The sequence below is a fragment of the Pseudomonas sp. UBA6323 genome, assembly GCF_002439135.1.
GTDB lineage: Bacteria > Pseudomonadota > Gammaproteobacteria > Pseudomonadales > Pseudomonadaceae > Aquipseudomonas.
In genome coordinates this window covers 1-112,194 of the sequence record NZ_DJSX01000034.1, presented here as the reverse complement: position 1 = coordinate 112,194, position 112,194 = coordinate 1, and the positions used below count along the sequence as shown (strand labels likewise).

Below are 112,194 nucleotides of genomic sequence, written 5' to 3'. Positions count from 1 at the left end.
GCAGCAGGCCTCGGCGGCGCGGATCAACCTGTACGAAGAGAAAGTGGCGCAGACCCGCGAAGGTCTGCTCGCCGGTTTCGATCAGTCGCTGCTGGAGGTCGGTCAGTGGCCGCTGGTCAAGAGCGCCTATATCGTCCTGATCGATCGGCGCTTCGACGACGAGCTGGCGGAAACCTGGTTCAACTCGATCTTCTGCAGCCTGTTCAGTCATGACCAGATCAGCGATGGCTGCATGTTCATCCATACCACCCGGCCATCGCTGCGCAACCAGCCCATCGCTGCGCAGACGCGCAGCTACCGGCCCGCCGGCGAGCTGCATGCGACGTTGCAGGCAATTTTCGAAGATTACCGTTTCGACGCGCCCTACGAGGACCTGCCTCGCGATCTGCAGCGCATGGAGGAACAACTGCGCGCCTGCCTGCCGGACTGGGTTTGCAAGGACCCAGTACTGTGCATCGAGCTGTTTTCCTCGGTGCTGTATCGCAACAAGGGCGCCTACCTGATCGGGCGCATCTACACCCGCGACGAACAGTGGCCGCTGGCGATCCCGCTGCTGCACCGCGAAGGGCAGGGCATCCAGGTCGATGCGGCGATCACCGACGAGGCGGAAGTGTCGATCATCTTCTCCTTCACCCGCAGCTACTTCATGGTGGACGTGGCGATCCCAGCCGAGTTCGTCGGCTTTCTCAAGCGCATCCTGCCGGGCAAGCACATCGCCGAGTTGTACACCTCGATCGGCTTCTACAAGCACGGCAAATCCGAGTTCTACCGCGCGCTGATCGGCCACCTGGCCAGCACCGACGACCGCTTCATCATGGCGCCGGGCGTGCGTGGCATGGTCATGAGCGTGTTCACGCTGCCGGGCTTCAATACCGTGTTCAAGATCATCAAGGACCGCTTCGCCCACGCCAAGACGGTGGACCGCAATACGGTGATCGAGAAGTATCGCCTGGTCAAAAGCGTCGACCGCGTAGGGCGCATGGCCGACACCCAGGAGTTCGCCGATTTTCGTTTCCCCAAGGCCAAGTTCGAGCCCGAATGCCTGGCCGAACTGTTGGAGGTAGCGCCGTCGACCGTAGTGGTGGAGGGTGACACCGTGCTGGTGCGCCACTGCTGGACCGAGCGGCGCATGACGCCGCTCAACCTCTACCTGGAAAGTGCCAACGAGGCGCAGGTACGCGAAGCGCTGGACGACTATGGCCTGGCCATCAAGCAGCTTGCAGCAGCCAATATCTTCCCTGGCGACATGCTGCTGAAGAACTTCGGCGTCACCCGCCATGGCCGTGTGGTGTTCTATGACTACGACGAAATCTGCTTTCTCACCGAGGTGAACTTCCGGCGCATTCCGCCGCCGCGTTTCCCCGAGGACGAGATGAGCGCCGAACCCTGGTATTCGGTAGCGCCGATGGACGTGTTCCCCGAGGAGTTCCCGCCGTTCCTGTTCGCTGATATCAGGCAGCGGCGGCTGTTCAGCCAGCTGCATGGCAACCTGTATGACGCTGACTACTGGAAACAATTGCAGGAAGCGATTCGTGCAGGCAAGGTGATCGACGTGTTCCCCTATCGGCGCAAGAGCCCGGTGATTTGACCGAGCCGGGTTGAAATCCGCTTTGCCCGGCCTAATCTGATAAGTGAGCCCCTGGCTCTTCCCTTTACTTGGCAGGAGGTCGTACCCATGCTCGCCAAGCTGCAAGAACAACTGCAAGCCGTGCTGCAGGCCCTTGGCCTCGTCCCGCAACCCCAGCCGATTCGTATCAGCGAGGCCGAGCAGGAGCGCCTGCGTCGCGAAGCGCGTCAGCGTCGCTGAACGCTTTGGCCCGGAAGCAAGCCGGGCTTATCGTGGCCACAACCCTGCCTGCGGCTTGCCTGGCAAGGGCTGCGGTTGCGGCTGTATTTCACCTCAGGGGCCTTCCCTGATCTCATCGGCAGTGCCCAACCCTCCAGTGCTAACGCAACCACTCGGACTGCGCGGCTGACTTGTGTGGCCATAGTCGTAACCGCAGGCCATTGCTCAAGACCTTTCAAAACGCAACTGAATCAGAACTGAAACAGAGTCGCCTTTCTTCTCCGAAAGGCTTACAGCCTAACGCTGGCGCGCTTATTAGGCTGTGCTAGTACTTATTCATACGTCTGTCTCAACTCTAATGCGAACAGGGAAGCCTCGATGCGCCAGAACCTGCCCGTGACTCAGCGGGAAAGAACCTTCCCCGCGGAAGACCGCCTGATTTCCACCACCGACCTCAACAGTAAGATCACCTACTGCAACGATGCATTCGTCGAGATCAGCGGCTTCACGCGTGAGGAGTTGATCGGCCAGCCGCATAACCTCGTGCGACATCCGGACATGCCGCCGGCGGTGTTTGGCCACATGTGGGACACGATCAAGCAGGGCAAGCCCTGGATGGGGATCGTCAAGAATCGCTCGAAGAATGGCGACTTCTACTGGGTTAGCGCGTACGTCACGCCGATCTACGAGAACGGCCGGATTGCAGGTTACGAGTCGGTGCGCTCGTTGCCGACAGAGGCCCAGAAACGGCGTGCAGAAGCGCTTTATGCGCGCTTGCGTGCGGGCAAGCCGCCGGTGCCGAAGCTCGAGTACTGGACTTACGACTTGGTACGATCATGGCCGCTGATTGTCGCGTCATTACTGATCGTCGCGGCGCACTGGGTGATCTCGGGCTGGCCACTGATGGCCTTCATAATTCTGACCTTGTTCGCTCTGGGCTCCTACCAGCTTCATAGCAAGCGGCAGCTTATTCGACGAACCCTCGCCGAACATCCGAAAGCCTTCACCAGCGGTCTGGTGGCGTTGACGTACAGCGACAATCGCGGCGCCCAGGCGCTGCTGGACATGGCGATGATCAGCGAGGAAGCGCGTTTGCAGACGGCACTGACGCGATTGGAAGACGCCGGGGAGGGCGTCAAGAAACGCGCATCGCAATCTGCCGAGTTGTCGCGTTCGAGCTCCGAGCTTCTCGACCAGCAACGTGCCGAGACCGACCAGTCGGCAACGGCCATCAACCAGATGGCCGCGACCATTCAGGAGGTCGCGCACAACGTACAGAACACCTCGCACGCTGCCGAGGAAGCCGATCGCCTGGCGCGTGACGGGCGCGACCTGGCGGTCGGCAGTCTCGACTCCATGCGGCAGATGGCCAAGGCCGTCAACGACATTGGCCAGGCGGTCAACGAGCTGGCCAACTCCACCCAGTCCATCGGCAGCGTGGCCGATGTGATTACATCGATCGCCGAGCAGACCAATCTGCTGGCGCTCAATGCCGCCATCGAGGCGGCGCGGGCGGGCGAGCAGGGCCGTGGCTTCGCGGTGGTGGCCGATGAGGTGCGTTCGCTGGCCTCGCGCACGCGCCAGTCCACCGAGCAGATTCACCAGATCATTTCCGACCTGCGTGCCGGGGCCGAGCGTGCGGTGGTGACCGCGGGTAGGGGCGAGGAAATTTCCCGCGGCAGTGTGCAAAGCGTGGAGTCGGTGCGCGATGCGCTGGAGGGCATCAGTTCGGCGGTGACGCGCATCACCGGCATGAGCCAGCAGATGGCGGCCGCGTCCGAAGAACAGAGTCACGTGGCCGAGGATATCAGCCGGCAGATCACCCGCATCGCCCAGCTTTCCGATCACAGCGCCGGTCAGGCGCATCAGGGCGTGGCCATCAGCCGAGAGCTGGAAGAGATGGCCGATTATCTGCACAGTCTGGCTGAGCGCTTCAATCGCTGACCGCGCAACGCGGGTGCGTCCGGGAATTTCGAGTCATTCCCGGATTGCATCCGGGCTACGCGAGCGCGGGGGTATTCTGGCAAACTGCGGCGCATGCCTCGTCCGACCTGTTGCCGTTGTCAGCGCCCCCTCAGCCGTTGTCTCTGCCCGCTGATTCCCGATCTCGATAGCCGTACTCATGTGCTCATCCTGCAGCACCCGAGCGAGGTCGGCCATGCGCTGAATACCGCGCGCCTGGCGGCGTTGGGGTTGCGCAATGCCGAGCTGCGCGTCGGCGAGGTGTTCGATGATCTGCCGCAATTGCTCGCTCAGCCTGACTATCGGGCCTGCCTGCTATTTCCCGGCGAAGAGGCTGTCGCTCTGAGCGCTTATGCGCCTGACGAGAAACCCTTGCTGCTGGTGGTGCCCGATGGCACATGGCGCAAGGCGCGCAAGCTGCTGCACCTCAACCCGCTGTTAGCGGCATTGCCGCGCGTCAGCCTGGGCACCGTCGCTCCGTCAAGCTATCGGCTGCGCAAGGCGCCGCAGGAGGGTGCGCTGTCGACCATCGAAGCGATTGCCGCGGCATTGGATACGCTCGAGGCACCTCAGGGTTTCGCTGCATTGCTCAGACCCTTCGATGCGTTGATCGAGGGGCAGATCGCGGCGATGGGAAAAGAGGTCTTCATCCGCAATCACCAGCGCTGATGCAGTGCGCACAGCCCCCCCCAGCTCTTGATGAATGCTAGGGTTCGGGCTCGTGACATATGGCGATTCGGCGATGTCGCGTAGCCCGGATGCAATCCGGGGAAGTTCTACGTTTCGACGATCAATCCCGGATTGCATCCGGGCTACGCAGAATGTACGGCATGTATTCAGCGCTCGCGCATGGCCTCCGAGCGGGCCTTGAGCACCGGCTTGAGCAAGTACGACAGCACGCTCTTCTCGCCAGTGATGATGTCCACGGTGGCGACCATGCCGGGGATGATCAGCAGGGGGCTCTCCTCGCTGCCCAGGTGGCTTTTGTCCGTGCGCACCTGAATCAGGTAGAAGCTGTTGCCTTCCTCATCGGTGATGGTGTCGGCGCTGATCAGTTCCAGGTTGGCCTTGAGCCCGCCATAGATGGTGTAGTCGTAGGCGGTGAACTTGACCATGGCCTTCTGCCCGGGGTGCAGGAACGCCACGTCCTGCGGGCGTACCTTGGCTTCGATCAGCAGGCTGTCGTCCAGCGGCACGATCTCGACCATGTCGCTGCCCGGCTGCACCACGCCGCCGATGGTGTTGACCTTGAGCTGCTTGATTACCCCGCGCACGGGTGATGTGACGGTAGTGCGGGTCACTTTGTCCTCGATGGCAACCCGGGTGGCGGTGATCTTCTGCAGTTCGGTGCGCACTTCGTTGAGTTCCTTGAAAGCATCGGAGCGGAAGCTCAGCTCGGACTCGTCCATCTTGCTCTTGATCTCGCTCATCGCCGCTTCGGCGCGAGGGATGGCCAGGTTGGTGGCTTCCAGCGAGCCACGCACCTCCACCAGGCTGCGGCGCAGGCGCAGCACTTCGACCTGGGAAATCGCGCCCGAGGCCACCAGCGGTTGCGACATGTTCAGCTCCTGCTGCAGCAGACCCAGGCTGGAACGATACTGCTGGGCCTTGGAGCGAAATTCGGCGAGCTCCTGCTCCTTCTGGCGCAACTGCTCGCCAAGAGTACGCTGCTCGCTTTTCAAACGCTGTTGCCGCGAGCGGTAAAGCGCCAGCTCGTCTTCGGCCAACTGCGGTGCGCCCTGGAGGATCTCTTCTGGCAGGCTGGGTTCGCGCCCTTCGGCTTCGGCGCCTAGCCTCTCCAGACGAGCCATCAGCGCCAGGCGATCGGCTTCGGTTTCGCCACGATTGGACAGAAAACGTGTGTCATCCAGGCGCAGCAGCGTGTCGCCCTTGTCCACCACCTGGCCTTCGCGAACGAAGATTTCGCTGACGATGCCGCCTTCCAGGTTCTGGATCACCTGAATTTTGCTCGAGGGAATGGCCTTGCCCTCGCCGGTGGTGACTTCCTCCAGCACGGCGAAGTGGGCCCAGGCCAGTGCGGTCAGCAGGCAGGCGCTTACTGCCCATACCGTGACGCGGCTCAACCAGGGCGAATCCTCGAGAATAGCGCCTTCCACTTCCGGCATGAATTCGGTGTCCTGGCGTTTCTCGCGCAGGCCGTCAAGGTAACTGCCGAGGCTCTGTGTAGCTTGCATGGCAGGGCGCTCCTAGAGGCTGGCCGGGCCGACACGGCCCTTGCGCAAGGCTTCGATGACGGCTTCCTTCGGCCCGTCGGCCACGATGCGGCCGTTGTCGAGAACGGCCAGGCGGTCGACCAGGCTGAGCATGGAGGCGCGGTGGGTGATGAGAATCAGGGTCTTGCCCTGCACCCAGTTGTGCAGCCGTTGACGCAGTTGGTCTTCGCTGGTGTTGTCCATGGCGCTGGTAGGCTCGTCGAGCACCAGAATCGGCGGGTCGAGCAACAGTGCGCGGGCCAGCAGCACGGCCTGGCGCTGACCGCCGGACAGCAGCTGGCCGCGTTCGCCCACCGGGCGGTCGAACCCCTGCGGATGTTGTCGCGCCAGGTCGACCACGCCGGTCAGTTCGGCGACTTCGAGCATGCGCGCATCGCTGATGTAACGCGCGCCCAGGGTCAGGTTGTCGCGCAGGCTGCCGGCCAGCAGCGGCAGATCGTGGGCAACGTAGCCGATCTGGTGGCGCAGGTCGGCCACATCGAGCTGACGCAGGTCGAGATTGTCCAGCAGGATATGGCCTTCATCGGCGCTGTAGAAGGCCATCAGCAGGCGGGCCAGGGTGCTCTTGCCCGAGCCGCTGCGGCCGATGATGCCGAGGCGCTCGCCAGCCGCCATGCGCAGGCTGACGCTGCTCAGCGCCGGCGCGCTCTGGCCAGGGTAGGTGAAGCTGATCTGACGCACCTCCAGCGTCCCCTTGAGCTGGGTGCGGTCCAGCGGGCGCTGCTTGTCCTGGCGCTCCTGGGGCAGGGCCATCAGCGCGTCGGTACTGGTCATGGTCAGGCGTGCCTGCTGGTAGCGGGTGATCAAGCCGGCGATCTGCCCAAGCGGCGCGAGAATCCGGCTGCCGAGCATGTAGCAGGCCACCAGCGCACCAACGCTGAGGTTGCCGGCGATGATCAGGTACACCCCGGAAACGATGGTGGCCATGCCGGCGAACTGCTGGAGGAACAGGGTGCCGTTGGTGGCCAGCGAGGCAAGGAACTTGGCATGGCCGTCCAGGCGAGTGAGGGCGCCATGGGTCTGTTCCCACTGATGCTGGCGTTCGCTCTCGGCACCGCAGACCTTGAGCATCTCCAGCCCGCCGAGCGTTTCGATCAGCAGCGCCTGACGTTGTGCGCCGAGTTGCAGGCTCTTCTGCACGGTGTCGCGCAGGCGCACCTGGATGATCCAGGCGAAAAGGATGGTGATGGGGAAGGCCAGCACCGGAATGACCACCAGCGGTCCGCCGATCAGGCCGATCACCAGCAGCATCAGCAGAGAGAAGGGCAGGTCGATCAGGCTGGTCAGGGTCACCGCAGTGAGGAAATCGCGCAGGCCCTGGAAGTCGTGGATGCTCTGGGCAAAGCCGCCGATGGTCGTCGGCCGCGCCTTCATTGACATGCCGGTGATGCGCTCGAACAGGGTGGCTGAAAGCACCACATCGGTCTTCTTGCCGGCGGTATCCAGCAGATGCGCGCGCAGCACCTTGAGCAGCAACTCGAAGCCGGTGCCGATAAAAAGACCGATGGCCAGTACCCAGAGCGTCGAGGTGGCCTGGTTGGGTACGACGCGGTCGTAGGTCTGCATCACGAACAGCGGCACCATCAGGCCCAGCAGGTTGATCAGCAGGCTGGCCAGCACCGCATCGGTGTAGAGCCAGCGCGACAGCTTGAGGGTGTCGCGGAACCAGGCCTCGATGCGCGGCACCAGTGGTGTACGGGCTTCTTCCAGCTCGTGCCGCGGACGTGCGAAGAAGGCCTGGCCGCTGTACGCGGCGGCCAGTTGTTCGCGGCTGACCCACTGTTCGCCGCCATCGGTCTCGCAGGGCAGGATCTGCGCCTGCTGCTTCGGCCCCCATTGGCGCAGCACGGCGCTGCGGCCGTCCTTGAGCAGCAACAGCACCGGCAGGTTGAGCGGCGAAATGCTGGCGAGATCGCGCTGTAGCAGGCGACCCTGCAGCCCGGCTCGAGCTGCGGCGCGAGCCAGCAGGTCAGGGCTCAGGCGCTGCGCCGGCAACGGCAGGCCGGCGCTCAGGCTGCCGCGACTGGCGCTGCAGCCGTGCAGTCGACAAAGAATCAACAAACCATCCAACAGCGGATCGTCGTGACTGAGCCGTGGATCACTGGCTGGCCCTGGTCGTTCCATGGTGGTCAATTTCTACTACTCCTCAGAGCCTGTGCCAGGTTTGCTGCGCGTCGGCCATGCTGCGTTGAAATCGGGCTCAGAAAGCTGCTCTAGCTAACGCGCCTCAGCGCGGCCCGAAGGGCGAGCGAAGCGAGTAATGCTCATTTACAGCACGTAAACTCCGCTTCTTCGCCCAATTTCGCCTTGCCTGGCTCTAGCTGGCGAAACCTGACTGTGCAATGTCTGCTGCGCGTCGGCCCAAGTACATTCGCGTGGGCCTTCGAGCCGGGATCACTTCATATCCGGCAGGCGTGCTTCGCTTTTCACTTCCGTGAGGGCTACAGCTTCTGCCGGGACCACGACCTGTTGCTGACGCAGCAGATCCCCCATAGCCGCAACGACGCGGTACATCGAGAACTCTTCGCCGTAGCGAACCTCGGTGTAACGGCGGTTGGCGGTGAACAGTTCGTTTTCGCTGTCGAGCAGGTCGAGCAGGGTGCGTTGGCCCAGGCTGAACTGCTGCTGATAGGCCTCGCGAACTCTAGAGGTGTAGTCCGCGTAATCGCGCGCCTTGGGAGTCTGCAAGCGTGCGTTTTCCATGGCGTTCCAGGCCAGCGAGAGGTTCTCGTTGAGCACCCTCAGGGCGTTGTTGCGGATGTCCATCGACTCGTTGATCTGGTGCGCGGCCGACTGTAGGCGAGCCTTGTCGCGCATGCCGTTGAACAGGTTGTAATTCATCACCACGGCGGCTCGCCAGGTGTTGTAGTGGCCTTCGTCGCCCTGCACGTTGTCATCGGCCGAGGTGGCCAGTTCCAGATCGAGGCGCGGATAGAAGGGGGACTTGGCAACCTCGTACTGCTTCTCGGCAGCGTTGACGTCGGCTTGCGCCGATTTCAGGAAGGGGTTGTTGTCCATCACCGTTTGCCGGGCGGCCATCAGGTCGGCAGGCATGCTGCTCTTGATCGATGCGGGGGCTTCGAGCTGGTCGGGCAGACGACCGGTGGCACTGAAGAAGTTGGCCTCGGCATCGGCCAGGTTGACCTCTTCGGTGTAGAGGTTGTTCTGCGCCAGGGCCAAACGTGCTTCGGACTGATCCAGGTCCGCGTTGCTGCCCACACCCTGGCGGCTGCGCAGGCCGATCTGATCGCTGATGCGCTGGTGCGCCTGCAGGTTGTTGCGAGCCAGGGTGACCATCTCGCGGCGCATCAGCAGATCCAGATACACCTCGACGGTACGCAGCGCCAGGCTCTCGGAGGTGCCGAGCAGGCGATAGGCTCGGGAATTGACCACGGCCTGGGTACGCGCCACTTCGTTGGGCGTGTTGAAGCCGTCGAAGAGCATCTGGCGCAAACGCAGCTCGGCGTCACGGTAGTTCAGCGTCTCCTTGTTGTGATCGCCCAGTGCCCGGGTGCTTGGGCTGTCCGTGCGTTCCCGGCCATAGCCGACCAGCAGGTCGACGGTTGGCAGGTAGCCGCCCTTGGCGAACTTCACATCTTCATCCGATGAAAGCCGGCTATTGGCGGCGGCGTGTATCTCCGGGTGGTTGTCCAGCGTGCTCTGGATCGCTTCCGACAAATTCATGGCTTGCGCCTGACTGCAAACAGTCGCCAAAAGCATGGCGCTCCACAGCGGGGTTAAGGTGCGCATTGGCGTTTCTCCTGATTGAAGTTCTTATCCTGTCGCCATAAAAATGGCGTTTTTCCCTGTCAAACCGTTTCAGGCTTGTAACATCAGAGCTAAGAACAACTTTTGAAGGAGATAAGATGATTTTTTCACAAGCTATATTCAGAAAAAATCTTATGAAGTCTGAGAAAAGGAGCACATTGTTTGACCTGTGAGCTGCCTGGGTCGGCATTTTCCGTGGCCTGTGCAGCTGAAATGGGCAGTCAGACATCAAAAGGGCGGGGATTTCAACTGATGGAGTAGTTCGACGCATGCTGTGGTGACATTTTTTTGTCAGTAGCGTTTTTTGGGATTTTGCGCCGTTCCATTTCAATCAGCTGTCCAGGTTCTCTCCTCTGCTTCGAAAAGGTGCTCTGACCCTTTCGCTAGGTACGTGTCGGCGGTGGTCGGCAGCTGTAGTGAGGATGGAATCATGGCTACTCTTATTGGTGTCGTCAGTCAGGTTGTCGGCGAAGTGTTCGCGGTAGCGAGCGACGGATCGCGCCGGCCAATCAGCGAAGGTGATCGGGTCTACGCGGGCGAGCAGCTGGTCACCGGAGCGTCCGGTGCGGTTGCGGTGGCCATGAGCAACGGACAGCAACTGACCCTGGGTCGCGACAGCAGCATCACCCTCGATGCGCAGATGCTCGCTTCTGGCAGCGAGACGCAGCCCCCGAGCGCAGATACACCTCCGAGCACCGCGCCGAGCGATGATGACCTCACCGATGTCGAGCGCCTGCAAGCGGCCATCGAAGCGGGTGTCGATCCCACCCTGGAAGGCGAGGCCACCGCTGCCGGTCCTGGCGCTGGAGCCGGTGGTGCAGGTGGCGTGGGAGGTGGCCATTCCTTCGTGTTGCTCGGCGAGGTCGGTGGGGCACTGGATCCGGTCGTTGGTTATCCAACCGAGGGCATCAGCGGAGGTCCTGAGTTTCCCAATGGCGAGCCGCAAGCTGTTGCTGTTGCTGTTGCTGTTGCTGCCGCTGCCGCTGCCGCTGCCGCTGACGGTATCCCCACCACCACCAAGGCGGACAATGCGGTGGATGAAGAGGGGCTGGCTGGAGGAGTCGTCGGTGGTCCTGGTGACCTGGACGGCGAACCGACCCAGGTCAGCGGCTTGCTGGGCTATGACTTCGGTTCGGATGGCGCCGGCTCCTTCACCTGGTCGAGCACCGGCCTGGTCGACCAGAACCTGAGCTCGGGCGGCGTGAGGCTGAGCTATACGGTGAGCGACGATGGTCTGACCCTGAGTGCACAGGCTGGAGGTAACCTGGTATTCGTGGTGCAGCTCACCGACCTGGTCAGCGGCGTCTACCAGTTCGAACTCTTCGCTCCGCTCGATCACCCCGCCGGGACGCTGGGCGGCAGTGACGAGAACGATATCCTGCTCTCGCTCGGCTACAGCATCACCGACGGCAGCGGTACGCAGATCGGCGGCACCCTGAGCATCCTGGTCGATGATGACAGCCCGCAGCAGATTCTTGGCGACGTCCGCCCGCAGGTGGCAGGCCTGGTACACGAGGATGTGCTGCCCGGCGGCAATGCCGAGCCCGGCAGCGTGCCGGCGCAGACCAGTGCGTTCTCCGGTGCCGCTGGTAGTCTCGATGCGCTGGTCGACTTTGGCGCTGACGGGCGCGGCAGTTTCAGCCTGAGCACCGAGCCAGGCGCATTGTCAGGCCTGCAGGCGCTCAACCTGAGCTCCGGCGGTGTGGCGCTGAGCTACAGTGTCTCGGCCGATGGCGGCACCCTGAGCGCCAGCGTCGCTGGTGCGCCGGTGTTCACCCTGGTGGTGGGTGCCGATGGCAGTTACAGCTTCACCCTGCAGGGGCCGCTTGATCATCCACTGGCCAATGGCTCCGATAGCGAAACTCTCGGTGGCAGCAGCCTGGCGCTGGACTTCTCGGCGCTGCTGCTGGCCACCGACTTCGATGGTGATGCTGTCGCGGGCGGCTTTGCTTCCGGCAGTTTCGTCATCGACATCGAGGATGACGTCCCGACGCAGGCCGGCGCCACCGGCCAGGCCGTGATCGGCCTGGTGCACGAGGACGTGCTGAGTAATGGTAACGCCGAAGGCGGCGGCCAGGTGCTGAGCGTCAGCGGTGGTGCGGGCACGCTCGACGCACTGGTGAGTTTCGGCGCCGACGGGCGCGGCGGCTTTGCCCTGAGCGGCGCGCCGGCGGCGCTGGCGAGCCTGCAGGGGCTGGGCCTAAGTTCTGGCGGTGTGGCGCTGAGCTACAGCGTCTCGGTCGATGGCAGCACCCTGAGCGCATCGGCCGGTGGCGCTCCGGTGTTCACCCTGGTGGTGGGCAGCAATGGTAGCTACAGCTTTACCCTGCAAGGGCCATTGGATCATCCGCTGGCCAATGGATCGGATATCGAGAGTCTCGGTAGCAGCGGCTTGGCGCTGGACTTCTCGGCGCTGCTGGTAGCCATCGACGGTGATGGTGACCCGATCGTTGGCGGTTTCTCCGCAGGGCGTTTCGTGATCGATGTGCAAGATGACGTGCCCATCAGCAACTCGTTCTCCGAGGTCGGCGGGGTATTCGGCCTGGTGCACGAGGACGCGCTGGGCAACGGCAATACCGAAAGCGCCGCGCAGGTGCTGAGCGTCAGCGGCAGCGTCGGCAGCCTCGGCGCCCTGGTCAGCTTTGGCGCCGACGGCCCCGGTAGTTTCTCCCTGAGCAGCTCGGCGGGCGCCTTGTCCGGCTTGCAGGCGCTGGGCCTGAGTTCCGGCGGGGTAGCACTGAGCTACAGCGTCTCGTCCGATGGCAGCACCCTGAGCGCCACGGCCGGAGGCGCACCGGTGTTCACCCTGGTGGTGGGCAGCAACAGCAGCTACAGCTTCACCCTGCAAGGCCCGCTGGATCACCCGCTGGACAACGGCTCGGACCTCGAGACCCTCGGTAGCACTGGCCTGGCGCTGGACTTCTCGGCGCTGCTGGTGGCCACCGATGGTGACGGCGACCCGCTCGCCGGCGGTTTCCCGGTCGGCAGCTTCGTGATCGACGTCGAGGACGATGTGCCGCTGATCAACGAGCTGTCCGAGGAGGGCGGGATATTCGGCCTGGTGCATGAAGACGCGTTGGGCAACGGCAACCGTGAAAGCGTCGACCAGATGCTGAGCGTCAGCGGCGAACCCGGCACCCTCGATGCGCTGGTCAGCTTCGGCGCCGACGGGCGCGGCGGCTTCAGCCTGAGCACCGAGCCGGGTGCGCTGTCCGGCTTGCAGGCTCTGGGTCTGAGCTCGAGCGGAGCCCTGTTGAGCTACAGCGTCTCGGCCGATGGCAGCACCTTGAGTGCAACAGGCGCCGGCGGCGCGCCGGTGTTCAGCCTGGTGGTAGATACCAATGGCAGCTTCAGCTTCAACCTGCAAGGCCCGGTTGATCACCCGCTGGCCAATGGTTCGGACGCCGAGACCCTCGGTGGCAGCAACCTGCGGCTGGACTTTTCTGCACTGCTGCTGGCCACCGACGGTGACGGCGACCCGGCCGGCGGAAGCTTTGCCCCCGGCAGCCTGGTGATCGATATAGAAGACGACGTGCCGACCCTCAGCGTCGGCCTGGATGCCGAGAGGCTGGAGCAGCTGGACATCGTGGTGGATGAGACGGTGGGCGCCTCGGACCGCTATGCCAGCAATGACGACACCGACACGCCCTATGTCAGCGATGACGTCACAGGCGCGCTGGGCCAGGTGACCACGCAGATCAGCGGTGGGCTGGGCGCACTGTTCAGCCTCGGTGGCGCAGCCGGCGCCGACGGCCAGGCTGCGCTGAGTGGCACGCTGAGCTTTGCCGGCGTGCCGGCCGGCGGGCTGGCCACGACGCTGGTGGCGGTGGACGGCGGGCCGATCACGCTGTTCGTCGATCCTCTCGACAGCAGCGTCATTCTGGGCCTTGACGGTACCTCGCAGACGGTGTTCTCGATCGCCATCATCAACACCGGCGACGGGCCGCAATTGCAGACCACCCTGTTCGAAGCGCTGGTGCACGACGACAACGACGCGCGTCTCGACGAGGTGGCCAACCTGCGGATCGACGGCGTCGGGGCGCTGGAGCTGGTCTATGAGGTGACTCGTACCGATGGCGACGACGACGCCATCAGCGCGACCGGTCGCCTGGAGCTGGCCAGCAGCAACGGCGGATACCTGTCGTTCCAGGACGACGGCCCGCGCGCCGATGTCACTCGCGCGCCCCATGCGCTGGATGACGAGGGCCTGGCCAACGGTATAAATGGCGGCACCGGCGACGTTTCCGGGACCAACACCCAGGTCAGTGGCACCCTGGTGTTCGACGCCGGCGTCGACGGCCTGCGTAGCATCGCGCTGACGGGGCCAGAGGTCCTGGGCACAGAGGCCGTTACCTCGGCCTGGGATGCTGCCACCAATACGTTGTCGATCAGCAGCAGCCGTGGCCTGCTAGTGAGCGTGACGCTGACCGATCCGGCGCTCGGCGAGTATCAGGTCGAGCTGCACCAGGCGCTGCGGCACCCCAGCGGTCTGGATGAGAACGACATCGATCTGCAGATCGGTTACGTCGTCACCGATGGTGACGGCGACAGCGCCACCGGCCAGCTCCAGGTCACTGTCGACGATGACACCCCGACCATGCAGGCCCTGCAGCCGGGGCTCGAGTCGCAGGTTACCTACCTGGGCAGTGATGCCGGCTTCTCCAACAGCTATGGCTACTACACCGTCGATGGCAGTGGCAATCCTCTAGAAGGTGTGGTGATCTGGTCCGACGTTCACCTTGAAAGCGTGGGCGCCAGCTTCGACCTGAGCGGGCTCGATCCCAGCAACGTGGGCTTCTTCATCATCCCCAATGGCGGCCTCAATGCCGACTTGGTCAACGGCTCGCCGGTGACCTTCGAACTTGATGGCAGTGCCCAGTGGCAGGCCATGCTGGGCGGCGTGCCGCTCGTCGGTGATGGTGGAGCCAACGTGCTGTTTGACCGTGCCGAGTTCAACCCCGGCGGTTCGCACCTGCAAGACAATGCCTTGCCGGGCAACCAGAACTGGGAGGACCTCACCGAGAGCCCGGATTACGACTACAACGACGTCAGCACCAATGTCAGCTGGGGCCTGGCGTTGCAGGTCGACGAGACCCTGCTCGGCACCCCTGATGCCACTGCCAGCGTGGACTTCAGCTCGGCGTTCAACGGTGAGTATGGCGCTGACGTGCCGGGTGATCTGACCTATGACTTGGTGGTCAGCGCCCAGGACTCCGGGCTGCTCGACACGGCCTCAGGTCAGGCCGTGATGCTCTCGCTCAACGGCAACCAGGTCGAAGGGCGGACCCAGGTGGGCGGCGACCTGGTGTTCACCCTGGCCGTCGACAGTGCCGGAGTGGTCACCCTGACTCAGCTGCGAGCCATCGTCCATCCCACCTCGCAGCCCGATGAACTGCTACTGCTTGGCGCCGACAAGGTCGGCCTGCAGGCCACGATCACGGATTCCGACGGTGACGAGGCCTCGGCCAGTATTGACCTGGGGCTGGTGATGGGCTTCCGCGACGACGGCCCGAGCGCGCAGGATGACGTGCTTGCCGGCGAGATGCCGCGTACTGCGCAGGACCTGCAGGTCGGGCATATCGACGACCTGCTCGGTAATGACAGCTTCGGCGAGGACGGCCGGCCCGACGTCACCCCGGTGCAGATCATCGGCCTGGGCAGCCAGGGCGGCTCCCTGGAGATCGATGCCGCTGGCAACCTGATCTACAGCGCGGCAGCCGGGGCGACCCAGGGCAGCGAAACCTTCACCTACCGCATCAACGACCGGGATGGCGACAGTGCCACGGCGACCCTGACCCTCAACCTGGCGGCGGGCGATCCGGTAGGTGGTGACGGCGAGGGGCTGGTCGACGAGGACGGGCTGCTCTACGGTATTGCCGATGGCCCCAATGATGCTGACGGAGAAAACGCCAGTACGAGCGGTACGCTCGGCTACGAAGTGGACAACTTCGGCAGCTTCGCCTGGGACCCCAGTGCCCTGGGCAGCCTGAGTTCCGGTGGCCTGGCGCTGTCTTACCAGCTGAGCAACGACGACCAGACACTGACAGCGTTCGACGAGAACGACGACCCGGTATTCGAACTCGAACTGACCGATCCGGCGACCGGCCAGTACCGCTTCGAGCTGTTCCAGCCGTTGGACCATCCGGCGCCGAGCGTGCCGGGCACAGCCGATGAAAACGACCTGCTGCTGAACATCGGCTACCAGGTCTGGGATGCCGGCGCGCCGACGGCTCCGGCCAGCGGCAGCCTGGCCATCACCGTCGACGACGACTCGCCGGCTAGCCCGGACGATATCGAGCGTTCCACCAGTGAGCCGCAGGGTATCGATACCAACCTGATGGTGATACTGGATCTGTCCGGCAGCATGGACAATGCACCGCCCGGCGTCAGCGCCTTCGATACCAAGCTGGCGTTGGCCAGGGACGCGGTCCAGCGCCTGGTGGACAGCTACGACGGACTGGGCGATGTGATGGTGCGGATCGTCACCTTCAACTCCAGTGCCAGCCCTGTCGGTGGTGTCTGGATGACCGCCGCCGAGGCGCAGAGCTGGTTGAGCGCACTGAGCGACAATGCCGGTAATGGTTCGACCAACTATGACGATGCGCTGATCAAAGCCATGGACGCCTTCGGCTCCTCTGACAAGCTGACCGGCAGTGGCGTGCAGAACGTCGCCTACTTTCTCTCCGACGGCCAGCCGACCCTGTCCAATGCCAATCCCAGCGGCAACGACGGCGGCCAGTACAACCCGGAACTGGGCGACGGTATCGATGCCGTCGAGGAGGCGGCCTGGACCAGCTTCCTCGACACCAATGACATTCGTGCCTTCTCGCTGGGCATGGGCCTGGGCAGCCCCCTGGACAAGACACTGCTCGACCCCATCGCCTATGACGGCATCACCGGCACCAACACTGGCGCCATCCTGGTGTCTGACCTGAACCAGCTCAACGATACCCTGCAGGGCACCGTCAGCGGCAGCGAAATCAATGGCAACCTGCTCAGCGAGGGGGGCAACGGCTTCGGCGCCGATGGCCAGGCGGCGCAGCCGATCTTCTCCATCGTGCATGCCGGCATGACCTATGGCAGCGGCTCGTCAGATTATGACGGCAGCACCCAGACACTGACTTTTACCACTGACGGCGGTGCGACCTTCAGCGTCAACCTGGTCACCGGCGACTACAGCTATCGCTTCAACCAGGACGTGGCTGAGGATCTGAGTGAAACCTTCCGCTACACCCTGGTCGACGGTGATGGCGACGGCGTCAGCGCAGACCTGGTCCTGACCATCACCGACAGCAGCGAGGTGCAGGCCTACGACAACTACAACGTGGCCGAGGTCAATCAGGAACTGGTCGACCCGAGTCCGGTCGTCACCGTGCTGGCCAACTTCTCCACCAGTAGCAACAGCTCAGTGCCCGGCAACCCCTGGATCTTCGATGCCAGCAACGACTTCCCGTCGTCCGATGATGAGCGTACGGTGGTCGAGAGCGCCGACGTGCTGAGCGTGCCGGCAAACCGCTGGGGCGTTAGCGATATCGCCAGCAACAACAACAGTAATGGTGTCCGGGTGCAGAGCGGCACCCTGCAACTGCGCGATACCGACAGCAGCGCCGGGGACAGCACCCAGGTCGCCACGCCTTCGTTCAGTATCGACAGTGGCGCCATGGGGACGCTGTCGTTCGATGTCGCTCAGGGCGCCGATAATCCCGGCGATCAGTTCAGCTGGCGCCTCTACAGCCAGTCCGGCAGCGGCTGGAGCGCGGTGAGCGGTGTCAGCAGCGAAACGGATGGTCCAACCATCCGCCTGCTGGACCTGAGCGAGGGTACCTATCGCCTGCTCTTCGAGGCCAACGACGTCAGTTCCGGCTCATCCAGATACCGCGTCAATATCGACAACATCACCCTGGTGACGGTGGCTGCGGGGATGCTGGTCGACACCGCTGTTGCCGCTTCAGGCAACGTGCTGACCGACCCCAGCCCATCGGGTAATGTCGACAGCAAGGGCAGCGAAGGGGCAGTGCTGAGCATCTGGGATGGCAGCAGTTTCATCGAGGTGACGGGACCGACCACGGTGGCTGGTAGTTGGGGCAGCCTGGAAATCGACAGCGACGGGGCCTACACCTACACACCCGAGGCCGACCATGACAATGCCGGCGAGGAGGACAGCTTCATCTATCGCCTGACTCAGCCCGACGGCGACATGAGTGAAGCCAACTTGGTCATCGCCATCACCAGCGACACCCCGGTAGTGCCGATCGCGCCACCAGCGCCTGAGCCGATCACGATACCCGACGATACACCCGATGACACTGGCGGTAATGTCTTGCAGGGGCTGGTCGGCAACGACTGGTTGGAGGGGACCGATGCCGACGAAGTACTGATCGGTGCGGCGGGCGACGACGTGCTGATTGGCGGCGGAGGTAGTGACACCTTCGTGTGGAATGCCGGCGACCAGGGCGGCTACTATCGCGATGTGGTTATGGACTTCGGGGCTGATGATGCCCTGGATCTGTCCCACCTGCTGGTCGGGCTGAGTGATACAGACGATGCCGACGAGCTCAGCCAGTATCTGAGCTTCGACTTCATCAGTGAGCCGGGCAGTACGGTGATCAACGTGGCCAGCGCAGGAAGTGGCACGCCGGTGGATCAGACCATCATTCTGGAAAACACCATTCTGTCCGGTGGCAATGCAGCGGAGGTCATCCAGGGCATGCTGGATCACAATCAGCTGGTCGCCTGAAGCGTGTGAAGGAGCCGTTGGCCTCGGGTCTGCGGCTCCTCAGACAAGCGGAAATACCGATCAGAGTTTCCTTAGCCGGAGCTCTCAACTAGAGTAAGCCCGCTACCCGTTCCGGTAGCGGGCTTTTTTATGGCGTTTGCTGGAGGCAGCGATGGTTTACGTACAGCGCGACGCGGCTGGGCGTTTGTTACGGGTTGAGCATGAACCCTTCGAGGGGATGACGGAGAACCTGGCGGTCGAGAGCGAGGAGTTGCATAACTGGCTGGCTGCCAAGGAAGAGGTCAAGGCTCGCCTCGATAGCCTGAAACAGTCCGATCTGGAACTGGTGCGCGTACTCGAGGACGTCGTCAGCGTGCTGGTCGAGCGTGGCGTGATCCGTTACACCGATCTGCCCGAGGCTGCGCGGCAGAAGCTCGATCAACGCGCCATTGCTCGGGCCGAGATCGAAGGCTTGAGCGGTCTGCTCGGTGACGACGAACACAACCTTGTGTAACCGCTGCGAGGTAACGCCCGACAGGCTTTTGAACAGGCGCTAAACCCCTTCACTGCCAGGGCGTCGGTGCGCCGATCAAGCGACCCATGGCGCCGTGTATGCCCAGTTCGGTGAGCGCCTCGAGCTCGCCCTGGGTTTCCACCATCTCTGCAATCAACGGTAGGTCGATGCTGTTGGTGGCACGGAATACCGCTTCGATGAACATGCGTTTGTCGCTCTCCTGATCGATGGCGCGGATATAGGTGCCGTCTATCTTCAGATAGGCCAGGCCCAGGTGGGTCAGGTTGCCAATCAGGCTGAAGCGCCCGCCGAAGTGTTGCAAACCCAGCCCGTAACCGATTTCACGCAGGTTCTGACTCAAGCTCTCCAGTTCTGCTGGGGGTGGCAGGTGACGCTCGTCCACTTCCAGGGTCAGCAGGCTCGCCTGCTCGGGGTGGCTTTTAAGCAGGGCGAGCAGTCTTTCCCGCTGCGCAGGTTCGCGCAGGGTCGCGGCGGACAGGCTCAGCGCCAGAGGCTCGGCGTGTTGAGCCAGGTGGGTGAGGGCGTGCTCGAGCATCGCCAGGTCGAATCGGGCGCTCCAGCCGAGACGTTCGATCCACGGCAGGAAGCGCCCGGCGGCGATGGCTTCGCCCTGCGGGTCAAGCAGGCGCGCCAGCACCTTGCGCTGCAACAGCCGGCCGGAAACGCATTCCACCACCGGCTGGAAGTACAGCTGCAACTTGCCCTGGTTGAGTGCATCGTCGATCCAGCCGCGCCAGTCGTGCAGGCCCTGACCACTCTGCGCGGTGAAGTCGTCGAGGCGCTCCCAGCTGCGTGTTGCATTGCTCTGGGCCTGGGCCAGCGCCTGGTCGGCGCGGCCGATCACGCTGGCCGAGGCCTCGCCTGGGCGGAATGCCGCGATACCCAGGTGGGCCACGGGGCTGCAGTCACTGGCGCCGGTCTGGCGCAGGTTGTTCAGGTGTTCGCTGATCTCTTCAGCGAGACGATCGGCGTTATCGCTGTTCAAACCCGGTGCAAGAAGGGCGAACTCGCCGCCGCGGCTACGCGAGGCCAGCCATTCGCTGCGCCCTGGCGCTTCCAGCAGGCGCTTGAACAGCTCACCGAGGGCGCTGATCAGCGCATCGGTACGTTGCCCGCCCAGGCGCTGATTCAGTCCTCCGAGATCGTTTACACGCAACAGCAGCAGATAGCCCTCGGCATTCTGTTCGTTGACTACCAGTTGATTGCCCAGGCGAATATCGAACTGGCGGCGGTTGGCCAGGCCGGTCAGGCTGTCCTGATAAGCCTCCTCGCGCAGTTTTTCGCTGCGCGCGGCCTCTTCGGCGAACAGCGTCTTGAGCTTGTCGACCATCTGGTTCATGGCCAGGACCACGCGTTTCAGCTCCGGGGTACGTGGCACGCGGGGCAGGGTAAGGAACTCGCGGCGGGTAATGGCTTGCGCCTGTTGCACCATGTTGTCCAGCGGGCGCAGTTGGGTGCGCAGCAGCCAGCCGCCGAGCACGGCGCTGACCAGGCCGCACAGCAACAGCCAGAGCAGGCTGCCAATGGCGCCGTCCCACAACTTGGCCAGGGCGAATTGCGGATGACTGAGTACTTCGACCCGCGCGGCCTGTTCCCAGCCGCGCATGATCAGGGCGTCGCCACCTTCAGGTTCCAGGCTCACCAGATCGACGAACCACTGCGGGACATTCTCCGCGCGCACCTCGGTGCTGCGTTCGACCAGCACATTGTTCTCAGGGATGCTCACCACGCGGATGCTGGCGAAGTAGCCGCTGTCGAAGATCGAGCTGACCATCAGCTCGAGCATGGCCGGGTCGTCCACATGGGGCGTCATCGACAGGCCCAGCGCCGTGGCGGCGTCCTGCGCGTGGGAGCGCAGCTGGCTGAGCAGCTGCTCGCGTGAGGTCTCGACGCTGGCGATGAAGCTGCCGGTAAAGGCCACGACCAGAAACAGGCAGATGGCGAGGAACAGCTGTTTGAGTAGGGACATGTCTTCCTCCTAGCCTTCGCCCACGGCGAAACCTTCGGCATGCATTTTTTTCAGGATGTCCTGCCAGCGCGAAAGCTTCTTCGAGTCGCTCTTGCGCGTGTTGGAGCCGGGCAGGTAGAGACCTTCGGCATTGAAGGCGTAGACCGGGAGCAGGTCCTTGCGCTGCGACGCAGGACGGATGTCGTTGATCAGGTTGTCCAGCACCAGCGGCTCTGCGCCTGGGCTGGCGTAGTAGGTCAGCACCATGTGTGCCTGGTTGTAGTTCAGCGCCTTGACGTAGGTGATGCGCAGCTTCTCGCTGGGAATGCCGAGGCGGCGCAGGGTGAAGTATTTGGCGATGGAGTAGTCCTCGCAGTCGCCGGCGCCCTTGACCAGCATTTCCACGGGAGTGGCCCAGTAGTCGTTTACCTGCCACAGCTGAATGTCGTCGACGAAGCGCACCTTGCGGTTGAAGAAGCGATTGACCTCGTTGAGCTTGTCGGACTCCGGCAGCGCCGCGCTGGTCTTGATCAGTTCTTCCCAGTCGAGCAGGCGTGCTCGCGCTGGGCCGAGGTTGCCGTAGCGGTTCTCGGCATTCTTGACGATCAGGGCGAAGTCCCAATCCGCCTGGGACAGAGCGGCCAGCAACCCGCCGCCAATCCAGAGGATCAGCAGCCGCCACCGCCATCGCTGAATGCGCAGCCGTCGCATGGGTCGAGTCTCAGTGCCTGATCGTCGAAGTCTAGGCGAGGCGTCGACTTTTTGCCGGCCGCTTCGCTGGGAAGGAACGCGGTGTCAAAAGGCTGTCGAAAGCGTGCCGTAGTCAGGAGAATCAGGTCAGCTCACCCCAGGATTGCATCCGCACTCAGGGGCTGGGCAGGGTCTTCTGGCGCAGGATGTAGATGCTGACCAGCACCGCGCTGGTCAACATGAAGGCTCGGGCCCAAGGCAGGGGCACCAGATAGCAGGAGAAGGCGATGCTCACCCACATCAGCGTCAGCGCGTAAACCTTGGCCTTGAGCGGGAGTCCCTCACCATCCAGATAAGGCAGTATCCACGGCCCCAGGCGCGGGTGCTCGACCAGCCACAGATAGAAGCGCTGTGAGCTGCGCATGAAGCAGGCGGCGGCCAGCAGCAGAAAAGGTGTGGTCGGCAGCACCGGCAGGAAGATGCCGATCACCCCGAGCGCCACGCTCAGCCAGCCGATGCCCAGCAGCAGATAGCGGACACTGCGATGGCGGCTTGGCTGGAAGTCACGCGGCATGGGCTGATCTTGGCGACAGCCGGGGCAGCGCCCCGGCCTGAGTGGTCAGTGACGGGGTTTGAGCAGCGCGGGCTTTTCTTCCGGCGCCTGGCACAGGAGGAACAGGGCGGTGAGCAGTTCGGGAATCTGGTCGATCATGCTGTCCACCAGGTCGCGGTCACGGGCGATCTCGGCGAATTCCTGCTGTTCGTCGAACAGGCCGGAGCCGACCATGATCGGCAGCAGCAGTTCGCTGACTTCGTCCTCGGCATCCTCGAACCACACGGCTTCGCGCAGAAATACGCCTTCCATGAAACCGATGCACCAGCCGCGCAGGTCGGAGTCGTCCGGCTCGTCGCCAAGGTCCAGGTCGCAAGGCAGTTCGGGCTCTTCTTCGCCAGCCAACTGACGCGCGATATGCGCCTTCAGGTGCATAAGGGTGTTTTCGATCTCTTCGCGCTCGGCGTCGCTGCGGTAGTGCGGCGGCTCGGCGAACAGTGCATCGATCCACTCGCGCTCCGGCACCTGGTCCGGGCAGATCGCCAGGGCGGTGAGATAGCCGTGGGCGGCCACGTAGTCCAACGCCTCTTCGTGCAACTCATCGGCATCGAGAAAGGCTTGCAGGCGGGACAATTGCTCAGCGAAGGACATCGTGGGGTTACCTTGAGGCTTGGGAAGATAAACGAGGTTGGATTCTAGTTCACCGCCGCCTCTGCGACCAGCATAGGCGCTCTGCAAGAGGCGATTCAGCGGCTTCGGACCGGTAGGCGCCCTGTTCGGGGCGTTCCTGCGGCATAATGCGCGGCTCGATTTGGAGGCCTTCATGCTTGACCACGCCCTGCGCATTCTCAAAGACGTTTTCGGCTACGACGCCTTTCGCGGCAACCAGGCCGCGATCATCGAGCGTGTGGCGGCAGGCGGTGATGCGCTGGTACTGATGCCCACCGGCGGCGGCAAGTCGCTGTGCTATCAGGTGCCGGCCTTGATGCGCGACGGTCTGGCGGTGGTGGTTTCCCCGCTGATCGCGCTGATGGACGATCAGGTGGCGACACTCGACGAACTGGGTGTGGCAGCGGTGGCGCTGAACTCCACGCAGAGCGTCGACGAGCAGCGCGAGATTGCCGACCGTATTCGCCGCGGGCAGATCAAGATGCTCTACCTGGCGCCTGAGCGCCTGGTGCAGCCACGTATGCTGAGCTTTCTGCAAGGCCTGGACATTGCGTTGTTCGCCATCGACGAGGCGCACTGCGTATCGCAGTGGGGCCATGATTTCCGCCCGGAATACCTGCAGCTCGGTCAGCTTGCCGAGTTGTTCCCGCAGGTGCCGCGCCTTGCCCTGACTGCCACGGCCGACAAGCGCACTCGCGAAGAGATCGTCCAGCGCCTGCATCTGGATAACGCCGAGCGCTTCCTGTCGAGCTTCGACCGGCCGAACATCTTCTACCGCATCCAGCCCAAGGATCAGCCGCGCAAACAACTGCTCGGCTTTCTCGCTGCACGCAAGGGCGATGCCGGTATCGTCTATTGCCTGTCGCGCAAGAAGGTCGAGGAGGTCGCCGACTTCCTCAGCAGCCAGGGTTTCCCGGCGCTGCCTTATCACGCCGGCCTGCCCAACGAACTGCGTGCCTACCATCAGAAGCGCTTTCTCAACGAGGAAGGCCTGATCATGGTGGCGACCATCGCCTTCGGCATGGGCATCGACAAGCCCAACGTACGCTTCGTCTGCCACCTCGATCTGCCCAAGTCATTGGAGGCCTATTATCAGGAAACCGGTCGTGCCGGCCGTGATGGCCTGCCGGCCGATGCCTGGATGGCCTACGGTCTGCAGGACGTGATCTTCCTCAAGCAGATGCTGGCCAATTCCGAAGGTGACGAGCGCCACAAGCGCATCGAACAGCACAAGCTCGATGCCATGCTCGCCCTGTGCGAGGAGACACGCTGCCGTCGCCAGGCGCTGCTTGCCTATTTCGACGAGGAGCTACCGCAGCCATGCGGGCACTGCGACAACTGCATCGACGGCGTCGAGACCTGGGATGCCACCGAGCCGGCGCGTCAGGCGCTGTCGGCCATCTACCGTAGTGGCCAGCGCTATGGCGTCGGCCATCTGGTGGACATCCTCCTCGGCCGCGACAACGAGAAGATCCGCGCTGCCGGCCATCAGCACCTGGCGGTGTTCGGCGTGGGCAAGGGCTTTTCCGAGGTCGAATGGCGCACCTTGTTCCGCCAGTTGGTCGCCCGAGGCCTGGCCGATGTCGATCTGGAAGGCTTCGGTGGCCTGCGTCTGGACGAGAGCTGCCGGCCGCTGCTGCGTGGTGAGGTCAGCCTGCAACTGCGCCGCGAACCGAAACCGGCTCAGGCGGCCAAGGCCTCCAGCAGCGCCGCCAGCCAACTGGTACGTGGCCACGAGCGGGAGATGTGGGAAGCCCTGCGCAGCTTGCGGCGCAAATTGGCCGAGGAGCACAGCGTACCGCCCTATGTCATCTTCCCCGATGCCACGCTGCTGGAAATGTTGCGCAGCCAGCCCAGCTCGCTGAGCGACATGGCCGAGGTCAGCGGTGTGGGCGCGCGCAAGCTGGAGCGTTACGGTCAGGCGTTTCTGGAGGTGCTCAACGGCGCCGCCGCGGACGATGCGCCGGCTCCGGTAGCCGATCTGCGCCACGAACTGGTCAGCCTGGCACGTGCCGGCATGACGCCCGCGCAGATCGCCGGGCAGCTCAATTGCAGCGAGAAGAACGTCTATAGCCTGCTGGCCGAGGCCATCGCCGAGCAGCAGTTGACGCTCGAACAGGCGCTGGACCTGCCAGAAGAACTCCTCAGCGAGATCCAGGAGACCTTTCTTGACGGCGAGGGCGAGCTACCCGCCGTCAGCGAGATCGCCCCGCTGTTCGCCGGCCGTGTCGACGAGGCAGTGCTCTACTGCGTACGCGCGGCGCTTCAGGCCGAGTTCGAGCTCTAACGCAAGGGGTATTGCTGTCGCGCCGGGCAAGGCAAGGCATGGCTTGCTTGCGCGCGATAGATGGCCAGAGCAGAGCCGGCCCCAACCGCCCGCCTGGCATGAACCCAGGTATCGCGCACAACCAGAACCCCAGGGTATTCAGTCGCATTCTGCAACGCTCGTGGCGCAATCTGCGCTTGCCGTGCGCATCGGGTTATGGCTAGCTAGCTAATAATTAGTTTTTGACCTTTATGTGAGCCCGCTAGCCCATGTCTTACCCCGATCAACACCGCTTTGCCATGCAAGTCGCCCAGCTGTCACGTGCCTGGCGCTCCGAACTCGATAGACGCCTGGTTGGCCTGGGCCTGTCCCAGGCACGTTGGCTGGTGCTGCTGCACCTGGCGCGCTTTACCGAAATGCCGACTCAGCGCGAGCTGGCGCAAAGCGTCGGTGTGGAAGGGCCGACCCTGGCGCGTCTGCTCGACAGCCTGGAAGGCCAGGGCCTGGTAACGCGTGTGGCGGTACCCGAAGACCGCCGCGCCAAGAAAATTGCCCTGCAGGCCAAGGCGCAGCCGCTGATCGAGAAGATCGAGGCGATTTCCACCCAGCTGCGCCAGGAAGTCTTCGCCGGTATCGATGAGGATGATCTGCGCCGCTGTCAGCAGGTACATGCTCGCGTGCTTGGCAACCTGGTCAAGTGACCCCAGGTGCTGTCAAATTTGCGATCACTTTTTTGTGTGTCGGCATTTTGTGCCTAACTTTTGACTGATTGAGCTTGATAGCACCCTGCTTTCGTCGGCAAACTCGCGCCCAAACCGCTACTTTGTGACTTAGTAGCCATAATGCTATTCGAGACGACTTCGACAAGGGCCTTGTCGAGCGCTCTCGAAACTTTCAAGGGCGCCAACCTCCCGGTCAAGGCAAGCTCGACAGCAAGTCGAGGAGGTGGCGTTCGAGCCGGATAACCCTGGAGGTCACATGGCTCGGGTGCGTCAGTTAATGTTGGGTTTGGCGTCGGGGTCTGCTCTGTATTCGGGGATGGCACCGGCGCTCGGTTTGGGTGAGATCACGCTGCACTCGGCGTTGAATCAGCCGTTCGAAGCCGAAATCGAATTGCTCGAAGTAGGGGATCTGGGCGCGCAGGATTTGCGCGTCGGCCTGGCGCCTGCCGATGTGTTCAACCGCTCGGGTGTCGAACGTTTCTACTTTCTCAATGATCTGCGCTTCACGCCGCTTCTGCGCGGTTCGCGCAGCGTGATCCGCGTGGTCTCGAGCCGTCCGGTGCGCGAGCCGTACCTGAATTTCATCGTCGAAGTGGCGCGTCCCAATGGCCAGCTGCTGCGTGAGTACACGGTACTGCTCGATCCGCCGGGCTCCTCGGCCTATACCTCCGTGGTGGCTGCGTCGAGCGCCGCGCCTGCAGCGCAAACGCCCAGTCCAGCTGCGACTCCACCTGCTTCGGTCAGAACCGTCGCGCCACCGAGCGCAGCGGCGGGCCATCGTCATCAGGTCGCGCGCGGCGACAGCCTTTGGCTGATTGCCGCGCGTCTGCGTGAACAGGGCAGCACGCTGACCCAGCAGGCACTGATGGAAGGCATCGTCGCGCTCAACCCGAACGCCTTCGCTGGCGGTGACCCGAGCCGCTTGCAAGCTGGCGCCGATCTGCTGCTGCCGGATGCCGCTCGCAGCGGCGCCGCGGCGCCAACGGCCGCTCCGGTAGCATCAGCCGCGCCCCCTGTCGTTGCCGCACAGAGCGGTGCCGAAGGCCCGGTCAGCGCACCTGCGACTTCCGTGGAGCCTGCGCCGGAACAAGCCGACAGCCTGCTGCAACTGGAAGAGAAGCAGCGCCAGGTCGAGCTGGAGCTGGCCAATCAGGCTGCGGAAAACCAGCAGCTTCAACAAGGATTGGCGCAGTTGCAGGTGCAACTGCAGCAGTTACAGGAGCAACTGGCGCAGAAGGACGCTCAGTTGGCTGAGCTGGCGGCGCGTACACCGGTCGAGCCGGTCGCCGAGTCCGTTGCCACGGCGCCGGTAACTGTCGAGGAACCGGTGACAGCGGAGCGCGGTTGGTGGTCGACGCTGCTGGCTGGCGGTATCGGCTTGCTGTTGTTGCTCGGCGCTCTGTTCTGGGCCACTCGGCGGCGTGGCGAAAAAGCCAAGCCGGTGGTGGTGCAGGTTCAGCCCAAAACCGAGGCGCCACAGCCGCAGCCACCTGTCCGCGCTCAAGGTGCTGCGGTCGTCGCTCCGGTAGCCGTTGCGCCGGTGGCCAAGGTGGTGCCTTCCCCGGCTCCCGCACGTGCGCCAGGGCCAGTCGACCCGCTCGAGGCCGCCAATGTCTACATCGCCTATGGGCGTATCAGCGAGGCGCGTGGCGAGCTGAGCAAGGCTTTGGCTCAGCAACCGCAACGCAGTGATCTGCGCTTCCGTCTGCTGGAAGTTCTGGCGATGCAGGGCGATGGCGCGGGTTTCGCCCGTGAAGAGGCGGTGCTGCGTGCCGAGGCGTTCGACGCTGCCCGTATCGACGCGCTCAAGGCCCGTCATCCGAGCCTGCAGGCCTCGCAGCAGGCGCCGAGCGAGCCTGTCGCTGCGCCGCAGCCCATGGCCGAGCCCGTGGCAGAAACCGATTTCCAGCTCAACCTCGATGACCTGTCGCTGGACGCCGACTGGGATCTGGTCAGCCCGTTCCCGGCCAAGGCCAAAGCCAAGTCCAAGGCACCTGCCGAGCCGGAGTTCGATTCGTCGTTCGCCAGCAACCTGCAGGAGCTGCCCGAGGTGTTCGAACTGCACCATGAGGACGAGCAGTTGAGCGCCTTCAGCGAGATGGAAATGGTGCTGAGCGACGAAGTGGACGACAACTTCCTCGACACCTTCGCTGGCGACGCCGATGCCACCGCAGCGCTGCAGGGCGATATCGATCAGTTGGCAGGCAACCCCGAGCACATGACCCAGCTCAACCAGGCCCTGGCTTACATCAAACAGGGTGATATCGCTGCCGCCTGCGACATCCTCAATGAGGTGATCGACCATGGTGACGACGAGCAGAAAAAGGCCGCACGCCAGCTGCTGGAAAAAATCGCCTGATCGACCCTGCTGCTCCCGACGAGGCCGCGCATCTGCGCGGCCTCGTCGTTTCAGAAACTCTTGCCCAGGTTCAGATACAGCGCTTTTTCCCGCTCGTCGTTGAAGCCGTAGCTGAAGTTGAGCGGGCCCAGCGGAGTGTCCAGGCCGAGGAAGACGCTGGCCGCATTGATGTAGCCGCTGTCGAAGGCGTTGTCGTTGTTCCAGGCGCGGCCACGCTCCAGCGACATGCCCAAGTACAGCGGGAAGTTCAGCGGCAGCAGCGAGGTTTGCGTCATTCGCCGGTAGTAAACCATCCGCGCCAATGCCATGTTCTGGCCGCTCAGCGAGTCCTGACGAAAACCTGAAAGCTCCTGCGCACCACCGAGGATGAAGCCCGAGGTGACCACCTGCGCTTGATCCAGGGTGCGCCCATAGCGTCCGCCGAACAGCCAGGTGTTGGGCCCGTGGCTGTAGGCCTTGTCCAGCTTCAGCTGCCATTGGCGATAATCGTCGTCCGAGCCCAGGCCGCGGTCATACTTGCGTAGCATCAGTCCGATGTCTTCACCGGTACGTGGGAAGTCGAGGTTGTCCAGCGTATCGAAGGAGTACAGCAGCTCGTAATAACCCTCGCTGAAGCTGAAGCTGGGAAGGTCGCGTTCGCCGACGCGCACGTCCGCCTCGCCCCAGGCCTGGCCGAGGCCGAAGCGGATTTCGCCGTTGTTGGCGATTTGTCGGCCCAGGTTGAGGCCATAGCCATAGCGTTCCAGGCGGTACTCGGCGATGGGGTCGTTGTCCAGGATCGATTCGACGTTCTGCGCCTCGCCGAGCAGATACGGCGCGACGAAGTAGCGTGAGCCGGCGTCCAGTGGCTGGTAGAACTCGCTGTAGAGCTCCTGACGATCACCCAGTTGCAGGCGCGTCAGCCACTCGGCGCCCAGTTCGTTGATACCATTGATTCGGTAGCTCGCGCCGATGTTGAAGGCGCTGTCGCCGCGCATGTCGTCGGCCAGGTTCAGCCCCAGGCGCAGGTAGTCGGTGCCGGTGCGTTTGCCCCTGGCATCGATCACCAGGGCACTGCCGCGCGTGTCCAGCGGCTCTACGCGGTACTGCACGCGTTCGAAGTAGTCCAGGCCGTAGAGCGTGCCCATGTCCTTTTGCAGGCGATCCATGTCCAGCGGCTCGCCCAACGGCTGGCGGATGTGCCGGCGGATCACTGCGTCGCCGACCTTCGAGTCGTTCTCCACGTGGATCTCGCGAATGACCGGATTGCGCTGCTCGCGGGTGCGCGCCATGGCCAGCGCCGGGCTGCCGGCGCCGTTGGTGCGCAGGCGCGCCAGCTGTTCGGCCTTGATCTGCGTGGCGCGGTAACCGGCATCGAGCATCTGCTCGCCACGGTTGAAGTCGGCGACGCCGAAACCGGCCAGCGGTGGCTGGATCAGCACATCGTCGGTGGTCAGCGTGCGTAGCTGTTCCTCGGAGTTCTTGCGCATCATCAGATTGATCGACTGGTTCATCACGTCGACCACGGTGAGCAGCTCCTTGGCCGGTTTTAGCGGCATGCCCAGGTCGACGACGATGACGTGATCGACGCCCATCTGCCGCGCGACATCGATCGGCACGTTGTTGACCATGCCGCCGTCGACCAGCAGGCGGCCATCCACCTCCACCGGGGCGAATACCGCGGGAATCGACATACTGGCACGCATCACCTGCGGCAGGTGGCCGGTGCCCATGATCACTTGCTCACCCGTGACCACATCGGTGGCGACGGCGCGATAGGGGATAGGCAGCTGATCGAAGTCGCGCGTGGCGCTGCGGTGCGCCAGCAGGCTCTCCAGCAGCAGCGCCAGGTTCTGGCCCTGGATCACGCCCAGCGGCAGGCCCAGGCTGCCGTCATCGCGGAAGCTGAGCTTCTGCTTGATCAGGAAATCACGGTCGTCCTGCTTACGGCGAAAGGGCACGTCCTCGCGCGGCGGTGAGTCGGAGAGCGCCTGCTGCCAGTCCAGCTCCAGCGCCAGTCGTTCCAGCTCCGGCACCGAATAGCCGGCGGCGTACAGGCCGCCGACGATGGCGCCCATGCTGGTGCCGGCGATGGCGTCGATGCGGATGCCTTGCTCCTCCAGCGCCTTGAGCACGCCAATGTGCGCCAGGCCGCGGGCGGCTCCGCCCGACAGCACCAGACCGACGCGTTCGGCTGCGATGGCGGGCAGGCTGGACAGGGCGAACAGGCAGATCAGTGAAACGAGCAGGCGACGCATGGCAGTTTCCGGCAGGGAGCAGGGACAAAGGCCGCTATTATAGGCACCAAGCCCCACTGTAGAGCCGATGCCATGCCTGATCACAAGCCGGAAATCGTCATTACCTATTGCACCCAATGCCAGTGGTTGCTGCGCGCCGCCTGGCTGGCTCAGGAGCTGCTCAGCACCTTTGCCGATGAGTTGGCGCGGGTGGCCCTGGAGCCCGGTACCGGCGGGGTGTTTCGCATTCTCTGCGATGGCCAGCAGATCTGGGAGCGCAAGGCCGATGGCGGCTTCCCCGAGGCCAAGGTGCTCAAGCAGCGGGTGCGCGATCAGATCGATCCCGGTCGCGATCTGGGTCATAACGACCGTTAAACCTCTGTTCAGCGCGCCATCCGTGCCGAAACGAAAATGGCGCTGACGATCAGTACGCCGCCGGCCAGCATGCGCAATGTCGGCTGCTCGCTGAACAGCCACCAGGCGAACAGAATTCCATAGACCGGCTCCAGGGCGAAGATCACCGCTGTGGTACGCGCCTTGAGCACGCGCAGGCTGGCAACGAACAGACTGTGCGCCAGCCCCGTGCAGAAGATACCGAGCATGGCCAGCCATAGCCAATCCACCGGGCGCACGCTGGGTAGCATTGGCCAGGCCAGCGGCAGGAAGCACAGCAGCACGGTGATGTTCTGGTACAGCGCGGCCTTTACCGGGTCGAGGCCACGTGTGCTGGCCCGATTGAGCAGCGACAGCAGGGCGAACAGAAAACCCGACAATACTGCCCACAGCAGGCCGACGGTGGCACTGCTGTCCAGGCTGAATTCGGGCGTGACCAGTATCAGCCCTACGCATACCACGCCGACCATGGCGAACTCGCCAGGGCGGGTGCGTTCGCGAAACAGCAGGCCTTCGAGCATCACGGTAAAGGCCGGGAAACTGGCGAAACCCAGAGTGGCGATGGCCACGCCGGATACTTTCACCGACTCGAAGAAGGTGACCCAGTGCGTACCCAGCAGCAGACCGCCGAGTGCCAGCAGGGCGATCTGCCGCAGACTCGGGCGAACCGCGTTGCGGCTGCGCCAGAGCAGCGCGGCCAGGGCCAGGGCAATGACGGCGAAGAAGGCGCGGCCACCTGCGATCATGTTCGGCGTGGTGGCCGCCAGCTTGCCGAAGATGCCGGACAGGCCGAACAGCAGTGCACCCAGGTGAATCGCCAGTAGGGCGTTACGCTCGGTCATACCAGGCGCGCCCCGTTGGCCAGCGGCTTGTCGAAGCCGGCGAGCACCACTCGGTTGTCGCTGTCATACACACCCGTGACCAGCACTTCGGAACGGACGCCGGCGATGCGTTTGGGGGCGAAGTTGCACACGCAAAGCACCTGGCGACCGACCAGCTCTTCACAGGTGTAATGCGCGGTGATCTGCGCGCTGGAGGTCCTGAGACCCAGTTCGCCGAGATCTACCTCCAGCACATAGGCCGGCTTCAGCGCTTTTTCATTGGGACGGGCGCTGCGAATGGTGCCAACGCGCAGCTGCACTTTTTCGAAATCCTGCCATTCGATGGTTTGCATGGGGTACTCCTCGATGATGCGGCGCAGTCTAGGTGTCGCAGACGCCAGCTGTCTGTCGCAGGAGTGATGAGTTTTGTCGCCAGGCTCTCGACACCAGCCGTAGCCCGAATGAAGTCCGGACGCGCTTCATGAGCGGCGCCCGGAAGACGGCTAGCGAATGCGGCGCACCTGCCGCGGCGTCATGCCCAGGTGACGGGAGAGGGCTGCGGTGAAGGCGCTTTGCGAGCTGTAGCCGACACGGCAAGCGATTTCGCCAACGGCCAGGTCGCTGCAACGCAACAGTTGTTCGGCCAGTTGCAGACGTCGCTGGCGAATGTGTTCCATGGGCGTGCGCCCGGTCTCGGCGAGAAAGCGCGCATGGAAGCGCGCCACTGACAGACCGGCCAGGCGCGCCAGGTCCGCCACCTGCAGCGGATGCGCGGCGTGCTGCTCGATATAGCGGTCCAGGGCTGCCATCGGCAAGCCGGTCGCTTCGGCATGTAGGCGGCTGCAGGCCAGGCTGCCGAGCAGCAGAGCCGCGCCCTGGCCAGCGATGACCGGGTCATTGACTGGGCTGCTGGCCAGCCAGTTGAGCAGTTGGCCCTGCGCCGGATCGAGCTGCAGGGCGTTGGGTTTGTCCAGCAAACGCTGGATATCGCTCGCATGGTGGCCAAGCTGGCGCTCGAGCCAGTCGTTGGCCGGCAGGTCTAGCACCAGGCATTGACTACCGCGCGGGCTGCCGCAGGTGTGACGCGATTCAGCCGGCACCACCGCCAGATGATGGCGCAGCACCCGGCTGCCCTGACCGTCCACTTCGAATTGCAGTTCGCCAGCCAGGCCGAACACCAGTTGGGCGTGTTCGTGGCTGTGGCTGAGCACTTCGTGGCTGTAGTGACGCAGGGACAGGATTGGGGACATGACAATTTCCTCGGCAGCGCGCGAAGTTTAACGCCTGGCTGGCGATGATGCTGCGTCATCGAACGGTCTTTTGCCTGTCACAGGTCTTTCACCGCAACGCCTCAAGCTCGTCTAAACCCAGCCGGAGGCCGCCCATGACCAGCGCCCAGCTCGCCAAGCCCAGCCGCAAGCAACGTGTCCGTACCCTGTGGATTTCCGACGTGCACCTCGGCACTCGCGATTGTCAGGCCGAGCATCTGGCGGCCTTCCTCAAGCGCTACCATGCCGATCGCATCTACCTGGTGGGCGACATCATCGACGGCTGGAAGCTGCGCGGCGGCATCTACTGGCCGCAGGCGCACACCAACGTCATCCGCCGTCTGCTGACCATGAGCAAGCGCGGCACCGAGGTGATCTACGTCACCGGCAACCACGACGAATTCCTCCGGCGCTACTCCAGTCTGCTGCTGGGCAATATCCAGTTGGTCGACGAGGCGGTGCACGTCACGGCCGATGGTCGCCAGTTGCTGGTGATCCATGGCGACCAGTTCGACGTGATCACCCGTTACCACCGCTGGCTGGCCTTCCTCGGCGACTCGGCCTACGAATTCACCCTGACCCTCAACCGCTGGCTCAACCACTGGCGCAGCCGCTGGGGCTATGGCTACTGGTCGCTTTCGGCCTACCTCAAGCACAAGGTCAAGACCGCGGTGAACTTCATCAGCGACTTCGAGGAAGCCATCGCCCACGAATGCGTCAAGCGCGGCCTGCAGGGTGTGGTCTGCGGCCACATCCACCATGCCGAGATTCGTCAGGTGAGCGGTGTGGAATACATGAACTGCGGCGATTGGGTGGAGTCCTGCACGGCGTTGATCGAGCACTGGGACGGGCAGATCGAGCTCTATCGCCTGGCCGAAGCGCAGGTGCGACAAGCCGGCGAGGAGCAGGGCGTCGTGCTCGAGACCGGCGCATGAGGATTCTGATCGTCTCCGACGCCTGGTCGCCACAGGTCAATGGCGTGGTGACCAGTCTGGCCGCGCTGGTCGCCGAGCTGCGCGCGCTGGGTCATCAGGTCAAGCTGCTGTCACCGGCGGATTTTCGTAGCGTGCCTTGCCCAACTTACCCGGAGATTCCACTGGTATGGGACCTCTGGCGAGTGGGTGGGGCAATCCGCGACTTTCGTCCCGACTGTGTTCACCTCGCCACGGAAGGGCCGCTGGGCTGGGCGGCGCGGCGCTGGCTGGCCAAGCGTGGCCTGGCCTTCTCCACGGCCATCCACACACGTTTTCCCGAATACGTCAGTACCCGCTGGCCGTGGATCGCGCCACGCTGGGGCTACGCCTGGCTGCGCGCTTTCCATCGGCGCAGCCAGGCGGTACTGGTGACCACCGAGCGCCTGCGCGAGGAGTTCGCCGGCTGGGATCTGCAAAGGCTGCAACTGTGGCGCAAGGGTGTGGATACGCGCTTGTTTCGCCCGGACGAGATGCGACCAAGGCCTTTGCGACCAGTATTTCTCTATGTCGGCCGTATCGCTGCGGAAAAGAACCTGCAGGCCTTTCTCGATCTGGACCTGCCTGGCGAAAAATGCGTGGTCGGCGATGGCCCGCAGCGCGAGGCGCTGCAACAGCAGTATCCGCAGGTGCGCTTTCTCGGTTATCGCCACGGCCAGACATTGGCTGAGAGCTATCAGGATGCCTCGGTGCTGGTCTTTCCCTCGCGTACCGATACTTACGGCCTGGTGATGCTGGAGGCGCTGGCCTGCGGTACGCCGGTGGCGGCCTTCCCGGTGGCAGGGCCGCTTGACGTTGTGCTGCAAGGGCAGAGCGGGGTGATGGACGAGGATCTGCGCAGCGCCTGCCTGGCGGCGCTGGAGCTGGATCGAGGGCGTTGCGCGGAACTGGCTGCGGCGCAGTCCTGGCGGGCTTCGGCGGTGGAGTTTCTGGCGTTGCAGCCACTGATCGATGGCGAGCCGGTGAGGTTGGTTGAGGCGTTACCGGATACCGCCTTGTAAGCGGCTTTTATCGCGGCTGAAGCCGCTCCTACGCGCCCTGTGGGAAGCATGTAGCTCGGATGCATTGCGTGCGCGCCGCTCAATCACCACCGGATTGAGTTCTGCTTACTGTAGGAGCGAATTTATTCGCGATTCTGGATTGATCCATCGCGAATAAATTCGCTCCTACAGAGAACGGTGAAGACGCACCGTTCATGTAAGCGGCCTCAGCCGCGAATTAGAGAATGACCTTGTCGCGCAGCTTCTCAGCAGCCTGGTTGAGCGCCTGGATCACCCGCTCCTTGTCGAAGTTCTGGATGCCGTTGGTGTCCAGATACATGGAGAAGCCCGGCAGCTCGTGCTCGACGTAGCTGGAGGTGGCACCCAGATCGCGGCGGAAATCCACCACCTGATAGATCTGCACCGGGCGGGTGAAGCCCTTGACGGTGATCTGGCCCTTGTCGCGGCACATGATCACGTCCTTGACCAGCGAGTAGGTCTCGTGGGAGATCAGGATCTCGCCGGACTCGGCGGCGCTCTCCAGGCGGCTGGCGAGGTTAACGTCGCGGCCGATGATGGTGTAGTCCATGCGCGTGTCAGCGCCGAAGTTGCCCACGGTGCAATAGCCGGTGTTGAGGCCCATGCGAATTTCCAGCGGCTTGGTGATGCCCTGGGCGCGCCACTGCTGGCGCAGCACCTTCATGTGCTTGCGCATGGCGATGGCCATGGAAACCGCCGCGACCGCATCCTTTCTGGCGCCGTTGCTGCTGGGGTCGCCGAAGAACACCATCACCGAGTCGCCGATGAACTTGTCGATGGTGCCGCCGTATTTCAGGCAGATCTTCGACATTTCGTTGAGGTAGGTGTTGAGCAGGTCAGTCAGCGCTTCGGCTTCGAGTTCTTCCGACAGTTCGGTGAAGCCCTTGATATCGGAGAAGAACACCGTGAGCTTCTTGCGCTGGGTCTCCAGGCGCACGCTTTTCTTGCCGGTGAAGATCGACTCCCACACCTGCGGCGACAGGTACTTGGCCAGGTTGCGCGCCAGGCGCGCGGCCTTTTCCTGCTCGCGTTTGATCTCGCTGCGCACCTGCGCCAGACGCAGGCCCTGCTGGTTGACGAAGTACGCGGTGATGCAGATGTACAGGGTGGCGAAGAGGATGCTGACCAGTGCCACCAGCGTCGGTGTGTCCGGATTGGGCTGTACATCCACCAGCGCAGCGCACAGCGCCGTGCCACTGGCGGCTACCAGCAGCGCCAGACCCAGATAGCGCAGACCGCCGACTACCAGGGCGCTGAAGCAGAGGATCAGCAGGAACATCAGGCTGGGCACGACGGCGAAACCCAGCAGTACGCAGTACGCGCCAGCATGCAGGGCATCGAAGACCAGCAGGGTCACCTCGGTCTGTCTGGCATGGTCGCGCTTGAACCGGCGGCTGAGATTGTGCGCCAGATGGGGGTAGAGCAGGGCGTAGGGCACCATCCACAGAATGTCGTAGGCGAAGTGGCCCACGTAGGTACCCGCCGCGATGCTGGCAGCGGCGGCTATATAGGCCAGCACGCGCGAATAGTATTCGCGCAAAGGCGGAGTCGGCAGCCCGCTGGCGCGGCTGATGGTTGCTGGCTTCATCGGTTGGAACTGTCCCTGCTGGATTTCTGGCGTCTCTGCTGGACGCCTGGCTGGTCTGCAAGACCTGAGCCAGAGGCTCGCTGGGCGGGGATCATAACCAAGGGGTGGCGGCCAGCCAAGCATGGCCGCCGAACGGTGGCATAACAGTGGCCAGCGGTCAGGCGCCGGCGCTGTCCATGGCAGCCAGGTAGATGGAGTTCTTCGGTCGGGCGAACACGCGCTGCAACATCGGCTCGAAGAAACTCAGCGGCAGGCTTTCGTAGTACGGGTCGAAGGCGGCGGCGTCGTACCTGGCGCAGAAGTCGATGGTCGCCTGGTACTGCGGGTGATCCTTGAACTGGTCGCGCAGGTGGCGATCCATGCCCAGGTGATGGAAGAAGTAATAGCCCTGGAAAATGCCATGTTTCTCCACCATCCAGTGGTTCTCGGCGCTGACGAAGGGCTTGAGGATGGCCGCAGCGATGTCCGGATGGTTGTAGCTGCCAAGGGTGTCGCCGATGTCGTGCAGCAGTGCGCAGATCACGTACTCCTCGTCACGGCCGTCGCGATAGGCGCGGGTGGCCGTTTGCAGCGAGTGGGTCAGGCGGTCCACCGGAAAGCCGCCGAAATCGCCATCGAGCAGGCGCAGGTGAGCCAGGATGCGTGAGGGTAGCTGGGCGGCATAGGCGGCGAAGTCCTGGGCGATGATGGCCCAGTCCTCGACCTGGCCGTCCTGCATATGGGTGAAGCGGGCTCGGCTATTCATGGTTCTTCTCGTTCTTGTTGTTTTAGTGTGAGCTGCCGATTAGAAACGGATACGGCCGGTGAAGGCATCCTTGAGCATCACCCAGTCGCCCATCAGGCTGTACAGCGGATACTGAAAGGTGGCGGGCCGGTTCTTCTCGAAGATGAAGTGGCCGACCCAGGCGAAGCCGTAGCCGGCCAGCGGCATGGCCAGCAGCCACAGCCATTGCTGCGTGAGCAGGGCATAGGCGAGGATCGCCAGCACCAGAAGGCTGCCCGCGTAGTGCAGGCGGCGGCATACCGGATTGCTGTGCTCCTGCAGGTAGTAGGGGTAGAACTCGGCAAAGCTCTGGTAGCGTTCGTTGGTCTGGGCGGTCATGGCGCACCTCCTGTTATTGTCACGGTCAGTGTAAAGGCGCTGTCTCCGTGGGCCACTGACTTAAGGTGCCAGTCTAGTATCCTTGCGCCGCCAACGATGGCCTTGCTGATTGATCATAAGAACAAGACGATGAGTGAAAGAACCACCTCTTCCAACTGGGCATTGGCCATCGTGCAGGCGCTCGAGCTGGGCGGCGTCGACTGCATCAGCCTGTTCGCCGAGCTGGAGATGGATTACGCCGCCCTGAACGACCCGGACGCGCGCTTCCCGCAGGATGGCATGACCCGTCTGTGGCAGCGCGCCGTGGCGCTGTCGGGCAACCCGGCGATTGGCCTGAACATGGCGCAGGTGGTGCGCCCGGCCTCCTTCCATGTGGTGGGCTACGCGCTGATGTCCAGCCGCAACCTGCGCGACGGCTTCACCCGTCTGGTGCGCTATCAGCGCATCATCGGCGAGGGCGCGGATCTGAATTTCCTGCCACAACCCGACGGCTATGCCCTGACCCTGGCCATTCATGGCGATCGTCTGCCGCCGGCCCGGCAGAGCGCCGAGGCGTCGCTGGCCTACTGCCTGGCGTTCTGCCGCTGGATGACCGGCAAACCCATGCGCCCGCGCGAGATTCGTCTGCAAGGCCCGCCGCCGCCCGATCTGGTCCCGTATCAGCAGGTTTTCCAGGCGCCGCTTAAGTTCAATGCCGAGCACTACGGGCTGATCTTCGAGCGCGCCGATCTGGAATCGCCGCTGCCCAGTGCCAACGAAGCGCTGGCACAACTGCATGATCGTTTCGCCGGCGAATACCTGGCGCGTTTCTGCAGCAGCCGGGTCACTCACCAGGCACGCCAAGTGCTGTGCCGTCTGCTGCCACAGGGCGAGCCACGGCGCGAAGTGGTGGCGCAGACGCTGCATCTGTCGCAACGCACCCTGCAACGGCGCTTGCAGGAGGAGGGCACCAGCTATCAGCAACTGCTCGACGACACCCGCCGTGAGCTGGCCGAACAGTACCTCGGCCAGGTCGACCTGACCCTGCTGGAGATAGCCTATCTACTGGGCTTCGCCGATCCGAGCAACTTCTTCCGGGCGTTTCGCCGCTGGTTCGGCGAAACGCCTGGCGAATACCGAGCGCGTCGCGGGCTTGCGTAGTGCGCGCGCTCAGTGACGCCAGAAGGCCGGGAACAGCAGCACCAGCACCGTGAGGATTTCCAGGCGCCCGAGCAGCATGCCGAAGCTCAGTAGCCATTTGGCCAGGTCGGGAATGGTGGCGTAGTTGCCGGCCGGGCCGACCATCTCGCCCATTCCCGGGCCAACGCCGGACACCATGGCCGCTGCGCCGGTCAGTGCGGTGATCCAGTCCACTCCGCACATGGCGACCGCCAGCGCCAGGGTGGCGATGGTGATGGTGTAGAAGAAGGCGAAGGCGAGGATCGAGCGAACGATATCTTCATCCAGCCGGTGGCGGTTGTACTGCTGCTTGATGACCGCGCGGGGATGGATGAGCTGTTTGAGGTTGGCCTTGAGCAGGATATAGGCGACCTGGAAACGGAAGATCTTCAGGCCCCCGGCGGTGGAGCCGGAGCAGCCGCCGACGAAGCCCAGATAGAAGAACATCATGCTCGCGAAGGGGCCCCACATATGGTAATCGCCCACGGCGAAGCCGGTTGTGGTCATGATCGAGGTGATGTTCACGGCTACCAGGCGTAGCGCATCGAGCCAGTACAAGTCCGTTGTGAGCCATTTCCAGCTGGCCAGGATGAACCAACTGCCCACCAGCAACAGCAGAAATCCGTGCACCTGGGCATCGCGCAGCAGGGCGCGGTAATTGCCGCGCAGGGCGCCGACGTAGAGTACGAAGGGCAGACTGCCAAGCACCATTACCACGATGGCAACCCAATGGATGGCCGGTGCCTGCCATTTGCCCAATGACGAGTCCGAGGTGGAAAACCCGCCGGTGGCGATAGCGGACATGGCGTGGTTTATCGAGTCGAACAACCCCATCCCCGCCAGCCAGAAGCCCAGCACAGCGAGTGTGCTGAGGCCGACATAGGCCAGCACCATGTACTTGGCGACCATGTGCGAGCGCGGCATGATCTTCTCCGAGCGGTCCGAAGATTCGGTCTGGAACAGACGCATGCCGCCGATGCGCAGGATCGGCAGGATCGCCACTGCCATCGCGATAAAGCCGATGCCGCCCAGCCAATGCAGTAGCGAGCGCCAGATCAGCGTGCCGGGAGACATGTCGTCGAGGCCGCTGAACACCGTGGCGCCAGTGGCGGTGATACCCGACATGCTCTCGAAATAGGCATCGGTGATGCTCGCGCGTTCGGCAAAGACGAACGGCAGCGCAGCGAAGATCGACACCATCACCCAGCTCGACACGGTGAGCATGTACATATCGCGTGGGCGCAGCTGCGTCTGCTTCGGTCTGCCCTGAGCGATCATGGCGATGCCGGCGATCGCGGTGATCAGGCTGGACCAGAGAAAGGCATTGATGTCTTGCGGCTGTTCGAAAATCAACAGGGTGATTACCGGCACCAGCATGCTCACTGCCAGGGTGACCAGGAAGATGCCATTGATGAAGGCGAGGATGCGCAGGCTGGAGATGGGCATCGGTCAGTGCTTCCAGAAGCTGCGGGTGACCAGCACCAGCACGGTCAGAATTTCCAGGCGGCCGAGCAACATGCCGGCGCTGAGCAGCCACTTGGCCGAATCCGGCAGGCTGGCAAAGTTGCCGGCCGGGCCGATGATCGGGCCGAGGCCGGGGCCGACGTTGCACACGGCGGTGGCAGCGCCGCTCAGTGCGGTCACCCAGTCCAGGCCGACCAGAGTCAGGGCCAAAGCCAGTACGCCAATAGTGATGGTGAAAAAGAAGGAGAAGGTGATCAGCGAGCGGACGATCTCTTCATCCAGGTTGTGGTTATTGTATTGCTGCTTGATCACCGCGCGTGGATGCACCAGCTGCATCAGGTTGGCCTTGAGCAGCACGTAGGCGACCTGGAAACGGAAGATCTTCAGGCCGCCAGACGTAGAGCCCGAGCAGCCGCCGACGAAGGTCAGGTAGAAGAACAGCAGCACGGCGAAGCTGCCCCAGGTGGTGTAGTCGCCCAGGGCGAAGCCGGTGGTGGTGACCACGGAGGTGACATTCACCGCGACGATGCGAAAGGCGTCGAGCCAGGTGTAGTCCGAGTTGATCCACAGCCAGGTGCCGAATACCAGCCAGGTGAGCAGCAGAAAACCGATGAAGCCGCGGACCTGATGATCCTTGAACAGCGCCTGCCGATTGCCGCGGACGAAGGCGACATAGAGCATGAAGGGCATGCCGCCGAGCAGCATCAGTACGATCGCTGTCCAGTGCACAGCCGGTTGTGGCCAGTGCGCGAGCGAGGAGTCGGAGGTCGAGTAACCGCCGGTGGAGATCGAGGTCATCGCGTGGTTGAGCGCATCGAAAGGCTCCATCCCCGCCGCCCAGTAGGCCAGCACACCGAACAGGGTGATCGCGACGTAGAGCAACAGCAGGTATTTGGCCGCCATGTGCGAGCGTGGCATTACCTTCTCGCCCCAGTCCGAGGATTCGGTCTGGAACAGGCGCATGCCACCGACGCGCAGCAGCGGCAGAATCGCCACGGCCATGCCGATGAAGCCGATGCCGCCCAGCCACTGCAGCATCGAGCGCCAGATCAGGATGCCGGGCGACATGCTGTCGAGCCCGGTCAGTACGGTCGAGCCGGTGGTGGTGATGCCGGACATGGTCTCGAAGACGGCGTCGGTGTAGCTGATGTGCGCGATCAGCATCAGTGGCAGGGCAGCAAATGCGCACACCAGTGTCCAGCTTCCTGTGGTCAGCAGATACATGTCGCGTGGACGTAACTGGGCATTCTGCGGGCGGCCGGGAATCACCAGCGCAAGCCCGGTGATCAGGGTGATCAGGCTGGACCAGAGGAAGGCATTGAGGTCTTCCGGGTGTTCGAAAATCAGCAGGGTCAGCATAGGAATGGCCATGCTGACCGCCAGGGTAATAAGAAATATGCCGATGATGAAACCGATGATGCGCAGCGTCGGCAAGGCCATGTAAAGGGCTCTGGCGGGTTCTAAAGTGCGCCATTCTACCCGCGGACGGGCAGCTGTAAACCGGAACAGTCGGGTGTGTGGAAACGTAGCGAGCGAAGGTCAGGCAATACCGATGGCGGCCCCACAAAACAGGTGAGAAAACGCAGTTTACGAGCTGTAAATGAGCATTTTGATCGGACTCGCGCACGAGCCTGTTTTTAACGCAGCCTGGCCGAGCGCAGTAGTTTTCACACGTGCCCGGTGAAGGGGCTTTACAAGCGTATAGCCAAGCATAGAATAGCCGCCAGTTGCCGGCGTCCGTCGGTTTCCGAGTTTTCCTCAAATGTCCGAAGCTAATCCCTGCCTCACGTGCGGCGCCTGCTGCGCGTTTTTTCGTGTGTCCTTCTTCTGGGGCGAGTGTCAATCCGCGGGCGGTAGCGTTCCGGACGAGCAGGTCATCCAGATCAGCCCTCACTACGTCGCCATGCGTGGTACCGAGAGCAAGCCGGCGCGCTGTACCCAACTGCTGGGCGATGTCGGTTGTGGAGTGCGCTGCACCCTGTACGAACAGCGTTCGAGCAGTTGCCGCGAGTTCGAGGCATCCTGGGAAAACGGTGTGCACAACCCGCGTTGCGATGAAGCGCGCCAGGCCCATGGCCTGCCGCCGCTGACGCCGCCGGTGCAGCCGGTGATTTCGCCCGACCGGGTAGCCTGAGAGCCGCCACAAACCACAGGCTGCAAACCAGCGCCGGCGATCCGCGGATTGCATCCGGGCTACGACCTGACAGGCTCCGACATCCGCTCCGTGCGTTGGTCAGCTTGCAGCTTGCAGCTTGCAGCATCGAGAATGCGCCTTCTTTGTTTTAAGGAGGTGGCCGATGGAGGCTCTCGACGCACTGCTCAACCGTGTTTCCGTTCCTCGCCTGGTGGGCCCGGCTCCGGACGCGGCGCAGCGTGATCTGCTGTTTCGCGCGGCGTTGCGCGCGCCGGATCATGGCCAACTGCGCCCCTGGCGCTTTCTCACGGTCGAAGGGCAGGCGCGTGAACGCATGGGCGAGCTGTTCGCCGACGCTTTGCAGGTCGCCGATGCGCAGGCTGCGCCGGAGGCTCTGAGCAAGGCGCGTAGCATGCCGCTGCGCGCGCCGTTGCTGGTGGTGGTGATCGCCCGGGTGCAGGCGCATCCCAAGGTGCCTGCATCCGAGCAGGTGATCGCTGCCGGTTGTGCTGCCCATGGCATCTTGCTGGCGGCGCATGCGCAGGGTGTCGGCGCGGTCTGGCGTACCGGTGATATGGCTTACAACGCCCACGTGGCCAAGGGGCTGGGCCTGACGGCGGACGAGCAGATCATCGCCTATCTGTACCTTGGCACGCCGGAGCGTGAATTGCGCCGCGCACCTGAGGTGAACGTCGAGGATTTCGTCAGCGCCTGGCAGGGCTGAGCGAGCGGGGCTCAGGCTGCCTGTTGCCTGGCCGGCAGCCTGAGCGTGGCGACGAAACCGCCTTCGGGGTGGTTGCTCAGCAGCAGTTCACCGCCATGGCGCTGCGCCGCCCGACGTGCGATGGCCAGCCCGAGTCCGTGGCCGGAACCGCTCTGACCCGGCGCGCGGAAGAAGGGCTCGCCCAACTGCCGCAGGTATTCACTGGCCACGCCGGGGCCATGGTCGCGCACACTGAGCAGGACGTCCTGCCCCTGGCGCTGCACGTCGATGACCACGGGCTGGTCAACGGGGCTGAAGCGCAGGGCATTGCGCAGCAGGTTGTCCAGCGCGCGTTCCAGCATGTCCGGCCAGCCTTCCAGTTGCACGCCCTGATCAAGCTCTATTTGCAGCGGCTGCTGGGGTGTGGTCAGGCGCGCATCCTCCTGCAGTTTGCCGAGCAGTGCGCGCAGGTCTACCGGCTGAGCGGCGCCAGGGTCGGCGTCGAGGCGGGCGAGGGCGAGGATTTCGCTGATCAGCGCCTCCAGCCGATCACATTCCTGGCCTAGCCGTGGCCAGAGTTTTTCCCGCTCGGCGGCATCGGCGCGTTCTGTCAGGGCCAGGGCGATGCGCAGGCGTGCCAGGGGCGAACGCAGCTCGTGGGACACATCGCGCAGCAACTGGCGCTGACTGCCGATCAACCCCTGCAGGCGCTCGCCCATGCGGTTGAAGTCCTTGGCCAGCAGGCCCAGTTCGTCACGGCGAGTGGCCAGGCGCGCCAGGCTGTTTTGCTGATAGGCGGTCTGACCGAGGTCGTGCACGGCGCCGCGCAGGCGATCCAGCGGGCGGGTAATCGACAGCGTCAGCATCAGGCTGAACAGCGTCAGCACTACCAGGGCTATGGCCAGGGCGCTGAGCGGCCAGAACAGGCTGCCGCGGTGCCAGGCCGCGAGTTCAGGATGCGGAATGCGGTAGATGAACAGATAGCTCTCGCCGCTTTGCGGGCTGGTGTATTCGGCCGTCAAGCGGCGCCAGGGCAGGCGACGGTCATCGCCGTGACGCGCCTCGAAAGCCGCTGCGCGCGATGGAAAGGTGCCTTTGACCAGTTGTTGGCCGCTCTCGCCAAGCACCTGGGTGTCGATGCGGTACTTGCGTTTGCGTCGTTCGAGAAAGTCCTGCGCCGCGGCCGGTCCCTGCTGTTCGTAGCGTTTGACCCACTCGCTGTCGATGTCGTCCAGGCCTGGATGCATGCTGAGTATCCAGGCGTCCTGATTCAAGGCGCGGCCAAGTAGGAGCGACAAACCGGCCACCAGAGCGATGGCCAGCCAGAAGCTCGCCAGGATGCGCCAGAACAGTGAACGCACGGTGATTCCTCACGCAAAAGCCGCCGGGCTCGGCGAGCGCGGCGGCGGGTTTAGGGTAACGGATCAGTTGGTCTTGCTGTCCTTCTCGGCCTTCCAGGCCTTGAATTCGGCCATTTCAGCGCGACGAGCTTCCATTTTTTTCTGATGCTCGTCGAAGGCTTTCTGCTGCTCGGGATTGAGCAGGTCACGCAGGGCCTTGTGCTGGTTGGTGCGGGCCTGGTCCAGCTCCTTCTTCATGGCCTGCTTCTCGGCTTCCGGCAGCTTGTCCAGGTAGCGTTTGGTGATATCGCGATGGGTCTTCATCTGCTCGCCCATCAATTTGCGGAATTCCTGGCGCTGTTCCTTGCTCAGGTTCAGCTCCTTGAACATGCCATGGCCGCGGTCATGGTGGCGCGGGCCGCCGTCGGGCATGGCGAAGGCCAGGGTTGGCAGAGTGGCAGCGAGCAGCAGGGCGGTGAGGGTCTTGCGCATGGTGATTCTCCTTGTCTGAAGAACCTGTTTAACGATCTAGCGAGCTAGAGTCATGCAAGGCGAAAACAGACGAGGAGGCGGAGTGTACTGTCGTACATGAGCATTCCGAGTCTGTTTTCAACGCAGCAGGGCCGACGCGCAGCAGGTCGTAAACAGGTTCCGAGGCCGGTAAGTACCGGATGGGCTCATTATGCGGCGGTCAAGGTCAAGGGCAGTCAGGCGTGGGTAAAGCTTGGGTAAAGGCGATGTTGCTGAGCGTTTACGTAAGGGGCAAGCGATTACGGTGCGTAGTAATAGCCGCGACTTCGCAGAGCGAGAATGCGCGGGCGGCCGTCGGGGTGCGGGCCGAGTTTCTTGCGCAGATTGCTGACGTGCATATCCAGGCTGCGGTCATACAGAGTCAGTTTGCGGCCCAGGGCGAGCTGTGCCAGCGCCTGTTTGTCCACCGGCTCGCCCGGTTGGTGCAGCAGGGCCTCCAGCAGGCGGCTTTCGGAAAGCGTCAGCGGAACGTCATGCCCGCCGATGCTGACCACGCCGCGGTTGGGGCTGAAGCTGAGATCACCCAGTTCCAGTTGGCTGCTGGCCGGGGCGGGGGTGGTGCGCCGGAGTACCGCACGCAGGCGTGCGGTCAGCTCGCGAGGGTCGCACGGCTTGGCCAGGTAGTCATCGGCGCCCAGCTCCAGGCCGAGGATGCGATCCAGCGGTTCGCCGCGGGCGGAAAGCATCAGCACCGGCAACTCCGGATGCTCGCCACGTAATTGCTTGAGCAATTCCAGGCCGCTGCCGTCGGGCAGCATCACATCGAGCACCACGGCGTCAGGCGCCTGTAAAGCAAGGGCCTGGCGCGCACCGCCCGCTTCATGGCAGGCGGTGACCTGAAAGCCTTCCTGGGTCAGCCAGCTGGCGAGCAGCTCGCAGAGCTCCTGGTCGTCATCGATCAGCAGTAAACGGCTCATGGCTTCAGTTGATCCATTCGCGGCGAGTCTTGCGCGAGCCTCGCAGCAGGGCGCCGAACAAGATCGACACCAGGCTCAGGGCAGCGCCGAGGGCGAACCAGGTCTGATGCTCGCTGAGCAGGCGCGGCTGGGTCTGCGCCTGGGTTTCCTTGAGCTGCATGCGCAGGCGTTGGTTTTCCTGACGCAGGCGCTGCAGTTGCACGGCGCTGCTGGCTTGCTGCTCGTTGCGCAGTTGCTCGCTTTGGGCCAGGCGCTGCTCGAGCTCCCCGCTCTGCTCAGCGCTTGCGGCTGCCTGTTCTGGGGCAGGTTGCAGACTTTCTTCTTCTGCCTGCAGCGAGGCGCAGGTCAGCAACAGGGTGACCAGCAGGGACAGCGGGATCGTGCGCATCGCGATTCCTTGTATGCGAAAGCCGCGTGAATGGTGCTACGTCAGGGCAGCACTTTCTTGAAGGGTTTGACCACTACGCTGGCATACACCCCGGCTGCGCGGTACGGGTCGGCATCGGCCCAGTTCTGCGCGTCCTCGAGCGAGTCGAACTCGGCAACTACCAGGCTGCCGCTGAAGCCCGCCGGGCCCGGATCGTTACTATCGATGGCCGGGTGCGGGCCGGCCAGCAGCAGGCGACCTTCCTGCTTCAACTGCTCCAGACGGGCGAGGTGAGCGGGGCGGGTGGCCAGACGATTTTCCAGGGAATTTTCGACGTCGGTGGCGATGATGGCGTAGAGCATCTCAGTCCTTATTTAGGGTCGAAGCGGGGAGGGAGTGAAGTGTTCGCGCCATACGGCAACGGCGTTGGCACAGATGTGGGGCATAATAACAAACATCAATCTCAACGAAAGCGCCGCCATGATTGTCGATCTGCACTGCCACAGCACCGCCTCAGACGGCGCCCTTGCGCCCGCCGTACTGGTGGCCCGGGCGCACGAACGCGGCGTGCGGCTGCTGGCGCTGACCGACCATGACACCCTCGAAGGCCTCGATGAGGCGCGCCGCGCGGCGACCGCCCTGGACATGAAGCTGATCAATGGCATCGAACTGTCCTGCACCTGGGGCGGGGCGACCATCCATGTGCTGGGGTATGCCTTCGAGCGGGAAGCTCCCGCGCTGCGCGCTGCCATCGACGCTCTGCACCATGGGCGCTGGCAGCGTGCCGAGGAAATCGACCGACGCCTGGCTGCCAAGGGCATGCCGGGCGCACTTGAAGGCGCACGTGCTGTCCAACAGGAATTGGGCGACAGTGGCAACGCGCCGGCGCGTCCACATTTTGCCGAGTTTCTGGTGCGTGCCGGCCATGTGCGGGATCGCGCCGAGGCGTTTCGCAAATGGCTGGGCTCGGGCAAGTTGGGCGACGTCAAGCAGCATTGGCCTGCGCTGGAAGAAACCGTTGCCACCTTGCGTTCGGCCAGGGCCTGGATCAGCCTGGCGCATCCGTGGCAATACGACTTTACTCGCAGTAAGCGTCGACGCCTGGTAGCCGACTTCGCGGCAGCGGGTGGTCATGCCCTGGAAGTGGTCAATGGCATGCAGCCGGCCGAACAAGTCGGTGGCCTGGCGATTCTGGCGCGCGAGTTTGGCTTGATGGCCAGCGTCGGTAGCGATTTCCATGCGCCGGGCGACTGGTCGGAGTTGGGCATGTACCGCCCGTTGCCTGATGACCTGACTGCGCTCTGGGAGCGCTTCGAACATGCACAGCCATCCGCTGTCACTTCATGAGCAGGGAGCAAGCGTGAGTCAATTTTTCCAGGTTCACCCGGAAAACCCACAAGCACGCCTGATAAAACAGGCCGTGGAAATCATTCGAGGCGGCGGCGTGGTGGTCTATCCTACCGACTCGTCCTACGCCCTTGGCTGCGCCATTGGCGACAAGAACGCGGTCGAACGCATTCGCCGCCTGCGCCAGCTCGACGACAAGCACAATTTCACCCTGGTATGCCGCGACCTGTCGCAGATCGGCCTGTTCGCCAAGGTCGATACCACCGCCTTCCGCCTGTTGAAGAACCACACCCCTGGCCCCTACACCTTCATTCTCAACGCCACCCGCGAAGTGCCGCGCATGCTGCTGCATCCCAAGCGCCGCACCATTGGCATCCGCGTGCCCAGTCATCCCATCGCCCTGGCATTGCTGGAGCAACTGGGTGAGCCGCTGATGAGCGTCAGTCTGATCATGCCGGGCGAAGAGCTGCCGATGTCCGACCCTTACGAAATGCGCCAGATTCTCGAGCACCATGTCGAGCTGATCATCGACGGCGGTTTTGGCGGGCTGGAAGCGTCCACCGTGGTCAATCTCGCTGACGACAGCCCGGAAGTGCTGCGCGTCGGATGCGGCGACCCGACGCCGTTCGACGATCTCTGACGCCGGCTTTTCCGTTGTGGGCGCAGCTACCCTATACTCCGTGGTCTTGTCTGGATTTTGGATAGAACGGTTTGAGCCTTAACGACTCCGAACGTCGGGTGCTGTCAGGGATGCGTCCTAGCGGTCGTCTGCACCTCGGGCACTATCACGGCGTGCTGAAGAGCTGGGTCAGGTTGCAGCACGAGTACGACTGCTTCTTCTGCATCGTCGACTGGCATGCGCTGACCACCGAATACGCCGATGCCGGCCAGCTTTCCCAGCACGTCATGGACGTGGCCGTGGACTGGCTGGCCGCGGGCGTCAGCCCCAGCTCCGCGACACTGTTCGTGCAATCGCAAGTGCCGGAACACGCCGAGCTGCACCTGCTGCTGTCGATGATCTGCCCGCTCAGCTGGCTCGAGCGCGTGCCGTCCTACAAGGAACAGCAGGAGCGCCACAGCGGCAAGGACCTCTCCACCTACGGCTTTCTCGGCTATCCCCTGCTGCAGGCGGCGGACATCCTGCTGTATCGCGCCGGCCAGGTGCCGGTCGGGGCGGACCAGCTGCCGCACATCGAATTTGCCCGCGAAGTGGCGCGCCGCTTCAACCACCTGTATGGCAGCGAGCCGGATTTCGAACTCAAGGCCGAGGCCGCCATCGGCAAGCTGGGCAAGAAAGTCGGCAAGCTCTACAGCAACCTGCGCAAGGCCTACCAGGAGCAGGGCGATGCCCAGGCGCTGGAGACGGCGCGCGCCTTGCTCAAGGAGCAGACCAGCATCACTCTGGGCGATCAGGAGCGTCTGTACGGCTACCTCGAAGGTGGCGGCAAGGTGATTCTGAACGAGCCGCAGCCGCTGCTCACCGAGTTTTCCCGGGTGCCCGGCCTGGATGGGCAGAAGATGGCCAAGTCCAGCGGCAATGCGATATTTCTGCGCGACAGCGATGCCGAGATCGAGGAAAAGCTGCGGCGCATGCCCACCGACCCGGCGCGCGTGCACCGCGACGATCCGGGTGAGCCGCAGCGCTGCCCGGTCTGGTCGCTGCATCAGTTGTATTCCGACAACGAGCAATTGCACTGGGTCATCGACGGTTGCCGCAGCGCCTCGATTGGCTGCCTCGATTGCAAGAACGCGCTGTGCTCGGCGCTGCAGGCCGAACTGGCGCCGCTGCAGCAACGCGCCATGGATTACGAGGACAGCCCGGACCTGGTGCGCAGCATTCTTGCCGAAGGCGCCGAACGGGCGCGTGACGAGGCGCGCAACACCCTGGCCGAAGTGCGCATGGCCATGGGCCTGAACCATCGTTGAAGGAGCAGCGGCCGATGAGTGAAACCGCCACGCCAGCCGTGGACAGCCAGGCCGGCGCCCAGCAGGAGCTGCCGTTCGCCCTGGTCTACGGCGAGGCGGTCACCGAGTTGCCGCTGGATCTTTACATTCCCCCGGATGCCCTGGAAGTCTTCCTCGAAGCCTTCGAGGGGCCGCTGGATCTGCTGCTCTATCTGATTCGCAAGCAGAACATCGACATCCTCGATATTCCCGTGGCCGAGATCACCAAGCAGTACATGGGCTATGTCGAGCTGATGAAATCCGTGCGCCTGGAGCTGGCTGCGGAATACCTGGTCATGGCCGCCATGCTCGCCGAGATCAAGTCGCGCATGCTCCTGCCGCGCTCGGCCGAGGCCGAGGAAGAAGAGGACGACCCGCGCGCCGAGCTGATCCGCCGCCTGCAGGAGTACGAGCGTTTCAAGGCCGCTGCCGAAGGCATCGATGAACTGCCGCGCGTCGGCCGCGACGTGACCGTACCCAAGCTGGACGCTCCCGAGGCCCGGGCGCGCAAGCTGCTGCCGGACGTCAGCCTGGAAGAGGTGCTGCTGTCGATGGCCGAAGTGCTGCGCCGCGCCGACATGTTCGAAAGCCATCAGGTCACCCGCGAGGCATTGTCCACCCGCGAGCGTATGAGCGAAGTGCTGGAACGCCTCAAGGGCGGGGCGTTCGTGCCTTTCGTCGAGCTCTTCGCTGCCGAAGAGGGGCGGCTCGGCGTGGTGGTGACCTTCATGGCGGTGCTCGAATTGATCAAGGAATCTTTGGTGGAGCTGGTGCAGAATGAGCCGTTTGCCGCCATTCACGTCCGAGCCCGTGCCGAATGAACCTGAACGACCCCAAAGACCTGGCCCAGTTGCTCGAAGCCTTTCTGCTGGCCTCCGGCAAGGCGCAATCGCTCGAACGTCTTTTCGAGCTTTTCGAAGAGGGCGAGCGGCCCGAGCCGGCGCAGTTCAAGGCGGCGCTGGAGATCCTACGGCAAATCTGCGAGGGCCGCGCCTTCGAGCTGAAGGAAGTGGCCTCGGGCTATCGCCTGCAGATCCGCGAACGCTTCGCCCCCTGGGTCGGCCGGCTCTGGGAGGAACGCCCGCAGCGCTATTCCCGTGCATTGCTGGAAACCCTGGCGCTGATCGCCTACCGCCAGCCGATCACGCGCGGTGAGATCGAGGACGTGCGTGGTGTTGCGGTCAACAGCAACATCACCAAGACGTTGCTGGAGCGTGAGTGGATTCGTGTGGTGGGCTATCGTGACGTACCGGGTCGCCCGGCGATGTTCGCCACCACCAAGGGCTTTCTCGATCACTTCAACCTGAAGAGTCTCGACGAACTGCCGCCGCTCGCAGCGCTGCGCGAGCTCGAGCCAGAGCCCGAACTGGCGCTGGATGACGACGCCGAAGTGCCGGCAGGCTTGCAGGCGCGCGCTGACCTGGCCCTGCAGGAGGAAGGCGAGGCGGCCGAGCCGCGTGAAGAGACCAGCTTCCGCAGCCTGCTGGCCGAGCTCGAAGACATGGAGCAGGGTCTCAAGACCGACTTCGATGACCTGCGTCTGGCCGAGGAGAGCGAGGGCGAGCCAGTCGAAAGCGAACTGGATGGCGATCAGCCGTTGCATTGACAACGTTTAAGCCGGGTATCGAATCCTTCAATCACGCTCGCTTACCCAGACCTTTATTCTTGCCTGCATCCGACCCGTCCTGGTCTAGGAGACGCAATGAGCAAGAATCCCTGCATCAAGGTCTGTGAATTCGAAAAAGACATCTGCCTGGGCTGCGGCCGCAGCCGCCAGGAAATCAAGGGCTGGAAGCGCCTGGACAAGCACGAGCGCCTGGCTCTGTTGGCTCAGGCCGATATGCGCTTGCTGGCACTGGAGGCGACCGGGCGGCGCAGGGGGTAGCGGTTCAGCCGACCGCCTCGCGCTGATAGCGCCCTGGCGTAATGCCTTTCCAGCGCTTGAAGGCATGGATGAAGTTCGACAGTTCGCCATAACCCAGGCGCTCGGCGATTTCCTCCAGGCTCAGGCCTCCGGCAGCCAGCAGTTCTTCGGCCAGGGCCTGGCGCACATCGTCCTGCAAGGTGCGGAAGCGGGTGCCTTCTTCGATCAGGCGCCGCCGCAGGGTACGGCTGCTCAGGTGCAGGCGCTCTGCTATGCGCTCCATATCGGCAATCTGTCCTGGCGATTGCAGCAGCAACTCACGCACGCGCCCGGCCAGACCCTGGTGCCATTGATGACGCGCCAGCAATGCCTGGCATTGTTGCTCACAGGCCTTGACCAGTTCTGGATTGGCCCGCGGTAGCGGGTTGTCCAGCAACTCGGCGGCAAATCCCATTCGATTGCCCGCCGCGCCGAAGCGGGGCGTCTGGCCGAAGGCGGCGATGAAAGGCGAGAGATCGGCCGGCGCGGCCTGGCGCAGTTCCACGTCCAGCAATCGCAGCGTGCTGCCGAGCAGCTCGCGTACCACCACCAGGGCGCCGAGCATGTCGCGTTGTACGATGAAGTCATGCTGCGCCGGCGGGAGGGCGCTGTCATCAAAGTGCAGGCTGGCGACAGCGTCATCCACGCTCAGGCTGATGCGGGTGAACGCGTAGGTCAGGCCGTGATAGCGCAGGCCCAGCTCGGCGGCCTGGCGCACCGTGGCGCTGCTGAGAATGGCGTAGCCCCAGGCGCCATAGCTGGTCACGTGGTAGCGCCGACCGGCCTGCAGACCAAGGTCTTCGACTGCGGGCAGCGCGCCGATCAGGTTGCTGATCAGCCGTAACTCGCGCCGGGCTTCGACTTCGCCGTTCGGGCTGGCCAGTTGCACGGGGCTGAGCCCCGTCTCGCGCAGGCATCTGTCCAGGCTCAGGCCGAGATCGAGGCCTAGCTGGGTCAGTAGCTGAATGCTGGTGATGCTGCGTCGTGCGGGCCAGGGTGCTGACATAGATTGTCCGAAAATCACAATACCCTGGCCGACTATGCCATAACCGGGGCGTGTCGCGGCAAGTAGCATCTGCTCATCGGCATACACGGTCGGGGAGACCACAATGAATAACAACCCCCGTACGAACACGCCCTGGCGCGTACTGATCATCGGCAGCGGTTTTGCCGGTCTGGGCCTGGCCATGCAGTTGCGCAAGGCCGGTGACGACGACTTCCTGCTGTTGGAAAAATCTGCCGAAGTCGGCGGCACCTGGCGCGACAACAGCTACCCGGGCGCCGCCTGCGACGTGCCTTCGCACTTGTATTCGTTCTCCTTCGAGCCCAAGCACGACTGGTCGCGCAAGTTCGCGCCCCAGGCGGAAATCCACGCTTATATTCTGCAATGCGTGGAGAAACACCGGTTGCGCCCGCATATCCGCCTGAACAGCGAGGTGCTCGGCGCCGAATTCGATGCCGAGCGGTGCGTCTGGCGGGTCGAACTGGCGGGAGGCGAGGTGATCGAGGCGCAGGCGCTGGTCAGCGCCTGTGGCCAGCTCAATCGGCCGGCTTACCCGAAGCTGCCTGGCCTGGAGCACTTTCGCGGCGAGGCTTTTCACTCGGCGCGCTGGCGCCATGATCTCGACCTGACCGGCAAGCGCGTGGCGGTGATCGGGACCGGCGCATCGGCGATCCAGTTCGTACCGCAGATCCAGCCGAAGGTGGCCTGCCTGCACCTGTTCCAGCGCTCGGCCGCTTATGTGCTGGCCAAGCCTGATCGTCTCTACCGCGCCTGGGAGATCGCCTTGAAACAGCGTTTCCCTCTGTGGCAACGCGCCGACCGCCTGCTGCAATACCTGCATCACGAGGGCCGTGCGCTGGCGTTCATCCGCTTTCCCTGGCTGATGCGCCTGTTTCGCCACAGCTTCACTCGCCATCTGCGGCGACAACTGCCCGATGCCGGCAAGCGAGCGCGGTTGCAGCCGGACTATCCCATGGGCTGCAAGCGCATCCTGATCAGTAACGACTACTTCCCGGCGTTGGCGCAGGCCAATGTCGAGATCGTCGATTCGGCGATTCGTGAGGTGCGCGAGCATTCGCTGGTGACGGCCGATGGTCGTGAGCATCCCTGCGATGTGCTGATCTACGGCACCGGCTTCACCGCCACCGATTTCCTCGCGCCGATGCGTATTCGCGGCCTTGATGGTGTGGACCTGAACCAGGCCTGGAAGGACGGTGCCGAGGCTTACAAGGGTATTAGCGTCAGTGGCTTTCCCAACCTGTTCCTGCTCTATGGGCCGAACACCAACCTTGGCCACAACTCCATTCTCTATATGCTGGAGAGCCAGTACGCCTATGTGCTGGGCTGCCTGCGCGCGCTGCGCGAGCAGGGGCTGCGCTATCTCGATCTGCGCCCGGCGGTGCAACGCAACTACAACGCCGGCCTGCAACAGGCGACTCATCGAACGATATGGGCACAGGGCTGCGACAGCTGGTACAAGACCGCTACCGGCAAGCACACCAATAACTGGCCGGGTTTCACCTTCACCTATCGACTCATGACCCGCACTCCGGAGCTTGCCGACTATGACTGCGTCCGCTGATTTCAAAGCCCCGGCCGCTGAACAAATGCTGCTGCGTGGCCTGCTGCGCGGCTTTCTGCGCCTGTTCTTTCGCGGCCTGGTGCGGCCGCCGATGCCGGTGCGGGCGCAGCGCCGCATCTTGCGCGTGCTCACCGCCATCACCCTGACGCCGCGCGGGGTCAGCCGCAGCGCGGCGACCCTGGCCGGGCGGCCCTGCGAATGGCATCGGCCGCCTGCCAGCAGCGGCAGCGTGCTGCTCTATCTGCACGGCGGCGCCTTCATGATCGGCGGGCCGGATACCCATCGCGGTATCTGCGCCAACCTGGCCAAGCGCGGCGCTCTGGAGGTCTGTGCGCTGGACTATCGCCTGGCGCCGGAGCATCCCTATCCGGCGGCGCGCGATGATGTGGTGGCCGCTTACGAGGCGCTGCTGGAAGCGGGCTATGGGCCGCAGCAGATCGCCATTGGTGGCGATTCGGCTGGCGGCAACCTGAGCCTGGTCGGCTGCCTGCGCATCATCGAGCTCGGCCTGCCGGTGCCAGCAGCGCTGGTGTGCTTCTCGCCGGCCACCGATTTTACTGGTGAGCACATGCACGAGCCGCCCGCCGGCGATCCGTTGATTCACCCGCGCTGGATCGAACAAGCCGCCGAGCTCTACTGCCCGCCCGACCTACCCCACAATGACCCGGGCATGTCACCGCTGTTCGCCGATCTCAGCCGCTTGCCGCCGACGTTGATCCAGGTGGGCGAAGACGAGTTGCTGCTCAATGACAGCTTGCGTCTGGCCGAGCGCGCCAAGGCGGCCGGGGTGACTGTGCGCCTGGAGCGCTATCCGGCCTTGTGGCACGTATTCCAGGCGCATGTCGGCGTGCTGCGCGCTGCGGATTACGCCATCGCCCGTGTGGTGGGCTTTCTCCGTGAGCGAGGCGTGTGAGGGGGCAGGCCCTCCAGCGGGCCGCTCGCGGAGTTTAGAGCCGCTCGTTCGAGCCCTGTGGTTTACGCTGGCCAATTGCCGCTGGTCGCCGGCTTTGTCACAAAGGCTTTCCATCTGACGCCAAACCCTCGTTCAGCGACTACCCTTGAAAAGACGGTTTCCGCCTGGCGCTCTGCCGGGCAGTCGTCGATACGCTTGCAGTAGACACATCGAGCACCTGCTCGATTCTCGGGGCGGCACCAACTGGAACTCTCTAAAAAGCCGTTTTTAGAGATGCCCGACAGGGGTCGCGACACCGTCCGCAGGGCGGTCGCAATGGGAAAGCGGTTTATCCATCCATAGCCTGAGAGGGGGTCGTTTATGAGCACAGCCTTCCACGAAGACTCCAGCACTTTGGTGCTGCGTCGGATGAAAGAAGGGGGATTCGACTTCGCCCAGTTTCACCCGATCGAGTTCTACGCCATCTTCCCCGACGAAGAACGGGCCAGAATGGCCGCCAGAAACTTTCGCGGCGAGTCGCTCAACGCCCAGATATCCGCCCGCGAGGACGGCGTCTGGCACCTGCAGATCAGCAAAGTGATGTACGCCACCCATGCCGGTATCGGCGAATTCGAACATGACCTGGAGTCCATCGTCGTCCCGCTGGGCGGCAAGATGGACGGCTGGGGCGTCACGCAGGAGGTGAAAGCGTCAGCCATGCGCTAGGGTGAATGCAGCGGCATTTACCAGCACAGACCATCGGCCGGTTGTCCGGCCGATGGCTTCAACCCCAGCCTATCTCGACTCGCCACTTCTTCTCGCGCAGACTGCGCGGCGGAGGTGCTCATGGCTGATGTTCTGATCCTGACTCATATCGATTATTGCCCGCCAGCCCACCTGGCGCAGGTGCTGCAGGCGCGTGGCTGCAGCTTCGACGTGCTGCGCGTCGACCTGGGCGAATTGCACGGCTACGACCTGCAGCGGCCCAAGGCGGTCGCCGTGATGGGCGGACCGATGAGCGTAAACGACCCGCTGCCCTGGATTGCCGACGAGGTGACTGCGCTGCAGCGCTTGATCGCGCGCGACATTCCCATCATCGGCCACTGCCTGGGCGGCCAGTTGTTGGCCAGGGCGCTCGGCGCCAGCGTGCGCCGTATGCCCTACACCGAAGCCGGTTTCCAGCTCATGCAGCGTCGCTCAGAGTCAGCCGGCAGTCCCTGGCTGGCACATTTGCCCGAGTCGTTCAGCATCTTCCAGTGGCACGGTGACACCTTTGCCATGCCGGAAGGGGCGCAGCCTCTGCTGAGCAGCCGCTGGTGCGACAACCAGGCGTTCGCCTGGGGTGACAAGGTACTGGCGCTGCAGGGGCACCCGGAAATGACCGAGGCGCTGATCCAGCGCTGGCTCGACGACTGGGCGCACCTGCTCGATGCAAGCCAGCCCAGCCAGCAGAGCATTGATGAGATGCGCGAAAACCTGAGCGAGAAGGTCGGGGCGCTGAACCGTGTCGCAGAAGGTTTCTATACGCACTGGCTGAAGCTGGCCGGACTCTGAGAGGCGTAAAGCCGCACCGGCTGGCTTAGCTCCTGTACGGTCGGCGATTCCCTGTTCTGGTTTCTACGGTCCCCAGTAATCGAAGTAGTAGATATTGCCGGGTTTGATCTCGAGATCAACCGCTGCGCCGCAACGGATGGCGCGTATCCCCGGCTTTATTTCACCAGGTTCATGGGGGCGGTGCGGCCAGGGCGCGCCGTCTACAGAAAGTGTCCCGCAGTGACCACCGTTATCGTCTTCGATGACCAGGTAGGTCTTGCCGTCGACGGAGGGCTTGTAGCGCCCTCTGAGCTCATAGGTTGCCTCCGTGTCCCGGGCAGCAATGTTGATTAGCAGTGCCACCAGCGCCATGAACAGGGCGGCGCCGAGGGTGATCAGCAGATACTTGAGTGCTCGCATCATTACTGCGGTTTCATAGCTCTTCAGGGATCAACACTAGTAGATCGGTCACCCCGACATCCACACCCGCCTGGTTCAGTAGCGTAGTGGCCTGACCACGGTGGTGCGTCTGATGGTTGAACAGGTGCATCAGCAGGGCGAAGAAATTCTTTCTCGCTTCCACACCTTTCATATTGCGATAGCTCAGCGGCTGATCCAGTTGCTCATCGCGAATTTCCTGCGAAAAGGCTTCGAGACAGGCATCCAGTCGTTGGCGCACCACCAGAAGTTCTCGGATATTCGCTGCCATCGGCTGATCCAGTCGTTCTGGTTTGTTCAGCGTGTCGAGTGCCGCTAGCGCCTGGTAAACGGCCGGGTGCGCAGCGAATCGCCCTAGCCAGATCCGGTCGGTCACTACCAGATGATTGAGCGTGCCGAGTATCGAGTCGAAGAACGCGCAACGTTCGGCGCTCAGAGGTTCGTCGGACAGGCTGGAAGCCGCTGTGTAGAGCCGATCGTTCATCCAGCTGTTGTAGCGCGCCATAAGGCGGATATGCTCGATTCTCTGCATGGCTTCACCTGTTGCTCACGACTTATTGGTGACTATGGCGGCTGCGCCAATTTTCACTCAGCAAACCATAGAGCGCCGAATCCGATACTTGGCCGTCGATGATCCAGCGCTGGCGCAGCAGACCTTCCCGGCTGAATCCCAAGCGTTCGAGCGCGCGGCCGGAGGCGGCGTTGCTCGGGTCGATTTCCGCTTCGACGCGGTTGAGCTCCAGGGTTTCGAATCCGTGGCGCAGCAGCTCGCCGGCCGCCTCCTGAACGTACCCCTTGCCCCAGGCTGAAGATGCAATGCCAAAGCCGATTTCCGCGCGGCGTGACTCCGGGTGGTAGCTGAACAGCAGGCATTTGCCGATCAGCTCGGCGTTATTCCTGTCGACGATGGCCAGCGTCAGGCGCTGGCCTTCGTGCATGGCCTGCTGCTCCTCAAAGATGTATTTCCGTGCCACGGCCTCACAATCCCAGGGCAGCGTATTCCAGTACTGCATGACCTGCGGATCGGAAAAAATAGCGAACAGCGCCGGAGCTTCCGCCGCTTGCAGAGGGCGCAGTACGAGACGCGGTGTCGTCAGGGTAACGGAAAGATCGGGCATCGATTTCCTCGCGTCAGAAACGTTCGTCGGCAATCGCTGGCAGCACCAGCTCGCGTACGTAACTGGCCTCGGACAGATTCAGCAGCGTTCGCACCAGGGCGACCACATCGTGCAGCGGAATCAACTGGCCCTCACCATTTTGTGCCGCCTGCTCGACCGGCGTCTGCAAGCCATCCTGGGTATTGAGGTAGCCCAGTTGCAGGCAGGTGACGGCCAGGCGCTGATCGCGAAAGCCTTCGCGCAGGCTCTCGGCAATGCCTTTGAGGGCAAACTTGCTGGCACCGAAGGTGACTTCCGGGCGCCCACTTTGCGGCAGGGCCGAGGTGGAGCCGGTGAGGATCAGTTGCGGCTTGGCGCCGCCGAGCAGGCGCGGTAGCAGGCGTTTGAGCAGCAGCAAGGTCGCGCCGATATTGACGCTGACCATCTCAAGAATTTGCGCGTCGTCGTCCTGCAGAAAGCTGTAATCATCTTCGAACGCGCGAGCTTCCCAGATACCCAGGTTGTAGATGATCGCGTCCAGCTTTTGCGGTGCCTGGGTTTCGATGGCATCCACAGCTTGCAGCGGATCGCCCATATCCGCTTCGATCCACTGTATCTCCGGGGCCAGATCGGCCGGACGGCTACGGGAAATCCCGATCAGCTCATGGCTTTGTGCCAAACCCTCTACCAACGCACGGCCAAGACCTCGGCTCGCGCCGATCACCATGATGCGCATCCTGTGCCTCCTTGAATTCCTGCAGAGATCTTCCATGGCTCGGGCGAGGGCAATACTCGCCCGAGGGTGGAAAGGCTGGGACGTTAATGGGGAGCTGGCTGGCGGTCAAATGATGGTCTGCAGGCATCGTGTTTCAAGCGTTACAGATTGTCTCCATCGTCGATTCCAAGCCCTCGCCTGCACATGGCAGGGGAGGTTGCTGGCCGGTGGGGGCGACTATTGACCGTCCGGCTCCGACCATACGGCAAACTCGTTGCCACCCGGTTCGACGAAGTGAAAGCGTCTGCCGCCAGGGAAGGAAAAGATCGGTTTGACCGGCAGCCTCGACCTTGGCCAGGGTTTCTTCCAGCTTTGCGCTGTAGAACACGATCAATGCGCTGCCGCTGTCGCTGCGTGCAGACATTTCGGCGCTGAAGAAACCGCCATCCAGACCTTCGTCGGCGAAGGCCGCGTAATCGGGCCCGTAGTCGGTGAAGCGCCAGCCGAAAGCGGTCTGGAAGAAAGCCTTGGTGGCTGGCAGGTTACGGGAAGGATATTCGACGTAGTTGATCTTCTCGTGTGCAGGCATGCCGGACTCCTTGGCAATGAAAGTGTGGTTACTGGCGTGATTTGGCCAGATCGATGGCAGCTTGAATAGCTGCGCGTGCTTGCGGGCTGTTCTTCCAGCAGGTGGAGCCAAGTTGACCCGCTACGGCGGTGACGATATCGCCAACGCTCGCTTTGGCCAGCTCGTGCAGCGAGTCGATGCCAATCTGCTCGAGGCGCTGCACGACGGTCGGGCCTACGCCTTTAACCTTTAGAAGGGCTTGATGTTCTTCGGGTGGAAAGGGCATTGGATGCTTGCCAGGGGATTGAATTAAGAGGCGGGCTTTAGCCGTTGCAGTGAGCGAAGCGAACGGTTTGAGCCAGTTGTTATGAGCTCTGCGAAAGGGATAGGGGAGATTGCGAACAACTTCGCTCCTACAGGCGGCGGGGCGCGGAGAAGGCGCAGCGGCTAAGCCGCCGCGCCTTTTGTTTCAGCGGTTGAAGCGTTCAACCAGAGCGTACTGGCCATGTGCAGTGTTGGTCAGGGCTTCGCTGAGCTTGGCGGTGCTTTGCGCTTCGCCAGCGGTCTGGTCGGCCAGTTGCGCGATGGTGGTGATGTTCTGGTTGATCTCGTCGGCGACGGCGCTTTGCTCTTCCGCAGCAGCGGCGATCTGGTTGGCCATGTCGGCGATATTGGCGACCGAGTCGCTGATGCCGGACAGCGCCTGGTCGGCCTGGAGGACGCGTTCGACGCCTTCATCGGCCTGCTTGCGACCGATTTCCATGGTTAACACGGCTTCTTCGGCAGTGCGTTGCAGCTTGGCGATCAGGCCATGGATCTGTTCGGTGGATTCGGCGGTGCGCTGCGCCAGCGAGCGAACCTCGTCGGCCACCACGGCGAAGCCCCGGCCCATTTCGCCGGCACGCGCGGCTTCGATGGCGGCGTTGAGAGCGAGCAGGTTGGTCTGGTCGGCAATGCCCTTGATCACGTCGACCACGCCGCCGATTTCGTTGCTGTCCTGGGCCAGGCGGGTCACGGTTTCACCGGTATCGCCCACCGATTGCGAAAGGCGCTGGATGGCTTCGCGGGTTTCCGCGGCGATGGTGCGGCCTTCGTCGGTGAGGCGGTTGGCTTCCTGGGTGGCGATGGCCGTACGGGCAACGTTGCTGGCCACTTCCAGGGTGGTCGCAGCCATTTCGTTGACAGCGGTTGCGACCTGCTCGGTCTCCTGGCGCTGACGTTCGAGACCGTCGGAGCTGTTGTGCGCCAGCTTGTCGGCTTCACGCGCCTGCTGGGTCAGTTGTTCGGCAGTGTCCTGCAGGCGGGTGAGGCAGGTTTTCAGCCGTGCATCCTGGCTGAGCATGGCCATTTCCAGGCGCGCTTCGGCGCCGCGGCTGTCGGTGTACATCTGCGCGATCAGCGGGTCGGAGGTGGTTTGCTCGGCGATGCGCAGCAGGCGCTTGATGCCTCGGGTCTGCCAGGCGATGCCGGCCAGGCCCAGCGGTACGGAGAGCAGGGCGGCGAGGATGAAGCCCCAGTTGCTGCCCATCCAGTGACCGATCAGGAAGCCGATCTGGCTGACCAGGATGAAGGGCATCCAGGCCTGAACCACAGGCAGCCATTGGTTGCTGGCTGGGATGGCTGATTTGCCGGCATTGATACGGCTGTACAGAGCCTCGGCACGGCGTACCTGTTCGGCCGTGGGTTTGACGCGGACGGATTCGTACCCGACGACCTGGTTGTTCTCGGTCATCGGTGTGACGTAGGCGTTGACCCAGTAATGATCACCGCTTTTGCAGCGGTTCTTGACGATACCCATCCACGGGCGCCCGCTTTTTAGGGTCGTCCACATGTGGTCGAACACAGCCGACGGCACGTCCGGGTGGCGCACGATATTGTGCGGCGCACGCGTCAGCTCTTCGCGGCTGAAACCACTGATTTCGACAAAGGCGTCGTTGCAGTAGGTGATCTGTCCCTTGAGGTCGGTAGTGGATATCAGGCGTTGTTGTGCAGGAAAGGTACGCTCACGCTGAGTGACCGGCTGGTTGTTACGCATGGCAGGTGTCCGTCGTTGTAATGCCCTTGTCATCGGCCGACGAGCGGCGAAGTTGAGGGCTGAGTCCGTTTGCGCGAGTGTAAACGCTTTTTGAATGGCGTCACATTTTTGTCACGACGTTGGCCGTCCCTGGCCCGACGGGGAAAAAGCGCCCTACCGGTGGAGCGGCAGGGCAGGTCCATCAGTTGGCGATCATCTGCCGGAGCACGTAGTGCAGGATGCCGCCGGCCTTGAAGTACTCGACTTCGTTGAGGGTGTCGATGCGGCACAGCACCTCGACTTCCTCGTGCTGGCCGTCTTCGCGGGTGATGATCAGCGTCAGCGGCATCTGCGGGCGCAGCTCCACGCCCTCCAGCCCTTCGATGGCCAGCACTTCCTTACCGGTCAGTTTCAGGCTGTTGCGGTCGGTACCTGGATTGAACTGCAGCGGCAGCACACCCATGCCTACCAGGTTGGAGCGGTGGATGCGCTCGAAGCTTTCCGCGATAACTGCCTTGACGCCCAGCAGGTTGGTGCCCTTGGCCGCCCAGTCGCGGCTGGAGCCGGTGCCGTACTCCTTGCCGGCGATGATCACCAGCGGCGTGCCTTCGGCCTGGTAGCGCATGGCGGCGTCATAGATTGCCAGCTTCTCGCCGCTCGGCACGTGCAGGGTGTTGCCGCCTTCCTCGCCGCCGAGCATCTCGTTGCGGATGCGGATGTTGGCGAAGGTGCCGCGCATCATCACTTCATGGTTGCCGCGGCGTGAGCCGTAGGAGTTGAAGTCGGCGTTGTCCACGCCGTTGTCACGCAGGTAGCGCCCGGCCGGGCTGTCGGCCTTGATGTTGCCGGCTGGCGAGATATGGTCCGTGGTCACCGAGTCGCCGAGCAGGGCGAGGACGCGTGCCTGGCGAATATCGGTGATGCGTGGCGGGTCGCCGGCGATGTTCTCGAAGAACGGCGGATGCTGGATATAGGTGGAGTCGCCTTGCCAGGCATAGGTGTCGGCCTTGGGTACGGCGATGGCCTGCCACTTCTCGTCGCCGGCGAAAACCTCGGCGTATTCCTTGCGGAACATGGCAGTGTCGACCTGGGCGATGGCCTGGGCGATCTCGCTTTGGGTCGGCCAGATGTCTTTTAGGTAGACCGGCTGGCCATCCTTGCCGGTGCCGAGGGCGTCGCGAGTCAGGTCGATGCGCACGCTGCCGGCCAGCGCATAGGCCACTACCAGGGGCGGCGAGGCGAGCCAGTTGGTTTTCACCAGCGGGTGTACGCGGCCCTCGAAGTTGCGGTTACCGGAGAGCACCGAGGCGACGGTCAGGTCGGCCTGGGTGATGGCTTTCTCGATGGGCTCGCGCAGCGGCCCGGAGTTGCCGATGCAGGTGGTGCAGCCGTAGCCCACCAGGTCGAAGCCAAGTGTCTCCAGGAAGGGCGTCAGGCCGGCGGCGTCGAAGTACTCGGTGACCACCTTGGAGCCGGGCGCCAGCGAGCTCTTGACCCATGGCTGACGCTGCAAGCCTTTCTCCACGGCCTTCTTGGCCAGCAGGCCGGCGGCCATCATCACGCTGGGGTTGGAGGTGTTGGTGCAGGAAGTGATGGCGGCGATCACCACGGCACCATCTTTCAGGCGATGGGTGCGACCTTCATCGTCATAGTCGATTTCGCCGCTCTGCTTGTCGCCGCCAACAGCGGTACCACCGCCGCCTTCGCTGAGCATACGGCCTTCTTCCTTGGCGCTCGGCTTGAGCTGCAGGCCGACGAAGTCGTCGAAGGCCTGGCTGACCTGGCTCAGCGAGACGCGGTCCTGCGGGCGCTTCGGTCCGGCCAGACTGGCTTCTACGCTGCCCATGTCCAGGCTCAGGCTGTCGGTGAACAGCGGCTCGGCGCCTGGCTCGCGCCACAGACCCTGGGCCTTGCTGTAGGCCTCGACCAGTTGCACGGTGGCATCCGGTCGGCCGGACAGGCGCAGGTAGCCCAAAGTGATCTCGTCCACCGGGAAGAAGCCGCAGGTGGCGCCGTACTCGGGGGCCATATTGGCGATGGTGGCGCGGTCGGCCAACGGCAGGTCGGCAAGGCCGTCGCCATAGAACTCGACGAATTTGCCCACCACGCCCTTTTTGCGCAGCATCTGGGTTACCGTCAGCACCAGGTCGGTGGCGGTGATGCCTTCCTTGAGCTTGCCGCTGAGCTTGAAGCCGATCACTTCGGGAATCAGCATCGACACCGGCTGGCCGAGCATGGCCGCTTCCGCCTCGATGCCGCCGACGCCCCAGCCGAGCACGCCGAGGCCGTTGATCATGGTGGTGTGCGAGTCGGTGCCGACCAGGGTGTCGGGGAAGGCGAGGGTGGCGCCGTCTTCTTCCTTGGTCCATACGGTGCGCGCCAGGTACTCGAGGTTGACCTGGTGGCAGATGCCGGTGCCCGGTGGCACCACGCTGAAGTTGTCGAAGGCGTGCTGGCCCCAGCGCAGGAAGGCGTAGCGCTCGCCGTTGCGCTGCATTTCCAGCTCGACGTTGTCGTGGAAGGCGCTGGAGGAGGCGTAGCGGTCGACCATCACCGAGTGGTCGATGACCAGATCCACCGGCGACAGCGGGTTGATCCGCTGCGGATCGCCACCGGCCTTGGCCATGGCGTCGCGCATGGCGGCAAGATCGACAACGGCCGGCACGCCGGTGAAGTCCTGCATCAGCACGCGCGCCGGGCGGTACTGGATCTCGCGGTCGGAGGCGCGCTTGTCGAGCCAGTCGACCATGGCCTGCAGGTCCTGCGGCTGCACGGTCTTGCCGTCTTCGTTGCGCAGCAGGTTTTCCAGCAGCACCTTGAGCGACTTGGGCAGGCGGTCGATGTTGCCGAGGCGCTGGGCGGCTTCGGGCAGGCTGAAGTAGTGGTAGGTGGCGCCGCCGATCTTCAGTTCGCGGCGGCAGTTCAGGCTATCGAGGGAGGGCATTGCACATCTCCTTGGGCCCGCACGGTTCGGGCTGTGTCTGATGGCGGCAGACCTTCAAGCTAGTTCGGCTTGGGCGGTCTGGCTAGCGCATATCCTTTATCGGTTGCTATGCGCTGCCTGTGTTGGATGACCGGATCTCATCGAGATGCGATGGCCAGCGGCTCCGTATCTGTGGGCAGCACATATGTAGCTGGACAGGTTTAGCGGCTCTGGGTTCCGGTCTCGGGTATCATGCGCGCCTCATGGAGACCCTTTGATGAATACCCTGTTTCTGCATTGCCGCCCCGGTTTCGAGGGAGAGGTTTGCGCCGAGATCACCGACCTCGCGGCGCGTCTGGACGTGCCCGGCTACTCCAAGGCCAAGCCCGGCAGCGCCTGCTCCGAGTTCATCTGCAGCGAGGCGGCCGATAGTGAACGGCTGATGCGCAGCGTGCGTTTCAACCAGTTGATCTTCCCACGGCAGTGGGCGCGCGGTGCGTTCGTCAGCCTACCGGAAAGCGACCGTATCAGCGTGTTGCTGGAGGCCCTGGCTGACTATCCGGTGTGCGGCAGCCTGTGGCTGGAAGTGGTGGATACCAACGAGGGCAAGGAAGTCTCGACTTTCTGCAAGAAGTTCGAGGCGCCGCTGCGCAAGGCGCTGCTCAAGGCCGGCAAGCTGGTGGATGACGCGAAGAAGCCGCGCCTGCTGCTGACCTTCAAGAGCGGCCGCGAGGTGTTCGCCGGCATCGCCGAGGCGGACAACCAGGCGATGTGGCCCATGGGCATTCCGCGCCTGAAGTTCCCGCGCGAGGCGCCGAGCCGCTCGACGCTCAAGCTGGAGGAGGCCTGGCACCATTTCATCCCGCGTGAGCAGTGGGATCAGCGCCTGGCGCCCGGCATGACCGCCGTGGACCTGGGCGCCGCACCGGGCGGCTGGACCTGGCAGCTGGTCAATCGGGAGATTCGTGTGACTGCCGTGGACAACGGGCCGATGGCCGAAAGCCTGATGTATTCCGGCTTCGTCGTGCACCAGCGCGCCGATGGCTTCACCTTTCGCCCGCGCCATCCGGTGCACTGGATGGTCTGCGACATCGTCGAGAAGCCGGCGCGCACGGCGGCGATGATCGAGACCTGGCTCGGCGAAGGGCTGTGTCGCGAGGCGGTGGTCAATCTCAAGCTGCCCATGAAGCAGCGCTACGCCGAGGTGCGGCGCCTGCTCGATCGCATCGAGTCGGGGCTGGTCGAGCGCGGCCTCAAGGTCAGCATCGGTTGCAAGCAGCTGTATCACGACCGCGAGGAAGTGACCTGTCACCTGCGCCGACACGGCAGGTGATGGACTGAACCCGGCATGCCGCTGGCTGCGCGCGCAGGGTGACCTTTAGGTCGGCTTTGCGCGACAATGCGCGCCTGCCTGTGGAGCCCTTTATGTCCGAAGCCCTGACCCTCAACCACGATGACCTGCTCGATGCCAGCGGCCTGAATTGCCCTGAGCCGGTGATGATGCTGCACAACAAGGTGCGCGACCTGTCGCCGGGCGGCTTGCTCAAGGTGATCGCCACCGATCCCTCGACTCGCCGTGATATTCCCAAGTTCTGCGTGTTCCTCGGCCATGAACTGCTCGGCCAGGCCGAAGAAGACGGCACCTACCTGTACTGGATTCGCAAGAAGGCCGACTAGGCTGCGTCCGTAAATTTAAGCCGTAGGGCGGGTGCAACCCGCCTAGTCGCGGCTGGCGGGTTACAGCCGCCTTACGGAGCGTGCGCTAGCTCGCGCTATTCCATCCCGCCTGTCCCGGCGCCAGGCCGCAGCTGTTCAGCAGCGTCTGCCAGGCCTTGACGTGGCGCGCCGTGGCCGTACGGAAACCCTGCCATAACGAACCCTGCTCGCCCGCCAATCGCTGCAGATGCTCGCGGGTGGCTGGCGGGATGCCGTCGATACGCTGCAATTGCAGCAGCGCCGCCTGCCACTGCTGACCGCGCTGGTCGACCTGTGCCAGATAAGGCTGCAGGCCGCCGGCGTAGAACTTGACGAAGATGTTCTGCAGGATGCGCCCGCGCGGCGTCGCCTGGCCCAGAGGGCACAGCGGGCGGCCATGTTGGCGTTGCTCGAGTATTTCGCTGCCGACGTCGAGGTTATGGCGCAGGCTGGTCAGGCTGGTGATCAACTGGCCGCCCTGTTCGCTGGCGTATAGGGCGAAGAACAGGGGTTCCAGCTCCTTGGCACTCGGCGGTAGCTGGCCCGGCAGGCCGGCGCCGATGCGGCCCAGCCGCTGCAGTGCGTCCAGGGCTGCACTGTCTTCCTGAGTGTCGACCGGCACTGCCTGGTCGGCAAAGCGCAGGTAGTTCTCGAATTCCGGGCTGCCATTCAGCGCATTCCAGAACACCGCTGGCAGTTGCTGGCGTTTGTCGCTGGCCAGGCGTTGCAGGGTGGTCTTGAGGCTGGAGTCGTCCTGCAGGTGCGGCAGGCAGTCATCGATGGCGCGCAGCAGGTCGCCTTCGTAGCCAAGCCGCTGGCTGGGCATCAACTGCTTGCCCAGGCTGCTGTTGCGCTGGCTGATCAACTGCTGCAGGTGCGGGCAGCGCCGCGCGTCGATCACCAGATCGAGCAGGCCGATACGCAGCTCGGGAATTTCCGCAAGCCGCTCGCGCCGTGCCGGCAGGCGGTACTGGCTGACGCTGCGGCTGTCGAAGGCGTTGACGTCAGCAGCATCGAGCGAACGCTGCAGGCGCTGGAGGTAGTCGCTCTGCAGGGCCAGGCCGTCGTTGGCCGGGCCGCATGCAGCGAGCAGAAGCAAGCAGAGGAGCAGGACTGGTCGAATCATGCGCTCAGTCTAGAGCTGATCTTCTGCCTATCCAATGGCTCAGGCGGCCCGGCGAATGCGTTTACGTGCGCTACGCGCCAGGCGCACGATGAGCATCGCGGCGGCGCAGGTCAGGCCCACCACCAAACCTTGCCACAGGCCGCTGGGGCCGCTCGGTTCGCCGAACAGGTCGGATAGCCCCAGCGCATACCCCACCGGCAGGCCGATGCCCCAGTAGGCGAACAGGGTCAGCAACATGGTGATGCGCGTGTCCTGATAGCCACGCAGTGCGCCGGCTGCAGTGACTTGAATGGCGTCGGAGAACTGGAACAGCGCCGCATAGACGATGAGCGTCGCCGCCACGGCGATTACCGCTTTGTCCGGCGTGTAGATCTGCGCGATCTGCTCGCGCAGCAGGAACATCAGGCTGGCCGATAAACAGGCGTAACCCAGCGCTGCGCCCATGCTTACCCCGGCGGCGAAACGCGCTTCACGCGGCTGGCCGCGGCCCAGTGCCTGGCCGACGCGCACCGTGGCGGCCATGCCCAGCGAGTATGGGATCATGAACACCATGGAGCTGAAGTTCAGAGCGATCTGATGCCCGGCCACCACGGTGGCGCCGAGCCCGCCGATCAGCAGGGCGATCACTGCGAAGATGCTCGCTTCAGCGAACACTGCGATGCCAATCGGCACGCCGATGCTCAGCAGGCGTCTGATCACCGTCCACTGTGGCCATTCGAAATGAGCGAACAGGGCGCTGGCGCGGTAGTAGGGCGCCCACTTCACCCAGACCAGCATACCGACCAGCATGAAGCCCATCACCAGCGCGGTCGCCCAGCCGCAGCCCACGCCGCCCATAGCCGGCAAGCCGAACTTGCCGTAGATGAAGATGTAGTTGGCCGGGATGTTGAGCAGCAGGCCGAGGATGCCCAGTACCATGGCTGGGCGGGTATGGCCCAGGCCATCGCTGCAGCAGCGCAGCACGTGATACAGCGCCACCGCCGGAAAACCGCAGGCCACGGCGCGCAGGTAGCCCATGGCCGGGGCGATCAGCGCCGGGTCGACGTCCATGGTGCGCAGGATGAACTCGGCGTTCCACAAAAGCGTCGCTGCGCTGCCGCCCACCGCCAGCGCCAGCCATAGTGCCTGACGCACCAGTGGGCCGATGGCTGCTTCCTCGCCGGCGCCGAAGCGCTCCGCCACCTTGGGCGTGGTGGCCAGCAGGATGCCGGTCATCAGCAGGAACACCGGCACCCAGATCGAGTTGCCCAGCGCCACGGCGGCCAGGTCCTGCGGGCTGACGCGCCCGGCCATCAGCGTGTCGACGAAGCCCATGGCGGTGTGCGCCAGCTGGGCGATGATGATGGGCGTGGCCAGGATGAGCAGGCTGCGCAGTTCCGTGCGCACGCGGCCAAGGCGGGTGTCGGTGGACATTTCGACTCTTCGGGATAACAGGAAACCGCGTAGTCTACGCCTTGACGCAGCGGTCAGGAAAGTATGGCGTGAGGCTCTGCCGGGCGCCTCGCGGGGCGACGCTGGCGATCGCGCTGGCATAGAATGGCGGCCTGCCCGATGGAGCCCGCCATGCACATAGTCGCCGACGAAAACATTCCCCTGCTCGATGAATTCTTCGCTGCGTTCGGCAGCATCCGCCGCCTGCCTGGGCGCGGCATCACGGCGGCCGATGTGCGTGATGCCGACCTGCTGCTGGTGCGCTCGGTGACACAGGTGAATCGTGCGCTGCTCGAAGGCAGCCGGGTCCGCTTCGTCGGTACCTGCACTATCGGTACCGACCATCTTGATCTCGATTACTTCGCCGAAGCCGGCATCGCCTGGAGCAGCGCACCGGGCTGCAACGCCCGCGGCGTGGTGGATTACGTGCTGGGCAGTGTGCTGACCCTGGCCGAGCGGGAAGGCATCGACCCCGCTGCGCGCGTCTATGGCGTGGTCGGGGCGGGGCAGGTCGGTGGGCGTTTGGTCGAGCTGTTGCGTGGTCTCGGCTGGCAGGTGCGGGTGTGCGACCCGCCGCGCCAGGCTGCCGAGGGCGGCGATTTCTTCAGCCTGGAGCAGATCATCGACGAATGCGATGTGATCAGCCTGCACACGCCGCTGGATGCTTCGACGCGCCATCTGTTCGATGCGACTCGCCTGGCGACATTGAAGCCGGGAACCTGGCTGATCAATGCCAGCCGCGGTGCGGTGGTGGACAACGCGGCGTTGCGCATCCTGTTGCCGCAGCGCCCCGATCTGAAGGCGGTGCTCGACGTCTGGGAAGGCGAGCCGCTGGTCGACGTCGAACTGGCCGCCCTGTGCCAGCTGGCGACGCCGCACATTGCCGGTTACAGCCTGGACGGCAAGCTGCGCGGCACGGCGCAAATCTATCAGGCTTGCTGCCGTGTGCTGGGCATACCTGAGCAGGTGAGCCTGGCCGAGCTGCTGCCGGCACCCTGGCTCCGCGAGCTGAGCATCGACGGCAACGCCGACCCAGCCTGGGCCCTGGCCAGCCTGTGTCGTGCGGTCTACGACCCGCGCCGCGACGATGCGGATTTTCGCCGTAGCCTGGTGGGCGATGCCGATACCCGTCGCGCCGGCTTCGACCGCTTGCGCAAGCACTACCCGATGCGTCGCGAGATCGATGGCCTGCACGTACGCATTCAGGGCGATGCAGCACCACTGACCGCGCTGGTACGAGCCCTGGGCGCTACCGTTTCGTAGGGTGGGTTAGCCACTTGTCACGTCTATCGATGTTGCTAAGCCCGGTGCGGCGTAACCCACCATCGGCGCAACGCGATAGATCGCCTGGTGGGTTACGCGGCGCGCAGGGTTCATCTGTGGCAGCAAGATCGATGCGCGGCGCCATTAACCCGCCCTACGGATAGTGCGATATCTGCATGCCTTATCTTGCAGCAGTTAAATTGCATGCAATTTAATTGCTCGCTATTTTGTCCGTCACTTTCAGCCCATCAGGACGATTCCCCATGAGCAATGCACTTTTCGATATTCCACTCACGACCATCAAGGGCGAGCAGAAGACCCTGGCCGACTTCGGCGGCAAGGCCGTGCTGGTGGTCAACACAGCCAGCAAGTGCGGTTTCACCCCGCAGTACAAGGGGCTGGAAAACGTCTGGCAGCAATACAAGGACGAGGGCCTGGTGGTGCTGGGCTTTCCCTGCAACCAGTTCGGTAAGCAGGAGCCGGGTGACGAAGGCGCGATTTCCGAATTCTGCGAGCTTAATTTCGGCGTCAGCTTCCCGCTGTTCAAGAAGGTCGACGTCAACGGCGCCGACGCTCATCCGCTGTTCGTGCAGTTGAAAAAGCGCGCGCCCGGCCTGCTGGGTAGCCAGGGTATCAAGTGGAATTTCACCAAGTTCCTGATTGGCAAGGATGGCCAGGTGGTCAAGCGCTTCGCCCCGACCACCAAGCCGGAGGAACTGAGCAGCGAGATCGAAGCGCTGCTGAAATGAGCACTTTCGATACCGCCGGGCTGCAGTTGGACAACCAGCTGTGCTTCAAGCTTTACGCCGCCTCGCGCGCCGTGATTCGCGCCTACAAGCCGATGCTTGATGCCCTTGGCCTGACTTACCCGCAGTACCTGGCGATGCTGGTGCTGTGGGAGTGGCAGGAACATGCGCCCGAGCAGCCGACGCTCAAGGCGCTCGGGCAACGTCTGCAGCTGGACTCTGGAACCCTGACGCCGCTGCTCAAGCGTCTGGAACAGATGGGCCTGGTGCAGCGCCGTCGTGCGCAGGCGGACGAGCGAGAGGTGCATCTGGCGCTGAGCGAGACCGGCAGGGCGCTGCAGGCGCAGGTTCTGCCGCTCAAGGCGCAGTTGCTTTGCCAGTTCGGTGATCAGGACCTGCTGGAGATGGAAGGGCTGCGTCGCAGCCTGGATCGTTTGCTGGCGCGGCTCAGCGAGTGACGTCGCTGGGCAGCCAGGTGTCGAGCATCGCGGCCAGTTCTTCACGGCGGAAGGGTTTGGCCAGGTAGTCATTCATGCCGGCTGCGCGGCAGCGTTCGCGCTCGTCGGACAGCGCATTGGCCGTCAGGGCGACGATGGGCAGTTCCGGCCAGCGGCCGTTGCTGCGGATGCGCCGACTGGCCTCGTAGCCGTCCATCACCGGCATGTTGCAGTCCATGAGGATTAGGTCGACGGGCTGTTGCTCCAGCATTTCCAGGGCTTCACCGCCGTGACCGGCGACCAGAACCTGATAGCCGAGCTTGGCCAGCATGCCCTTGGCCACCATCTGGTTCACCGGATTGTCTTCGACCAGCAGCACGCGCGCCGCGCTTTGCCGACGAGGCTGCGCCTGGGCGTCGTTACCCAGCTCGCCGTCGTCGCTCTGCAGGATGTGCCGCAGCATCTGCAACAGCCCGTTGCGCGCCAGGGGGCGGGCAATCTGCAGCAGCGGCATGAGACGTTGTGCCTGGTCATGCGGTAGGAAATTGCCGTAGGCCGTGACCAGCAAAACCGGTGTGGTGATCGTCGGGCGAAGGCCCAGCAGACACTCGGGGCAATCGCTGATCAGCAGGTCGGCGTCCACACCGAGCAGGCTGGCATCGGTGTCCAGGCGCTGGTAGCTCAGGCCCCAGGTGGGCAGCCATTGGCTGAGCATTTGTTGCAGGCCGCTGCTGGCCGGCGTCATGGCTACGATGCGGCCCTGCAGTGAGGGCTGCATGGCGGCTTGGGCATGGGCTGCCAGCGGCAGCTCGGCGCAGAACTCGCTGCCGAAGCCTTCCTTCGATTGCAGGGTCAGCTTGCCGTGCATCGCCTGGCAAAGACGCCGTGTCAGCGCCAGGCCCAGCCCGGTGCCGCCGTACTCGCGGGTAATGCCCACTTCGGCCTGGGCGAAGGGCTGGAAGATGCGCGCCTGGGCGTCTGCGGCGATGCCGATACCGGTATCGCGCACGCGAATGCTGATGCCGTCCGCGCTGCTGGCGACGATCAGGTCGACACGGCCGAATCGGGTGAACTTGAGCGCGTTGGACAGCAGGTTGCTGACGATCTGGCGTACCCGCGTCGGATCGCCCAGCACCTGTGCCGGCAGGGCCGGATCGATCAGGCAGGTCAGCTCCACGGCGCTGGCGGCGTTCTGCGACAGCAGGCTGGCGGTTTCCTCGGCCAGGGCGCCGAGGTCGAAGGGGATTTCTTCCAGCTCCAGCTGGCCGGCTTCGAATTTCGACAGATCCAGGATGTCGTTGAGCAGTTCCACCAGCACCTTGCCGGAGTCATGGGCGATGCCCAGCTGCTGACGTTGTTCGGGGCTGAGCGGGCCGTCCAGCGCCAACGCTAGCATGCCCAGCAGGCCGTTGAGCGGTGTGCGGATCTCGTGGCTCATATTGGCCAAGAAGGCCGAGCGTGCCTGCGCCATGTTCAGCGCGGTGGTGCGCGCCATCTCCAGTTCGCTGTTGGATTGGCTGAGGCGGGCGTTGGTGGCCTTGAGCTCGGCGGTGCGCGCCGAGACGATATTTTCCAGCTCGCCGAGGTATTGGGTCAGCCGGTCTTCGGCGTTGCGTCGTTGCTCGATCTCCTGGGCAATGCTCGATAGCTGGCGGTTGGTGACTTCGACCAGGATGCCGATCTCGTCGCGCTCATGGCCCTTGGGGCAAGGTACGGGGCGATGATGCGGATCCTGCGGGTTGCGTTGGCTCAGTGCGCGAATCACGCCGGTCAGCGGCTTGGTCAGCATGAAATAGAACATCACCAGCAGGATCAGCGACAGCAACAGGCTGCGTGCGAAGCCGGTGAGCAGGGTCAGCAGCGAGCGCCGCAGGAAGTGGCTGCCGAAGGCGTAGGTATCGATCTCCAGGCGCAGGAAACCCAGCGGCTCGTGAGGCGCGTGGGAGACGAACAGCGGGTCCTGGAATGCGCGCTCGGCGCCAAACAGGCTGTCGCTCATGAAACGGTAACGGCTCTCGCTACGCGGACGACTGACGCTGGCCAGCACCAGGCCGCTGTTGTCGATCAGCTCGGCGCGGGTCACCGCTGGCGAGCGCAGCAGGCCGAGTACCAGCTCCTGCGCCAGTTCCGCATCGATGTTGTAGGCGATACGGGCGGCGGGGTTGTGGCTGATTTCCAGCAGTGCGCGAATCTCGCGGTTGATGGAGGCCTCTTCGCTGGCATAATCGATCGCCACCTGGGTGACGCTCAGCAGCGTGCCAAGGATAAACGCCACCAGCACGGTCAAGCCGGCCTGTTTGAATGACAGGCGATTGGTGAGCGAAATATCCATAAATGCGTGCGTAGTCTCTGATCCTTGGCGCTTGCCAAGCATAGCTGATAGCGACCCTGTACCGGCAGAGCCTGCAACGTGCGGCTCTGCGCAAAAGGAGTAGTAGACCGTGGATTCCCGATTGCTGGATTTTCTCGCCCGCGCCGAGCAGGTGCTGGAGCGTCTCGAGCCTTTGCTGCCTGCGCTGCGCCCGCAGGTCGACTGGAACACATGCGTGGCCGCGCGCTGGGTGCGCGATGGCCGCAGCGGTTACCTGTTGCCGCTGGAGGTCAGCCTCGACCTGTCGCTGAGCGACCTGCTGGGTGTGGACGCCCAGCGCGAGCAACTGGCGCGCAATACCCGTCAGTTCGTCAGCGGCATGCCGGCCAACCATGCGCTGCTCTGGGGTGCGCGCGGTACCGGCAAATCCTCTTTGGTACGTGCGCTGCTTGCCGAGCACGCCAGGGCTGGTCTGCGCCTGATCGAGATCGAACGCGATCATCTGGCCGACCTGCCGCGTGTCGTGGAGCTGCTGGCCGGTTTGCCGCAGCGCTTCGTGCTGTTCTGCGACGACCTGTCATTCGAGGCGGGCGAGGGCGACTACCGTGTGCTCAAGAGTGTGCTCGACGGTTCGCTGGAACAGGCACCGGACAACGTGCTGCTGTATGCGACCTCCAACCGGCGCCACCTGGTGCCCGAGCGGCAGAGTGACAACGAGAATTGGAAGATGGTCGACGGCGAACTGCACCCCAATGAGGCGGTGGAGGACAAGATCGCATTGTCCGATCGATTCGGTCTGTGGCTGTCGTTTTATCCCTTCAGCCAGGATCACTTCCTGATCGTCGTGCGTCACTGGGTTGACGTGCAGGCGCGCCAGGTGGGGCTGAACTGGAGCTGGGACGAGGCGCTGGAGAAAGCGGCCATTCGCTGGGCGTTGGGACGCGGTAACCGCAATGGGCGCTGCGCCTATCAATTCGCTCGCCATTGGGTCGGGCTGCAACTGCTGGAGCAACAGGCATGATCGATCTTTCCCAGGCCGGGGCTGACCTCAACGGTTATCCGCTACTGAGTGCACAACTGCAGGCGCTGCTGTCCGGTGAACGTGACTTCATCGCCAACGCCGCACAGTTCTCCGCCTTTCTGTTTCACGAACTGGCCGACCTCAACTGGGCCGGCTTCTATCTGGTCAAGGATGGCGAGTTGGTGCTTGGTCCGTTCCAGGGCAAGGTAGCCTGCGTGCGCATCGCTTTCGGTCGCGGCGTGTGCGGTGCGGCTGCGGCGAGTTTGCAGACGCAGCGAGTCGAGGACGTGCATGCCTTCGCCGGACATATCGCCTGCGACAGCGCGTCGAACAGCGAATTGGTGGTGCCCCTGGTCAAGGACGGCCGCCTGATCGGCGTGCTGGATCTGGACAGCCCGTCGGTAGGGCGTTTCACCGAAGTGGATCAGGCCGGCATCGAAGCGCTGGTGGCGATCTTCCTGGCCGCCAGCGACTGCTGAGTCGCAAGGCCATCATGTGTGCCGACCGTTTGTGCTGATCCCGCTAACGGTCGGTGCCCTTGCTGTTAACGCTTGGCGCCGATCTTCTCCAGCGTGCGTAGCTCGCGTGGCAGCAGTTGCTGCATGGAGGCGCTGGCCTTGACGCGCTGAAAGTGCGCGGTCAGGTTCGGCCAGCGCGCGGCGTCCAGTGTTTCGCCGCCGTGCTCCATGTTGATCAACTGGCAGGCCAGCGCCAGATCGGCCATCGACAGTCGCTCGCCGAGGAAATAGGGCGCATCGCCCAGCGTGGCTTCGAAGTAATCGAAGTGGTTCGGCAGTTTGTCCCGGAGCGCCTGCTGCACCTTTTCCTCGTCGCACGGCTGGCCCATGGTGGCTTTCAGCACGCGGTTGCGGAACACGGTGAAGGTGCACAGTGGCGCCAGCTCGTAATCGGCGTATTTTTCCAGCCAGCGCACCTTGGCGCGTTGCTCGGCATCGGCGCCATACAGCGGCTTGTGCTCGGGGTAATGTTCTTCCAGGTACTGGCAGATGACGCTGGAGTCCGCCAGCGTGAGGTCGCCGTCGCGAAAGGCAGGAATTCGCCCCAACGGGTTGAGTTCGCGAAACCAGTCCGGCTGGCCGAAGGGCATGACCACTTCGAGTTCGTAATCCAGGCCCTTCTCGATCAGGCACAGACAGAGTTACGGACGAACGGGGAGAGTGGCGCCCCGTAAACGGTCATGCTCATTGCAGCTCCTAATCCTCGGTCAGCGTGTTGGGCTGAGCGAAGGCGAACGTTGCTCTGCCGCCGCTCAGTCGTAGATGTTCTTCTTTTTCCAGTCGTCGTCTTCCAGGTCTTTCAGACCTTCGGTCAACTCGCTCGGTTCTTGCGCTGCGGGTGCATTGTTGTTGAGGACCATGGCATTGGCGCGCGCCAACTGCTCCTCGAAGCGTTTGAGTTGCGCCTGGTAAGGCGCAGGTTCGGGTTGCTTGCGCAGGTACTGCACGCCGCGCTCGAAGGCCAGGCGCGCCTGGCCAGGCTGGTTCTGCTGCATTGCCGTCTGGCCAAGGGTGCTGAAGAACTCTATATGCACCAGCACCAGCATTTGGCGAATCTGCTTGAGCCAATGCTTGCCTTCGCTGACGGGCAGCAGGCCGCCCTGTACCGAGCCGGTGATCAGCGCATGGAGATTTTCCAGAAGGAAACGTATGTCCTTGGCCTTGGCTTCGTTGGTGACGGGCTGGGGCGGGTTCTGCACCGCGATGGATTCGCCCTTGGCGATCTCGGTCTTCAGGGTGGCGATATCGTTCTGCAACGCGGCGTTTTGCTTATCCAGCGGCAGCAGGCGTTCGCTGACCTGAAGCTGTAACTGGCTGAGCAGCAGCTTCAGCTGCGGCGTCATCAACTGACCGGGCATGCGTTCGGAGATATCCTGGCAGCGACGAATGCGGTCGAGCAGGTCGGCGCGCTGGCGGGCTTTCTCCAGCTTGCTGTTCTCGACGGCATGGTTGATGTAGGCAATTACCATCAGCAGGGCGATGCCGCCGACTATCAGCATGGTTATCACGAGTGCGGACACTGCTTGGGACCTCTCGAGAATCAACTTTTCGACCGAGTGTAGTGGCTTGGTCGCATCGCTCCTAGTGTCATGTCAATTTATGGGCTGAAGTCTTTGATTTTAAAAATTTTTTAGAGAGTGGTTGACGACCTCTCAAAGCCTCCATAGAATGCGCGCCACTTCCAGCGCAAAGCCTAAAGCGAAGCGAAGGAAGCCGGAAAGTTGCTTGATGTTCCGGGGTGTGTCCCCTTCGTCTAGTGGCCTAGGACACCGCCCTTTCACGGCGGTAACAGGGGTTCGAGTCCCCTAGGGGACGCCACTTTCAAGCTGTAATGCGGGAATAGCTCAGTTGGTAGAGCACGACCTTGCCAAGGTCGGGGTCGCGAGTTCGAGTCTCGTTTCCCGCTCCAAATTTTGGAAATGCTGCTTCGGCAGGGTTTCAAACGAAGTTCCAGGTCCCCTTCGTCTAGTGGCCTAGGACACCGCCCTTTCACGGCGGTAACAGGGGTTCGAGTCCCCTAGGGGACGCCACTTCAAGTTGTACTGCGGGAATAGCTCAGTTGGTAGAGCACGACCTTGCCAAGGTCGGGGTCGCGAGTTCGAGTCTCGTTTCCCGCTCCAAATAAACGAAAACGCCGCTCATTTGAGCGGCGTTTTCGTTTCTGTCATTTGCAAAGGCAAATCTAAAGGCCCGCCGGTTTACCGTGCGGGCCTTCGTCTATTGGCCGATCAGTGCTTGGCGCCGTCGGTGGGCAGGGCCAGCAGCTGTTTTTCCCGGTTCCAGTCGAAGGGTTCGTCGTTCTCTTCGGCTTCGAAGCGACGTTCGTCGAGGGTCTGGTACAGGGCGATTTCCTCGTCCGGCATGAAGTGTAGGCAGTCGCCGCCGAAGAACCACAGCAGGTCGCGCGGTACCAGATGGGCGATCTGCGGGTAGCGATGGAATACCTGGCTGATCAGGTCCTGGCCCAGATACTGGCTGGATACCGGATCACGCGGCAGTTCTGCGAGCAGCTCGTCGTAGCGCTCGAGGAAAAGGGCATGGCTGTCGTCGAGCACCTGTTCGGCTTCGCCCAGCGCGACGAGGATACCGCGCAGGTGATTGAGCAGGGCGAGGTGGTGTTCCAGATGGCTGGCCATGGTGCAGTGTCCTGAAGGTAAAACGGGCGCAGGAGTATAGAGTTCCTGGCGCCCGCTGTCCTGCATAGCTGGCCTTCGTGAGAGGGGCTTTCGGCTCGGGCATCCTGCTTCGCTCTACCTCCTGCATCCCTGCAGTCGTAGCCGCGAGCTTCTTGAGTTGCGGTAAAGCCCCTCCCACCAGGCGTTTGCCTCAGCGCACCTTGCCACTTGCCAGCGTGAGCTCTTCCTTGGCGAAGTCATCGACATCGATCACCCGGCGGCGCGCCGCTTCGGCTGCTTGCAGGCTTTGCCCCTGCTCGCCATCGAGAATGCCGGCAGCGATCGCCGCTGCGATGGCGTCCTGGCCCGGTGCCGGTTGCAGACTGCCGTGCTTGAGCGCCTGGTGCAGGCGCTTGCGTGCATCGTGGCTGGCCTGTACCAGGTTCAGCGCATGCTGGAGGGCGCCGACCGAATCCTGATCCGCTTGTGGGCGGTAGCAGCCTTCGAGCACCGATTCCAGTGCCGGGTCGCCAGCCTGGCGGCCGATGATCGCGGCCACTTCGGCGTCCAGCTCATCGCTCGGCCCCTGGTGGCGACGTCCCAGCGGGAACACCAGCACCTTGAGCAGGCAACCGAACAGGCGGTTGGGGAAGTTGCTCAGCAGGTCATCGAGTGCCTGCTCGGCGTGATAGAGGTTTTCCTCCATGGCCCAGCACAGCATTGGCCTGACGGATTCCTGGTAGTCCAGGTCGTGGTAGCGCTTGAGCGCCGCCGAGCCCAGGTAAAGGTGGCTGAGCACGTCACCCAGGCGCGCAGACAGGCGTTCGCGACGCTTCAGGTCACCGCCGAGCAGCATCATGCTGCTGTCGGCGCACAGGGCGAAGGCCGCGGCCAGGCGGTTGAGGGCGCGGTAGTAGGGCTGGCTGAGGTCGTCACCCGGCACGGTGCCCAGGCGGTTCAGGGTCAGGCCGAGAAGGAAGCTGCTGGCCGCATTGCTGACGGCAAAACCGATATGGCTCATCAGCAGCGAGTCGAACTCTACCTGCGCCTGGTCCTTGTCCTCACGGTCGGCCAGGGCCATTTCCCTGAGCACGTACGGATGGCAGCGGATGGCGCCCTGGCCGAAGATCATCAGGTTACGCGAGAGGATGTTGGCGCCCTCGACGGTGATGAAGATCGGCGCGCCCTGCCAGGAACGGGCCAGGTAGTTGTTCGGGCCCATGATGATGCCCTTGCCGCCGTGCACGTCCATGGCGTGGGTGATGCACTCGCGACCGCGTTCGGTCAGGTGGTACTTGAGCACCGCCGACAGCACCGAGGGCTTCTCGCCGAGGTCGACGGCATTGGCGGTGAGGATGCGCGCGCTGTCCATCAGCCATGCGTTGCCGCCGATGCGGGCCAGGGCTTCCTGGATGCCTTCGAAGGCCGCCAGCGGCACGTTGAACTGCTCACGCAGCTGGGCGTACTGGCCGGTGGCGAGGCTGGTGAACTTGGCCGCGCCGGTGCCCACGGCGGGCAGCGAGATGGAGCGACCGACCGACAGGCAGTTCATCAGCATCATCCAGCCCTTGCCGAGGTAATCCGGCCCGCCGATCAGGTAGTCGAGTGGAATGAACACGTCCTTGCCCGAGTTCGGCCCGTTCATGAAGGCAGCGCCCAGTGGCAGGTGGCGACGACCAATCTCCACGCCGGGTGTGTCGGTAGGGATCAGCGCCAGGCTGATGCCCAGGTCTTCCTTGTCGCCCAGCAGGTGATCCGGGTCGTAGGCCTTGAAGGCCACGCCGAGCAGGGTGGCCACCGGGCCGAGGGTGATGTAGCGCTTCTCCCAGTTCAGGCGCAGGCCGATCACTTCCTCGCCGTTGTGCTGGCCCTTGCAGATGACGCCGGTGTCCGGCATGGCGCCTGCGTCGGAGCCGGCCAGCGGGCCGGTGAGGGCGAAGCAGGGGATGTCCTCGCCGCGTGCCAGGCGTGGCAGGTAATGATTGCGCTGTTCTTCGGTGCCGTAGTGCAGCAGCAGCTCGGCCGGGCCGAGAGAATTGGGCACCATCACGGTGGAGGCGAGGTCGCCGCTGCGGGTGGCCAGCTTCATCGCCACCTGCGAGTGAGCGTAGGCAGAGAAGCCCTTGCCGCCGTATTCCTTGGGAATGATCAGGGCGAAGAAACCGTGTTGCTTGATGTGCTCCCAGGCTTTCTCCGGCAGGTCCATTTCCTGGCCGACCTGCCAGTCGCTGATCATCGCGCAGAGCTCTTCGGTGGGACCGTCGATGAAGGCCTGTTCCTCTTCGGTCAGCCTGGCCTTGGGGTAGGCCAGCAGCTTGTCCCAGTCCGGCTTGCCACTGAACAGTTCACCATCCCACCACACGGTGCCGGCTTCGATGGCGTCGCGTTCGGTGGCCGACATCGGCGGTAACACGCGCTGGAACCAGGCGAACATCGGGCCGGTGAACAACTGCCGGCGCAGATCACCGAGCAGGATGAAGGCAGCGACTGCGCCTGTGATGATCCATAGCAGCAGTTGCAGCCAGCCGGGTACCGGGCTGAACAGGGCCATGGCCACCAGGTAGGCCGCGGTGATGCCGAGGGCGGGGCGGGCGGCGGTACGACTATGGGCCAGGTAAATGACCCCGAACAGCAGCACCAGCAACCAGATGACGAGCATGTGCATTCCTCCATGATTCGAGCGGGCGACGCCCCGAGCATAGCCATAAATGGCGAGAGGGGCGGTGAGCTTGGCCGGATCGTCGTGAGCATCGCGCAATCGGCGGATTAGACTGAAGCGAACTTCAGGAGCCCCGTCATGCAGATCTATCTTCGCCCCGGCCGCTTCATTGACAGTGACCATCCATTGGTAGTCGAGTTCGCCGAACGTTGGCGTGGCGCCTCACGAGAACCGATCAGTCAGGCCGTGGCCCTGTATCTGGCGGTGCGTGACGAGATTCGTTACAACCCCTATGCCTTCGGTCTCGATGCGCAGACGCTGAAGGCCAGCCACGCGCTGACGGCCGGGGAGTCTTACTGCGTGCCCAAAGCCAATCTGCTCGCGGCATGCGCAAGGTATTGCGGCATTCCCGCGCGTATCGGCCTGGCCGATGTGCGTAATCACCTGTCGACTCCGCGCCTGCTGGAGTTGCTGCGCAGTGAGGTGTTCGCCATGCACGGCTACACCGAGCTTTACCTGCAGGGGCGCTGGGTCAAGGCCACGCCTGCGTTCAACGAGGCGCTTTGCCGCGTATTCGAGGTGGCCCCGCTGGAATTCGATGGCGTGCATGACAGCGTCTTTCATCCCTACAACGAGCGGGGCGAGCGTTATATGGAGTACCTGCAGGACCACGGCCAGTTCGAGGATCTGCCGGAGCAGCTGTTCTTCGCGCATCTGCGTGGCTGCTATCCGCATCTGTTCGAGGCAGGCGCCCTGCAGCTCAGCGGCGATATGCAGCGTGAGGCCGTTATCGACTAAGTCGATAATCAACATCGCCAGGATGGTCTTTTTTCTGCGCGTCAGGGTCGGTAGGGTGCATGCCAGCACAGAGTGGGCGAAACACGCGGTTGCAATCGAGCGTCTTCGCCCACATCTATAACGACTTCACTCTCGCGCGGGAAACCCCATCTTCATGAGCTCCGCCCTGACCATTCGCCAGTTGACCAAGACCTACGGAAACGGCTTCCAGGCCCTGCACGGCATCGATCTGGACGTCGCCGAAGGTGATTTCTTCGCTTTGCTCGGCCCCAACGGCGCCGGCAAATCCACCACAATCGGCATCCTCTCCACCCTGGTGAACAAGAGCAGCGGCACGGTCAGCGTGTTCGGCCATGACCTCGACCGCGAGCCTTATGCGCTCAAGCGCTGCCTGGGTGTGGTGCCGCAGGAATTCAACTTCAACCAGTTCGAGAAGGTGTTCGATATCGTCGTCACTCAGGCTGGCTACTACGGCATCCCGCGTTCGATCGCCAAGGAGCGCGCCGAGCAGTATCTGACTCAGCTCGGTCTGTGGGACAAGCGCGACGTCGCTTCGCGCGAGCTGTCCGGCGGCATGAAGCGCCGCCTGATGATCGCCCGCGCCCTGGTGCATCAGCCGCGCCTGCTGATTCTCGACGAGCCCACCGCCGGGGTGGATATCGAGCTGCGCCGGTCGATGTGGAGCTTCCTCACCGATCTGAATAGGCAAGGCATCACCATCATCCTCACCACCCACTACCTGGAGGAGGCCGAGCAGTTGTGCCGCAACATCGGCATCATCGACCACGGCCGCATCGTCGAGCTGAGCAGCATGAAGGACCTGCTTAAAAAACTGCATGTCGAGACCTTCCTGCTCGATCTGAAGGACTCCTACAGCGAGGCGCCGAACCTGATCGGCTATCCGGCGCGCCTGCTCGATCACCACACCCTGGAAGTGCAGGTGGAGAAGAGCCAGGGCCTCAATGCGCTGTTCCAGCAACTGGCGCAGCAGCAGGTGCAGGTGCTGAGCCTGCGCAACAAGACCAATCGCCTGGAGGAGCTGTTCGTCTCCCTGGTGGAAAAGAACCTGGCCAAGGTGGCGCAATGAATACCCAGTACCTCAACAGCGAGTTCGCTGCCAACCTGGTCGCCCTGCGCACCATCGTCCATCGCGAGGTGCGCCGCTTCGTGCGTATCTGGCCGCAGACCCTGCTGCCGCCGACGATCACCATGGTCCTTTACTTCGTCATCTTCGGTAACCTGATCGGCCGGCAGATTGGCGACATGGGCGGCTTCACCTACATGGAGTACATCGTGCCGGGGCTGATCATGATGTCGGTGATCACCAACAGCTACGGCAACGTGGTGTCGAGCTTCTTCGGCAGCAAGTTCCAGCGCAACGTCGAGGAGCTGCTGGTCTCGCCGGTATCGCCGCACACCATCCTCATCGGCTTCGTCGTCGGTGGGGTGCTGCGCGGGCTGGCGGTGGGCGTGATCGTCACCATCCTGTCGCTGTTCTTCACCCATCTGCAGGTGCATCACCTGGGCGTGACCGTGCTGGTGGTATTGCTGACGGCGACCATCTTCTCCCTCGGCGGCTTCGTCAACGCGGTCTACGCACGCAACTTCGACGACATTTCGATCGTCCCTACCTTCGTGCTGACGCCGCTGACCTACCTGGGCGGGGTGTTCTACTCCATTACCCTGCTGCCGCCGTTCTGGCAGACGGTGTCGATGGGCAACCCCATCCTGCATATGGTCAACGCCTTCCGCTACGGCATTCTCGGGGTGTCCGACATCCGCATCGGCGTGGCCATCGGCTTCATGCTGCTGGCGACCGCCGCGCTCTATACCCTGTGCATTCGCCTGCTGGTCAGCGGTCGCGGCATGCGCCAGTGACGTGCCGCGATGAGGGATTTCTTCGCCTGATCGCGTAGCCTGGATGTAATCTGGAGGCGCTTCGACAGCATCGCAGCTGAAGCCGCTCCTACAGGTTTCACGATTCCGTGGGAGCGGCTTCAGCCGCGATAAGATGTCGATGACCGTCAAAAGCCAACCGCCAGCCTCGCTCAATCGCGTAGCCCGGATGCAATCCGGGGCGCTTCGACAGCATCGCGGCTGAAGCCGCTCCTACAGGTTTCGCCATTCCGTGGGAGCGGCTTCAGCCGCGATAAGATGTCGATGATCCTCAAAAGCCAACCGCCAGCCTCGCTACCGCGTAGCCCGGATGTAATCCGGGGCGCTTCGACAGCATCGCGGCTGAAGCCGCTCCTACAGGTTTCACGATTCCGTGGGAGCGGCTTTAGCCGCGATTCTGTCGGGCACTGTCTACACCGCTGAACACCGATAAATCCTCTTGGCAACTGCCCACCCTGTGCCTACCCACGCCAACACATAGCGAAATAACTTGTAAGGCTGGCGCCGACGCAGCAGCCGGTTAGACTCCGCCTCTACCAAGAAGAAGGGGCTGATCATGACCGTGCTGTCGCGTGCGCTTGCAGGGCTGTTGCTGGGCTTTTTCGCATTGCCCGCAGGGGCGGCCGAGGGGCCGATGGTCGAGGTCGTGCCGGTGCGGCAGATGGAGGTGCGCGACGAGCTGATCACCTTCGGTTCGCTGCGTTCCGACGAGTCGGTGATGATTCGTCCTGAAGTGGAAGGGCGCCTGTCCTCCCTGCACTTTCGTGAAGGCCAGGCGGTGACCGCTGGCGACCTGTTGATCAGCCTCGACGACGCCATCGCTCGCGCCGAGTTCGCCCAGGCCCGGGCCAATCTCGATCTGGCCGAGAAGAATCACCAGCGGGCGCAGATGCTGTTCCAGCGTGGCGCCAGCAATGCCCAGGCGCTGGACGAGGCGCAAAGCCAGTTGCAGGCTGCACGTGCCAGCCAGGCCCTGGCTCAGGCGCGACTCGACAAGACCCAGATCAAGGCGCCCTACGACGGCACGCTCGGCCTGCGCCAGGCCAGTGTCGGCGACTACCTCAGCGCCGGACAGAACATTGTCAACCTGGAGGTGCTCGACCCGCTCAAGGTCGACTTCCGCATTCCGCAGAAGGCCGTAGCCCAGGTGCGTCTGGGCCAGACCGTGGAGATCACACTCGACACCTTTCCTGGCGAACGCTTTCGCGGCGAAATCTTCGCCATCAATCCGCGCCTGGACGAAGCCGGGCGCAGCCAGGCGATTCGCGCGCACATTGGCAACGATGATCGCCGCTTGCGTCCAGGCCAGTTCGTCCGCGTTTCGGTGATTCTCGAAGAGCGTCCCGATGCGCTGGTGATCCCTGAGGAGGCGGTGATGCCGCAGGGTGACAAGCTGCTGGTCAATCTGCTGGTCGATGGCAAGGTTGAGCGCCGCGAGATCACGTTGGGCAAGCGTTTCGATGGCCTGGTCGAGGTGCGCGAAGGTCTGCAGGGTGACGAGACGGTGATCAGCGCCGGCTGGCAGCGTGTGCGCGAGGGGCTTGTCGTGCGCAGCAAGAGCGGGGAGCGCCAGCCGTGACGCTCTCCGACGTCTGCATCCGCAGGCCGGTCTTCGCCACCGTCCTGTCGCTGATCGTGGTGCTGCTGGGCCTGATGGCCTATGACCGCCTCAACGTGCGCGAATATCCCAATATCGACGTGCCCATCGTCACGGTGCAGGTCACTTATCCCGGTGCCAGCCCGGAAATCATGGAGTCGCAGGTGGCGCAACCGGTGGAGGACGTACTGTCCGGCATCGAGGGGCTGGACTTCGTCACCTCCATCAGCCGTGCGGAAAACACCCAGATCACTGCGCAGTTCCGTCTCGGCCGCAGCGCCGACGAGGCGGCCAACGACGTACGTGATCGCCTGGGTCGCGTGCGTAACCTGTTGCCGGATGAAGTGGACGAGCCCATCGTGCAGAAGGTCGAGGCCGACGCCCAGCCGGTGGTGTGGATCGCTTTTCACAGCCAGCAGCACAGCGCCATGGAGATCACCGACCTGCTGGAGCGGGTGATCAAGGATCGCCTGCAGACCATTCCTGGCGTATCGGAAGTGCAGGTGCGCGGTGCACGTACCTTCTCCATGCGCATCTGGCTCGACCCGGAGAAGCTCGCCGCGCACAACCTCACCGTGCAGGACGTCGAAGATGCCCTGCGCCGACAGAACGTGGAGATTCCAGCAGGTCGCATCGAGTCGCGCGAGCGCGAATTCAGTGTGTTGTCGGAAACCGATCTGCGCACGCCGGAGCAGTTCAACGAGCTGATCCTCGATGATTCGCAAGGTTATCTGCTGCGTCTGTCCGACGTCGGCCGTGCCGAAGTGGGGCCGCGCGACGAGCGGTCGGTGGTGCGCTTCAACGGTCTGCCGGCGGTGACCCTCGGCCTGGTCAAGCAGGCGACAGCCAACCCGCTGGATATCTCCGACGGCCTCGCGGCGGCCTGGGACGAGGTCAAGGCGCTGCTGCCCGACGGCATGAAGATGACCGTGGCCAACGACAACTCGCAATTCATTCGCGAGTCCATCGACAACGTCTTCACCACCATCTGGGAAGCCGTGGCGCTGGTCATCCTGATCATCTTCATCTTCCTGCGCTCGCTGCGCGCCACGCTGATTCCGCTGGTGACCATTCCGGTATCGCTGATCGGCGCCTTCGCCCTGATGTCGCTGATGGGCTTCACAATCAATACCCTGACGTTGCTGGCCATGGTGCTGGCCATCGGTCTTGTGGTGGACGACGCCATCGTCATGCTGGAGAACATCCACCGCCATATCGAGGCGGGGATGAAACCGGTGCAGGCCGCCTTCAAGGGCAGCCGCGAAATCGCCTTCGCGGTGATCGCCATGACCCTGACCCTGGCCGCCGTATTCGCCCCGATCGGCTTCATGCAGGGCACGACTGGCAAATTGTTCACCGAGTTCGCCTGGACCCTGGCCGGCTCGGTGCTGGTGTCCGGCTTCGTTGCCCTGACGCTGACGCCGATGATGTGTGCGGTCATGCTCAAAGCGCATCAGCACGAGCAGCGTCACGGTCGCGTGTACAACCTGATCGAAGGCTTCCTCAACGGTCTTACCTACAGCTACAAGCACAGCTTGGACCGCGCCCTGCGCGCCCGGCCGCTGGTGCTGGGCGTGTTGCTGGCCGCCTTCGTGCTCTGCGCCTGGCTGTTCGGAGGCTTGCGTTCGGAGCTGGCGCCCACCGAGGACACCGGCACCATCTTCGGCGTGTTCAATGGCCCCGATGGCGCCACCATCGACTACACCGTACGCTATGCCCGCGAGGTGGAGTCTGCTTATGCCAGCATCCCCGAGACCAATCGCTATCTGGTGGTGGCCGGCTTCCCCACCGTGGCCCAGGGCATTTCCTTCATGAAGCTGGAAGATTGGGCCGATCGCACGCGCACCCAGTTCGAGATCCGCAATGAATTGCTGCCGAAGCTGCAGGATATCGCCGGCATGCGCGTCACCCCGGTCAACCGCCCGCCGCTGGGGCAAAGCGCGCGCAACCAGCCGATCAACTTCGTCATTCGTTCGTCCATGGAATATGCCGAGCTGCAGGGCTACGTCGACCAGTTGATGGAGCGCATGCGCGACTATCCGGGGCTGGAAGGGCTGGACAGCGACCTCAAGCTCAACTCGCCGCAGCTCAAGATCACCGTCAATCGCGAGCAGGCTGCCGCCGTTGGCACCGATGTGTCGGTGATCGGGCGCAGCCTGGAAAGCCTGTTCGGCAGCCGCCAAGTGACCCGTTTCAAGCAGAACGGCGAGCAGTACGACGTGTTGGTGCAACTGGAGGATATCGACCGCAGCAACCCGCAGGATCTGAATCGCGTCTACGTGCGTGACCGCGACGGCGGCATGGTGCAATTGTCGAACCTGATCGAAGTGCGCGAGACGGTTGCGCCGCGCGAACTCAACCACTTCAACCAGTTGCGCGCGGTGACCATCAGCGCCAATGTCGGCACCGGCTACACCCTGGGCGAGGCCTTGAATCATCTGGAGGTGGCTGCACGCGAGGTGTTCCCGCCGGAGACGCAGTACGACTACACCGGCACCTCGCGGGATTTCAAGGAGTCCAGCTCGGGCATCCTGCTGATCTTCGCCCTGGCCCTGGCCTTTATTTTCTTGGTGTTGGCGGCGCAGTTCGAGAGTTTCAGTGATCCGCTGATCATCCTCTTCAGCGTGCCCCTATCGATGGCCGGCGCCTTGCTGGCGCTGAAGCTGTTCGGCGGCACCTGGAACATCTATTCGCAGATCGGCCTGGTGACCCTGATCGGCCTGATCACCAAGCACGGCATCCTGATCGTCGAATTCGCCAATCATCTGCTGCGTGAGGGCAGGGCGCTGCGTGAGGCAGTGATCGAGGCCTCGGTGCAGCGCCTGCGGCCGATCCTGATGACCACCGGCGCGATGGTGCTGGGTTCGTTGCCCTTGGCCATTGCCACCGGCGCCGGTGCCGAAAGCCGCCAGCAGATCGGCCTGGTGATCGTTGGCGGGTTGCTGGTCGGCACCTTCTTCACGCTCTATGTGATTCCGACGCTGTACCTGCTACTGCGGCGTTGGGCACCGCTGCGCAAGATCGAGGAGGAGCCGGCAGCAGTCTGAATCCAGTAGGAGGCGCTTTAGCGGCGAGCTTCTGGGTTATCGCGGCTACGACTGCAGGGATGCAGGAGGTAGAGCGAAGCAGGATGCCCGAGCCGAAAGCCGCTCCTACGGTTCTCTGGCTGCCATTGTAGGAGCGAGCTCTGCTCGCGAAGCCTCCCGCTGTAAGGCGACCCGCGCGCAAAGCTCGCTTCGCCCGGAGCGTAGCCCGGATGCAATCCGGGAGACCTACATCGGATATTCCCTGAATGGCTTGAACCAGTATTCGCTGCGGTGCGCGCGGCGCACCCTGCTTTTGGGGGGCGCCTGGCGGTAGAGCGCGGCGTGCGCACCGAGCAAGCTCACAGATCACTACGCGTGCGGCGGGGCCGTCAACCCGCTAAACTCGCGCGGTTTTTCGCCACACTGGATTGCGCGCCATGCAGCACCCCGCCGAACATTCCCCGCTGGGCAAGTCCAGCCAGTACATCGCCGAGTACAGTCCCGAGCTGTTGTTCCCCATCTCGCGTACCACCAAATGGGCGGAGCTGGGCCTGGATGGCGCCAACCTGCCGTATCAGGGCGTTGACTATTGGAACTGCTACGAGCTGTCCTGGCTGCTGCCGTCCGGCAAGCCGGTTGTGGCCATCGGTGAGTTCGCCATTCCTGCCGACTCGCCGAACATCATCGAATCGAAGTCCTTCAAGCTTTACCTCAACTCGCTGAACCAGTCGGCTTTCGCCAGTTGGGACGAGTTGCAGGCCACCTTGGTTCGAGATCTGTCCGCTGTAGCCGGCAAGCCGGTGGCGGTGCGTCTGCGTTCGCTGTGCGAGGTGTCGGCAGAGGGCGTGGCGACGCTGCCGGGGCAGTGCATCGATGAGCTGGAAGTCAGCGTCAGCCAGTACGATCACCCGCAACCCGAACTGCTGCGCTGCGATGCTGGTCGGGTTGTGGAAGAGAGCCTGCACAGCCATCTGCTCAAGTCCAACTGCCCGGTTACCGGCCAGCCGGACTGGGGCAGCCTGGTGGTCGAGTACCGCGGTGCCGCGCTGGACCACGCCAGCCTGCTGGCCTACCTAGTGAGCTTCCGCCAGCACGCGGATTTTCACGAGCAGTGCGTCGAGCGCATCTTCCTTGATCTGCAGCGACTGCTGCAGCCGCAGACACTCACCGTCTATGCGCGCTATGTGCGCCGCGGCGGGTTGGATATCAACCCCTACCGCAGCACCGAGGCGATCACCCCGGACAATGCTCGCCTGGCGCGGCAGTGATCCAAGAAAAATGCCGCAATCAGGCTAATGCTGTTCACTTAAGGTCGCACACGTTTTGCTCCCCTCTCCCATTTATGGGAGAGGGGCTGGGGGAGAGGGCCGAAAACACCGCGAAACCGCCGGGTTCCCCCTCTCCCTAACCCGAGGGGACTGATCGTGTTTGACCGTTTCTTAAGTGAACAGCATTGCGCCGTTAGGCGGCATTTTGTTTGCGTTCTCGGAAGCTATCCGCCGGGCGTTCAGATACCCATATTGGCCAGGCTCTGCATGATATTGCGCAAAGTGCCGGCGAGGGTGGGATGACTGGCTTCGAAACGTTCCACAGCCAGATTGACGCCATCGACCAGCGTGGCGTCGGGCGCCGCCGCGGCTTCGCGCGCCAGTTGTACTTCGATTTCCTGCGTCAGCAGGTAAAGCGATGCTCGCTCTTCCTCGCTGAGCGGCGTGTCCTGGGCCAGGTGCTGCTGGAGGGCTTCCAATTGCTGCTGCAGGTCGTTTGCTGGCATAGAGTTCTCTCCTTGTCGAATCGGCATAGACATTGACTCCCAGTGTCGCTGGAAGTTTTCAGCCGTATCTGAAGGTTAATCCAAGCCCGCCGGCTTTGCCTGATCCCGGTCAAGCGCTCAGGGCTTTTCGCCCTTGTTGCGGCGCATGCCGATGTCGTCGAGGCTGGCCTGGATTTCGCCCAGGTGATCGACCACCGAGTGCACACCCAGACGATAGAGTTGCAGCGTGGCCTCGGCGCGCAGGCGTTCCTGCTCGTTTGCACCGAGCGCTTGCCAGTCGGCCGGGGCGTAGCCGCAAAGCGGCCCGCAGGCAGCTAAGCCGATGGTCCAGCAACCGGCATTGAGGCCTGCCTGCAGCAGCAGAGGATTGCCGCTGACGACGATGCTGCCATCCAGGCGCTCGACGCCCAATTGGCTCAGCGCCTGCCAGCAGCTGTCTGGCGCTGGCCAGGGCCTGGCCTGGTGGCTGATCACCGCCTCGATGGGCGCCGGCAGTGCCTGGGCCAGGCGCAGGCTGGCATCGGCTGGTAGGTCGTCGAGCCAGGCGCACGGCGTGCCGTAGCCATGCAGGATTTGCAGCAACTGTGCGGCGCCTGGTGTCAGTTCGGCATGCGCGCCTGCGACTTCGCCAAGGATCTGCTCCAGCGCCTGCAGTTGCCCGGCAGTTGCCGGTTTGCCCAGGCAGGCTTCCAGTGCCTGTTGAGGTGTGCCCGAGACGGGCTCGCCGGCGTGTTCGGGGTGCAGCCGCTGCAGTGCGACAGGCAACGTGCGGGCGCCGAAGTCGACCAGGCAGCCGGACAGTTGAAAGATCAGGGCAGTGCAGGAAAAGGGCATGGGATCATCCGTGGCAATGGCCTAGGCCAATCTAGCGTCTGCGGATGACCGAAAGATGACTGTCAGATGACGCCGAACGGGGCGCGCACATGCTCGGGTAGCGCCACCGACTTGCCGCTGTCGTGATCGACCCATACCAGCTTGCAGTAACCCTCGCCGTAGCTCGTCAGCGGATCCTCGACGGTGCTCAGGCGATGCTCGATAACCAGGCTGCTGCGGCCTACCACACCTGCCCTCAATTGCACCACCACGGTGGCGGGGTACACCACGGGTTTGAGGTAGGTGTGCTGGGTCTGCAGCACCACCGGACCGAATGGCACATTGCTCATCGCCACGCCGACCAGCTCGAACCAGGCGACGCGGGCCTCTTCCAGATACTGCATGTAGATGATGTTGTTGACGTGCCCATAGCTGTCCATGTCGCCCCAGCGTACGGGGATGTGTGCGGTGTGCAGCAAGGTTTCATTGGTCATCGCTTTTCTTCGCTATGCTGCCCAATACAGGCTTCAGGCTTTATACTACGCGGCCTTCGGGCCGCTGGCGGTGGCCACCTTATTTCCCTCAAGGAGAGATTTCAATGCATGTGATCGCTGCTCGCTGGATCGCGCGCCTGGGTGGCCTGATGGCCCTGGTTGGCCTGAGCCTGCTGCCTGCGATGGGCCAGGCCGCTTCGGAGGACGACCCCTGGGAAAGTTTCAACCGGCCCATCTTCCGCTTCAACGATACTCTCGATACCTATGCGCTGAAGCCTGTGGCGCAGGGCTACCGCGCCGTCACGCCGCAGTTTCTCGAAGACGGCGTACACAACGTCTTCGGCAATATCGGCGACGTCGGCAACCTGGCCAACAATCTCCTGCAGGGCAAGCTGCATAACGCCGGTGTCGATACCGGTCGCCTGATCTTCAACACCACGTTCGGTGTTCTTGGCTTCTTCGATGTGGCCAAGCACATGGGCCTGCAGAAGAACAACGAAGATTTCGGTCAGACCCTCGGCGTCTGGGGCCTGGACAGCGGCCCGTACCTGGTGATCCCGTTCCTCGGCCCGAGCACCGTGCGCGATGCTGCCGGGCGTGTACCGGACAGCTTGCTGACCCCGTATCCGTACATGGATCACGTGCCGACCCGTAACGTCACCCGTGGCGTCCAGGTCATCGACACCCGGGCCAATTTGCTGCAGGCCGAGCGCCTGATCAGCGGCGACAAGTACATCTTCATCCGCAACGCCTACCTGCAGAGCCGCGAGTACAAGATCAAGGATGGGCAGGTCGAAGACGATTTCTAAGCATCTGATGAGCTCATCGCTGCGTAAGCAGCACTCCGTAGATACGAAAAAGGCGGCCCTCGAGGCCGCCTTTTTCGTAAATGCAGATTTCAGCTCATGGAGATGATCGCCAGGCCCAGCGCCTGCCGACCGTCGCCCAAATCGCTTACCCGGACCACCTCGGCCTGGGCATCGAGACCGGCCAACTCGCTATGCTCGGAGGGAATGTGAACCTTGACCTTGTCACCCATGCTCAAGGTCACTTCGGCCTCGATTTGCATACCGGTACTGGAGAGATCCAGGCACAGTGCAGGAAATTCCCGGCCAGCGTGATGGAGGACGACTGCTGCTTCCAGTCGCATGCGGATGTAGTCGCGCTTCTCGCTGTACGCTCGATCATTCTGACTCATGGATCCTGCCTCTTCTTATGAACTCTCCCGCGGCCCTTATAACTCTCGTCGATTTGACCTGTAAAGCCGCCGAACGACGACCGGTCCCGGCTTGAATCGGCCGGCAGATGGGAGTACCGTCTGCCCCTTGAAATCGCCCCTGACGCCATTGATGCGGCGCCGCGCTACGGGCAGTGACCAAAATTGCCCTGGCGCAGTTTGCCTGGATACCCCATGCACAAAACCAGTGCCACTTTGCTGATCATCGACGACGACGATGTCGTGCGTGCAAGCCTCGCGGCCTACCTCGAGGACAGCGGCTTCAAGGTGCTGCAGGCCAACAACGGTTTGCAGGGGCTGGAGATGTTCCAACAGGAAGGCCCCGACCTGATGATCTGCGACCTGCGCATGCCGCAGGTCGACGGTCTTGAACTGATCCGGCGTATCAATGCGCTCGGCGTTGAAGTCCCGGTGATCGTGGTTTCCGGGGCCGGCGTGATGAACGACGCCGTCGAAGCCCTGCGTCTCGGCGCTGCCGACTACCTGATCAAACCCCTCGAAGATCTCGCCGTGCTGGAGCATTCGGTGCGCCGCGCGCTGGATCGCGCACGGCTGCGCGTCGAGAACCAGCGTTACCGCGAAAAACTCGAAGCGGCCAATCGTGAGCTTCAGGCCAGCCTGCATCTGCTGCAGGAAGACCAGAACGCTGGCCGCCAGGTGCAGATGAACATGCTGCCGGTGACGCCGTGGCAGGCTGAAGGCCTGAATTTCGCGCACCAGATCATTCCGTCGCTGTACCTGTCTGGCGACTTCGTCGATTACTTCCGTATCGATGAGCGGCGCATCGCCTTCTACCTGGCCGATGTTTCCGGTCACGGCGCCTCCTCGGCATTCGTCACCGTGCTGCTCAAGTTCATGACCACGCGCCTGCTTTATGAGTGGCGTCGCGGCGGCACGCTGCCTGAATTCAAGCCTTCCGATGTTCTCGGTCACATCAACCGCGGCCTGATCAACTGCAAGCTGGGCAAGCATGTGACCATGCTCGGCGGGGTGATCGACGAGCAGAGCGGCATGCTCACCTACAGTATCGGCGGGCACCTTCCGCTACCGGTGCTGTTCGAGAATGGCCAGGCGCGTTACCTGGAGGGCCGCGGCCTGCCGGTTGGCCTGTTCGCCGAAGCCGAATACGGCGATCTGGTGATGGAGCTGCCTGAGTCGTTCAGCCTGACCCTGCTTTCGGACGGCATTCTCGATCTGTTACCGGGTGATACCTTGAAAGAGAAGGAATTGGCGTTGCCACAATTGGTTAGCCAGGCTGGCGGTACGCTAAGCGGTTTGCGTCAAGTTCTCGGTCTGGCCAATCTGGGCGAGATGCCGGATGATATCGCCTTGCTGGTGTTGAGCAGGAACCTTGCATGAACCCTGGGATAAGCCCCGGTCGCATCCAATTTGCCGAGCAGGATGGAACATTCGTCCTGAAGTTCGTCGGTGAAGTCCGTCTGACCCTGTGTTCAGCACTGGATGCCACGATTGAAAAGATTTTTACCGCGTTGAATTTTTCGGCCATCGTCATCGACCTGACCGAAACGCGCAGTATCGACAGTACTACGCTTGGTTTACTGGCGAAATTGTCCATTTTGTCGCGGCAGAAGGTTGGTCTGTTGCCGACCGTTGTCACCACTCACGACGACATTACCCGCCTGCTGGAGTCCATGGGCTTCGATCAGGTGTTCAATATCGTCGATCGGCCGATTCCATGCCCGGAATGCCTGGACGACCTGCCGTCGCAGGATCAGTCCGAAGAAGTGGTCAAGGCCAAGGTGCTGGAAGCGCACCGCATTTTGATGGGACTCAACGACTCCAACCGTGAGGCGTTTCACGACCTGGTCAGTGCGCTCGAACGGCACTGAGTTCTCGATCAGGCTTTGTAGAATTGAAAGGGGGCGTCAGCTTGGCTGACGCCCCTTTTCGTTCAGGCCTTGGCGGCCAGCAGTGCTTCGAGCTTTTCCTGATCGCGGGCGAACAGGCGGATGCCCTCGGCCAGTTTCTCGGTGGCCATGGCGTCTTCGTTCAAGGCCCAGCGGAAGGTGCCTTCGTTGAGGCTTTGGCGAGGCTCACCGGCGGCGCCGGGCTGCAACTGCCGATTCAGCTGGCCGTCGTCTTCGGCCAGTTTCTGCAGCAGTTCGGGGCTGATGGTCAGGCGGTCGCAGCCGGCCAGCGCCTCGATCTGGCCGAGGTTGCGGAAGCTCGCCCCCATCACCACGGTGTCGTAGCCGTTGGCCTTGTAATAGTCATAGATGCGCGAGACCGACTGCACGCCCGGATCTTCGCTGCCCGCGAAGTCACGGCCCTCGGCCTTCTTGTACCAGTCGTAGATGCGGCCAACAAAAGGCGAGATGAGGAACACGCCGGCATCGGCGCAGGCCTGCGCCTGGGCGAAGGCGAACAGCAGGGTGAGGTTGGTCTGCACGCCGGCTTTTTCCAGTTGCTCGGCGGCGCGGATGCCTTCCCAGGTAGCGGCGATCTTGATCAGTACGCGGTCGCGGCCGATGCCGGCTCGCTCATAAAGGCCGATCAGGCGTTCGGCACGGAGCAAGGTGGCATCGGTGTCGAACGAAAGGCGAGCATCGACTTCGGTGGAGATGCGCCCGGGAATGACCTTGAGAATCTCCTGGCCGACGGCTACCCCGAAATGATCGCAGGCCAGGCCCTGATCTCCCTTGCCAGCATCGATCGCCTGGCGCAGCAGGTCGGCGTAGCGGGGCAGGGCGGCGGCCTTGAGCAGCAGCGAGGGGTTGGTAGTGGCATCCACCGGTTGCAGGCGGGCGATGGCGTCGAGGTCGCCGGTGTCGGCAACCACGGTGGTGAACTGCTTGAGTTGTTCCAGCTTGGAGGTCATGACGAGGCCTTGTCGTTGCAGGTGGCATGACCTTACCCGAGGTGCCGAAGGCGCTCAACGGTCGGGTCACTGACAAAATTTACCTTTTCAGAGCTGAGGTTTTTGTCGGCTCGTTCGTCTTTATCTATGACGGCGCATCGAAATGCGCCGGAGTCGGTGGAGTCCGACTTTAGACGAGCCGTCAAGGAGCCCGAATATGTCGACCCAAAGCCTGCCTTCTCGTTCAGTTTCTGCAGGGCCGGATGCACGTCAGTGCCGTGAGTGGTTGCAGGCCGTCGGGCTGCGTTTCAGCATGCCGCGGCTCAAGGTGGTGGAGGCGCTGTGCAGCGCCAATGACGAGCAGGGCGTATCGGCGCGTGAACTGCACCGACAACTGAGCGAGGCCGGCGAGCCGCTGTCGCTGGTCAGCGTGCGCCAGGTGCTGCGCCGCATGGAAGAAAACGGCCTGGTGCAGGCCACCGGGCGCAGTCGCTATCGCCTGAGCGCGCGGGCTTAATGCCCGCGTAGCAGTTCGGCCGCCTGGTCGAGCAGCCCTAGCGGATCTTTCACCTTGTGAATGTCTACCGACAGCAACTGGCGGAAGCGTCGCGCACCTGGGAAGCCCTGAGCCAGGCCGAGTACGTGACGGCTGACGTGATGCAGCGTGCCGCCCTCGCGCAGGTGCTGCTCGACGTAGGGTTTCAGCGCGAGCAGGGCATCCATGCGGCTAATGCCGGCGTCTGCGGTGCCGAACAGGCGGCTATCCACCTGCGCCAGTAGATAGGGATTGTGATAAGCCTCGCGGCCGAGCATCACGCCATCGAAGGTCTGCAGGTGTTGCTCGCATTCCTCCAGGGTCTTGATGCCACCGTTGAGAATGATCTCCAGATCCGGGAAATCCTGCTTGAGCTGCGCGGCCACGTCGTAGCGTAGCGGCGGAATCTCGCGGTTCTCCTTCGGCGACAGGCCTTCGAGGATGGCGATGCGAGCATGCACGGTAAAGCTGCGGCAACCGGCGTCGCGCACCTGACCGACGAAATCACAAAGCTCGGCATAGCTGTCACGGCCGTTGATGCCGATGCGGTGCTTGACCGTCACGGGGATGCTCACGGCGTCCTGCATGGCCTTCACGCAGTCGGCCACCAGCGCCGGGTGACACATGAGGCAGGCGCCGATCATGTTGTTCTGCACCCGGTCGCTGGGGCAGCCGACGTTCAGGTTCACCTCGTCATAGCCGTGTGCTTCGGCCATCTTCGCGCAGGTGGCCAGATCCTGCGGGTTGCTGCCGCCCAGCTGCAACGCGATTGGATGCTCGCATTCGCTGTAACGCAGGAAGCGCTCGCGATCACCGTGGATCAGCGCACCGGTGGTGACCATCTCGGTGTAGAGCAGGGCGTGGCGCGACAGTTGACGGAGAAAGTACCGGCAGTGACGGTCAGTCCAGTCCATCATTGGCGCCACGGAGAAGCGGCGGGACAGGGCAGGGCGCGTGGCGGGGTTCAGGTTCGATTCTTGAGGCATCTTCGACTAAGTGCTGTTGAAAGCTGGAATTCGCGCGTGCGCCTGGTGCGACGAGGCGGGTGGGCTGTACGAGTGAGCGAATGGGCAATAATTCTATCAAGAAAGATCTCGTGCCGTTCATTGTGGCGAAGGAGCTACCAATCGACATGGGTAAGATAGGAATAGAAATTTTTTTCATCTGCACCTGCAGGTTTTTCCCATCTCATTCGTCATACAGTTATAAATACGCGTTTCCCTTCATGAAACCTGCCATCAACAGCATGGCTTCACTCTTGGTTTACCGATGTCAAAGAAGTCCCGTTCCAGAATCTGGTTTCTTGTCCATAGCTGGCTGGCGTTGCCGGTCTGGTTTTTCCTGCTGATCATTTGCGTCACTGGCACCCTGGCCACGGTCAGTCAGGAGATCGTCTGGCTGGCCAACCCGGATGTACGCGCCAGTAAGCCTGCGGATGATGCCGAACGTCTGAGCTACGGCCAGGTGCTGCAGGCCATCAGCCGTGCCGAGCCGCAACTTTTCGTGCAGTCGATCAGTCGCCCGCAGGAGGATCACTTTGCCCTCACTGCGCGGGTCAGCTATCCGGATGGCACGTCACCTACGCTCTACGTCAATCCCTATACGGGAGCTATCCAGGGCATCAGCCCGCAGTTCGACTTCCGCCAGTTCACCCGTGCCCTGCATGGCTGGTGGCTGGTGCCCTTTACCAATGGTTTTAGTTGGGGCTGGTATCTGGTGTCGCTGATGGGCCTGCCGATGCTGGCGTCCCTGGTGACCGGGCTGGTGGTCTACAAGAAATTCTGGAAGGGTTTCTTCAAGCCAACGCTGCGTTTCAACCAGGGCGCACGCATCTTCTGGGGGGATTTTCATCGCCTGTCCGGCATCTGGTCGATCTGGTTCATCGCCGTCATCTCCATCACCGGCGTATGGTTTCTGATTCAGGCGCTGTTGTTCGATAACCACATTTCCATTTCCACCGAAGGCATACCGCCGGTGGTTGCGCGTGAAGAAGTGCCAGTGGTCGAGCCTGGCGGCAGCGTGTCGCGCATCGATATCGATCGTGCCGTCGATACTGCTGCACAGCGCATTCCCGGCCTGGAGGCGAGTTTCGTCAGCCTGCCGGGCAACGCCTACAGCCATATCTTCGTCGGTGGCCGTGGCTGGTATCCATTGATGTTCCAGTCGGCTGCGGTCAATCCCTACACCGGCAACGTCGACCAGACCCGCCTGCTGTCGGACCGTTCAGCCCTGGAGTTCGTCACCGAGTCGATGCGTCCTTTGCACACCGGTGATTTCGGCGGTCTCTGGCTCAAGCTGGTGTGGTTCGTGTTCGGGCTGTTGCTGAGCATGATGGTGCTCAGCGGCCTGTTGATCTGGAGCAAGCGTACCGTCCAGGCTACCGCCGCGCTGGCCAAGCGCAAACCGCGCGCCGAACGTCAGCGCACGGCGCCCATTGTTATCGGCGAAGCCTCGGAGGGCCAGTCATGAGCAAGGCTGCAGCAATGCCATCCACCCCCCTGGGTCACCTGTGGCACAAGTGGCGTTTCCACGTGAATATCCTGCTGGTGATCATCCCGCTGGCGTTCATGCCCAAGTATTTCAAAGACGTTTCCCTGTTCCGAGGCGAGAGTGGCCTGGGCGAGCGTGAGATCGGCGAGGTGCAGGTCGGCCCGTGGAGCCTGCGCCTGGCCGAACTGCGCGAAGAAGGTCCGAGGCTCGAAGGGCCGGCTGGTTACATGAAGAGTTTCAATGCCGCGTTGTGCGCGACGTGCATCGATCAGGTCAAGGCCACCTACCTGCGTATCGGCAAGCCCCGCAGCCTGCGTGCAGCCGGCGCGATCTTCTTCGGCAGCCCGTATCGTATGGGCGCCAGCCTACCCATCCCGCCGCGGACCAGGGCCGATGCCGAACTGTGGATCACCATGGAAGGCTGGGACGGTTCCCTGCATCAGGCATCCATACCGCTGGCGCAGGCATCGCCTGCCACTCAGGCCTGGCTGAATCAACGAGGAGGCAAACCATGAAAAATCTCTACCGTTCGCTGCTGCTGGCAACGACCAGCGTGTTCTGCTCGTTGGCCCTGGCGCACAACCCGGTCTGCCAGTGCGAACCGCAGGGTGATGAGGAGATCGTCTGCGTTGGCGGTTTCTCCGACGGCAGTGGTGCCCCAGGCGTGACGCTGGACGTGATCAGCTACGACGAGGAAATTCTCGTTGCCGGCAAGCTCGACGGCGACTCCAGCCTGAGCTTCAAGCGCCCCGAGGGTGAATTCTATGTCCTGTTCGACGCCGGTCCCGGCCATGTGGTGGAGATCGACCATATGGACATCGAGGCGCCATGAGTGTCCAGGTGATACGCCCCGCCGGCGCAGGGCATGAAACGCTGCATGTGTGCCTGCTGGCGCTGGCCATCGTGCTGTTGGCCGGGTTGATCGTCATGTCGCGGGCGCAGCCGCAGCAAAGCGTCGCCGTGACCTCCGACCAGTTCGATGCGCGGCGTGACCTGCGCGCCGCCGAGCAGGGGATTCACACCGACCTGCTGGTCGCCCTCGACGAGATCCGCCTGTATCAGGAGGATGAGCAGCACCTGCCCACGCCAGAGCAACTGGCCGAGGAGGGATTCCCTCCGTTCATCAGCGATGCCAGCGCCGTCAACCGCGGCGCCCACGCCTGGCAACTGCTGCATAGCGATACCCACGCCGCCTATTTCGGTCGCAGCAACGCCGAGGACACGGCGGGTTCGTTCCTGCTGCGCCTCGACGGCGAGGATGCCAGCGTCTGGCTCAATCGCTCGCCTCTGGACGACGCCCCGCATGATCTGCATGAACAGGCGCTGAGCGCTGCTGGCTGGCGCCAGGTGTTCAGCGAATTCGACGCCGGCGTTACCCGCCAACACCGCCACTGATTTCCGGATTTACCCATGTCGACTCACGCTCGTTTCACCCTGCACCGCCGCATGCTGGCGGCTTTCCTCGTTTGCCTGAGTGCCGCACTGTTGCCGGCACTGGCCAGCGCTGCCGATGGCCAGCGTTTACGCATCGGCATTACCCTGCACCCTTACTACAGCTACGTCAGCAACATCGTCGGCGACAAGGCCGAGGTGGTGCCGATGATTCCCGCCGGCTTCAACCCACATGCCTATGAACCGCGTGCCGAAGACATCAAGCGCATCGGCAGCCTGGATGTGGTGGTGCTCAACGGCGTGGGCCATGACGACTTCGCCGAGCGCATGATCGCGGCCAGCGAGAAGCCCAATCTGCCGTTGATCGAGGCCAATGCCGGCGTACCGCTGCTGGCGGCCACCGGCCAGGCGGCGCGTGGCGCGGGCAAGGTGGTCAACCCGCATACCTTCCTCTCCATCAGTGCGTCCATCGCACAGATCAACACCATCGCCAGAGAGTTGGGCAAGCTCGACCCGGATAACGCCAAGGCTTACCGCCAGAATGCCCGCGCCTATGGCAAGCGCCTGCGCGCGCTGCGCGCCGAGGCACTCGGGCGCCTCAGCCAGGAAAAGGGTGCCGAGCTGCGTGTCGCTACCATCCACGGGGCTTACGACTATCTGTTGCGCGAATTCGGCCTGGAGGTGACCGCCGTGGTCGAGCCGGCGCATGGCATCGAACCCAGCCCCAGTCAGTTGAAGAAGACCATCGACCAGCTCAGGGAGCTGGATGTGCAGGTGATTTTCTCGGAGATGGACTTCCCCTCGACCTACGTCGAGACCATTCAACGTGAGTCCGGCGTGCACCTCTATCCCCTTACACATATCTCCTACGGCGAGTACAGCGCGGGCAAATACGAAGAAGAAATGACCCGCAACCTCGACACCGTCGTGCGTGCCATTCAAGAGAATGGCGCATGACCGCGGTTGAAGCCCTGCCCGCCAAGGCAGTCACCGGACCCACCATCGACTTCAAAGATGTCAGCCTGGAACTTGGCCGAACCCGCATCCTCGACCGGGTCGCCTTTCAGGTTCGCGCCGGTAGCGTGCATGCTCTGGTCGGCCCCAATGGCGGTGGCAAGAGCTCGCTGATCAAAACCCTGCTCGGGCAAATGCCGCACCGTGGCGAGCTGACACTGGACTGGCCGGATGCCCCCGGCGCCATCGGTTATGTACCGCAGGCGCTGGAGTTCGACCGCGGCCTGCCGATGACGGTGGACGATTTCATGGCCGCCATGTGCCAGGTTCGTCCGGCTTTTCTCGGCCTGTCGAGGCGTCATGCCCCGGCTATCGACGACGCCCTGGCGCGTGTCGGCATGCTCGACAAGCGCAAGCGGCGCATGGGTGCGCTGTCCGGAGGGGAGCGCCAACGCGTTCTTCTGGCTCAGGGGTTGGTGCCGGCTGCACAGTTGTTGATCCTCGACGAGCCCATGGCTGCTCTGGACGAGTCGGGCATGCGGGTCTTCGAGACATTGTTGAAGGACTGGCGCCAGGCTGGCGTGACCGTGCTTTGGGTCGAGCATGATCTGGGTGCGGTCGGGCGCCTGGCCGATCGCGTCACGGGCCTGAACCGCCGTGTGCTGTTCGATGACGTGCCGCAACGGGCGCTGAACCCGGAGCGCCTGTTGCAGTTGTTCTCCAGCCATCCCCAGGTTGGCGGGGAGGGTGTGGCATGAGCGCCTTCTTTGAACAGTTGCGCCTGCTGATCCAGGGATGGGCCGGCGCCGGCTATCTGCCTGAGGCACTGGCCTATGGTTTCGTCATCAATGCGCTGTTCGCCGGGCTGCTGATCGGCCCGGTGCTCGGTGGCCTGGGCACGCTGGTGGTGGTCAAGCGTTTCGCCTTCTTCTCCGAGGCCGTTGGTCACGCGGCGCTGACCGGCGTCGCCATCGGCATTCTGCTCGGTGAGCCCTACACCGGCCCCTACGGCAGCCTGTTCGGCTACTGTCTGCTGTTCGGCCTGCTGCTCAACTACTTGCGCAATCGCACCGGCCTGTCGCCGGATACGCTGATCGGCGTGTTCCTCTCGGTATCGCTGGCGATTGGCGCCAGCCTGCTGCTGGTGCTGGCAGGGCGCATCAATATCCATATTCTGGAGAACGTGCTGTTCGGCTCGGTGCTCACAGTCAACGCTCAGGACCTTGGCGTGCTGTCGATGGTCTCGCTGCTGGTCATGGCCCTGACCGTGCCGCTGTACAACCGCCTCATGCTGACCAGCTTCAACCCGCAGTTGGCCGCTGTACGCGGGGTGGCGGTGAAGCCTTTGGATTACCTGTTCGTCATGCTGGTGGCGCTGGTCACCGTGGCGGCGGTCAAGGTCATCGGCGCCATCCTGGTCGGCGCGTTGCTGGTCATCCCGGCAGCCGCCGCGCGCCTGCTCAGCCAGTCGCTGAAGGGCTTCTTCTGGCTGTCGGTGGTGATCGCCACCTTCTGTACGCTGGTCGGTATCTTCCTGCCCATCGCCCTGGAGCTGCCGGTGCCGTCCGGTGCCTCCATCATCATCATGGCCGGCATCGTCTTCGCTGGCGCCGCCATTGCCCGTGGCCTGCTGCCCGGCCTCAAAGGGAACCTCGGATGAAGAAGAAACTGCTCAACCTCGCCGTTGTTGTCGGCAGCATGCTCCTTGCCCCACTGGCGCTGGCCGACGCGATGCGCGTGCTGACCAGCCTGCCGGTGACCCATGGCCTCGGCTCGGCGCTGCTACAGGGCACCAAGGTTCAGGTCGTCCGCGCCACCCCAGCCAAGTTGCCGGCGAGCCGCCAGATCTCCTATTTCAGCGGGCGCGGCGCTGGCGCGCTGGAAAAGGCGGCGAGCTCAGCCGATGCAGTGATCGCAATGCGTTCGCTGTGGCCGGACGATCCGCTGTATCCCATGGCGCGGCGCAGCAACATCCGTATCGTCGAAGTGGACGCCGCGCGTCCCGTGGACGGCGCCTTACCCGGCATCGCACTGCGCTCGGAAGGTGGTGATGTGCTAGCACAGCAGCCCTGGCTGAGCATCAACAACCTCGGCCGCATGGCCGACGTGATGGCCGCGGACCTGGCGCGCCTGAGCCCCGACGATGCGGCGCAGATAGCGAGCAACCTGGCGGATATCAAGCAGCGTCTGTTGACGCTGAGCGCTACCAGTGAAAGCCGTCTGGCCGAGCTGGATAACCTCAGCGTGGCCAGCCTGTCGCCGGGCTTCGAGTACCTGACCACCGGTCTCAACCTCGATGTGATCGAGTTGTCGGCCGACCCTGCGGTCGACGCATTCAAGTCAGTGATCGAGGACAATGACGTGCGCCTGGTGTTGAGTGATCGGGCTGTCGACGAGACTGTGGCTGCAGCGGTAAAGGACGCCGGCGCGAGGCTGCTGATGCTCGATGATTCGGCTGGCGACCCGGTGAACGGTCTCGTCGCTCTGACCGAACAAATCATCGATGGCCTTTCCGCAGCCCAGGATACTGACTAGCCCCTGGCAGCAATACGTCAATACCCGGCGCGAGTAACCTGAGCAGGCGACCTTCAGCTCCCAGCCCGAAGGTTGCCTGGCTGTCTCGCGTGGCGCCGCGATGCAGCATTTGCCGCACCTACGCAGCAGGCGTCTGTGAAGGGCCGCTTGTCGCTTGGATGCAAGCATCGAAGTCCAGGCAGAGGGCTTCTGGCTCACCTCCGTTTTCCTTGTTTTCCACCCGTTCCGATAGCCGAGGCGCCGCAGCGACCCCGAACGGTTCGGCTTCGTCGGCCTAGGGATGGCGCGTTGCCATCTGTTTTCGCGGGCGCGCGGGCAAGTGAGAGTCTGAGCTGACGTCGTTCTACTAGAATCACTCGCAGACCCCTGCCGATCTTAGGCAGTTGTGACTTTTCACCTGCGAAGCGTATCGATTTGTGGCTACAAGCTGCATGCTGTAGGACGAGCCGCGCTCCAGACAGCGGTCAAATAACAACAACACCAGCGTGAATTGCCTGCATGAAGATTCAACCTCTGCCTCCGCTCAACAGCCTGGTGGCGTTCGAGTCGGCCGCGCGAAACCTGAGTTTCACCCTCGCGGCTAAGGAATTGAACGTCACCCAGGGTGCGATCAGCCGACAGGTCCGTCTGCTCGAGGACTATCTCGGCAAAACCCTGTTCGAACGCACCACCCGCGAGATCAACCTCAGCCCCACCGGCAGCCACTACTACGACACGGTGCGTGAAGCCTTGCTGCAGCTGGCCCATGCCACCGGTGAGATCCGCCACTGGCGCGGTGCGCAGCAGGTCACGGTGGTGACCAGCACTGCCATGGCATCGCTCTGGTTGCTGCCGCGGGTCGCCGAGTTTCAGCGTGACAACGAAGAAGTGGACCTGCGCATCATCGCCTACGACCACGTCAAGGATTTCTCCCGCCTGGATTGCGATCTGGCGTTGTACTACTGCCGCACGTCACCGAAGAACATGCAGGCGACGCCGCTGTTCGCCGAAGAGGTCTTCCCCGTATGCAGCCCGGGCTATCTGGCCAAGCACCCGGATTTCTGCGAGCCGAGGCAGTTGGCTACCGGCACCTGGCTGTGGCTGGAAGACCCGCAGCGCGACTGGATCAGCTGGCCGGAATGGTTCCAGCGTCTGGGCTACAAGGCATGCGAGCCACGGCACCGGATCAACATAAACAGCTATTCGATGCTCATCCAGTCGGCGCTAAGCGGGCAGGGCATCGCGCTGGCCTGGTCGAACCTGGTGGACAACCATCTGCAGACCGGTGCACTGGTGAGGCCCATCGATGTCACGCTGCACACCGATGCGCAGTTCTGCCTGCTCGAACCATTGGGCCGCAGCAGTCGGCAGAGCGTGCAACGCTTTCGCAGCTGATTGATGGAGCAGGTTGCCAACGCGCCCAGTGATGAGGTTCAGGCGAGTTGAAACGAGGCTGCCGCAGATTTTTGGCCTGAGGCAGCTCGTTACGTTGCCCGCAGCGTGGGCGATCAGTGAGAAGGGCGGTTTCGTGGCTGTTGGCGTAGAACCGCTGCGCAGCAGGCAGCTCTTGCCGGGTTGGCAAGTGCCTGCAGAACGTTGCGCAGTGGCGGCAAGATGGCACCGGCGGCAACGCCGGACAAACCATTTCTCGTCATGAGCCGATGAGTTAACGACATACATCAGCCCCTTGGATTTACTGGGTTTATTCAACTCAACCTTCCCAATATTTATGATTTTTTATCATAAATATCAGCGCAAAAAATCGTTTGTCGAACAATCCCCTGCTTTTCGACACTGGTGACCAACGAGCAGCGTTCAAACGCTTGCCGAGATCACCACCACCGTGCCTTGCAGGGGATAACAACAATGACTCAATCCACTACTCAGCAAATCCCAGTGCACCAGCTGGAAACCGTACTCGCTCCGATCCACCAAGCCACTGGCCTGTCCAACGAGTTCTACACCGATCAGAAGTTGTTCGAGCTCGAGCGCGATCAGATCATGGGCAAGACCTGGGCCTGTGTCGGTTTCGCCAGCGACCTGACCCAGAATGGCTCGGTCAAGCCGGTCGACTTCATGGGCCTGCCGCTGCTGCTGATGCGCAACCGTGAAGGCCTGGTGCAGGTCTTCCACAACGTCTGCAGCCACCGTGGCATGAAGTTGGTGGAAGAGGCCGGCACCGTGCAGGGTGTGATTCGCTGCCCCTACCACTCCTGGACCTACGACCTCAACGGCGGCCTCAAGGGCACGCCGCACGTCGGCGGCATCGACAAGCACAAGGACGAGCGTTTCGCCTGCGAGAAACACGGCCTCAAGGCCATCCGTAGCGCCATTTGGATGGACATGGTGTTCATCAATCTGTCCGGCGACGCGCAGCCACTGGAAGAAATGCTGGCGCCGCTGACCGCGCGTTGGAGCCAGTTCCTTGGTGAGGATGGCATGGGGTTGTTGCGCCGCCGCGCCAACATGGATTCCACCACCCTGGACATCGCCTGCAACTGGAAGCTGGCCGTGGAGAACTACTGCGAGGCGTACCACCTGCCGTGGGTGCACCCGAGCCTGAACACCTACTCGCGCCTCGAAGATCACTACAACATCCTCTTCGACGGTCAGTTCGCCGGCCAGGGCAGCTACGCCTACAACCTCTCCGATGTCGCCGGCACGCACATGCCGCAGTTCCCCAGCTGGCCGCAGGATCGTCTGCGTAACGCCGAATACGTGGCCTTCTTCCCCAACGTGCTGCTGGGCATCCAGGCCGACCACGCCTTCGCCATGCAGCTGGAGCCGGTCGCGCCGGGGCGCACCCTGGAGCACCTGCGCCTGTTCTATGTCGGCGACGAGGCGCTGGGCGACGAGTACGCCGCCTGCCGCAACGCCATTCTGGAGTCATGGAAGGTGGTGTTCGCCGAAGACATCGCCTCGGTCGAAGGCATGCAGAAGGGCCGTCATTCGCCGGGCTACGGCGGCGGCGCGTTCTCCCCGGAGATGGATGTGCCGACACACTACTTCCACCAGTGGGCCGCGCGTAAGTTGCTGGCCATCGCGCAGAACGCCTGAGGAGGTCGTCATGTATCCGATTGCTTCTCACTGGCTCAACTACATCGACGGTGCCTGGGTCGACAGCGTCCAGCGCCTGAGCGTGAACAACCCCGGTACCGCCGAGCCGCTGGCGACCATCGCCCAGGCCACCGTTGAGGATGCCGAGCGCGCGCTGCAGGCGGCGCGTCGCTGCGCCGACAGCGGTGAACTGACCCGTGCCCGTCCGGCGCAACGGGTCGGTTGGTTGCTACGTATCGCCGAGGAAATCCGCGCGGTGGCAGACGAGGGCGCCTGGGTGCTGTGCCAGGAGAATGGCAAGAGCATCAACGATGCCCGCGACGAATTCATCGAGGCCGCGCGCTACTTCGAGTACTACGCCGGCATGGCGGACAAGATCGAGGGCACCTCGATTCCGCTGGGCGAGGGCTACATGGACTTCACCGTCTACGACCCCATGGGCGTGTCGGCGCAGATCGTGCCGTGGAATTTCCCGGTGTCCATCTGCGCCCGCTCCCTGGCGCCGGCGCTGGCGGCCGGTAACGCGGTGGTGATCAAGTCGCCGGAGCTGTCGCCGCTGGGCATGTGCGTGCTGGTGCGCGCCATCGTTAAGGCCGGATTGCCGCAAGGCGCGATCAACCTGATCTGTGGCCGCGGTCGCGAGGTCGGGGCGCATCTGGTGAGCAGCGCCAAGGTCGACCAGATCGTCTTCACCGGCTCGGTGCCGACCGGCCAATCGATTCTCCGTGATGCCGCGGCCAACGCCATTCCCAGCGTCATGGAGTTGGGCGGCAAGTCGGCCGCCATCGCCTTCGCCGACGTTGACCGTAAGCAGCTTCTGGCGAGCGTCAAGAGCGGCATCTTCTTCAATGCCGGGCAGGTCTGCTCGGCCATGTCGCGTCTGCTGGTGCAGCGCGAGATCTACGAGGACATCGTCCATGCGGTGGTCGAGCTGGCCGAAGGGCTCAGCGTCGGTCTCGGCCAGGACAACCCGGACCTCACCCCGGTGGTCAGCGCAGGACAACTGGCCAGCATCGAAACCCTGTGTCGGCGCGCAGTCGATGAGGGCGCGGTAGTGGCCACCGGTGGCGAGGCTCACAGCGAGCTGGCCGGGCACTTCATGCGTCCGACGGTGTTCCGCGATGTGCGCGCGGACATGTGCATCGCCCAGGAAGAGGTGTTCGGCCCAGTGCTGGCGATCATCCCCTTCGACAGCGAAGAGCAGGCCATCGAGATCGCCAATGGCACCGATTTCGGCCTGGTCGCCGGCGTCTTCACCCAAGACATCAGCCGCGCCATGCGCTGCGTGCGGCGCCTGCGCGCTGGCCAGGTATTCGTCAACGAATGGTATGCCGGTGGCATCGAAACGCCGTTCGGCGGTGTTGGCCTGTCTGGCTTCGGTCGTGAGAAGGGCCAGGAAGCCCTGTACAGCTACGTGCGCACCAAGAACGTAGCCATTCGCGTGGCGGGGGAGTGAGCGACATGTTCAAGACCTGGTTGTGTGTGGTCTGCGGCCTCATCTATGACGAGGCCCTGGGCTGGCCGGACGACGGTATCGTCGCCGGCACCCGTTGGGAAGACGTGCCGGCGGACTGGAAGTGCCCGGAGTGCAAAGTCGGCAAGGACGATTTCGAGATGCTCGACATCAGTCCGGTAGTCGCCGGCGCGGCGGCGCCGCTCAGCACGCCGCTGCCGGTACCGCCGCAACCATTGCAGGCCGTGGCGGCCGAGGTGCGTCAGCCAATCGTCATCATCGGCAGCGGCTATGCCGGTTATGGCCTAGCCCAGGCCCTGCGCCGCGCTGATGCCGAGGTGGAAATCCGTGTGCTGACGCAGGACTCCGGCCACCTCTACTCCAAGCCGGCGCTGTCCATCGGCCTGGCTCAGGGCAAGAGCGCCGACGCGTTGGCCAGTGAGTCGGCGCTGGCCATCGAGAAGCGCCTGAAGATTCGCGTCTACCCGCACTGCACGGTCGAGCACATCGATACCACGGCGCGGCGCCTGCACACCAATATCGGTGAGATGGAGTACGGCCAACTGGTGTTGGCCAGCGGCGCTGCGCCGATCCGCCTGCCCATCGAAGGGCCCGGCGACGCGCTGATCAGTGTCAACAACCTGCATGACTACCGCAGCTTCCGCGAGCGCCTGATCGGCGTGCGGCGTGTGGCGATTCTCGGCGATGGCCTGATCGGTTGCGAGTTTGCCAACGACCTGGCGGCCAATGGTTTTCAGGTCAGCGTCATCGGCCTCGGTAAGTGGCCGATGGAGCGCCTGCTGCCGGCCGAGGCCGGGCAACACCTGCAGAACGCACTGGCCGAGTTGGGCGTCAGCTGGCACCTGCAGAACACCGTGCGCCGTGTCGACGCGCTGGAGCAGGGCTATCGCCTGACGCTGGCCAATGGCGATAGCCTGGAGGCCGATCTGCTGCTCTCGGCCGTTGGCCTGCAACCCAATCTGGGCCTGGCCAAAGGTGCCGGGCTGGCCGTGGGACGCGGGATTCAGGTCGATGCTCAACTGCAGAGTTCGCAACCGGGCATTTATGCCTTGGGTGACTGCATCGAAGTCGAGGGACAACTGCTGCCTTATCTGGCGCCGATCAACCAGGGCATCGCCGCGCTGAGCAAGACCCTGCTCGGCCAGCCGACGGCGGTTAGCTATCCGCTGATGCCGGTGACGGTGAAAACCCCAGCCGCGCCGCTGTGCCTGCTGGCGCCGGCACCTGGCACCGCCGGAGAGTGGCGCTGCACAGCGAGCGCTGATGGCCTTAGCGCGGGGTTCTACGATGCCCAGGGGCTGGCGTGCGGCTTCGTCCTGCTCGGACGACAGGCGCAGACCCAGCGCAACAGCTGGCTGCAAAGCTGCCAGAACGCACGACGATCAGTGGCCTGAGGGCACGCGCATGAGCAAGCAAATCAATCTGCCCCATGATGACAGCAGCTGCGGCTGGTACGCCGCGCTGCCGCAACAACCCGCGTGCAAGCGCCTGCAAGGCGAGCAACATGCCGACTACACAGTGATCGGCGCCGGTTTCGCCGGCCTGGCCGCTGCACGACGTCTCGGCGAGCTGCTGCCGGACAAACGCATCATCCTGGTCGACGCCCAGCGTGTCGGCCAGGGCGCTTCCGGGCGCAACTCCGGCTTCGTCATCGACCTGCCGCACAAGTTCGCCCTGGAACATCCCGATCCGGCCCACAAGCAGCGTCTGCTGTCGCTCAACCGCACTGCTATCACGCAGTTGCAGGGGCTGATCGAGCGTCACGGGATCGACTGCCAGTGGTCCCATGCCGGCAAGTATCAGGGCGCTGTGGGCCCGCGTGGCCTTGCGTATCTGGAACACTTCGAGCAACTGCTGAAGCACCTTGGCGAGCCCTTCCGCCTGGTCGAACGTGATGAGCTGGCCCAGGTGCTGGGCAATGCCTATTACAGCCGCGCGATTTTCACCCCGGGTTGTTACCTGATGCAGCCGGCGGCGTTGGTCGCCGGTCTGGCGCGCTCACTGCCGAACAACGTCGAGCTGTTGGAAGAGTCGCCTATTACCCGCCTGCAGCGTGACGGGCGGGGCGGCTGGTTGCTGCAGGCCAGCCAAGGTTCGATTCGCACCGAGAAGTTGCTGCTCGGCACCAGTATTTTCACCCAGGAGTTCGGTTACCTGCGTAACCGCCTGCTGCCAGTGATGACCTTCGCCAGCTGGACGCGTCCGCTGAACGATGGCGAGCTGGCGGCCTATGGCGGTCAGCTCGACTGGGGGCTGACCCCGGCCGATCATGCTGGCACCACGGTACGCATGACTCAGGATCGCCGCCTGATCATCCGCAACACCTACAAGCACGTGCCCAGGTACGGCAAGAGCACCAGCGCCGCGATGCGCGAATCGGTACGTGCCGACCATCGCAAGGCCTTCCTGGCGCGCTTTCCGCAGTTGGCCGATGTGCCGTTCAGCCACTCCTGGGGTGGGGTTTATGCGATCTCGCGCAACTTCACCAACTTCTTCGGTGAACTTGAGCCAGGGGTGTTCGCCTCGGCCTGCGACAACGGCGTCGGCGCGGCATGGGGCACCATTTCCGGCACGCTGCTGGCGGATCTGGCGGTCGGCAGCGATTCGGCGCAGTTGCGCGATATCCGCGCAGTCACCGGCATGCCGTCGCTCAACCCGCCCGAGCCTTTCCTCGGCCTGGGCGTGCGCTCGCGCATTCGCCTGGCGGCCTGGAACAGTCGGAGCGAGCTATGAGCCAGGTCGTTTCCGGCAAAGGCCCGGTGCTTCTGGTCGACCACCATGATCTGGAGTTCGTCCCGCGTGGCGGGCCGCCCGGCGCCGCCTTCGTGGCGCGGGCGATCAGCAACGAGATCTCGCCGAACATCGGCATCGGTTTCGCCCGCTGGGAAGGCGCCGAGGAAGCCTGGACCCTGCTCTACGATGAGGTGATTTTCGTCATCGAGGGCTGCTTCGAGCTGCAGGCCAATGGCGAGCTTTATCGCGTTCAGCCGGGTCAGCTGCTGTGGATTCCCGAGGGCACCGAGCTGGTCTACGGCGGCCATGCGCTATTCGGTTACGTGGTCCATCCGGGTGACTGGAAACAACGGCACGGTCTGGCCTAGCAGGTAGTTTCTTACCCGCCTGCTGGTCAGGGGAGCGTTGTCGATGGTCCCGCTTTGCTGTGCGCCCGGCTCAGGCGTGGTGGTTGTCACTAGAAAAGGGGTGAGCAATTGCTCGGACTGACCCAGGCGTTCGCTGCACTCTATCTGGCCAGCCTGCTGATGCAGCTCGGCTCGACCCTGCTGATGACCTACCTGGCACTGCGCCTTACTGCTGGCGGCGCCGCCGAGTTCTGGGGCGGTGCGCTGATGGCGGCCAATGCCCTGGGTATGGTGTTCGGCGGCAAGGTTGGCCAGGTGCTGATCGGCCGTGTCGGTCATATCCGCACCTATGTGGCCTGCTCCGGGATCATCTGCGCGGCGGTGCTGACCCATGCCTTCAGCGAGGCACTGCCGCTCTGGCTGTTGCTGCGCCTGCTGGTCGGGATGGCCATGATGTGTCAGCTGATGGTGGTGGAGAGCTGGCTCAACGACTGCGCGCAGAGCGACCAGCGCGGCAAGGTGCTGGGCATTTACATGGTCGCCGCCTATGTCGGCATGATGCTTGGCCAACTGGCGCTGAGCATCGATGGGGACCTCGGCCTGCATGCGCTGCTCGGCGTGGCTATCGCCTTCGCGCTGAGCCAGGTGCCGGTGGTGCTGACCCGCAGTAGCCATCCCAGCATACCGAGTTCGGAACCGGTGGACTTACGCCTGTTCCTGCGGCGTGTGCCGCAATCGCTGATGACCGTGCTCATATCGGGGATGATCAATGGCGGCTTCTATGGGCTGTCGTCGATCTATGCCAGTCGGCAGGGCCTGGGCACGGCCGAGGTGGGTCAGTTCATGGCCCTGGCGATCGCTGCCGGGCTGCTCGCCCAACTGCCGCTCGGCTGGCTGTCGGACCGCCTACCACGCGCCAGCCTGATTCGCGGCGTTGCGGCGTTGCTGATCCTGACCTGTCTACCGCTGGCGTTCTATGAGGAGCTGTCGTTCGGCGTGCTGCTGGTGTTCAGCGCCTGCATCGGTTTCCTGCAGTTCTGCCTGTACCCGCTGGGCGTGGCACTGGCCAACGACAACATGGAGCCGCGACTGCGGGTTTCACTGGCTGGGCTATTGCTCGCCACCTTCGGTGTGGGCGCCTGTATCGGCCCGTTGCTGGCCGGTGCGCTGATGGGGCATTTCGGCGCCTCCAGTCTGTATGTGTTTTTCGCCGTCAGTGCCGCTGTACTGGCAGTCGCCGTGGGCCAGGGCCGTGTGACCGGCGAACACCTGCAGGACGATGCACCACTACAACACCAGGCCACACCCAACGGTCTGGCCTGCACGACCCTGGCTGTGGTCATCGAGCCGGCGGTCAGCATCGAGGACAGCGCCGAGCAGGTACCTGGGCAGAGGCTTTGACAGGCATGTGCTGATAAGCGCACGGACCCCCAATCCCAGTCGGTGAAACGAGTCGGCAGGTGCCTGCCGGCGGCTCGTCAGCGCCCGTGAGACAGGGCTTTCAGCGCTTTATGAAATGCGGGAAAGGGCTGCCTGAATTAATGATTAAAAGTCATAAGTCGCGCAGATTAAATGGTTTGTCGGTGAAATCTGGCCTGATCGACTATTGATCACCCGCGGTGTCTACCGAGCTGTTATTTGCATCTGCAAGATTTGGTGCGCATGCGGAGAAACCATTACAAGAACAAAATCGAGGTGCGTGCATGAAGCCTATGGTTGTGCAAGACGTAGTCGGTCGAGAGTTCAATATCCGAGTGCTCGGGTTGAATTTTCATCGCGTCATATTCCCCGCTTCCTTCTCCATCATCCTGCTGCTGGTTCTCCTGGCGTTGAGCAATCCGGCGGTCTTCGGCGAGACACTCGAAGGCATCAAGGGCTGGATCCTGCAGAATTTCGACTGGTTCATCATCATCATGGGCAACTTGTCGGTGCTGTTCTGCGCCGGGCTGGCGTTTTCGCCGCTGGGCAAGGTGCGCCTCGGTGGTCGTGAGGCCAAGCCCGAGTTCAGCACCCTGTCGTGGTTCTCCATGATGTTCGCTGCCGGCATGGGCGTCGGCCTGCTGTACTGGGGCGTGGCCGAGCCGGTTGCGCAATACACCGCCTGGTGGAAAACACCGCTGAATGTCGCCGCCAACACCCCGGAGGCCGCACACGCGGCCATGGGTGCGACCCTGTATCACTGGGGCTTTCACCCCTGGGCGATCTACCTGACCACTGCGCTGGTGGTGGGATACTTCTCCTACAACAAGGGGCTGCCGCTGTCG

98 protein-coding genes, 4 tRNA genes and 5 pseudogenes (1 of these 107 only partly in view) are annotated in these 112,194 nt (G+C 63.3%); 64 read left to right on the top strand and 43 right to left on the bottom strand.

Translation table 11 applies throughout. The features are described 5' to 3' along the window. The 5 genes and pseudogenes from aceK to B3P22_RS07185 all read left to right on the top strand — a co-directional run. Positions 1 to 1,588: the 3' portion of a bifunctional isocitrate dehydrogenase kinase/phosphatase gene (gene aceK / locus B3P22_RS07200; protein WP_296270503.1), read on the top strand. 131 nt of this gene lie to the left of the window's left edge; the window shows 1,588 of its 1,719 coding nt (coding positions 132–1,719); its start codon lies off the left edge, out of view; its stop codon occupies positions 1,586 to 1,588. 87 nt (positions 1,589 to 1,675) lie between these two features. Beyond that, on the top strand, positions 1,676 to 1,807 hold the full coding sequence (locus B3P22_RS07195) for a PA1414 family protein (RefSeq protein WP_269476126.1): 132 nt from the start codon (positions 1,676 to 1,678) through the stop codon (positions 1,805 to 1,807). Positions 1,808 to 2,164: 357 nt separating this feature from the next. Then, positions 2,165 to 2,446: pseudogene (locus tag B3P22_RS23835) on the top strand (PAS domain-containing protein); the annotation flags it as partial. 243 nt (positions 2,447 to 2,689) lie between these two features. Then, on the top strand, positions 2,690 to 3,730 hold the full coding sequence (locus B3P22_RS07190) for a methyl-accepting chemotaxis protein (RefSeq protein ID WP_419096376.1): 1,041 nt from the start codon (positions 2,690 to 2,692) through the stop codon (positions 3,728 to 3,730). A gap of 93 nt (positions 3,731 to 3,823) precedes the next feature. Further along, on the top strand, positions 3,824 to 4,417 hold the full coding sequence (locus B3P22_RS07185; RefSeq protein ID WP_296270501.1) for a tRNA-uridine aminocarboxypropyltransferase: 594 nt from the start codon (positions 3,824 to 3,826) through the stop codon (positions 4,415 to 4,417). Between the two features lie 167 nt (positions 4,418 to 4,584). Here the strand turns inward: B3P22_RS07185 and B3P22_RS07180 are convergent, their stop codons facing one another. From B3P22_RS07180 to B3P22_RS07170, 3 genes are all read right to left on the bottom strand, one after another. Beyond that, the gene (locus B3P22_RS07180) at positions 4,585 to 5,943 is read right to left on the bottom strand and encodes an HlyD family type I secretion periplasmic adaptor subunit (RefSeq protein ID WP_296270500.1); all 1,359 of its coding nucleotides are present in this window, start codon (positions 5,941 to 5,943) and stop codon (positions 4,585 to 4,587) included. A gap of 12 nt (positions 5,944 to 5,955) precedes the next feature. Then, on the bottom strand, positions 5,956 to 8,106 hold the full coding sequence (locus B3P22_RS07175; RefSeq protein ID WP_296270499.1) for a type I secretion system permease/ATPase: 2,151 nt from the start codon (positions 8,104 to 8,106) through the stop codon (positions 5,956 to 5,958). A gap of 270 nt (positions 8,107 to 8,376) precedes the next feature. Continuing rightward, on the bottom strand, positions 8,377 to 9,732 hold the full coding sequence (locus B3P22_RS07170) for a TolC family outer membrane protein (protein ID WP_296270498.1): 1,356 nt from the start codon (positions 9,730 to 9,732) through the stop codon (positions 8,377 to 8,379). Between the two features lie 448 nt (positions 9,733 to 10,180). Here B3P22_RS07170 and B3P22_RS07165 point away from each other — a divergent pair, with 448 nt between their 5' ends. After that, complete coding sequence (locus tag B3P22_RS07165; RefSeq protein ID WP_296270497.1) at positions 10,181 to 18,487, top strand: retention module-containing protein; 8,307 nt, start codon at positions 10,181 to 10,183, stop codon at positions 18,485 to 18,487. Positions 18,488 to 18,638: 151 nt separating this feature from the next. Continuing rightward, positions 18,639 to 18,980, top strand: a complete 342-nt coding sequence (locus B3P22_RS07160) for a tryptophan synthase subunit beta (RefSeq protein ID WP_197856619.1) — start codon at positions 18,639 to 18,641, stop codon at positions 18,978 to 18,980. Between the two features lie 49 nt (positions 18,981 to 19,029). On the opposite strand, the gene lapD is transcribed toward B3P22_RS07160, so the two are convergent. From lapD to B3P22_RS07140, 4 genes are all read right to left on the bottom strand, one after another. After that, the gene (gene lapD, locus B3P22_RS07155) at positions 19,030 to 20,970 is read right to left on the bottom strand and encodes a cyclic di-GMP receptor LapD (protein ID WP_296270496.1); all 1,941 of its coding nucleotides are present in this window, start codon (positions 20,968 to 20,970) and stop codon (positions 19,030 to 19,032) included. 9 nt (positions 20,971 to 20,979) lie between these two features. Next, the gene (lapG, locus tag B3P22_RS07150) at positions 20,980 to 21,660 is read right to left on the bottom strand and encodes a cysteine protease LapG (RefSeq protein WP_296270495.1); all 681 of its coding nucleotides are present in this window, start codon (positions 21,658 to 21,660) and stop codon (positions 20,980 to 20,982) included. A gap of 154 nt (positions 21,661 to 21,814) precedes the next feature. Further along, entirely contained in the window at positions 21,815 to 22,213 is a 399-nt protein-coding gene (locus B3P22_RS07145) for a YbaN family protein (RefSeq protein ID WP_275546135.1), read from the bottom strand. 45 nt (positions 22,214 to 22,258) lie between these two features. Beyond that, complete coding sequence (locus tag B3P22_RS07140; protein ID WP_197856615.1) at positions 22,259 to 22,843, bottom strand: YecA family protein; 585 nt, start codon at positions 22,841 to 22,843, stop codon at positions 22,259 to 22,261. Between the two features lie 172 nt (positions 22,844 to 23,015). Between B3P22_RS07140 and recQ the strand changes: the two genes are divergently transcribed. The 3 genes from recQ to B3P22_RS07125 all read left to right on the top strand — a co-directional run bounded on the left by recQ (position 23,016) and on the right by B3P22_RS07125 (position 28,208). Beyond that, positions 23,016 to 25,148 carry a DNA helicase RecQ gene (gene recQ / locus B3P22_RS07135; RefSeq protein ID WP_296270494.1) on the top strand — a complete coding sequence of 711 codons (2,133 nt, stop codon included), beginning with the start codon at positions 23,016 to 23,018 and terminating at the stop codon, positions 25,146 to 25,148. 248 nt (positions 25,149 to 25,396) lie between these two features. Continuing rightward, entirely contained in the window at positions 25,397 to 25,828 is a 432-nt protein-coding gene (locus tag B3P22_RS07130; RefSeq protein WP_197856613.1) for a MarR family transcriptional regulator, read from the top strand. Between the two features lie 337 nt (positions 25,829 to 26,165). Beyond that, entirely contained in the window at positions 26,166 to 28,208 is a 2,043-nt protein-coding gene (locus tag B3P22_RS07125) for a FimV/HubP family polar landmark protein (RefSeq protein ID WP_296270493.1), read from the top strand. A 50-nt stretch (positions 28,209 to 28,258) separates the two neighbouring features. On the opposite strand, the gene B3P22_RS07120 is transcribed toward B3P22_RS07125, so the two are convergent. Further along, on the bottom strand, positions 28,259 to 30,445 hold the full coding sequence (locus B3P22_RS07120) for a patatin-like phospholipase family protein (protein ID WP_296270492.1): 2,187 nt from the start codon (positions 30,443 to 30,445) through the stop codon (positions 28,259 to 28,261). A gap of 72 nt (positions 30,446 to 30,517) precedes the next feature. Here B3P22_RS07120 and B3P22_RS07115 point away from each other — a divergent pair, with 72 nt between their 5' ends. Then, positions 30,518 to 30,799 (top strand): SelT/SelW/SelH family protein, encoded by a 282-nt coding sequence (locus tag B3P22_RS07115; protein ID WP_197856610.1) that lies wholly within the window; start codon positions 30,518 to 30,520, stop codon positions 30,797 to 30,799. An 8-nt stretch (positions 30,800 to 30,807) separates the two neighbouring features. On the opposite strand, the gene B3P22_RS07110 is transcribed toward B3P22_RS07115, so the two are convergent. From B3P22_RS07110 to B3P22_RS07100, 3 genes are all read right to left on the bottom strand, one after another. After that, the gene (locus tag B3P22_RS07110) at positions 30,808 to 31,659 is read right to left on the bottom strand and encodes a DMT family transporter (RefSeq protein WP_275546130.1); all 852 of its coding nucleotides are present in this window, start codon (positions 31,657 to 31,659) and stop codon (positions 30,808 to 30,810) included. Then, on the bottom strand, positions 31,656 to 31,991 hold the full coding sequence (locus B3P22_RS07105) for a tRNA-binding protein (RefSeq protein WP_296270491.1): 336 nt from the start codon (positions 31,989 to 31,991) through the stop codon (positions 31,656 to 31,658). Before B3P22_RS07105 ends, B3P22_RS07110 begins: the two co-directional genes overlap by 4 nt. 150 nt (positions 31,992 to 32,141) lie before the next feature. Continuing rightward, a complete protein-coding gene (locus B3P22_RS07100; protein ID WP_296270490.1) occupies positions 32,142 to 32,888 on the bottom strand; it encodes an AraC family transcriptional regulator in 747 nt (248 codons plus the stop codon). A 134-nt stretch (positions 32,889 to 33,022) separates the two neighbouring features. On the opposite strand from B3P22_RS07100, the gene B3P22_RS07095 reads away from it, so the two are divergent. Both B3P22_RS07095 and B3P22_RS07090 read left to right on the top strand, forming a co-directional pair. Beyond that, positions 33,023 to 33,841: a UDP-2,3-diacylglucosamine diphosphatase gene (locus tag B3P22_RS07095; protein WP_197856606.1), complete on the top strand. Its 819-nt coding sequence runs from the start codon at positions 33,023 to 33,025 to the stop codon at positions 33,839 to 33,841. Beyond that, positions 33,838 to 34,878: a glycosyltransferase family 4 protein gene (locus B3P22_RS07090; protein ID WP_296270489.1), complete on the top strand. Its 1,041-nt coding sequence runs from the start codon at positions 33,838 to 33,840 to the stop codon at positions 34,876 to 34,878. Before B3P22_RS07095 ends, B3P22_RS07090 begins: the two co-directional genes overlap by 4 nt. A gap of 217 nt (positions 34,879 to 35,095) precedes the next feature. On the opposite strand, the gene B3P22_RS07085 is transcribed toward B3P22_RS07090, so the two are convergent. The 3 genes from B3P22_RS07085 to B3P22_RS07075 form a co-directional block, all read right to left on the bottom strand. Further along, positions 35,096 to 36,484: an adenylate/guanylate cyclase domain-containing protein gene (locus tag B3P22_RS07085; RefSeq protein WP_296270488.1), complete on the bottom strand. Its 1,389-nt coding sequence runs from the start codon at positions 36,482 to 36,484 to the stop codon at positions 35,096 to 35,098. A gap of 157 nt (positions 36,485 to 36,641) precedes the next feature. Further along, on the bottom strand, positions 36,642 to 37,229 hold the full coding sequence (locus B3P22_RS07080) for an HD domain-containing protein (RefSeq protein WP_296270487.1): 588 nt from the start codon (positions 37,227 to 37,229) through the stop codon (positions 36,642 to 36,644). 39 nt (positions 37,230 to 37,268) lie between these two features. After that, the gene (locus B3P22_RS07075; RefSeq protein WP_296270486.1) at positions 37,269 to 37,586 is read right to left on the bottom strand and encodes an Mpo1-like protein; all 318 of its coding nucleotides are present in this window, start codon (positions 37,584 to 37,586) and stop codon (positions 37,269 to 37,271) included. 129 nt (positions 37,587 to 37,715) lie between these two features. Between B3P22_RS07075 and B3P22_RS07070 the strand changes: the two genes are divergently transcribed. After that, positions 37,716 to 38,726 carry an AraC family transcriptional regulator gene (locus tag B3P22_RS07070; protein WP_296270485.1) on the top strand — a complete coding sequence of 337 codons (1,011 nt, stop codon included), beginning with the start codon at positions 37,716 to 37,718 and terminating at the stop codon, positions 38,724 to 38,726. A gap of 9 nt (positions 38,727 to 38,735) precedes the next feature. On the opposite strand, the gene B3P22_RS07065 is transcribed toward B3P22_RS07070, so the two are convergent. After that, on the bottom strand, positions 38,736 to 40,190 hold the full coding sequence (locus tag B3P22_RS07065; RefSeq protein ID WP_197856601.1) for a TrkH family potassium uptake protein: 1,455 nt from the start codon (positions 40,188 to 40,190) through the stop codon (positions 38,736 to 38,738). Between the two features lie 3 nt (positions 40,191 to 40,193). Further along, complete coding sequence (locus B3P22_RS07060; RefSeq protein WP_197856600.1) at positions 40,194 to 41,648, bottom strand: TrkH family potassium uptake protein; 1,455 nt, start codon at positions 41,646 to 41,648, stop codon at positions 40,194 to 40,196. A gap of 322 nt (positions 41,649 to 41,970) precedes the next feature. On the opposite strand from B3P22_RS07060, the gene B3P22_RS07055 reads away from it, so the two are divergent. Both B3P22_RS07055 and B3P22_RS07050 read left to right on the top strand, forming a co-directional pair. Continuing rightward, complete coding sequence (locus tag B3P22_RS07055) at positions 41,971 to 42,342, top strand: YkgJ family cysteine cluster protein (RefSeq protein ID WP_296270484.1); 372 nt, start codon at positions 41,971 to 41,973, stop codon at positions 42,340 to 42,342. A 163-nt stretch (positions 42,343 to 42,505) separates the two neighbouring features. Continuing rightward, positions 42,506 to 43,066: a nitroreductase family protein gene (locus B3P22_RS07050; RefSeq protein ID WP_296270483.1), complete on the top strand. Its 561-nt coding sequence runs from the start codon at positions 42,506 to 42,508 to the stop codon at positions 43,064 to 43,066. An 11-nt stretch (positions 43,067 to 43,077) separates the two neighbouring features. Here the strand turns inward: B3P22_RS07050 and B3P22_RS07045 are convergent, their stop codons facing one another. From B3P22_RS07045 to B3P22_RS07025, 5 genes are all read right to left on the bottom strand, one after another. Then, positions 43,078 to 44,406, bottom strand: coding sequence for a sensor histidine kinase (locus B3P22_RS07045; protein WP_296270482.1), 1,329 nt, complete (start codon positions 44,404 to 44,406; stop codon positions 43,078 to 43,080). A 63-nt stretch (positions 44,407 to 44,469) separates the two neighbouring features. Next, positions 44,470 to 44,877: a Spy/CpxP family protein refolding chaperone gene (locus tag B3P22_RS07040; RefSeq protein ID WP_197856596.1), complete on the bottom strand. Its 408-nt coding sequence runs from the start codon at positions 44,875 to 44,877 to the stop codon at positions 44,470 to 44,472. Between the two features lie 278 nt (positions 44,878 to 45,155). Beyond that, positions 45,156 to 45,833, bottom strand: coding sequence for a response regulator transcription factor (locus tag B3P22_RS07035; protein ID WP_296270481.1), 678 nt, complete (start codon positions 45,831 to 45,833; stop codon positions 45,156 to 45,158). A 4-nt stretch (positions 45,834 to 45,837) separates the two neighbouring features. Further along, positions 45,838 to 46,221 (bottom strand): translation initiation factor 2 (IF-2, GTPase), encoded by a 384-nt coding sequence (locus B3P22_RS07030; RefSeq protein WP_296270480.1) that lies wholly within the window; start codon positions 46,219 to 46,221, stop codon positions 45,838 to 45,840. Between the two features lie 41 nt (positions 46,222 to 46,262). Further along, positions 46,263 to 46,562: a YciI family protein gene (locus tag B3P22_RS07025; RefSeq protein ID WP_197856593.1), complete on the bottom strand. Its 300-nt coding sequence runs from the start codon at positions 46,560 to 46,562 to the stop codon at positions 46,263 to 46,265. A gap of 118 nt (positions 46,563 to 46,680) precedes the next feature. Between B3P22_RS07025 and B3P22_RS07020 the strand changes: the two genes are divergently transcribed. From B3P22_RS07020 to B3P22_RS06995, 6 genes and pseudogenes are all read left to right on the top strand, one after another. After that, on the top strand, positions 46,681 to 47,547 hold the full coding sequence (locus B3P22_RS07020; RefSeq protein WP_197856592.1) for a PHP domain-containing protein: 867 nt from the start codon (positions 46,681 to 46,683) through the stop codon (positions 47,545 to 47,547). 13 nt (positions 47,548 to 47,560) lie between these two features. Beyond that, on the top strand, positions 47,561 to 48,187 hold the full coding sequence (locus tag B3P22_RS07015; protein ID WP_197856591.1) for an L-threonylcarbamoyladenylate synthase: 627 nt from the start codon (positions 47,561 to 47,563) through the stop codon (positions 48,185 to 48,187). Between the two features lie 71 nt (positions 48,188 to 48,258). After that, positions 48,259 to 49,473, top strand: coding sequence for a tryptophan--tRNA ligase (locus tag B3P22_RS07010; protein WP_296270479.1), 1,215 nt, complete (start codon positions 48,259 to 48,261; stop codon positions 49,471 to 49,473). A gap of 140 nt (positions 49,474 to 49,613) precedes the next feature. Further along, complete coding sequence (locus tag B3P22_RS07005) at positions 49,614 to 50,312, top strand: segregation and condensation protein A (protein ID WP_275546199.1); 699 nt, start codon at positions 49,614 to 49,616, stop codon at positions 50,310 to 50,312. Beyond that, positions 50,309 to 51,085 (top strand): annotated as a pseudogene (scpB, locus tag B3P22_RS07000) (SMC-Scp complex subunit ScpB); the annotation flags it as partial. The gene B3P22_RS07005 and the pseudogene scpB, both read left to right, overlap by 4 nt. Before the next feature lie 108 nt (positions 51,086 to 51,193). Continuing rightward, positions 51,194 to 51,376, top strand: a complete 183-nt coding sequence (locus B3P22_RS06995) for a DUF1289 domain-containing protein (protein ID WP_296270477.1) — start codon at positions 51,194 to 51,196, stop codon at positions 51,374 to 51,376. Positions 51,377 to 51,380: 4 nt separating this feature from the next. Here B3P22_RS06995 and B3P22_RS06990 read toward each other — a convergent pair whose 3' ends face one another. Next, positions 51,381 to 52,400, bottom strand: a complete 1,020-nt coding sequence (locus B3P22_RS06990) for an AraC family transcriptional regulator (protein ID WP_296270476.1) — start codon at positions 52,398 to 52,400, stop codon at positions 51,381 to 51,383. 103 nt (positions 52,401 to 52,503) lie between these two features. On the opposite strand from B3P22_RS06990, the gene B3P22_RS06985 reads away from it, so the two are divergent. The 4 genes from B3P22_RS06985 to B3P22_RS06970 all read left to right on the top strand — a co-directional run bounded on the left by B3P22_RS06985 (position 52,504) and on the right by B3P22_RS06970 (position 56,425). Next, positions 52,504 to 53,979: a flavin-containing monooxygenase gene (locus B3P22_RS06985; protein WP_296270475.1), complete on the top strand. Its 1,476-nt coding sequence runs from the start codon at positions 52,504 to 52,506 to the stop codon at positions 53,977 to 53,979. Then, complete coding sequence (locus B3P22_RS06980; protein WP_296270474.1) at positions 53,963 to 54,892, top strand: alpha/beta hydrolase; 930 nt, start codon at positions 53,963 to 53,965, stop codon at positions 54,890 to 54,892. Before B3P22_RS06985 ends, B3P22_RS06980 begins: the two co-directional genes overlap by 17 nt. Before the next feature lie 360 nt (positions 54,893 to 55,252). Further along, the gene (locus B3P22_RS06975) at positions 55,253 to 55,597 is read left to right on the top strand and encodes a ribonuclease E inhibitor RraB (protein ID WP_275546120.1); all 345 of its coding nucleotides are present in this window, start codon (positions 55,253 to 55,255) and stop codon (positions 55,595 to 55,597) included. Positions 55,598 to 55,717: 120 nt separating this feature from the next. Beyond that, complete coding sequence (locus B3P22_RS06970; protein WP_296270473.1) at positions 55,718 to 56,425, top strand: type 1 glutamine amidotransferase; 708 nt, start codon at positions 55,718 to 55,720, stop codon at positions 56,423 to 56,425. A 63-nt stretch (positions 56,426 to 56,488) separates the two neighbouring features. Here B3P22_RS06970 and B3P22_RS06965 read toward each other — a convergent pair whose 3' ends face one another. From B3P22_RS06965 to acnA, 8 genes are all read right to left on the bottom strand, one after another. After that, complete coding sequence (locus B3P22_RS06965; protein WP_296270472.1) at positions 56,489 to 56,827, bottom strand: hypothetical protein; 339 nt, start codon at positions 56,825 to 56,827, stop codon at positions 56,489 to 56,491. A 10-nt stretch (positions 56,828 to 56,837) separates the two neighbouring features. Next, positions 56,838 to 57,374, bottom strand: coding sequence for a DinB family protein (locus tag B3P22_RS06960; protein ID WP_296270471.1), 537 nt, complete (start codon positions 57,372 to 57,374; stop codon positions 56,838 to 56,840). 22 nt (positions 57,375 to 57,396) lie between these two features. Beyond that, positions 57,397 to 57,960, bottom strand: a complete 564-nt coding sequence (locus B3P22_RS06955) for a GNAT family N-acetyltransferase (protein WP_296270470.1) — start codon at positions 57,958 to 57,960, stop codon at positions 57,397 to 57,399. Positions 57,961 to 57,973: 13 nt separating this feature from the next. Further along, a complete protein-coding gene (locus tag B3P22_RS06950) occupies positions 57,974 to 58,675 on the bottom strand; it encodes an SDR family oxidoreductase (protein ID WP_296270469.1) in 702 nt (233 codons plus the stop codon). 133 nt (positions 58,676 to 58,808) lie between these two features. Continuing rightward, on the bottom strand, positions 58,809 to 59,243 hold the full coding sequence (locus tag B3P22_RS06945) for a VOC family protein (protein WP_296270468.1): 435 nt from the start codon (positions 59,241 to 59,243) through the stop codon (positions 58,809 to 58,811). Between the two features lie 28 nt (positions 59,244 to 59,271). Continuing rightward, a complete protein-coding gene (locus B3P22_RS06940; protein ID WP_296270467.1) occupies positions 59,272 to 59,508 on the bottom strand; it encodes a helix-hairpin-helix domain-containing protein in 237 nt (78 codons plus the stop codon). 183 nt (positions 59,509 to 59,691) lie between these two features. Continuing rightward, positions 59,692 to 61,257, bottom strand: coding sequence for a PAS domain-containing methyl-accepting chemotaxis protein (locus B3P22_RS06935; RefSeq protein WP_296270466.1), 1,566 nt, complete (start codon positions 61,255 to 61,257; stop codon positions 59,692 to 59,694). Between the two features lie 181 nt (positions 61,258 to 61,438). After that, complete coding sequence (gene acnA / locus B3P22_RS06930; RefSeq protein WP_296270465.1) at positions 61,439 to 64,180, bottom strand: aconitate hydratase AcnA; 2,742 nt, start codon at positions 64,178 to 64,180, stop codon at positions 61,439 to 61,441. A 256-nt stretch (positions 64,181 to 64,436) separates the two neighbouring features. On the opposite strand from acnA, the gene rlmM reads away from it, so the two are divergent. Beyond that, positions 64,437 to 65,492, top strand: coding sequence for a 23S rRNA (cytidine(2498)-2'-O)-methyltransferase RlmM (rlmM, locus tag B3P22_RS06925; RefSeq protein WP_296270464.1), 1,056 nt, complete (start codon positions 64,437 to 64,439; stop codon positions 65,490 to 65,492). A 92-nt stretch (positions 65,493 to 65,584) separates the two neighbouring features. Then, a complete protein-coding gene (gene tusA, locus B3P22_RS06920; protein ID WP_003460892.1) occupies positions 65,585 to 65,836 on the top strand; it encodes a sulfurtransferase TusA in 252 nt (83 codons plus the stop codon). Between the two features lie 85 nt (positions 65,837 to 65,921). Here tusA and B3P22_RS06915 read toward each other — a convergent pair whose 3' ends face one another. Together B3P22_RS06915 and B3P22_RS06910 are read right to left on the bottom strand one after the other, a co-directional pair. Beyond that, a complete protein-coding gene (locus tag B3P22_RS06915) occupies positions 65,922 to 66,980 on the bottom strand; it encodes a DUF3080 domain-containing protein (protein WP_296270463.1) in 1,059 nt (352 codons plus the stop codon). A gap of 39 nt (positions 66,981 to 67,019) precedes the next feature. Further along, a complete protein-coding gene (locus B3P22_RS06910; protein ID WP_296270462.1) occupies positions 67,020 to 68,393 on the bottom strand; it encodes an MATE family efflux transporter in 1,374 nt (457 codons plus the stop codon). A 150-nt stretch (positions 68,394 to 68,543) separates the two neighbouring features. On the opposite strand from B3P22_RS06910, the gene pdxB reads away from it, so the two are divergent. From pdxB to B3P22_RS06895, 3 genes are all read left to right on the top strand, one after another. Then, on the top strand, positions 68,544 to 69,674 hold the full coding sequence (gene pdxB / locus B3P22_RS06905) for a 4-phosphoerythronate dehydrogenase PdxB (RefSeq protein WP_296270461.1): 1,131 nt from the start codon (positions 68,544 to 68,546) through the stop codon (positions 69,672 to 69,674). A gap of 263 nt (positions 69,675 to 69,937) precedes the next feature. Further along, the gene (locus tag B3P22_RS06900; protein ID WP_296270460.1) at positions 69,938 to 70,423 is read left to right on the top strand and encodes a glutathione peroxidase; all 486 of its coding nucleotides are present in this window, start codon (positions 69,938 to 69,940) and stop codon (positions 70,421 to 70,423) included. Continuing rightward, on the top strand, positions 70,420 to 70,878 hold the full coding sequence (locus tag B3P22_RS06895; protein ID WP_296270459.1) for a MarR family winged helix-turn-helix transcriptional regulator: 459 nt from the start codon (positions 70,420 to 70,422) through the stop codon (positions 70,876 to 70,878). Before B3P22_RS06900 ends, B3P22_RS06895 begins: the two co-directional genes overlap by 4 nt. Here the strand turns inward: B3P22_RS06895 and B3P22_RS06890 are convergent. Continuing rightward, positions 70,868 to 73,231 (bottom strand): response regulator, encoded by a 2,364-nt coding sequence (locus B3P22_RS06890; RefSeq protein WP_419096422.1) that lies wholly within the window; start codon positions 73,229 to 73,231, stop codon positions 70,868 to 70,870. The genes B3P22_RS06895 and B3P22_RS06890 overlap by 11 nt on opposite strands. Positions 73,232 to 73,298: 67 nt before the next feature. Here B3P22_RS06890 and B3P22_RS06885 point away from each other — a divergent pair, with 67 nt between their 5' ends. Together B3P22_RS06885 and B3P22_RS06880 are read left to right on the top strand one after the other, a co-directional pair. Further along, positions 73,299 to 74,189 carry an ATP-binding protein gene (locus tag B3P22_RS06885; RefSeq protein WP_275546105.1) on the top strand — a complete coding sequence of 297 codons (891 nt, stop codon included), beginning with the start codon at positions 73,299 to 73,301 and terminating at the stop codon, positions 74,187 to 74,189. Then, positions 74,186 to 74,668, top strand: coding sequence for a GAF domain-containing protein (locus tag B3P22_RS06880; RefSeq protein WP_197856569.1), 483 nt, complete (start codon positions 74,186 to 74,188; stop codon positions 74,666 to 74,668). The genes B3P22_RS06885 and B3P22_RS06880 overlap by 4 nt, the downstream gene beginning before the upstream one ends. A 65-nt stretch (positions 74,669 to 74,733) precedes the next feature. Here B3P22_RS06880 and B3P22_RS06875 read toward each other — a convergent pair. Together B3P22_RS06875 and B3P22_RS06870 are read right to left on the bottom strand one after the other, a co-directional pair. Continuing rightward, positions 74,734 to 75,395 (bottom strand): annotated as a pseudogene (locus B3P22_RS06875) (glutathione S-transferase family protein). 64 nt (positions 75,396 to 75,459) lie between these two features. Then, complete coding sequence (locus tag B3P22_RS06870) at positions 75,460 to 76,206, bottom strand: hypothetical protein (protein ID WP_296270457.1); 747 nt, start codon at positions 76,204 to 76,206, stop codon at positions 75,460 to 75,462. Positions 76,207 to 76,449: 243 nt separating this feature from the next. Here B3P22_RS06870 and B3P22_RS06865 point away from each other — a divergent pair. The 4 genes from B3P22_RS06865 (at position 76,450) to B3P22_RS06850 (ending at position 76,827) form a co-directional block, all read left to right on the top strand. Further along, a tRNA-Glu gene (locus B3P22_RS06865) sits at positions 76,450 to 76,525 on the top strand. Between the two features lie 15 nt (positions 76,526 to 76,540). Further along, positions 76,541 to 76,616: transfer RNA gene (locus tag B3P22_RS06860), tRNA-Gly, on the top strand. Between the two features lie 45 nt (positions 76,617 to 76,661). Next, positions 76,662 to 76,737 (top strand) — tRNA-Glu (locus tag B3P22_RS06855). Between the two features lie 14 nt (positions 76,738 to 76,751). Continuing rightward, positions 76,752 to 76,827: transfer RNA gene (locus tag B3P22_RS06850), tRNA-Gly, on the top strand. A 108-nt stretch (positions 76,828 to 76,935) separates the two neighbouring features. Here the strand turns inward: B3P22_RS06850 and B3P22_RS06845 are convergent. Next, positions 76,936 to 77,343 carry a PA2817 family protein gene (locus B3P22_RS06845; RefSeq protein WP_296270456.1) on the bottom strand — a complete coding sequence of 136 codons (408 nt, stop codon included), beginning with the start codon at positions 77,341 to 77,343 and terminating at the stop codon, positions 76,936 to 76,938. Between the two features lie 190 nt (positions 77,344 to 77,533). After that, on the bottom strand, positions 77,534 to 79,981 hold the full coding sequence (locus B3P22_RS06840; protein WP_296270455.1) for an acyl-CoA dehydrogenase: 2,448 nt from the start codon (positions 79,979 to 79,981) through the stop codon (positions 77,534 to 77,536). Positions 79,982 to 80,119: 138 nt separating this feature from the next. Between B3P22_RS06840 and B3P22_RS06835 the strand changes: the two genes are divergently transcribed. The 6 genes from B3P22_RS06835 (at position 80,120) to queF (ending at position 88,566) form a co-directional block, all read left to right on the top strand. Continuing rightward, on the top strand, positions 80,120 to 80,779 hold the full coding sequence (locus tag B3P22_RS06835; RefSeq protein WP_296270454.1) for a transglutaminase-like domain-containing protein: 660 nt from the start codon (positions 80,120 to 80,122) through the stop codon (positions 80,777 to 80,779). A gap of 154 nt (positions 80,780 to 80,933) precedes the next feature. Further along, complete coding sequence (locus tag B3P22_RS06830) at positions 80,934 to 81,866, top strand: ABC transporter ATP-binding protein (protein WP_296270453.1); 933 nt, start codon at positions 80,934 to 80,936, stop codon at positions 81,864 to 81,866. After that, entirely contained in the window at positions 81,863 to 82,657 is a 795-nt protein-coding gene (locus B3P22_RS06825; RefSeq protein ID WP_296270452.1) for an ABC transporter permease, read from the top strand. The genes B3P22_RS06830 and B3P22_RS06825 overlap by 4 nt, the downstream gene beginning before the upstream one ends. Before the next feature lie 574 nt (positions 82,658 to 83,231). After that, positions 83,232 to 84,254: an efflux RND transporter periplasmic adaptor subunit gene (locus B3P22_RS06820; protein ID WP_296270451.1), complete on the top strand. Its 1,023-nt coding sequence runs from the start codon at positions 83,232 to 83,234 to the stop codon at positions 84,252 to 84,254. Beyond that, positions 84,251 to 87,319: an efflux RND transporter permease subunit gene (locus tag B3P22_RS06815; protein WP_296270450.1), complete on the top strand. Its 3,069-nt coding sequence runs from the start codon at positions 84,251 to 84,253 to the stop codon at positions 87,317 to 87,319. The genes B3P22_RS06820 and B3P22_RS06815 overlap by 4 nt, the downstream gene beginning before the upstream one ends. 416 nt (positions 87,320 to 87,735) lie before the next feature. Then, positions 87,736 to 88,566 carry an NADPH-dependent 7-cyano-7-deazaguanine reductase QueF gene (gene queF, locus B3P22_RS06810; protein ID WP_296270449.1) on the top strand — a complete coding sequence of 277 codons (831 nt, stop codon included), beginning with the start codon at positions 87,736 to 87,738 and terminating at the stop codon, positions 88,564 to 88,566. A gap of 239 nt (positions 88,567 to 88,805) precedes the next feature. Here queF and B3P22_RS06805 read toward each other — a convergent pair whose 3' ends face one another. The 3 genes from B3P22_RS06805 to B3P22_RS06795 all read right to left on the bottom strand — a co-directional run bounded on the left by B3P22_RS06805 (position 88,806) and on the right by B3P22_RS06795 (position 90,379). Continuing rightward, complete coding sequence (locus tag B3P22_RS06805; protein ID WP_161867802.1) at positions 88,806 to 89,072, bottom strand: DUF4404 family protein; 267 nt, start codon at positions 89,070 to 89,072, stop codon at positions 88,806 to 88,808. A gap of 117 nt (positions 89,073 to 89,189) precedes the next feature. After that, positions 89,190 to 89,906: an HAD family phosphatase gene (locus tag B3P22_RS06800; protein ID WP_296270448.1), complete on the bottom strand. Its 717-nt coding sequence runs from the start codon at positions 89,904 to 89,906 to the stop codon at positions 89,190 to 89,192. Positions 89,907 to 89,968: 62 nt separating this feature from the next. Further along, complete coding sequence (locus B3P22_RS06795; protein WP_296270447.1) at positions 89,969 to 90,379, bottom strand: acyl-CoA thioesterase; 411 nt, start codon at positions 90,377 to 90,379, stop codon at positions 89,969 to 89,971. 104 nt (positions 90,380 to 90,483) lie between these two features. On the opposite strand from B3P22_RS06795, the gene B3P22_RS06790 reads away from it, so the two are divergent. Beyond that, complete coding sequence (locus B3P22_RS06790; RefSeq protein ID WP_296270446.1) at positions 90,484 to 91,188, top strand: MlaA family lipoprotein; 705 nt, start codon at positions 90,484 to 90,486, stop codon at positions 91,186 to 91,188. 89 nt (positions 91,189 to 91,277) lie between these two features. Here the strand turns inward: B3P22_RS06790 and B3P22_RS06785 are convergent, their stop codons facing one another. Continuing rightward, on the bottom strand, positions 91,278 to 91,577 hold the full coding sequence (locus B3P22_RS06785; protein ID WP_296270445.1) for a PilZ domain-containing protein: 300 nt from the start codon (positions 91,575 to 91,577) through the stop codon (positions 91,278 to 91,280). A 213-nt stretch (positions 91,578 to 91,790) separates the two neighbouring features. Here B3P22_RS06785 and rssB point away from each other — a divergent pair, with 213 nt between their 5' ends. Both rssB and rssC read left to right on the top strand, forming a co-directional pair. After that, complete coding sequence (rssB, locus tag B3P22_RS06780) at positions 91,791 to 92,975, top strand: two-component system response regulator RssB (protein WP_197856554.1); 1,185 nt, start codon at positions 91,791 to 91,793, stop codon at positions 92,973 to 92,975. 8 nt (positions 92,976 to 92,983) lie between these two features. Then, positions 92,984 to 93,466: an anti-sigma factor antagonist RssC gene (gene rssC / locus B3P22_RS06775; RefSeq protein ID WP_024308595.1), complete on the top strand. Its 483-nt coding sequence runs from the start codon at positions 92,984 to 92,986 to the stop codon at positions 93,464 to 93,466. Positions 93,467 to 93,528: 62 nt separating this feature from the next. On the opposite strand, the gene tal is transcribed toward rssC, so the two are convergent. After that, positions 93,529 to 94,455, bottom strand: a complete 927-nt coding sequence (gene tal / locus B3P22_RS06770; protein ID WP_197856553.1) for a transaldolase — start codon at positions 94,453 to 94,455, stop codon at positions 93,529 to 93,531. A gap of 196 nt (positions 94,456 to 94,651) precedes the next feature. Here tal and B3P22_RS06765 point away from each other — a divergent pair, with 196 nt between their 5' ends. Beyond that, positions 94,652 to 94,951 (top strand): transcriptional repressor, encoded by a 300-nt coding sequence (locus tag B3P22_RS06765; RefSeq protein WP_197856552.1) that lies wholly within the window; start codon positions 94,652 to 94,654, stop codon positions 94,949 to 94,951. On the opposite strand, the pseudogene dusA reads toward B3P22_RS06765, so the two are convergent. Then, positions 94,948 to 95,944: pseudogene (gene dusA / locus B3P22_RS06760) on the bottom strand (tRNA dihydrouridine(20/20a) synthase DusA). The gene B3P22_RS06765 and the pseudogene dusA overlap by 4 nt on opposite strands. Before the next feature lie 294 nt (positions 95,945 to 96,238). Here dusA and B3P22_RS06755 point away from each other — a divergent pair. From B3P22_RS06755 to B3P22_RS06675, 17 genes and pseudogenes are all read left to right on the top strand, one after another. After that, positions 96,239 to 97,438, top strand: coding sequence for a PepSY-associated TM helix domain-containing protein (locus B3P22_RS06755; protein ID WP_197859343.1), 1,200 nt, complete (start codon positions 96,239 to 96,241; stop codon positions 97,436 to 97,438). Next, on the top strand, positions 97,435 to 97,974 hold the full coding sequence (locus B3P22_RS06750) for a thiamine pyrophosphate-binding protein (RefSeq protein WP_296270444.1): 540 nt from the start codon (positions 97,435 to 97,437) through the stop codon (positions 97,972 to 97,974). The genes B3P22_RS06755 and B3P22_RS06750 overlap by 4 nt, the downstream gene beginning before the upstream one ends. Continuing rightward, positions 97,971 to 98,291 (top strand): hypothetical protein, encoded by a 321-nt coding sequence (locus B3P22_RS06745; RefSeq protein WP_197859345.1) that lies wholly within the window; start codon positions 97,971 to 97,973, stop codon positions 98,289 to 98,291. Before B3P22_RS06750 ends, B3P22_RS06745 begins: the two co-directional genes overlap by 4 nt. Beyond that, positions 98,288 to 98,854: a DUF6162 family protein gene (locus B3P22_RS06740; RefSeq protein ID WP_296270443.1), complete on the top strand. Its 567-nt coding sequence runs from the start codon at positions 98,288 to 98,290 to the stop codon at positions 98,852 to 98,854. The genes B3P22_RS06745 and B3P22_RS06740 overlap by 4 nt, the downstream gene beginning before the upstream one ends. A gap of 15 nt (positions 98,855 to 98,869) precedes the next feature. Next, positions 98,870 to 99,808, top strand: coding sequence for a metal ABC transporter substrate-binding protein (locus tag B3P22_RS06735; RefSeq protein ID WP_296270442.1), 939 nt, complete (start codon positions 98,870 to 98,872; stop codon positions 99,806 to 99,808). After that, entirely contained in the window at positions 99,805 to 100,563 is a 759-nt protein-coding gene (locus tag B3P22_RS06730; protein ID WP_296270441.1) for a metal ABC transporter ATP-binding protein, read from the top strand. Before B3P22_RS06735 ends, B3P22_RS06730 begins: the two co-directional genes overlap by 4 nt. Further along, positions 100,560 to 101,465 carry a metal ABC transporter permease gene (locus B3P22_RS06725; RefSeq protein ID WP_296270440.1) on the top strand — a complete coding sequence of 302 codons (906 nt, stop codon included), beginning with the start codon at positions 100,560 to 100,562 and terminating at the stop codon, positions 101,463 to 101,465. Before B3P22_RS06730 ends, B3P22_RS06725 begins: the two co-directional genes overlap by 4 nt. Continuing rightward, positions 101,462 to 102,340, top strand: coding sequence for a metal ABC transporter solute-binding protein, Zn/Mn family (locus B3P22_RS06720; protein ID WP_296270439.1), 879 nt, complete (start codon positions 101,462 to 101,464; stop codon positions 102,338 to 102,340). Before B3P22_RS06725 ends, B3P22_RS06720 begins: the two co-directional genes overlap by 4 nt. Positions 102,341 to 102,838: 498 nt before the next feature. After that, positions 102,839 to 103,714, top strand: a complete 876-nt coding sequence (locus B3P22_RS06715; protein ID WP_296270438.1) for a LysR substrate-binding domain-containing protein — start codon at positions 102,839 to 102,841, stop codon at positions 103,712 to 103,714. A 471-nt stretch (positions 103,715 to 104,185) separates the two neighbouring features. After that, positions 104,186 to 105,376 carry an aromatic ring-hydroxylating oxygenase subunit alpha gene (locus tag B3P22_RS06710; protein ID WP_296270437.1) on the top strand — a complete coding sequence of 397 codons (1,191 nt, stop codon included), beginning with the start codon at positions 104,186 to 104,188 and terminating at the stop codon, positions 105,374 to 105,376. 10 nt (positions 105,377 to 105,386) lie between these two features. Beyond that, the gene (locus B3P22_RS06705; RefSeq protein ID WP_296270436.1) at positions 105,387 to 106,832 is read left to right on the top strand and encodes an aldehyde dehydrogenase family protein; all 1,446 of its coding nucleotides are present in this window, start codon (positions 105,387 to 105,389) and stop codon (positions 106,830 to 106,832) included. A gap of 5 nt (positions 106,833 to 106,837) precedes the next feature. Then, positions 106,838 to 107,002, top strand: a pseudogene (locus B3P22_RS06700) (rubredoxin); the annotation flags it as partial. Further along, positions 106,991 to 108,244, top strand: coding sequence for an FAD-dependent oxidoreductase (locus tag B3P22_RS06695; protein WP_296270603.1), 1,254 nt, complete (start codon positions 106,991 to 106,993; stop codon positions 108,242 to 108,244). The pseudogene B3P22_RS06700 and the gene B3P22_RS06695, both read left to right, overlap by 12 nt. A gap of 10 nt (positions 108,245 to 108,254) precedes the next feature. Next, positions 108,255 to 109,583: an NAD(P)/FAD-dependent oxidoreductase gene (locus B3P22_RS06690; RefSeq protein WP_296270435.1), complete on the top strand. Its 1,329-nt coding sequence runs from the start codon at positions 108,255 to 108,257 to the stop codon at positions 109,581 to 109,583. Continuing rightward, complete coding sequence (locus B3P22_RS06685; protein WP_296270434.1) at positions 109,580 to 109,951, top strand: ethanolamine utilization protein EutQ; 372 nt, start codon at positions 109,580 to 109,582, stop codon at positions 109,949 to 109,951. The genes B3P22_RS06690 and B3P22_RS06685 overlap by 4 nt, the downstream gene beginning before the upstream one ends. 117 nt (positions 109,952 to 110,068) lie before the next feature. After that, the gene (locus B3P22_RS06680) at positions 110,069 to 111,331 is read left to right on the top strand and encodes an MFS transporter (protein ID WP_296270602.1); all 1,263 of its coding nucleotides are present in this window, start codon (positions 110,069 to 110,071) and stop codon (positions 111,329 to 111,331) included. 302 nt (positions 111,332 to 111,633) lie between these two features. Next, a partial coding sequence (locus B3P22_RS06675) for a BCCT family transporter (RefSeq protein ID WP_296270433.1) occupies positions 111,634 to 112,194 on the top strand: 561 nt, incomplete at its 3' end.

What these genes read in the sequence shown, in the direction of transcription:
- B3P22_RS07195 (WP_269476126.1), top strand. Translation starts at nt 1,676, where the DNA reads ATGCTCGCCAAGCTGCAAGAACAACTGCAAGCCGTGCTGCAGGCCCTT.
- B3P22_RS07190 (WP_419096376.1), top strand. Translation starts at nt 2,690, where the DNA reads ATGGCCTTCATAATTCTGACCTTGTTCGCTCTGGGCTCCTACCAGCTT.
- B3P22_RS07185 (WP_296270501.1), top strand. Translation starts at nt 3,824, where the DNA reads ATGCCTCGTCCGACCTGTTGCCGTTGTCAGCGCCCCCTCAGCCGTTGT.
- B3P22_RS07180 (WP_296270500.1), bottom strand. Translation starts at nt 5,943, where the DNA reads ATGCAAGCTACACAGAGCCTCGGCAGTTACCTTGACGGCCTGCGCGAG.
- B3P22_RS07175 (WP_296270499.1), bottom strand. Translation starts at nt 8,106, where the DNA reads ATGGAACGACCAGGGCCAGCCAGTGATCCACGGCTCAGTCACGACGAT.
- B3P22_RS07170 (WP_296270498.1), bottom strand. Translation starts at nt 9,732, where the DNA reads ATGCGCACCTTAACCCCGCTGTGGAGCGCCATGCTTTTGGCGACTGTT.
- B3P22_RS07165 (WP_296270497.1), top strand. Translation starts at nt 10,181, where the DNA reads ATGGCTACTCTTATTGGTGTCGTCAGTCAGGTTGTCGGCGAAGTGTTC.
- B3P22_RS07160 (WP_197856619.1), top strand. Translation starts at nt 18,639, where the DNA reads ATGGTTTACGTACAGCGCGACGCGGCTGGGCGTTTGTTACGGGTTGAG.
- lapD (WP_296270496.1), bottom strand. Translation starts at nt 20,970, where the DNA reads ATGTCCCTACTCAAACAGCTGTTCCTCGCCATCTGCCTGTTTCTGGTC.
- lapG (WP_296270495.1), bottom strand. Translation starts at nt 21,660, where the DNA reads ATGCGACGGCTGCGCATTCAGCGATGGCGGTGGCGGCTGCTGATCCTC.
- B3P22_RS07145 (WP_275546135.1), bottom strand. Translation starts at nt 22,213, where the DNA reads ATGCCGCGTGACTTCCAGCCAAGCCGCCATCGCAGTGTCCGCTATCTG.
- B3P22_RS07140 (WP_197856615.1), bottom strand. Translation starts at nt 22,843, where the DNA reads ATGTCCTTCGCTGAGCAATTGTCCCGCCTGCAAGCCTTTCTCGATGCC.
- recQ (WP_296270494.1), top strand. Translation starts at nt 23,016, where the DNA reads ATGCTTGACCACGCCCTGCGCATTCTCAAAGACGTTTTCGGCTACGAC.
- B3P22_RS07130 (WP_197856613.1), top strand. Translation starts at nt 25,397, where the DNA reads ATGTCTTACCCCGATCAACACCGCTTTGCCATGCAAGTCGCCCAGCTG.
- B3P22_RS07125 (WP_296270493.1), top strand. Translation starts at nt 26,166, where the DNA reads ATGGCACCGGCGCTCGGTTTGGGTGAGATCACGCTGCACTCGGCGTTG.
- B3P22_RS07120 (WP_296270492.1), bottom strand. Translation starts at nt 30,445, where the DNA reads ATGCGTCGCCTGCTCGTTTCACTGATCTGCCTGTTCGCCCTGTCCAGC.
- B3P22_RS07115 (WP_197856610.1), top strand. Translation starts at nt 30,518, where the DNA reads ATGCCTGATCACAAGCCGGAAATCGTCATTACCTATTGCACCCAATGC.
- B3P22_RS07110 (WP_275546130.1), bottom strand. Translation starts at nt 31,659, where the DNA reads ATGACCGAGCGTAACGCCCTACTGGCGATTCACCTGGGTGCACTGCTG.
- B3P22_RS07105 (WP_296270491.1), bottom strand. Translation starts at nt 31,991, where the DNA reads ATGCAAACCATCGAATGGCAGGATTTCGAAAAAGTGCAGCTGCGCGTT.
- B3P22_RS07100 (WP_296270490.1), bottom strand. Translation starts at nt 32,888, where the DNA reads ATGTCCCCAATCCTGTCCCTGCGTCACTACAGCCACGAAGTGCTCAGC.
- B3P22_RS07095 (WP_197856606.1), top strand. Translation starts at nt 33,023, where the DNA reads ATGACCAGCGCCCAGCTCGCCAAGCCCAGCCGCAAGCAACGTGTCCGT.
- B3P22_RS07090 (WP_296270489.1), top strand. Translation starts at nt 33,838, where the DNA reads ATGAGGATTCTGATCGTCTCCGACGCCTGGTCGCCACAGGTCAATGGC.
- B3P22_RS07085 (WP_296270488.1), bottom strand. Translation starts at nt 36,484, where the DNA reads ATGAAGCCAGCAACCATCAGCCGCGCCAGCGGGCTGCCGACTCCGCCT.
- B3P22_RS07080 (WP_296270487.1), bottom strand. Translation starts at nt 37,229, where the DNA reads ATGAATAGCCGAGCCCGCTTCACCCATATGCAGGACGGCCAGGTCGAG.
- B3P22_RS07075 (WP_296270486.1), bottom strand. Translation starts at nt 37,586, where the DNA reads ATGACCGCCCAGACCAACGAACGCTACCAGAGCTTTGCCGAGTTCTAC.
- B3P22_RS07070 (WP_296270485.1), top strand. Translation starts at nt 37,716, where the DNA reads ATGAGTGAAAGAACCACCTCTTCCAACTGGGCATTGGCCATCGTGCAG.
- B3P22_RS07065 (WP_197856601.1), bottom strand. Translation starts at nt 40,190, where the DNA reads ATGCCCATCTCCAGCCTGCGCATCCTCGCCTTCATCAATGGCATCTTC.
- B3P22_RS07060 (WP_197856600.1), bottom strand. Translation starts at nt 41,648, where the DNA reads ATGGCCTTGCCGACGCTGCGCATCATCGGTTTCATCATCGGCATATTT.
- B3P22_RS07055 (WP_296270484.1), top strand. Translation starts at nt 41,971, where the DNA reads ATGTCCGAAGCTAATCCCTGCCTCACGTGCGGCGCCTGCTGCGCGTTT.
- B3P22_RS07050 (WP_296270483.1), top strand. Translation starts at nt 42,506, where the DNA reads ATGGAGGCTCTCGACGCACTGCTCAACCGTGTTTCCGTTCCTCGCCTG.
- B3P22_RS07040 (WP_197856596.1), bottom strand. Translation starts at nt 44,877, where the DNA reads ATGCGCAAGACCCTCACCGCCCTGCTGCTCGCTGCCACTCTGCCAACC.
- B3P22_RS07035 (WP_296270481.1), bottom strand. Translation starts at nt 45,833, where the DNA reads ATGAGCCGTTTACTGCTGATCGATGACGACCAGGAGCTCTGCGAGCTG.
- B3P22_RS07030 (WP_296270480.1), bottom strand. Translation starts at nt 46,221, where the DNA reads ATGCGCACGATCCCGCTGTCCCTGCTGGTCACCCTGTTGCTGACCTGC.
- B3P22_RS07025 (WP_197856593.1), bottom strand. Translation starts at nt 46,562, where the DNA reads ATGCTCTACGCCATCATCGCCACCGACGTCGAAAATTCCCTGGAAAAT.
- B3P22_RS07020 (WP_197856592.1), top strand. Translation starts at nt 46,681, where the DNA reads ATGATTGTCGATCTGCACTGCCACAGCACCGCCTCAGACGGCGCCCTT.
- B3P22_RS06995 (WP_296270477.1), top strand. Translation starts at nt 51,194, where the DNA reads ATGAGCAAGAATCCCTGCATCAAGGTCTGTGAATTCGAAAAAGACATC.
- B3P22_RS06990 (WP_296270476.1), bottom strand. Translation starts at nt 52,400, where the DNA reads ATGTCAGCACCCTGGCCCGCACGACGCAGCATCACCAGCATTCAGCTA.
- B3P22_RS06985 (WP_296270475.1), top strand. Translation starts at nt 52,504, where the DNA reads ATGAATAACAACCCCCGTACGAACACGCCCTGGCGCGTACTGATCATC.
- B3P22_RS06980 (WP_296270474.1), top strand. Translation starts at nt 53,963, where the DNA reads ATGACTGCGTCCGCTGATTTCAAAGCCCCGGCCGCTGAACAAATGCTG.
- B3P22_RS06975 (WP_275546120.1), top strand. Translation starts at nt 55,253, where the DNA reads ATGAGCACAGCCTTCCACGAAGACTCCAGCACTTTGGTGCTGCGTCGG.
- B3P22_RS06970 (WP_296270473.1), top strand. Translation starts at nt 55,718, where the DNA reads ATGGCTGATGTTCTGATCCTGACTCATATCGATTATTGCCCGCCAGCC.
- B3P22_RS06965 (WP_296270472.1), bottom strand. Translation starts at nt 56,827, where the DNA reads ATGATGCGAGCACTCAAGTATCTGCTGATCACCCTCGGCGCCGCCCTG.
- B3P22_RS06960 (WP_296270471.1), bottom strand. Translation starts at nt 57,374, where the DNA reads ATGCAGAGAATCGAGCATATCCGCCTTATGGCGCGCTACAACAGCTGG.
- B3P22_RS06955 (WP_296270470.1), bottom strand. Translation starts at nt 57,960, where the DNA reads ATGCCCGATCTTTCCGTTACCCTGACGACACCGCGTCTCGTACTGCGC.
- B3P22_RS06950 (WP_296270469.1), bottom strand. Translation starts at nt 58,675, where the DNA reads ATGCGCATCATGGTGATCGGCGCGAGCCGAGGTCTTGGCCGTGCGTTG.
- B3P22_RS06945 (WP_296270468.1), bottom strand. Translation starts at nt 59,243, where the DNA reads ATGCCTGCACACGAGAAGATCAACTACGTCGAATATCCTTCCCGTAAC.
- B3P22_RS06940 (WP_296270467.1), bottom strand. Translation starts at nt 59,508, where the DNA reads ATGCCCTTTCCACCCGAAGAACATCAAGCCCTTCTAAAGGTTAAAGGC.
- B3P22_RS06935 (WP_296270466.1), bottom strand. Translation starts at nt 61,257, where the DNA reads ATGCGTAACAACCAGCCGGTCACTCAGCGTGAGCGTACCTTTCCTGCA.
- acnA (WP_296270465.1), bottom strand. Translation starts at nt 64,180, where the DNA reads ATGCCCTCCCTCGATAGCCTGAACTGCCGCCGCGAACTGAAGATCGGC.
- rlmM (WP_296270464.1), top strand. Translation starts at nt 64,437, where the DNA reads ATGAATACCCTGTTTCTGCATTGCCGCCCCGGTTTCGAGGGAGAGGTT.
- tusA (WP_003460892.1), top strand. Translation starts at nt 65,585, where the DNA reads ATGTCCGAAGCCCTGACCCTCAACCACGATGACCTGCTCGATGCCAGC.
- B3P22_RS06915 (WP_296270463.1), bottom strand. Translation starts at nt 66,980, where the DNA reads ATGATTCGACCAGTCCTGCTCCTCTGCTTGCTTCTGCTCGCTGCATGC.
- B3P22_RS06910 (WP_296270462.1), bottom strand. Translation starts at nt 68,393, where the DNA reads ATGTCCACCGACACCCGCCTTGGCCGCGTGCGCACGGAACTGCGCAGC.
- pdxB (WP_296270461.1), top strand. Translation starts at nt 68,544, where the DNA reads ATGCACATAGTCGCCGACGAAAACATTCCCCTGCTCGATGAATTCTTC.
- B3P22_RS06900 (WP_296270460.1), top strand. Translation starts at nt 69,938, where the DNA reads ATGAGCAATGCACTTTTCGATATTCCACTCACGACCATCAAGGGCGAG.
- B3P22_RS06895 (WP_296270459.1), top strand. Translation starts at nt 70,420, where the DNA reads ATGAGCACTTTCGATACCGCCGGGCTGCAGTTGGACAACCAGCTGTGC.
- B3P22_RS06890 (WP_419096422.1), bottom strand. Translation starts at nt 73,231, where the DNA reads ATGCTTGGCAAGCGCCAAGGATCAGAGACTACGCACGCATTTATGGAT.
- B3P22_RS06880 (WP_197856569.1), top strand. Translation starts at nt 74,186, where the DNA reads ATGATCGATCTTTCCCAGGCCGGGGCTGACCTCAACGGTTATCCGCTA.
- B3P22_RS06870 (WP_296270457.1), bottom strand. Translation starts at nt 76,206, where the DNA reads ATGCTGATAGTCGGCGGCATCGCCCTGCTGATGGTAATTGCCTACATC.
- B3P22_RS06845 (WP_296270456.1), bottom strand. Translation starts at nt 77,343, where the DNA reads ATGGCCAGCCATCTGGAACACCACCTCGCCCTGCTCAATCACCTGCGC.
- B3P22_RS06840 (WP_296270455.1), bottom strand. Translation starts at nt 79,981, where the DNA reads ATGCTCGTCATCTGGTTGCTGGTGCTGCTGTTCGGGGTCATTTACCTG.
- B3P22_RS06835 (WP_296270454.1), top strand. Translation starts at nt 80,120, where the DNA reads ATGCAGATCTATCTTCGCCCCGGCCGCTTCATTGACAGTGACCATCCA.
- B3P22_RS06830 (WP_296270453.1), top strand. Translation starts at nt 80,934, where the DNA reads ATGAGCTCCGCCCTGACCATTCGCCAGTTGACCAAGACCTACGGAAAC.
- B3P22_RS06825 (WP_296270452.1), top strand. Translation starts at nt 81,863, where the DNA reads ATGAATACCCAGTACCTCAACAGCGAGTTCGCTGCCAACCTGGTCGCC.
- B3P22_RS06820 (WP_296270451.1), top strand. Translation starts at nt 83,232, where the DNA reads ATGACCGTGCTGTCGCGTGCGCTTGCAGGGCTGTTGCTGGGCTTTTTC.
- queF (WP_296270449.1), top strand. Translation starts at nt 87,736, where the DNA reads ATGCAGCACCCCGCCGAACATTCCCCGCTGGGCAAGTCCAGCCAGTAC.
- B3P22_RS06805 (WP_161867802.1), bottom strand. Translation starts at nt 89,072, where the DNA reads ATGCCAGCAAACGACCTGCAGCAGCAATTGGAAGCCCTCCAGCAGCAC.
- B3P22_RS06800 (WP_296270448.1), bottom strand. Translation starts at nt 89,906, where the DNA reads ATGCCCTTTTCCTGCACTGCCCTGATCTTTCAACTGTCCGGCTGCCTG.
- B3P22_RS06795 (WP_296270447.1), bottom strand. Translation starts at nt 90,379, where the DNA reads ATGACCAATGAAACCTTGCTGCACACCGCACACATCCCCGTACGCTGG.
- B3P22_RS06790 (WP_296270446.1), top strand. Translation starts at nt 90,484, where the DNA reads ATGCATGTGATCGCTGCTCGCTGGATCGCGCGCCTGGGTGGCCTGATG.
- B3P22_RS06785 (WP_296270445.1), bottom strand. Translation starts at nt 91,577, where the DNA reads ATGAGTCAGAATGATCGAGCGTACAGCGAGAAGCGCGACTACATCCGC.
- rssB (WP_197856554.1), top strand. Translation starts at nt 91,791, where the DNA reads ATGCACAAAACCAGTGCCACTTTGCTGATCATCGACGACGACGATGTC.
- tal (WP_197856553.1), bottom strand. Translation starts at nt 94,455, where the DNA reads ATGACCTCCAAGCTGGAACAACTCAAGCAGTTCACCACCGTGGTTGCC.
- B3P22_RS06765 (WP_197856552.1), top strand. Translation starts at nt 94,652, where the DNA reads ATGTCGACCCAAAGCCTGCCTTCTCGTTCAGTTTCTGCAGGGCCGGAT.
- B3P22_RS06755 (WP_197859343.1), top strand. Translation starts at nt 96,239, where the DNA reads ATGTCAAAGAAGTCCCGTTCCAGAATCTGGTTTCTTGTCCATAGCTGG.
- B3P22_RS06750 (WP_296270444.1), top strand. Translation starts at nt 97,435, where the DNA reads ATGAGCAAGGCTGCAGCAATGCCATCCACCCCCCTGGGTCACCTGTGG.
- B3P22_RS06745 (WP_197859345.1), top strand. Translation starts at nt 97,971, where the DNA reads ATGAAAAATCTCTACCGTTCGCTGCTGCTGGCAACGACCAGCGTGTTC.
- B3P22_RS06740 (WP_296270443.1), top strand. Translation starts at nt 98,288, where the DNA reads ATGAGTGTCCAGGTGATACGCCCCGCCGGCGCAGGGCATGAAACGCTG.
- B3P22_RS06735 (WP_296270442.1), top strand. Translation starts at nt 98,870, where the DNA reads ATGTCGACTCACGCTCGTTTCACCCTGCACCGCCGCATGCTGGCGGCT.
- B3P22_RS06730 (WP_296270441.1), top strand. Translation starts at nt 99,805, where the DNA reads ATGACCGCGGTTGAAGCCCTGCCCGCCAAGGCAGTCACCGGACCCACC.
- B3P22_RS06725 (WP_296270440.1), top strand. Translation starts at nt 100,560, where the DNA reads ATGAGCGCCTTCTTTGAACAGTTGCGCCTGCTGATCCAGGGATGGGCC.
- B3P22_RS06720 (WP_296270439.1), top strand. Translation starts at nt 101,462, where the DNA reads ATGAAGAAGAAACTGCTCAACCTCGCCGTTGTTGTCGGCAGCATGCTC.
- B3P22_RS06715 (WP_296270438.1), top strand. Translation starts at nt 102,839, where the DNA reads ATGAAGATTCAACCTCTGCCTCCGCTCAACAGCCTGGTGGCGTTCGAG.
- B3P22_RS06710 (WP_296270437.1), top strand. Translation starts at nt 104,186, where the DNA reads ATGACTCAATCCACTACTCAGCAAATCCCAGTGCACCAGCTGGAAACC.
- B3P22_RS06705 (WP_296270436.1), top strand. Translation starts at nt 105,387, where the DNA reads ATGTATCCGATTGCTTCTCACTGGCTCAACTACATCGACGGTGCCTGG.
- B3P22_RS06695 (WP_296270603.1), top strand. Translation starts at nt 106,991, where the DNA reads ATGCTCGACATCAGTCCGGTAGTCGCCGGCGCGGCGGCGCCGCTCAGC.
- B3P22_RS06690 (WP_296270435.1), top strand. Translation starts at nt 108,255, where the DNA reads ATGAGCAAGCAAATCAATCTGCCCCATGATGACAGCAGCTGCGGCTGG.
- B3P22_RS06685 (WP_296270434.1), top strand. Translation starts at nt 109,580, where the DNA reads ATGAGCCAGGTCGTTTCCGGCAAAGGCCCGGTGCTTCTGGTCGACCAC.